Here is a 115,343-nt window from a genome sequence, read left to right as displayed (position 1 = left end):
CCGACAAAAAAATCAGCTCCATTCAGGAAATCCTGCCGCTTCTTGAGGGCCTTGCCCAGAAGGGTAAGAAGGAAATCGTGATCATTGCAGAAAACATTGAAGGCGAAGCACTCACGACCCTCATTCTGAACAAACTCCGTGGCACATTCGTGGCTCTTGCTGTGAAGGCTCCCGCATTCGGTGATCGCCGCAAAGAAATCCTGAAAGACATTGCCGCTCTCACAGGCGGTCGCGTCATCAGCGAGGAAGTCGGTCTGAAGCTTGAGAATGCAACGGTTGCCGATCTTGGAACAGCACGTCGTGTTGTTGCGAGCAAAGATGCAACACTCATTGTGGGTGGCCGCGGAAAGAAAGCGGATATTGAAATGCGCATCAATGAAATCAAGGCACAGCTCGACTACACAAAGTCAGACTTCGACCGCGAGAAACTCCAGGAGCGCCTCGCAAAGCTCACTGGTGGTGTTGCTGTCATCAAAGTCGGTGCCGCGACAGAAGTGGAACAGAAAGAGAAGCAGCACCGCGTGGAAGACGCTCTCTCCGCAACACGTGCAGCTGCTGAGGAAGGAATCGTCCCGGGAGGCGGAACGGCGTACATCCGCGCATTGCCGACACTTGAAGCATTGCTTAAAAAGACCAGCAACAAAGACGAGCAGATCGGTATTCAGATCGTGATGAACTCTCTCACGGCTCCTGCCAAGAATATCGCAGAAAATGCAGGTGTAGCCGGTGATGTTGTGGTGAGCAAAGTGAAGGAAGGAAAAGACGGCTTCGGATACAACGCTCTCACGGGTGAATACACAGACCTCGTGAAAGGCATGGTGATTGATCCGAAGAAAGTCTCACGCGCAGCACTTGAAAACGCAGTCTCCGTTGCTGCCATGTTCCTCACGCTGGAAGTTGCTGTCACCGATATTCCGAAGAAGGAAGAGCCTGCTATGCCGGCAGGTGGTGGAATGGGTGGAATGGATTTCTAAAGATTATAGAGATAAAACCCCCAGCACATTCGTGAGCTGGGGGTTTTAAAATCTGAAAGGATCAGATTTTATTAATCCGCATCTTTCTTTCTTGCAAGGTACATAACCACGAAACCACCAATGGTTCCGCAGTAGATAATAGAGATGAAACCCTCTCTTTCCGGATGTTTCAAGATGCACTGTATTGTATGAGTAAAGCTCAACAGTATAAAAAAAACGGACATTCTGTATATAAACTGTTGTTTATCCGCAATTTCTTTACTTCGTGAAACAAGCAGAATGATTCCTTCCGCTGTACCGCTTCCTACAAGGAAGCTTAGTAGCACTAACATAAGTACAAGCATCTGTTTTCCTTGCGTGTGAAAGACCGTGAAGCAGAAACCGAACATACGATCGGCAAAATATTATAAACTTTTCGCATTATTTGGCAAATTGTGATGAGCCTTGAGTGTGCTTACTCAAAACCTCCAACAATTGTGGGAATATCAAACCTATCCAGGTATTCCTTCATACGTCCGTACATTTCCGTGCGCTCTTCAATGGTCATCGCCTTGTGTGCTTCATAGTGTGTCAGTCTTTTTTCCATGACAGCCAAAGAGGATCGCATGCTTTCGTAGGCAGGAACGTAACTCTCGACAATCGTCTCTCCGAAAATCTGGAATGCAAAGAATTCCCGGTTCAGATCCGTGATAAATGTTCGAATGACATCCACAGACACAAAGCGCGGATCGATGATGCTTTCTTTAATCTTTTCGAATACCTTCTGCACATCTGAAAACTTTTTGATGACATGCATCTGAATCAGAATCTGCGCAGCTGCTTCCCTGTCTTGCATAGATGCTGCCGCCCCGAGTGCATCGTATTTTTCTTTTAGTTTCGACGCATAGGTCACAAACGGCGCCATGATGACTTCATCGAGAAGTTCAGGACGTACCTGCATCAGGAATTCCTGCACTTTGACCGGAATTTCATCAGCAGATAAATAATCCGGCTCAAAAATATCCGGATTGTCTGCAAAGCTTTTGGCAACAGACATAATTCCTGCACCGTACTCCGCAATGATATCCTCATGTTTTTTCAGCTGAGTCTGGAGTCCGGCGCGATCATTCTGATTGAAGCCGCTTTTTTCGACAATGTCCGTCTCGTTACGCTTCTGCAGATCTTCTCTGGCAGATGTCATACAGGTCATGACTGCAGAGATATTCGGCTTTTTTGTGACGTCTTCACTGATATGACTCTTAATAGTGGCAACACGGGTGCGCGCTTTTACTTTGTACAAATTAGAGCAGAATTGCAGTGTCTCCGCGCATTCCCCGAATAATTCATTCGCTCTACTGCGCATATCCTGTTTTACAGAATCCGCAGCCTCGGCTTTCCATTGTGCATCAATTTCACCATTGATGTTTTTGATTCTGACAATGAGCTTTGAAAGCTTTGATACTTCATTGCTATACGCAAGTTCTTCGTGATGTGTTTTGCGCTTGGCGTCATATCCATTTTCGAAGAACTGTGCAGACCGTCTTTCAAACTGTTTCTTTTTTGTCGGTGATTTTTTTCTGTCATCTGTTTTCAGGTAGATTATTGCCCCTTCCACCGCATTCGGTGCACCACGAACATCTGCTTCAATGCTCTCGGTCTGGTTGTGCTGTGATGCCACAATCAAAATACGCTTGTTGCGCGGAGAGAGTTGCGTCGCTCTTTCCAGAATTTCTTTGAATCGTGGAAGTGCCGCAGCTTTCATTTTCAGGTGCTCCACTGGGTCTTCCTCCGGGAACTCTGCTATCTGGAGCTTTTCCAGAAGGGAATCGGCAACAAGATTGATATCCATCAGGATGGGGTCCAGAGACAAATCATCAAAGCGCGTGCTTGCCTGGAAGACAATTCTCTTGTCGACGACGGTGAATCTTGGAACGCAAAAATCCTCCGGCTGACAGTAGAGTTCCTGAATACGCTTGAAACGGCAGTCAGGCATTCTGGACCAGATCAGCATGCGCAATTGTTCCCCTTCGGGAAACAGACCATCGATGTCATTGATGTCTCCCAGGCGTACAAAACGCTCATTCCAGATTTCTGCACTGAAGTCCTCTTTTTGCTTTAAAGGATTGCTGATTTCTTTGATCTCATTGGTGTGAATAAGCAGCTCGGACATTCTTGTTCTCGATGCAGCAATTTCTTTTGCAATACTTTCAAGTTTTCCGGGATTCCGGATATTTTCGATTCTTGCCTCTAAAAGCTCTGCGTTGCTTCGGTTTTCACTAAATTCTGCATCAAGAGAGCTGAGAACATCAGCGGTGGAAAGTGTGGGTGACATAGTGGGGAACAATAATTGATTGCTTTCAGGGATTCAATGAAAAAGGGCGCTGAGATCATACAATCTCAGCAACCCGATCCTTCTACCCTAACTGAGTGTCCACTAACAGGTGGGATTTTCTCGTAGCAGAGTTCATGGCAGCAAAGACGTGAGGCAGAAGGATGTGTATTTAACTCTTCTTCTCCGTTTCGCTCAATAATTTCCTGCCGTAATTGCTCAAAACGTCGGTTATCTGGGCTCTGGACAGAGTGACGGTCTGCGTGCCTTCAGCGTAGGGGCCGACCTGATACGGGTCGAATGTCAGGACAATACTGCCGTTTTCGATGGAAAATGTCCTGAAGTTCTCTGCCTTGGGCCCTGCCCCCTGGCGGATTGTCTGCTCTTTCTGTGCATAGAACGTTCCTTTTTTCTTGGATTCTGCAATCAGTTGTTCAATGGTGAGTGTCGAAAGGCGCTCAAGATATTTCGCATTCGTATTGAAGAGATCTGTGAATGCGATTTCCTTCTTCGTTGCAACGTCGTACACAAAAGACACGCTGACGTGATTCGGATGAGCGGCACCAGCCATGTACGGTGATGCTTCCAGGACGATGCTGAGAATATCCTGCGAGAACGTACCGGCCTTGTAGTCGACGGTCAGGCCGCTTTTTGTATCATCACCGGGTTCGATCACGATGTCTTTAATCTCGTTTAAGAATCCGGTTTTTGCATCATCGACTATTTTCTTCAGGCGGTCATTCACGTCGGTCTGCGTTGCGCTGTCGTTTAATCCTTTTATTTGTGGAACACGCAGTGTGAGTGTGTAGGCTTGTTCTGTGACGTTCACGGTATCGGTCACGATCCTCACACCATCAGCGCTTTTTTCTGCGCCACATGCCGAAAGAATGAGTGCTGTACACAGAACATACATAAGGGAAGTCTTCATGTGCCGATGCTAGCAGATGCAACGGAAGAGATCCTGCCAAAGAGACATTATTCTATGGCTGCAGCCGGGATGACAATTTCATCGCCGCGCTTGACGTCGTGACGGAGCAGATAATCCGCGAGATAGTCTTCAATCATATCGGTGATGGTGCGGCGCATTTCACGTGCACCGAATTCCACACTGTAACCGCGCTTCACGAGAGCGGCAATCACACCATCTTCCAGGCGGACTGTAATGCCGCGACGTTTCTGCAGGTCACCGATAATGGAATCGATCATCAGTGTTGCAACGCGTCCGGCGTTTTCAAGTGACAGCGGATAAAACAGAACGAGTTCATCAAAACGGTTGACGAATTCCGGCGTGAAAAGTTTCTGCTGAAGAATGGAATCAATCAGTGCAGTTTTGAATGCCTGCTTGTCGTATTCCGCATGTTCTTTGACAAAATCGCGGATGAAGAGTGCGCCGGCGTTGGATGTGGCGATGATGATTGTGTTGCGGAAATCTGTGCGGATACCGCGGCTGTCTGTTAAAAATCCTTCATCCAGAATCTGCAGGAAGAGATTGAGCACGGTCGGATGTGCTTTCTCGATTTCATCGAGGAGAATGAGGGAGAACGGTTTGTCCTGAACGCGCTGTGCGAGGAATCCTTCTGTAGATCCGGAATCACCGATGACACCAAAGACGCTGTCTGCGTGACTGTACTCATTCATATCCAGACGGATCATTGCATCGCTTGCGCCGAAATATTCTTCCGCAAGTACTTTTGCAGTTTCCGTTTTTCCGACACCGGTCGGACCCAAAAACAGGAATGTCCCGACAGGCTTTTTTCTCTCACGCAAATCCATGCGAGCGCGCTTGAGTGAGCTGACGACTGCATGAATCGCATTGTCCTGACCGATTACACGTGACTGCATTGCTTCATCGAGTACGAGCAGTCTTTCCTTCTCCCCTTCCGATACCTGTTGGACGTTCACACGGCTCTTGAGGGAAATGACTTCGCGTACATGGGTCTCACGCACAAACGTGTCCCCGTTTTCCGCAGCACGATGGACCGCTTCGTCCATCACATCGAGCGCAGTGCCCGGAAGACCTCCGCGCATGGAAAGGAAGCGCTTGGTGAGGTCGAGAATGGATTTGAGCGCCTTGTATGTGATGCGGATATTATGGCTCTGTAATGCGAAATAATGGGCCATCAAGGTTTCCATCGCCTCTTCGTCGTTTGCATCTTCGACAGTCACTTTCTGGAACAGGCTATCAAGCATCGGATCCGTTTTGATCAGTGAATGATAATCCTGCGTGTCTGCAATACCGACCACAGAAATGCTGGATGATTCCAAAAACTTTTTCAGGACTCCCATCAGGTTCTGATCTGCGGAGCGCAGGAGCAGGGAGAGATCGCGGATGACGAGAATAAAACGCCCGCTCTGCTGCGCGCGGTTCAGTGCATTCAGCAGGAAGGCATCGGGGTTTGCCACTCCTGAGAGCAACTTTTCTGTCTGCAACTGAAGAACGCGAGTAAACGGCAGATGCTTTGTACGTTCGTGACTGCGCAGTTCTTTCACGACATTTCGGATGAGCGTGCGTTTGCCGGTTCCTGTTTTTCCGAGAACAAGCACATTGCGTTCTTTCGAGCGGAGAAGCATACGCAGGACTGCATCAACCACTTCTTTGTGAATGACAATGCTGCGTTCACCACTCGTTTCCTGTGATGCATCGATTTCCGTTGTCAGCATGTCGAGTGCATCGGTGTACCCCATAATCCACGAACGGCCGAGGGAACTATTGTGCGCAATAGCCTGCGGACTCCACGGCTTATCCTTCAGACGGAAATGATGATGAAAATGTTCCCAGTGCAGGAGTCCCACAAGGTCCTCTTCAGACAAGTCCGCCTGATTCAGAAGATCGCGGCAGCAATGCACGAATGTGAAGAAAAGGTACAACACAATGTTTGCATCAATGCGCGTTTCATTGAACGTCGTGAGTGATTGCTTGGCGTACTTCAAAAACATCTCCAGCTCGACGTTCTGATCTATATCAGCGCGGCATTTCACCAGCATGTCTTTTGCATCAATACTTAATTCTTCCAGCAAAAACCGTCCGCGTGTTGTATGGACAGCAGCTTCCAGAAGATCGCCAGCGGATGTTTTCTTTTTCGGGACAAGGTGAGAAAGAAGGCTGTGCGAAAGCCAGGATTCGACCGGAGCATTTTCCGACAGAGGAAGCAGATCGTTTTCGAGCTCTTCTTCCAAAAACAGTTTCATCACATGTGTGAAAAACAGGATAAGGAAGGCAGCCAGGAGGAATGGCCACGGATCATTGGTCTGATACGACACAATGCCAAAACCAATCAGGATGACGGCATAGATCAGCATTGAGACTCGTCCCAGTGCCAGCTTACGCAGACGTGCTGTCTTGAATTCCTTGGTGCCGGCAAAGTTGAGCGTCAGTAATGGCATTTAGAGCGAGACGTAGACAAGGAATGGAATGGCAAGGAAGGCGACCAACGGAAACACCAGCCACAGAAGAATGTAGAGCGAGAAGCCCGCGAAGAGCGCAGCCTGCAGAAGAGCACCGAACACCAATGCACCGAGGCGGATGATGCATCCGATGGCACGGGCTGTGATATTCAGCGTCAGGGTTTGTAGAATAGCCGTGAGATCAAATCCTTTTGTCGGGTAGCTGTCGCGGATACTCTTCCACGGTGCAAAGAGTGTCTTCAATAAGAAGATGATCGAAAACATTGATCCGAACGCTGCCGCATACGCCACGTACTCACGGACAATTTCCCCCGGTCTCTGCACGAGATACCAGCGGAGAAAGAGTGCGCCGATGGAGGTGTTGGTGGGAGTCGGCATGTTCCAAATAATCCTATCATTATAGCGGAAAATCACTACAATTCCGAGTGTATGCGTGGCAGATTTATAGTTCTTGAGGGCCCCGACGGAAGCGGTACGACAACACATGCTGCCCTGTTGGCGGAGCGTTTGAAGGAAAAAGGTGACGATGTTCTCCTGACCCAGGAACCCACCGATGGCCCCATTGGTGCTTTTATCCGTGCGCAATTGGCAGTGGGAGCTATCCCGGCTGACGCTCTGCAGATGCTTTTTTCTGCAGACAGAGCGTGGCATGTGGCCGAAGGCATTCTTCCGGCACTGGAAAGCGGCAAAACTGTTATTTCTGACCGCTATGCACTATCCACGCTGATATACGGCGAAGCACTCGGATTGGATGTGAAATGGCTGGACAATATGAACAAAAATTTTATACAACCAGATCTGCAGATTCTAGCGCTCCCCTCTTTTGAAACCTGTATGGAGCGTGTAAACGGCCGGGGGAGCAAAGATATGCTGGAGAGTCAGGATTCCCTGCAGCGACGTGTCTACGATGGGTATGTGCGCAGTATGCAGACGTTGGCACTGCCGATGGTCGATACAACCGGCGCACAGGAGCTTGTGGCGGATGACATCCTGAGACTCGTCACACTGTCGTAAGCGCGCTACACTTTCCGTATGTCCGCCCGCATTCTTTCCGGCACCGATCTTGCAAACAAGATTCTCACCTCGCTGAAACCGATGGTAAAGAAGCTGGACCCGAAGCTGGTGATTATCCAGATCGGCAACGATCCGGCGAGCGACAGTTACATCCGTAAAAAACTCCAGAGCTGTGATGACATCGGTATGCGCCGCGAGCATCTTCATTTCGATGCAAGTGTCACGTTTGATGAGCTGATGAAAACAATCCGTACTTTGAATGAGGATGATGATGTGACCGGTTACATTCTGCAATTGCCGCTTCCGCAGATGCTCCAGGAGAATGAGCCCCTTCTGTTCCGGGAGATTGATCCGTACAAAGACATTGACGGCTTTACTGCGTACAATCTCGGGAAAATGTTTCTCTCCAGTGACTTCGAACATCTTCCGCCTGCGACTCCTGCAGGAATTATTTCTCTTCTTGAACAGAACGGCATTGAGATCGAAGGAAAATGTGCAGTGGTTGTCGGCGCCAGTAATATTGTTGGCAAGCCCCTTGGGACCATGCTCGTAAATCGCAATGCAACACTGATCCAGTGTCACAAATTCACACATGACCTGCGCTCATACACGCTCCAGGGCGATATCGTCATTTCCGCAGCAGGAAAAGCAAATCTTATTACTGCAGATATGATCAAACCCGGCGCTGTCGTGATTGATGTGGGTATGAACAGAGTCGGCGATACACTTGTCGGCGATGTTGATTTTGAAAATGTGAAAGACGTAGCAAGCGCAATCACTCCTGTGCCGGGCGGAGTCGGCCCGATGACTGTTGCCTCACTTCTGCAAAATTGCATCCGCGCGAAAGAGAGACAGCTGGAAAGAAAGTCCTGAATTATTCCTGTGCTCCTTTCATCAGCATCTCTGTTTCGTATGCACGCAGAGCATTGATAATTTCACCAATATCCCCTTCCATAATTCCCGGGAGATTATGGAAACTCTGATTGATGCGGTGATCCGTCAGGCGATCCTGCGGAAAATTGTACGTACGGATTTTTTCCCCGCGATCTCCGGTTCCGATTTGTGACGAACGGAGATTCCCGAGTTCAGACGCGCGCTTTTCTTCCTGTGCCGCAAAAAGTCTGGTGCGCAGAACATTCATACAATACGCACGGTTTTTAATCTGGCTACGTTCGTTCTGACTGCTCACCACAACACCGGTCGGGATGTGCGTAATACGAACAGCAGAATCTGTTTTATTCACGTGCTGACCCCCTGCCCCACCGGAACGGTAGGTATCAATACGCAGGTCTTCCGCTCGGATGACAATATCCGTTTCTTCCGCTTCGGGCAGCACCGCAACAGATGCTGCGGACGTGTGTACGCGTCCTTTGTTTTCTGTCGCAGGAATACGCTGCACACGGTGAACACCCGCTTCAAATTTCAGGTGTCCATACACATCGGCTCCTCCTATTTTCATAATCACTTCTTTCACGCCGCCGCCGTCCGTATCGGATTTATCAATCAGTTCCGTTGTCCAGCCCTGCGTTTCTGCAAAACGGAGATACATGCGCATCAATTCCGCCGCAAACAGTGATGCCTCTTCCCCTCCTGTTCCTGCACGGATTTCCAGAATGGCGTTGCGCTCATCGATTTCATTTTTCGGAACGAGTGCCACCTGTATTTCCGCTTCCAGCTCTTTCAGCTTCTTCGTGATCTGCGTCTCTTCTTCGACTGCGAGACTGTGCATCTCCGGATCTTGTTTCATCTCCGTTGTGTCTTTCAGAGACTGTTCGCACTTCCTATACTCTTCATAGAGGCGGTGTGCGGTTTCAAGGGAGGCAAGTTTTTTGCTGATAGAAGCAACTTTTGCAGGATCGTTATACACGGCTTCCTGTTGCAGGGAGGCTTGCAACGAATCGTATTCCTGTGCCAGTGTTTTTAGCTGCTCGATCATGAAGAGATGATACTGAAAAACAGAAAGACTGTCATATCGAGCCCCTGATTTAAAAGGAGCTCAAATATGACTTTTAAGACTACCGAGTGGTTTCTGCTGCATCCAGGTCGAAACAGTGTTCGCCTGCGGGATGGTTCCAGAAGATGTCGTAACTGAGATCGCGCTCAAAGGAGAACGTGGCACAGAGCTGATACTTAGTGGCACTCTGAACGTTATAAATGTAAGAAGCGCCTGTTTCCGGATCAGTCAGGTTCAATTTCTGATAGACTGCCTGGTCGCTGATTTCCTGAAGTGTCTTTGGAATAGCAACAACGGGAGCGTCCGGGCGTATTGGCTTATTGCCATAGGCAATATTCGTGATTTCATTCTGAATAGCACGCAGATCCTCGACACGGCGGTCATCAAACTTGCGCTCGCGCTCAGCGCCTGGCGATCCTGCGAGGACAATGCCCCAGACGACAGCAACACCAACAATCGCGGTTGCAATCGTGAGGAAAAGCTTATTCAGGCCTGATGCCTGCGTAGTCTTTGGCTGTGTGCGCAGTGACAGGAAGTAATAGAGGAAGACAGTGCCTGCAACGGCAAGAACAACAAAGACCTTGAGGAGGAATCGAATGGAGAGCTCTCCTTCGAGGAGATAGAAAATGAGGGTGATTACATCACCCATCAGCGCAGAGGCGGTCACAAACAATGTGAAATAGGTGAGCCAGCGGCGCACACCACTGACTGCTTTTTCCGTGTGTGTACTCATTTCTTTCACCAGAATCCGTGAGATCCAGATGAACAGCGGGTAGGACACGATAATAGCGGCAATAGACCAGCGGATGGTTGAGCCCATCCATGTGGTATCCGTCGGATACTGCTCAAGTGCTGCGTCCGGGAATAGGTGGTTGATGTACGTGAAAAACAGGATGATGGTGCTGATGACAGTCGTATACAGCGATACGAAGGTCAGCAGATGGAAAAAAGCGTCACGGGCACCTCCTCCGTCAGTCGGGAGCGGAATCGGCATATCGAGGCTTTCTTCGGTGACAGCCTCCGCAATGTCCTTTTCCTTCCATCCGGCGGACAAAAGAAGCATGCGAATGGTCGAATGATCCATTCCTTTCTTGCGCGCGTGGGCGATAAAGTCTTTTAATTGAGTCATATGCCGGATTCTAATGATTTATCGGTTTTCTGTCGAGAAATATGCCGTGCTTTCTTGTAGAATAGTCGCTCCATGAAAATTCTCGTTGCCCTCTCTGGCGGAATAGACAGCAGTGTCGTCGCACACATGCTCAAAGAACAGGGGCACGAACTGGTCGGTGTTCGCTTCACGCTGTGGACTGATCCGCTCGCGCCAAGCATTGCACAGATTCTCCCCAGCAAGTGCTGTAACGCTCAGACAGCATCAAGGGCACGCGCGACGGCGATGACGCTCGGCATTCCGTATCACATCATCGATCTTGAAAAAGAATTTAAGGAAGAGGTCGTTGATCCGTTTCTGGATGGCTTCCGGAAAGGTCTGACCCCGAATCCCTGTATCCGCTGCAACCGCACCATCAAGTTCGGGAAGTTGCTTGAAATTATGAAAGAATACGGCTGCGAGAAACTTGCGACCGGACATTACGCCCGCGTTGCGACGGAGGAGTGTAACGATGGAACAGTCAGGCGTTTGCTACTGGAAGCGACCGACAGTACGAAAGACCAGAGTTATTATCTGTACGGACTCACACAGGAACAGCTGTCCGTGGTGATGTTCCCGCTCGGCGGCATGCAGAAAAGTGATGTGTACGGACTCGCTGCACATTTTGGCGTTCCGTTTGATGAAGAGTATCGCGAGAGTCAGGACCTGTGTTTCTTCCCGGAAAAATCTCCCGCAGAATTCCTGAAGCGCTATCTCCCGGATGCCATTGAACCAGGACGTATTGTCCGGAAGGACGGGACAGTTGTGGGAACACATGCAGGATTGCCGCTCTATACGATTGGACAGCGTCGTGGACTTGGCATTGGTGGACTGACCATTCCGCTGGAAGTTGTATCCAAAAATGTGGAGACGAATGAACTGATTGTTGATGAGCAGGGCGCACAGAGAATTAACGGCGTAGAGCTCGAACATATTCACTGGGTGTCGTGGCAGCCGCCTGAGCATGAACCGACAACCTTCGAGTGCCGTGTGCGTTCGCTGTCTGCCCGCAAAAATGGAACATTGACGTATACTGGAAATAAGGGTGTATTTTCTTTTTCCGGCCACGAAAACCTCATTGCCCCCGGTCAGTCATTGGTCCTTTACAGAGGCCAGGAAGTCGTCGGAGGTGGCGTTATGACGCAGGGTGTCTAACATACTGTACATCGCCTGTTTTCCATCTGTGTTACACTGTCTCTTCCCCGTGCAAAAAGTCACGATTTCCGCTATACTGTCTTGATACCTTCACATGACGCCAACCACCGGGCCACAGTCGACAGCGACGGGAATATTATTCTCCCGGGCGCCCGCCCGCACGACCCGAAAGAAGAGATGTTCCGTGCTGTGCGTACAGAGCAATCCTTCAATGATATGGAAGAAGGTCTCTGGTATTCCGCAGAGCTGGAAAAAAGCCTGACGCTCCCGTGGACTGCAGTTGAAGATACGGAGCACGATACGGCGCAGATGCTTACAGTCTCCGAGGAGATCGTTGAAGCGACTCCCGAGAAAGAATACGAAGAGGAACCGGTCCGCAGTGTCATTCATGATCCGATTGCGGCAATGCTTGCAGGGACGGATGAAAATTTCAGTGAGGAAGAAGTCGCGGATGCAGCACATGTCTGGAACGATGTACGCGGCCAGATGTTTGCAGTGACCAATGATTTGCTGTCGGAGGGCTCACGTCAGTACCAGGCAAGTATTGTGGATAGTATTCAGGCGAGCCGCACGATCCTCGCGTCCTGCAAGAACGGAACAATCCGTCTGTGGTCTTTCCTGACACAGCCTGTGTGGGTTCCGGGCAGAAAGAACGAACCGAAGCAGTACGGCCGCGGCACACTTTTTCTGCTCGATACTGTCCGTTTCGGCGGCACATTTGCCTCACTCTTTGTGGTCCTGTTCGTATCACTCAACTTCCAGAGCTTCTGGTCGATTGCACAGTCGTATGTGACTCCTCTTACAGACGTTACGTCCGGCAAACAGCTGGCAGATGCAACAGATTCACTCTCAGAAAAGCTCAAGCATGTCCCCTCTCTTGCAGTCGCAGGAGGTGATGGCGGTGACCTGACGGCATTTTTGCCGGAAGTCGGCCCGCCGGAAAACCGATTGATTATCCCGAAACTCAATCTGAATGTCCCGATTGAAGTGCCGTCAAATGCTGATCTCCTCAAAGAAGATTGGGCTGCGCTGGAAGAGGATATTCAAAGCGCGCTGCAGGACGGTGTTGTGCACTATCCGGGCACCGCACGTCCGGGGCAGGCGGGAAACTTCTTTGTAACCGGTCATAGCTCTTACTTCCCATGGGCACCTGGTAAATTTAAATCGATCTTCGCACGCCTTGGCGAATTGAATGTCGGTGACGAATACTGGGTCTACTACGGCGGTGATAAATTCCGCTACGTGATTGAGGGTAAAAAGGAAATCAGACCAAGTGATGTTTCGGTACTGGATCAGCCGGTCAGCAAGCGCACAGCGACTCTGATGACCTGTACGCCCGTTGGAACAACCTTACGCCGTCTGATTATCACCGCGCAGGAAGTGGATCCGACGACGGGCAAACCGATGGAAGTCGGCGAGCATCGCAAAGAAAACGATGCACCGAAGACGAAGATGGGAACACTGCCGATTTAAGGGCAGGAGTTACAGTGAAGAGAAGAGGAATAGACTATGATAGAGGCTTATTCCTGTTTATACTTCTTTCAGGTTTCATTTCCTTATCCAAGCCGCTGTGGTGAAACGGTAAACACGGGAGACTTAAAATCTCCTGACCGTAAAAGGTCTTCCCGGTTCAAGTCCGGGCGGCGGCACCATCCGATTCGCAATCCTATTTCGTTTTAATCCAACGCAGCCTTACTGGCTGAGAGTTCCGAGAGTTCTGCCGTAATGTTGGTCTGACGTGTCTGGTTATACATCAGTGTCAGATCATCGATGATATCCGATGCGTTATCGGTGGCGCTTCTCATGGCGATCATGCGGGCGGAGTGTTCGGAGGCAACGGATTCAAGCACGGCCTGGAAAATCTGAATTTCGGTAAGCTGCGGAAGAATAGTGTTGAGCACTTCTTCTTTGGACGGCTCGAATTTGTATTCCAAAACATCTTCCACCGGCTCTTCATTCATTTCCTTCTGCTCCTTGGAAATGCGGCGGTTCAGGAGCATGTTTGTGACCATATCGCGCATTTCGCTGCGGGAGAATGGAAGGAGGACCTTCACTGCGGTTTCCTGCACCAAGGGCGAGATGAAATCGGTATAGAGCAGCACGACGTGATCATATTCACCGGAAAGAAAGCTCTGCTCGGCCAGACGTGCAATGGGCAGAACGTCTTTGAATGTCGGGTGGTTGGAGAGCGCCGGGAAGGTCGCAATCACGTTTTTATTCTGACGGAGCAAAAAGAGATTCCCTTTGCGACCGACGGTAATGTAATCGATCTTTTCAAAACTGGAGAGCTTTTCCAGGCCCTGCAGATACTGATTGGATGTACGGAACACTTGAGCATTCAGGCTTCCACACAAACCACGATCCGAGGTAAACATGATAGCCAGTACTTTCTTAACTGGATGGCGGGCCAAAAACGGATGATCCTGCACGTGAATCTTTCCAACAGATTGTAGAATGCGCCACGCATGGAGAGCGTAACGGCGCAACTGCTGGGCATTCTGGACGGCACGGCGCATTTTGGCTCCAGACACCATTTCCAGTGCCTTCGTGACCTGCTTGGTCGACTTGGTCGCCTTAATTTTCTGCCGGATATCGCGGAGATTTCGTCCCATGGAAAGATGTCAGGAGTGAAATACTGGTATTAGACTGCGGGCTTTTTTGCAGTCTTTGGATCGACGACTTCAACCGGCGTCGGGTACTTTTCTTCCACGAATGCACCAATCAGTCTCTTCAACTGCTCTTCTGCTTCCGGCGTCATTTCTTTATCGAGGATTTCCAGCAAAGAGAAGTGCTTCTTATTCAGGAATTCCAGGAAGGTATCGGAGAATGCTTTTACCTCCGCTACAGGAACGCGATCCAGCAGGCCGTTGACTGCTACGTAGAGCATGGAGACCTGTTCACCGACAGAGTACGGCATGTACTGCCCCTGCTTCAGCAATTCTGTCAGACGGGCACCACGATCCAGCTGTTTACGGGTTGCAACATCCAGATCGGAACCGAACTGCGAGAATGCAGCAAGTTCACGGAACTGCGCCAAATCGAGACGCAGACGTCCTGCCACTTTCTTCATCGACTTTCTCTGGGCAGCAGATCCCACACGGGACACCGATGTTCCGACGTTTACAGCCGGACGAACTCCTTTATAGAAGAGATCGGATTCCAGGAAAATCTGACCATCGGTGATGGAAATCACGTTGGTCGGGATGTAGTCGGAAATGTTTCCGGCCTGTGTTTCGATAATCGGAAGAGCTGTCAGCGATCCCCCGCCGTGCTTTTCATCCAGACACACCGCACGCTCGAGGAGGCGGGAGTGGAGGTAGAACACGTCTCCGGGATACGCTTCGCGTCCTGGTGGACGGCGCAGCAGCAGAGAAATCTGGCGGTAAGCCCAAGCCTGGCGGGACAAATCATCGTACACAATCAGTACATCTTTGCCCTGATCCACGAAGTACTCGGCCATCGCAGTGCCCGCGAACGGAGCGATGTACGCAAGAGCTGCGGATTCAGAAGCGGAGGATGACACAACGATCGTGTAGTCCATGGCGCCGTTCTTGCGGAGATCCGCAACAATCTTTGCCACCTTGGATTCTTTTTGACCGATGGCGACGTACACACAGATGACGGGGCGATCGGTGTTCTGGGTTTTTTTCTGGTTGATGATGGTATCGATGGCGACGGCAGTTTTCCCTGTCTGACGGTCACCAATGATGAGCTCGCGCTGTCCGCGTCCGACCGGGATCATGGCGTCGATAGCCGTGATTCCTGTCTGCATCGGTACACCGACAGACTGACGTTCGATAACACCCGGAGCGATTTTCTCGACCGGATACATTTTCGTCGTCTTGATTTCCGGGCCGCCGTCCTTCACTTCTCCGAGCGGAGAAACCACACGTCCGATCAATGCCTCCCCTACCGGCACAGACAGAATCTGGCCTGTGGCCTTCACTGTGTCTCCTTCCTTCACCTGGCTGAAGTCTCCGAAGATAACAGCACCAATGGTGTCTTCTTCGAGGTTCAGTGCGCTTCCGAAGATGCCATTGCCGAAATCGATCATTTCAGATGATCCGATTTTGGAGAGGCCGCGGATTTTCGCGATACCGTCACCCACCTGCACGACTGTGCCCACGTGTTCGTGTTTAATGTCGGGCTTGTATTGAGCGATGCGCTCATCGAGCGTCTTGAGAAGAGCATTACTGAGACTCATGTGAGGGTGTGGAATGATGTGAATGTGAGACGAGATAGGAACGCAGGAGTTCGAGTGCGCCTGCAGCACTGAGGTCAAAGAGTTCATCCTGAACGCGCAGCACGGCACCTCCAATCAGTGAAGGATCGGCAACAACGTCGAGTTCGACTTCATGCTTGAAATGGTTTTCCAGGATTTTCTGGATAGCTGTCGCATGTTCTCCCGGCTCCCCGGTCGGCGTAGAGAGAACGGCCGAAAACATTCGACCTTTGCGGCGAAGAACGCGCTCAAGAACGTAGGGAAACTGGCGGATGGATTTACCGGGACTGTTCTGACGCATATACATGAGGGCGCTATCCACTTCATCAGAGAATTGCTCCTGAGGAATGGTCAGACTCAGATCGGCAAGGGCCTGTGCAATGTGCTCGGGCTTGATCTTCATAGTTTCATGAGAGCGGGAAGTTCTTTTTCAATGTGCTTCATCAGGCGTGCCTGGTCTTCCTTCGTGAATTCGCGGCGGATGATTTCTTCAGACAGCTTAATGATGGAAGCAGTCATCGCTTCCTGTACTTCTCCAAAGACGCGTGCACGCTCCTGTTCGAGCTGCTTTTCGCCCTTGGCAATAATCTGCTCAGCTTCTTTGTTTGCATTGATAACCGTATCGGCGCGTAGAGCATCCGCTTCTTGCTTAGCGCGTTCCAGAATTGCTCCAGCCTCTTTGTCGGCCAGTTGAAGTTTTTCTTTGCGGGTCTCTTCCATCTTCTTGTTCTGACGGTCGATTTCCGCTGCTTCTTCCATGGAACGACGGATGGCATCACGCCGGGCGTCGATGACACGGAGGAGCGGCTTGTACACGAACTTCATAAGAAGGACGAGCACGATGCCGAAGTTGATGATCTGGGCCAGCAGAAGCTGCCAGTCAATGCCGAGGGTCTCAATAATTTCCATGGAATATGAAGGAGGAGCTGATTTAGACGAATTTCATGATGAGGGCTACAACGAGTCCGTAGATGGCGACAGCTTCAGCGAACGCGATTGCGAGAATGGCGAAAGTCTGAATACGTGCACCTGCTTCGGGGTTGCGTCCAATGGCCTCAACGGCTTTTGCACCGATGAAACCGATGGCGATGGCAGGACCGAGTGAGCCAAAACCGATGGTAATGGCGACCGGAAAGTTTTTGTCCGCAAGCAGGTTAGCTGCGTCTGCGGCGGTTGTTACGGGATCCATACTGTAAGGGGGGAAATAAAGGGATAAAAAAGTAAATAAGACGCTATCTTATGCATGTGCTTCCTCGTGGCTTTCGTGGGCTGTGGCGCCGATCTTCAGGAACACTGCGGTCAAAAGTGAGAACACCAATCCCTGTACAAGGCCCACGAAAATTTCCATTGCAAGGAACGGAACCGGGGCAATGTAGGGAACAAGGTAGGCAATCACCACCAGGAGCACTTCTCCTGCAAACACGTTTCCAAACAGACGGAAGCTGAAGGAGATCACTTTGGAGAACTCACCAATAAGTTCAAGAAGTCCCACGAATGTTCCCACGGGATCTTTCCAGGGCGGCACAAAGAATTTTCCAGCGTAGTGCTTGAATCCAAGCGCCCCAATACCGAACACCTGCACGCTGATCATGGAAATGAGAGCGATTGCGAGAGTCATGTTCACGTCTGCGTTCATGGAACGGAACAGAGGAATCATCATTTCGTGTCCTTCGTGCATTCCTTTGATAGTGACGCTTCCCACTCCGGGGAAAATTCCCATCCAGTTTCCTGTCACCACGAAAATCAGAATGGTGGCGAGGAGCGGGAAGAAGAGTCTGGTCTGTTTGGCATCCTGGATGACTGATCCAAAAAAGTTATAGAGCCCTTCCACGCCGATTTCCATGAGGGTCTGGAAGCGCCCGGGCAGCTTTTTGTAACCGGTCATTCTGGTGGCAAGTGCAATGACCAACAGGAACAGCATGGCGAGCCATGCCATCAGCAGAGTATTGCGAACATCGAACGTTCCAATGTGGAAGATCGTTTCGGATGCCAGTGTAGGAGTTGCAAACGCTGCCATGAATTAGGATTTGGGGCGGAAAAATTCGTGGAATTCATCGCTTTCGTTGATTTCTTTCTTCACGGGATCTGGTTTTTTCGGAAGGACTTTTGGCATTTGATTAAGGATTTGGCGGATCTTTTTCGTGATGGAGATAGTGGAGATCAGGAAGGCGAACACAAACCCCGAGAGCATGCAGAGTGGCGACGTATTCATATACTTGTCCAGATACGCGCCTCCGATACCAAAGATGACTGCCGGAATGGCAATGGTGTAGCCGAGTTCCCAGGCAAAGTTGAGCCCGAGCCACGTGCTATCCATTGGCGACACATCGGGAGGAGTGGCTGCCTGTGATTCTGTAGGTGTGGTGTCCATAGGGTATTAAATGGAACGGCGACGGGAACGAAGGCGGCGCAGCGATGCGAGCTTGGCAATTTCACGCTCGAGCAACGCAGTGGCATCAGCAAAGGCTTCTTCATCATTACGGCGCTCATTTCTGAGTTCTTCAGCGCGCTTCTTTGCAATTTCAATTGCAGATTCTTCCAATGCGTCGGTACGGTCCGCACCATCAGCAAGGATCATCAATCCGTGCTTTTCAACCTGTACCACGCCGCGTGCCACTGCAAAGTACAGCTCTTCGCCATCTTTGCGGACAATCACGGTGCCGGGCATCACATTGCTCATGAGAGGGATGTGATTTTCCAGAATCGTGATTTCTCCCATGCCACTGGGGACAGTGACGGACACAGCGTCGCCGCTGTAGGAAGTGCCTTCGGGGGTGATCAATTCAACACGCATGGTGGGTGATCGGAGATTGGGGATCAGGAATGGAAATCAACTCTTTTTCTGGCGAACTTCCTCGATACCTCCCTTCATATAGAAGTCCTGTTCAGGGACATCGTCATATTCACCATCGAGAATGGCCTTGAAGCTGCGGACCGTTTCCTTGAGCGGCACGAACTTACCGGGTGCACCAGTAAAGACTTCGGCCACGAAGAACGGCTGGCTAAGGAAGCGCTGGATCTTGCGGGCACGCTGCACGGCACGCTTGTCTTCTTCGGACAGTTCTTCCATACCGAGAATCGCAATAATGTCCTGAAGTTCTTTGTAGCGCTGCAACACTTTCTGTACACCGCGGGCGGTGTCGTAGTGCTCCTGTCCGACAACGGAAGCGGTCATCACTGTAGAGGTAGATTCGAGCGGGTCGACAGCCGGGTAAATACCAAGTTCGGCAAGGCTGCGTGCAAGCACGATGGTGGAGTCCAAGTGACCGAAGGTTGTAGCCGGAGCCGGATCGGTAAAGTCATCCGCAGGAACGTAAATAGCCTGTACGGACGTAATGGAACCGTTTTTGGTGGAGGTAATGCGCTCCTGAACCTGTCCCATTTCGTTGGCGAGTGTCGGCTGGTAACCCACAGCGGACGGAATGCGTCCGAGGAGAGCGGAAAGCTCGGCACCCGCCTGGGTGAAGCGGAAGATGTTATCAATGAAGAGCAGCACGTCGCGGTGTTCTTCATCGCGGAAGTATTCAGCAATAGAGAGACCGGAGAGCGCCACACGCAAACGGGGTCCAGGTGGCTCGTTCATTTGCCCGAAGACCAGGGATGTTTTGTCCAAAACGCCGGATTCTTTCATTTCGTAGTACAGATCGTTTCCTTCGCGGGAGCGCTCTCCCACACCGGCAAAGACAGAATACCCTCCGTGCTCGGATGCAACGGAGTGGATGAGCTCTTTCACGATCACGGTCTTTCCCACTCCCGCACCTCCAAAGAGTCCCACTTTTCCTCCTTTTAGAATCGGACAGATGAGGTCGATCACTTTAATACCGGTCTGGAGAATCTCGGTTTCGGTGGACTGGTCGTCAAAGCTGGGAGCAGGGCGGTGAATCGGATAGCGCTTTTTGGCTTTGACTGGCGGAAGTCCATCAATCGGGTTACCAAGCACATCGAACATGCGTCCGAGTGTTTCCTGTCCAACCGGCACGGTAATGGGGCTGCCTGTGTTTTCGACAACGGCACCGCGGGTCAGACCATCAGTCGATCCCATCGCGACAGTACGAACAACGCCACCATCAATGTGCTGTTGCACTTCGAGGGTAAGCGTCTCTTTTCCAACCGGGACAGTGAGTGCGGAATAGATGGGAGGCAGACTTGTCCCCTGTGGGAACGCGCAGTCCACAACCGCTCCAACCACCTGTACAACTGATCCTGACATAAACAAAGAAGGGAAAATATACATTGGCTTTTGAAGACGCTAGCAGAGGTCCCCATTTTTTCCAAGGGTCTTTGAGGAGACTTTTAAACGAGGGACTTCCACGCCGAGCGCGACCTCTAAAATCAGTCTGCTTCTCCCAAAAGACCTGTTATAGTATTGAGCATGCGCTGGCGCATCATCCTTCCTGTCTGCTGCATCGGTTTCGTCTTGCAGACGACGCCCGCTTTTTCTGCTGATACACATATTCGTCCGGTCCGCGCACTGTCTTCTGATCAGTACACCATTCTCTCCAGCTACCAGGAATCCGCAGACGGAATAGTCGAAGGCGCGGGAGCGTTTTTGAAAATAGGGTACACATCAGGGGTGGATCTGAACGGCTACGTTGTCATTATGAATCCGGACCAGACGTATAACCCGGCAGATATGAACAGTTTTATTTTGCCGGAGGACAGGAACGGTACTGCCACTCTTGATCTGCGGACCCTTCCAAACTGGACACCGTCGTCACATCTCTATTACCTGTCCTTCCTGAGTCCGTCGGTTCAGACAGACACACAGTTCTCTGAGATGACGATTCTCCCGGCCAGTGTTCTGGATACCGTTTCGGCAGCCTTTCTGCAGTTTTCTTCTATAGAACCGTATTGGGTATCCTCTATGCATTTGCTGCATGGCTACAGAGTTCTCAATACCTCATTTGCATTGATTCTCGGCATTCTTCTTCTGATGAGTACGTTGTTTTTCATCATCAGAAAGAAATCTGCTGCAGCTCCGGCCATTTTTCTGACACTGATTGCCGGACTTCTTTTCTATAGTGCACGCTTTACGACAGATCTCACCGTTCATTCGCTCACGCATGTGAAGGAATGGATAACAACTCATGGCTTCGGGCAAGCCGGGGATACGTACAACGTTGCAGATGCTCTGAAGAAGCATGCCGCGCTCACACGATCTCCCGCAGCTGCCAGTGTCTGTTTCAGCAGTACAGACTATTACGCAAAGCTTCTCCGGTATCTGGTGTATCCGCTGCCGGTCACCATGAGCGGCCAGCTTCTCCCTGCAACAACACACGTCGTTGTGACACATGATCTCAACTGGAGTGATGACAACGGCAACCTCCGCTGCGGAAGTATCAATCATCCTGCCACACTCATTGAATCGTTCCCGGACGGCACCGCTCTCTATTCCCTCACCCGATGATCCCCTTTTTTGTCTTCCTCTTCTGGCTCCTTGTTCTTGTCCTGGAAGGAACACTGATTGCATCGCTCATACTGCAATCGAAAAAAAGAAGTCTTTTGTCTGCATCTCTCGGCCTGCCGCTGGGTGCTCTTGCAAATGCGATCATCATCTTCCTTTGCACATTCTTTGGAATCCCACTTTTCTTCTGGTCGGTTTTCATCGGCCATACGCTCATTCTTTTTCTGTCAGCCATTCTTTTCCGCAGGCAGTCTGTAGTCGGATTTATCCAATACGCCGGAGAGACGGTTCCTGCAGCAGGAAATCGTTTGCGTCTGATAGCCCGCGCTGTTTGTATCACCCTCCTGAGTCTGCAGCTCCTGTTTTCCTTCGTGCACGGCGTCCTGCTGCCGACGTACCACATCGACAGCCTGACAAACTGGACCATGCGTTCGAAAGTGTCTTTTTATGATCATGCGGTTGCGTTTGATGCAACCGAAGTGCGGGGCGTTGCGAAGCCGCAGTATCCTATTCTGTTTCATGCATTGCAGATCACCGTCAACGAGGGAAATAGGGACTGGAATGACCGCAGTGCGAATGCGATTCATTTCTTCCTGACATGTTCGCTCTTCATCGCAATATTTTTGCTGCTTCAGAAAAAGAAAGGAACAGACAGTGCACTGCTCGCGGTGACACTACTCACCAGTATTCCGCTTTTCGCATTTCACCTCTCACAGGGGTACGGAGACCTCCCCCTTGTCCTTTTCCTGTGTCTTTCTTTCCTGACGCTCTGGATCGGCAGCGTAGACAATGATCGACGCTGGCTGATGCTGTCTGCAGTGTTTGTTGCAGCCAGTGTCTGGACGAAATCAGAAGGGCTCTTTGTCGGATGGGCACCATGGCTCCTGCTGGTCCTCCTTGCCATGCGCACAAAAGAGAATCGCCTGACGCACCGCACACCATTGATAGTCGGCTTTCTTTTGTCTTTGCCCTTTCCGCTATTTTTGCTCAGTCAGGGTATGGGCCTCACACCACATGCATCAGACTCGCGGATTGAATGGCATCCGGAAGTCATCGACGATATATTCTCTGGTCTTTTTGCCAGCGGGTCGATGGGAGCTGTCTGGTACGGCATTGCTGTAGCATCTACCCTCGTTCTCTGGCTAACATGGAAAAAGGATGAGCGGGCGGACCGGTCGGTTTTGCTTCTTGGGCTATGGGGATTCTTGAGTCTTTTGATCATCCTCGGTACGTATATTTTCACGCCGAATGCCGCCTTTCTGGCAAATGGCGAATCGTATTACAGGCAGTTGATGATTCCGGCGGCATTAATGATCTTGTGGATTTGTACCGTGTATAAGCCAAAAAACATCCAGTAACCACAGAGTGCCTGTCTGGTCTGTATTTGCATATTTAATGTATTTGTGTTATAATATTTTGAAATACACATGTTAACAATCCCCTTTCCCCCACGGCCGTTCTTCCATAAAAGAGAGGGAGTAAAAGATGCGGAAAAGGCCGCAGGCTGGATTGCGCTCAGCATCAGCACTATCTCCGGATCGACGTTTACCGGCTTTGCAAAAGTTCTGACGTCTGCATTGTCATCGTTGTCCCTGATGTTTGTGAGCGAGGTACTGACTGCATTTTTCGTGCTCTTTTCCTATGGATTCCTGCCGGTTGTCAAGCGCGTGTTGCACATGCACCGTACGGATCTTGTCTGGCTGGCGGTTGTCTCCTTCTTAAACGGTGTCGCCGGACCGATGCTGCTGTTTGCAGGTCTCTACTACACCACAGCTGTGAACGCCGTGTTCTACTCGAACATGCAGATGGTATTCATTGTCATCCTTGCCGCATTCGTCTTGAAAGAAAAAATCACCTCCGCGCATCATGCGGCTATTTTCACGATTCTTGCGGGAACAGTTGTTATTTCTCTCCGCGGATTCACAGAAGGACTGTCTTTGCAGATTGGAGATGTCCTCGTTATTGCATCATCCCTCGGGTACGCAGCGGGAAGTATTTATTACCGCAAGCATCTCTCGCACATTGAACCACACGTCGCCCTCCTCATGCGCAGCACGACTGCTATTGCGACCTTCTTCGTGGTCTCCCCATTCCTCACACATCCGTTCATCAGCGAAGTGACAGATTTCCCGCCGACTCTCATTCCTGCCCTGCTCGGCTTTGCGTTCATCGGACGTTTTCTGAACAGTGTCACCTACTACCAGGCAATCGACAGACTGGAACTTACAACAGTGTCACTGGTTGGTAGCCTTGGTATTATCGGCAGCATTCTCTTTGCGTTCGTGTACCTCGGTGAACCGATTGCGTGGTATCATTACCTTGGTGGCGCCTTCATTATTCTGGGAACAATTCTCCTCGAGGTGATCGGCGCACATCCGGATGAAGAACACCTGGAAATGCATCTGAAGCAGAGAGTGCCGTGATGCGATGCTGCTTGTTGGATTGTTTTTTGTTGCTCGCTTTTTAGTGGCATAGAACATTCAAGCAAACCAGAAACGAGCAACAAAACAACGAACAACAATCATTCTCCGTAGACCTGCATAGCCAGCGTCACAATTTTTGCAAACTCTGCGCGTGTGACGGGATCTGTGGGGCCGAAGAGTCCGGTCGCTTCGCCATTGATGTCTGTGTATCCGGAAATAATGCCATCCAGTTTTGCCTGTGTGATATATGAACCATACTGCATGGTTGGTGACACATCGGTGAACACCACTCCCGTTCCCGTATCGGGTGCTGTGCTATAAGCCTGCAATAACGTTGTGACGACTTCCGCACGCGTTGCATAACGATGTGCATCAACAGATCCATCGCCGTAGACCGGCCACTGACGTTCCTCTGCACAGGAAAAATATGGAGCGGACCAGCTTCCGGATGCGGTTGCATTCACCGTCGGCTTGAGACAATCAGAGGGAGAGACGCCAATGGCAGACACAACAACTTTTGCCATCTGTTCAATGGTCACATTGTCTGCAGGACCAAAACGTCCGGTCGGCGTACCGGCTGCATCGCGGTAACCGGAGACGAGACCTTTTTCGGCAATCGCGCGGATGTAAGGAGCGAACCATTCTTTTATAGGCACATCAGCAAGCGTGACAGTGATGCCGTAGACATCGATCGTCAACAGTCCTGCCGTGCGTTCGTCGCGCTTTTCATCAAGCACGCTCGATGGTTCATCCTGCAGATGAGAGAGATCCGGAAACAGTTCTTTGCTGTTTTGAAAAATAGCATCTGCGTCTTGTGCATTCTGTTCCACGATATCTTCGCGAATAACACCTTCCCAGACATCTGCTTCATCCATCAGTAGTTCCCACGACGTTGCCGCCTGGACGGGCAATGCCATGGCGATGCTTGTCAGGAGAAGGAGTGATCGCATCTTTCGCATGGAACCGATAGTAACAGAGGATGCGTGAAATCGCGAAATCCTCCCGCTGTTTTTCAAAAAGACGGTGTTGCCATCACTCTTTTTCTTCGGTACTCTCCCGCGGACATGACAGGATCGGATACACCGATGGCCCCCGTTACCGCCTCCACAGGCGGACGGGACGATTTTTCGGAAATAAAAACGATTCTTCTTCTTGGTTCCGGTGCTCTGAAGATCGGTGAAGCCGGTGAGTTTGACTATTCAGGCAGTCAGGCTATTAAAGCATTTAAGGAAGAGGGCAAGCGTGTGGTGCTGATCAACCCGAACATCGCCACCAACCAGACAAGCTGGGGACTGGCAGACACTGTGTACTTCGTGCCGGTCACACCGCAGTTTGTGGAAGAGGTGATCAAGAAGGAAAAGCCGGATGCTATTTCTGTCAGCTTCGGCGGACAGACTGCACTCAACTGCGGCATGAAGCTGGATGAGTCCGGCATTCTGCGTCAGTACAATGTGAGAATTCTTGGTACGCCTATTGAAAGCGTTCGCAAAACGGAAGACCGCGCGGCGTTCAACGCAGAATTGCGCACCATTGATGTGAGTGTTCCCCGCTCGTTTGCCTGTGCAACGGTGGATGAAGGGATCAAAGCTGCTGAACAGATCAACTTCCCGGTCATTGTCCGCGGATCATTCGCACTCGGTGGAAAGGGAAGCGGCCGTGCGTCGAACATGGAAGAACTGAAAGAACTGCTCGGCACCTCGTACGTGGAATCGAGCACGGTGCTGGTCGAGGAAGACCTGACCGGATGGAAAGAACTTGAATATGAAATTGTCCGCGACAGCGCCGATAACTGCATCACCGTGTGTAATATGGAAAACGTCGACCCGCTCGGCGTTCATACGGGTGAGTCGATTGTCGTTGCCCCCAGCCAGACACTTGATAACACAGATCATCAGATGCTGCGCTCGCTCGCGCACAAAGTGATCCGTCACTTCGGCATTGTCGGAGAATGCAACATCCAGTTTGCTCTCGATCCGAAGTCCCGCAGATACCGTGTGATTGAAGTGAACGCTCGTCTCAGCCGCAGCTCCGCACTCGCATCCAAAGCAACCGGATACCCGCTCGCGTTTGTCGCTGCAAAATTGGCACTCGGGTACACACTGCCAAGCATCCGCAATGCGATCACAAAAGTCACCTGTGCAGACTTTGAGCCTGCGCTCGACTACGTTGCGGTGAAAATCCCCCGCTGGGATCTGCAGAAATTCCGTCACGTATCGGATCAGGTCACGAGCGAAATGAAATCGGTGGGAGAAGTGATGGCACTCGGCCGTACATTTGAAGAAGCACTGCAGAAGGCTCTGCGTATGCTGAATATCGGTGCAGACGGTTTGTACCCGATCCCCTTCCCGTTCGATAACCTGACGCAGGAAGTAAAACGCCCGACGCCGCGCAGAATGTTTGCGGTGGCAAAAGCGCTTGCAGGTGAATGGAGTGTGGAAGAAGTGAATATCGCAACCGGCATTGACCGCTGGTTTTTGGATCGGATCAAAGCCTGTGCCGATCTTCTGAAAGTCCTCGTGAAGCAGAGTGCCGGCGGGTCAATAGACGAAACTCTTCTCCGCAATCTGAAAAAAGCAGGATTCTCCGACGTCTCGATTGGAAAAACAGTGAATGTCCCGGCCGAAAAAATCCGTGAACTCCGCAAGGAGCTCGGCATCGTACCGGTCGTGAAACAGATCGATACACTTGCAGGAGAATTCCCGGCACAAACCAACTACCTGTACCTCACGTATCACGGCACGGAACATGACGTTACCTTCAAGGCAGGGGGAAAGCCGCGTGCGATTGTGCTCGGTGGCGGCCCGTATTCTATTGGTTCGTCTGTGGAGTTCGACTGGTGCTGCGTGCAGACCGTGCATGAATTCCAGAAACAGGGATACGAAGTGGCGATGATCAACAGTAATCCGGAAACAGTAAGTACGGATTACGATGAATGCGATCTTCTCTTCTTCGAACAGCTGACAGAAGAACGTGTCCGCGACATTGCAGATCTTCTGCAGCCGGAAGGAGTGGTTGTTTCGATGGGCGGACAGATTCCGAACTCCCTGGCTCCGAAACTAGCCAAGGCAGGACTCAAAATTATCGGAACAGATCCTGCGGACATTGACCGCGCGGAAGACCGTAATAAATTCGGTGAACTCCTTGATTCACTGGAGGTGGATCAGCCGGAATGGAAGGAATTTACCGACTTTGATTCTGCGCTGACTTTTGCGCGCAGTGTGAATTTCCCGGTGATTGTGCGCCCGAGCTACGTGCTCTCCGGAGCGGCGATGGCAGTGGTGCATTCGGAAGATGACCTGCAGTCTTTCCTGGATCAGGCGGCTCTTGTGAGCAAGGACGCACCGGTCGTGATTTCCAAATTTGAATTAAATGCCAAAGAAATTGAGTTTGATGGCGTCGCACAGAACGGAGAACTACTCCTCTATGCTATTTCTGAGCACGTGGAGAATGCCGGGGTGCACTCCGGGGATGCAACGCTCGTGCTTCCGCCGCAGCGTGTACACATCGAAACCATCCGTAAACTGAAAGTAATCGCCAAAAAAATTGCAAAGGGCCTGAACATTTCCGGACCGTTCAACATTCAGTTCCTTGCACGCGACAATAAACTGAAAGTAATTGAGTGTAACCTCCGCGCCTCGCGCAGCTTCCCGTTTGCAAGCAAGGTGACCGGCGAAAACTTCGCGGTCCTTGCAGCAAAAGCACTGCTTGGGAAGGCGCCGACAGGCATTTCGTACCAGACACTGGATCTGGACCATGTCGGCGTGAAAGCTGCGCAATTCAGTTTCTCACGTCTCAAAGGAGCCGACCCGCGTCTGGGAGTGGAAATGGTCAGCACCGGTGAAGTCGCGTGTTTCGGGGAGAGTGCAGAACAGGCTCTGCTCATTGCACTCCTTGCAGTCGGTTTCAAAATCCCCCAGAAGAACATCATCCTCACGATCGGCCGCCTGGAGGACAAGGTCTCCCTGCTTCCGACCATGCAGACACTGCACGATATGGGATTCGTTCTCTATGCCACCCTCAACACCCACGAATTCCTGAAGGCCCGCAATATTCCGTCGGTGATGCTGCACAAAGTCTCCGAGCCGCGCAGCCCGAATATCAAAGAATATCTCGAAAACCGCCGCGTGGACCTGGTTGTGAATATCCCGATGCATGAAAGCACACAGGAACAGACGGACGGCTACTTCATGCGCCGCCTTTCGACCGATCGCGGCATTCCCCTCATCACAAACGTCCAGCTCCTGAAGCGCATTGTAGAAGCATTGCAGACAGAAAAGCCGGATCAGCTGCCAACCATGGCCTGGCCGCAGTTACTGCAAAAATAGGGAAAAGCCCTTCCATAGCGGAATAAACACAGAAACTGGCCTTGTATCCCCCATCCAGCCTCTTTATACTACGCGGCACTATGCCTACATCAGACGATTTCCTCGACGATTCAGCTGTTACTTCCAGCGACAGCGCCTCAACCGGCACATCCCCTTTTGATGATGACGATGAGACATTTGTCACCAAAGAAGGTTTGAAGAAGTTGAAAGATGAACTTGAACATTTGAAGGAGACGCGCCGCAGAGAAGTTGCACAGCGCCTGAAAGAGGCTATTTCCTACGGAGATCTATCGGAAAACTCTGAGTACGAAGAAGCAAAAAACGAGCAGGCATTTATTGAAGGACGCATTCTGGAGCTTGAGCACAAGATCAAGAGCGCAAAAATCATCACCGACAAATCCGACAGACTCGGCAAAGAAGTGAACATCGGTTCGACGGTGACTGTCCGCGACCTGTCCGGAAACGAAGAGCAGGCATACACCATCGTGGGCGCAACAGAAGCTGATCCGTTCGACTTCAAAATCAGCAACGAATCCCCTATCGGAAAGGCTTTGCTCAGTCACGTTCGCGGCGATGAAGTAAAAGTCCACACACCGTCCGGCATCGTGCAGTTTGAAATTGTGAAAGTTGCCTGATTCCTGCTGACGACTCTCTATAACTTTACGATGTGCAACACTTGCACTACTCTTTCTGTATGAGTGATGACACAACAACTGCAACGGACGCTTCAGGCGTCGTCACCGTTCCGCCCGAGGTGCGTGAGCAATATCCGGATCTTGTGGATCTGGTCCTTGCATCGGAGAGCATGACAAACACAGAGAGACAGTACTGGATTGATATCCTGCCGGTGATGACCCCCGATCAGGTGACGCAACTACGGACGATTCTTACCAATGAAAAAGATCAGTTGGCTGCTATTGATGCAAAGTACGCTCCGGAGATCGAGAAACAGGCAGCGGTAGATCTGGAAGGAGTCGAGGAAGAACGGCACCGGAAGCGCCAAGAACTCAGCAGTAAGGAAGTCGCCGACCAGACAGCAGCAGAAAAAGCAGCTGAAGATATTTTGAGTCAGATGGATTAACTGGTGGAAAGGTTTACGGCGAGTGCAGGATAAACTCGTCAATCAATGCCTGCAGCTCCTGTGGCGCCTCATCTGTCGAGCGGATAACGCCGGTTTTCAAATCCCGATCGGCATGCACTGCCCACTCCAGAAAACGCTTGGTATCTTCGTCTTTGATGCGCTTGGCATAGGGCAATAATGACCGCAGTGCAAAAATATGGACTGCAGTCGCATCGGCTATGTCTTTGGAGGACGTCATGCCACTTTGCACGGCAGCACGGACAAGTACCAGATTTTTCAGCATGGACAGCAAAATCGCCCAGAGTCCATATGCATCACCGCCACGGTCCAGCATGCGTTTTGCATACGTGAGTGCCTCGATACGAGATCCTTCACACAGTAAATCCGTCATGCGCCAGACAATGCCCTCATCAGACGGAATGGTCATCATTTCTACATCCATCCGTGTCACAGAGCGGCCCGTTGCGTAGAGAGCGAGCTTCCGTATTTCCTGTGAGAGCAGATCCATATCTTCTCCCAAAAATTCAATCAGCGCATCGCGTGCAGCAGGCTCAAGCGTTGCTCCTTCATCACGCGCAAAAGTATCTGCCCATTGCCTGAGTGCCGAACCTTTCAAAGGGGCAAATTCTTTCACGTCTGCCGTTGCGAGAATTTCTTTCACGCCACTGCTCCGCTTGTCTGGTTTCGGATCACAAAAAGCAACGATGACCTGAGGATGTATTCCTGCTGCCAGGGCCTGAACTTCCTCACGTGAACATTTGGGCACTGTGTCGACAATCACCAAACGCTTATCCGCAAGAAACGGTAAAACTGCTACATCGTCAAGTAATGTTCTGATTGTCAATTTCTGTCCGTCAATAATGGTACAGTTATCCTCACCATGCTTTTTGCGGAATTCCTGCATCCAGCGGTGACGCTCTGTACGGAGCAAAAACGTGTTTTCGCCGGTAAAGAGGAAGAAGGGTGCCACGAGTCTGATTCTAGCACAGCTCAGCGCAGAATTTCTTTTTTAGTATTTTGAAATGTATACAGTTTGCGTCAATGAGAGCAGCGTTGAGGAAAGACCGTTCTTACGGTACAATAGAAGGAAATGTCGAAGAAACACTCCACAACACGTTGGCACTCTCTCCCGGTCACGATCCTCGGACTCGGCACACTCGCTGTCGTTTCATCCTTCGCACTGGGACTTAAAACTGCCGGCAATATCCAGACTGTTGCACCGATGGAGGCCTCGGGCACACGTCTCACGGGTGATATTTCAGAAGATGGAATCATTGATGTGCGCGATGCGATTACCATTCTGGAAATTGCAAACGGCTACAGAGACGCAACCCCTGATGAGCTCCTTGCCGACCCGAATGGTGACGGCGCGCTCACCATTGACGATGCAATCCGCATCCTGAACGACATTGCTGTCCGTTGAGAGTCTCTCTCGCCCATATACACATACATATATGAACACACACACAACCTGTCGCCGGCGCGCCCGCACTCTGCTTGTTGCAGCCAGCGTTGTGCTGTCTATGCAGACACAGGCATTTGCGCAGTCTTTCGAAATGCTCCCGCCGCTTGGCGATGGACGTGAGTACGCTGCTGGCCCGTCTACAAACAATACTGCGAACAATGGTGCAATGAACGGTGCTGCAACAGATGCTGCAGCTCAGGGCACTATGTTTGAACTTCGTCCGCACTGTGACAGTGCGGAGTACCGCACAGCGTTTGCCGTTGCACCAAAAGAAGGGGTTGCACCCGTACCGGATTCTTCCTGTGCGTCGTACGAGGTGAAAGACCCGCTCACGCGACAGACGTCTGAACTGCGTGAGGGGGATGCACTCGACATGGATCTCATCATCAAGAATCCGACGTCCAAACCTATTCAGCGCTTCCGCGCATGGATTGCGTATGACCCGACCGTCATGGAAGGAGAATTGATTGAAGTTGCAAATGCCTTCCCGACACCGACTCCGGGTGAAAACGATTTCTCTACGACTGACGGTATGATCAAAGTCAGCGGCGCTGCAACAACTCCTCAGAACGGACAGAGCATTATTGTTGCACGCATCCGCCTGCACATGCTGCCCGGGACACAGACCGCTGTTCCCATGACGTTTTATGACGCAACAGGAACAGTCGGCAGTCACACGGCTATCATCACGATGGATGGTTCCACGGAGACAAATAGCGCAACAGCAACCCCGGGCTCTCTTCTGGTGAAGGTCTTGCCGTCTGCTACCGGCGGAACAGCAAGTTCTACTCCGGTCGCTGGTTCTGTCTCTTCATCCACTGAATCATTGGCGTCCTCATCTGTGTCATCTGCTGGCGACAATGCATCCTCTGCACCGTCTGGATCGACTTCTGGTGTCTTTGAAATGCTCCAGGTACAGCAGCTGAAAGTTACAACGGAAGGAAGTTCTGTCTTCCTTGCATGGAACAAGCTGCCGTCCGCAGATCTCGTCGGTTACAACGTGTATTACGGCACTATCAGCGGACAGTATCTGCAGAAGCGCAGCGTGGACAAGAACAGTACGAACATTACTATCCGCGCTTTGCCGGAAGGGGTGACGTACTACTTTGCCGTCCGCGGCGTCTCGAAAGATAACCGTGAAACAGACTTCAGCCAGGAAGTTGGTATCAGTGTCGGTAATCCTGCAACGTCAACGTCTCCATTGAGTGCAAGCGCCATTAATCGCGCACCAAACACTCCGCGCACTGGAGGCAATGTGTCCGGAGAAACCGGCCCCGCATCGACTGTTATGCTCTTTGTCCTCTTGTCTGCCGTCATCGGCACAGGACTCGCATTCCGCAGACAGCTCAGCGCCAAAGTATGACCACCCTTCATCCGCACTGGCAGTCTACTGACGACAGCGATGAGCAGGCTGTTCCTGTTCGCATAAAGCAGTCTCAGACAGATTCTGAACGCATGCCAGTCCGTGCACACCGCCGTCCTGCCGCTTTTGCCGGTATTTTCCTGTTCTTCCTTGCGGGTGTTGCCGCACTTCAGGGATACGGTCTTTTCTCCCTCGGCGGCCAGGTCAATCCGTCTTCGATCACCGTCCATATTACAGAAAACGGCGCTGATCCTGTCACAATCACAGTTCAGCCTGGATCCACTATTACCTGGACAAATGATGACTCCATTCCGCATGTGCTCTCCTCCGACACTCTTCCGACCGACGACGGAAAACCTTTTGTCACCTCTGCCATTTTTCCGGGCAGCAGCACGCACATTCTGATTCCTCTGACAGCAACGTCCGGAGCGTATCCGTATATTTCCAAAACATCGGATATTGTCAGCGGCCAGATTCTTATCCAGGGTGGCGTACAGATGGATCCCTATGTTCCGTCTGATATTGTGGAATCATCTTCATCATCCAGCAGTACCTCTCCTGTCGTAGTGACGCCTGTTGCGTCCTCTGCTGCATCTCTGTCTCCTGCAGCTCCGGTTGCCACTGTCACACAGGTACCGGTCAATCCGTACACTGTCGGAAGCGGCAATATGCCGTTGCCTGACCGCCAGCCGTCCGGGCAGTCTCCTGCCGTTTCGAATCACACGCCGTTCAGCACGCCGGAAACCGGCCCTGCGGTGTGGATTGCAGTCGTACTGACAACTGTCGTACTGCTCATCGTCACACGCAAGGCCTTCCGGTCATTGTAAGAGAACATCAACGGGAAGATTGCGATTCGCCTCCGTGGGTCATGCAGGGTGGAGCAAAGTAGTTAATGACATGCCCGTCGTCGGTACATGCAGGAATTGTTGTACCGTCATTGCACATGTACGGCCGACACCCAAACGCACTGCTCACGGAAGACGAGCTTGATGCCCTGCAATCACGCATGCAGCTTCCGGCTATGCAATACTGGGCGCAGACTTTTCCGGGTTCGCACGGAGGACAGTAGAGATCCTCTCCCGCTTCGCAGATAGCATTGCCACACACTGCCCCCGAACTCTTGGATGAAGCGCGTGATGATGATTTGGATGAGCTGCTTTTAGAGGTTGGTGCACATGCCCTGAGTGTGCAGATTTCACCCTGAAGGGTACACGTGCATGTATTACAGCCATCGGGAGATTTGTATGCGTCTCCAACCACATGGCCGTTACACATCTGATTCAAACCCAACTCTTTATTGATGGCATTCAGCTGATCACGCAGCGGCTGTATCACCGTCTGATCGTATCGGTTCAGCATAATGGCAACTTGCGCACGTGTGACTGAATTATTCGGTCCAAACCAGCCGTTTTCGTAGCCACGGATAATGCCGAGTTCGGCCATGCGTTCAATATCTGCGGCTGATGACGAATCAGCCGGAACATCCGGAAAGGTGGAGCGATAGGTTTGTGCCATTGTCGGAATGGCGATAGCAAGCGTTACGCCGGCTATAAAAGTGAGGAAGGATCGTGACATAGAGGAAGGGGTAAGGTTCAGAGTTAAGACATGGACGAGATGCAAAAATGACAAAAAAGTGCTTGCTTTTAAAAATTCTAAATACTAAATACTACATTCGAGTCTGCTATGAATACTATAAAATTATTTCCAGTTAGATTAGAGTTGCAAATGTAGAATTTCGATTTTACCCCTTACAGACACACTGGATCTGGATTTGATGTAATCGATGTTCCGTAATGCGTCGTGATGAAATATTTTCCCGTTGAAGGATCAGCAGAAATTCCTGTACCGATCAGACGGAACTGTGGCTCCACGATACTGTTGTAATGCGGGCTGTATGCTTTTCCTTTTTCGCTCATAAAGAAATCGAATGTTGTGCGGATGGAATCAATGAGGTCCTGCGTGCAATCTTGTTTTTTGCATTTGAAAATCCCCCAGCCGATATTTTCTGTAAAGGTGGAACTTTTCACATTGGCAAAATCGATGTCCTGCTTGGAAAACCACCCTTCGATACCTTTGTAATCGTAGTATGCGGTTTGCCCCGGACGTTTGTGTGTAATGCTTCCGATATCTCTCGAGCGCTGTGACCAGAGTACTGCTGTTTTATTGAGCTGCTTATCCTGCGTGTAGGGCGCAAGATTCATACTGGTTCGTACGTCATTTATCCACTTGGTCCAGACTCTGCGCACTTCCTGCATATCAACCCGGGGAATGCTCTCTTCGGCAAACCAATCGCACTGTGCTGCAATAAGCGCGTGTTCATTGGCTGCAGGCTGATCTGTTTTTGATTCTTTCAGGCGCCAGAGCATGTCTGCCATGACACCGCGTGTCAGTGATTCACCGGTCGCTCGGACATCTGCGGGAATTGCGTTTACTCCGGTAAGCGCTGTGACATAAGGCTTGTACCACAGAGCTGGATCTTTCTCGCCAAGATGAAGATCAAATGCAACGGCAAGAATTTTTGATGCTTCTGCAATATTCATTGTCTCAGCCGGATGGAACGTATTGTCTTCATATCCATTGATGAATCCTTTTGCTTTTGCGGCGCACACAAAAGATGCAAACCAGCTGCTCATGGGGACATCAGTAAATCTGTCACGGTTGGTCCGTGTGCATTCATCTATCTCATTCGGGCTGACCATCAGCTTTGTGAGGACCTTCACAAATTCCGCACGGTTGACTGTGCGCTCAGGGCGGAATGTATTGTCCTTGTATCCGGAAATAATTTCTTTGGATCTCAGATATTCAATTGCCTCCGCATGAGCGGCGGTTGACGGAACATCGTCGAATTTCCCCTCCGCCCCATAGGACAAAGGCACCAGTAAAGCGATGATTCCGGCTACAGTGGAAAACACCGGACCATGCTACAGAAGAAACTGTTGTTTTACAGTGAAATTTTTGCAGTCACTCTGCACCCGAGTGACTGAAGACGGCTCTGCAGTTTGCGGTTGGTGGCACTCACAATACCGCTACGCAGGTAGACATGAATGGAACGGCGTTCCGGATGTGATTGAATGAACTCAATCAGGTTCCGGATTTCAGATTCAATAAGAAGAGGATGTTTGTCTGTGTGTTGCGTATCGGAGAAATCAATAACGAGGGAAGTGTTGAAGAGCGAGGTGATCATGGGTGGGTGGGGAAGAACGTGATAAGTGTACACTCGTACACCCATAGTTCAATACCTTTATGATCAATTTTGTATCATAAGTCAGTGACTATACTTTTCGTTTCCATGAAGCCAATAGTGAAGATCTGATTTTTTCCTGCAATTATATAAAGACCACAAAGGTGTACGAAAGGTATACGGCAAATTACCGCGCATTTCATTCGCTTCCCATGCATTGTATCTTTAGACTGAGTCTTATGAAGAAGCCAATCTGGTTCAGGGCCAAAGACTACGGATGGGGCTGGTCCCCTGCTACATGGCAGGCATGGCTTATTTTGCTTATCTTCGTCGTTCTTATTGTGCTCGATTTTTACTGGATTGACGCATCCTCAGCATCCGATGCCCAATCTTTTGCCCGCTGGATGCCCGATACAATGGCATTAGTCCTTATTCTGGTGGCAATCAGCTGGATGACAGGCGAAAAGCCAGGCTGGCGCTGGGGAAAGAAGGATGAGCCGCCTTCTTTGTAAAACATTGAATAGTCCGGTTTTTCTCCGTACACTGCCATGGCTGCAAGCTGGAATGCGTTCGTAGCACGTTTTCATCATCGTGGGTCGGTACCGAAGTAGACAAACGGGGCAGACTGTAAATCTGCTGGCTTATGCCTTCGGGGGTGCAAATCCCTCCCGGCCCACCACCTAAAATTGTGCACAGTCATGTGATGCCACTTTTTTACAACACCTTAAATACCGCAAGCACATCAGTCTCAAGAATCTTTTCAAATGACGGTGCTTTTTCAAGCGCATCAATCGCAGAGGAGAATCGTGCCTGCGACAGAATCATACATTCTGACGGGTATTGCTCCAGAAGAGCGTGAATCAGAATAGTCGGATCAACACTGTTCTGTGGCGATTGATTGGTTAGCTTGCCTATGAGCGGAAGGACCTCCGGGTCGGTCAGATGCGTAAAGCTCGGATCAATGCCCATGGCATACTGCAGATCCGGACGGACGGAGACATACTGGAAGAATTTTTCCCAATCGAGATTAAGCACGCGTGATCCGGGGGGAATCACTGCAAGACTTTCATAGGGCTGCAGCGAATGCGATGCGTCATCGCGTGCAAAAATGTAGGGAAGAATCAGAACCTGTGTCATACACACAACGGTAAAACAAGCAGTCAGCATGAGCATCGCTGATTTTTTTCTGAGGCGAAAAAGTACGATGAGTTTGTGTAGTGCAGACGGATCCGCCGCATAGAGTGCAGCGGCACAGATGAGGAGTAAGGGCCAGAGAATATCAATGGCACGGAGCCATATGAGGAAAGCTCCTCCGAAAAACAGAATAGCAATGCAAAGCGTGAGAATATCTGCATTTTTTGTCATCTTTACCTGTGAATGACGATGTAACTGCATGCCAAAAAGAAGGATCACCGCTGCAACGGCAAGGACACTTAAGGCTGAGGAATTTGTTAGACCTGCCTGCATCTCGCGCGACAGACCGATCGATTTCAAAAACGGGATTTTCAGAAAGACGGTCAGGAGATACTGGGCGTAGAGCAGCGGTTCAGGATGGAGTATCAGCCCTGCAAAAACACCACAGACACTTGCAATCATCAACCTGCAGGCATCTCGGAGTTCTTTGGTTACAAGAAAAGCTGCCACCCCGCATGCACAGAGAAAAAGTGGAAAGACAAATAACTGTGAAAGCAAAACACTGATGGCGATTGCAACACTCACGAACATCCAGTGTCGCTCTTTCATTGCGTAGATCACAAAAAGCGTCATCGCGGTGAGCAGTGCATACGGCCGGCCAAACAGAAAGCGTCCCATAAACTGCGTTTCCCCGAACACAAGCAGCAGAAGAAAGACAGATGATGCGACAGGCGGAACTCTGAACGAGCGGAGAACCAGAAGAAATGCGCTCAGCAGACACACTATTTCAAAGACAACAAACAGCTGTAGCCCCTTCGCAAGCGGAAGAAAGGTAAAGGGAATGAGCAGTACATCGGAGAGAAACCAGGGGTCGACCGGATACCGGTGCAGCCAGCCTTCGTAGAAGAAATTGCTCCAGCCCGGTACTGCCATCACTCCCTGATCGCGCAAAACTCTCGCCATCGCAAAATGCCGGAGACCGTCATCGAGTGATGTGGGATTCTTGAGTGCAAAAAGAATCAGGGCAAAAAACAACGCAAGCAACGCTGCGACGAGCGTATCCGGCGAGGAGAACATGCGGCGCACTGACATCGGCATGCAGAAAGCATACCAGACATCAGATGCTTATTTTACTGCAGGGTTGATGAGTCTGAACGTGGAGATGGCTACGTTGAACGCATCTGCGGTATTGGCGTATTCTGCAGCTGTATCGCTTCCCGTAACAATGAACATTTTATCACCGGAGCGCATTGCCATCATGCGGGACACAAGTGTTTCCCCGCCGGATGTATAGGTAATGAGCACATCGGACATGTCACCGTGTGAAGACGGCACCACGCGTTTTTTGATGAGCGTATAGCCTTTTGCATTTTTCTGCAGGACGCCTTCCAGCCAAGCTGCAGGAGACAGGGTGCTTCCTGAAACGTTCACCACACTCACGGCAATCTCGCCGTTGATGGGAGCAAGCGGGTCGCTCATCCACGGACCTGCCTGGCGGAATACTGCAACATCGGCAGGCTGATCTTTCTCCGGTTCTTCTGTGAGAGCGGTGTCGAGCGTCTTCCAGCCATTGGGAACCTGCATGCGGAAATGGTACGCAGGCAGCGGTGAGAGGTCATGCTCCAGCATCTGGTAACTGCTTTGCAGCGTTTCATCAGATACCTGCTCTGTCGGGAATGGAAAAGCGGATTCGTCCACTGTTCCGCTGCCGCAGGCGGTCATCAGAAGTGTGGCGGCTACAAGAAATGCAGAACGGGTGAAAGACATCATAGAATCAAAAGGGATACCCGATTGTACCCTTTTACGGCAAAAACGACAACGGTACCCCCTTCCTGCCAAAAGTACCTTATTCGAAGCGCAATGCCTCCATCGGACTCAATCCGGCAGCTCGTTTGGCTGGATAGATGCCAAAGACCAATCCCGTGAAAATCGCCATAAAAATAGCGAGGAAAATGGCAACAAACGACAGAATAAAGTCGAAATCGCCGAGGAACTTCGCAGCCAGCGCAGAGAGCAGCCAGCCGAAGAATGCACCTAGTATAATACCGATTGTACCTCCGGTAAGAGTCAGAAAGACGGCTTCCAGCAAAAACTGCAGAAGAATATCCTGACGTCTTGCACCGAGAGCTTTGCGGAGACCGATCTCACGCGTGCGTTCCGTGACGGAGACCAGCATGATATTCATGATTCCGATGCCGCCGACGAGCAGGGAAATTCCTGCAACGAGTGCAAGGAAGATTGTGAGACCGAGTGTGACAGAGCCGATAATGCCGCTGACCTGTTCCGCGCTCTGTACCTGGAAATCATCTTTATCCGGATCGTTCTCCGGGTTATCAATACGGTGACGCTGACGGAGTATTGCCGTGATTTCCTGCTTGATCACTTCCGCATTTCCCGTTGTTTGCATGGTGATATAGGTCAGGTGCGACTGGTTTGTAAGAGCCTGTGCAGTGCTGAACGGGATAAAAATCGGCGTGTCGAGCTGTGCCAGAAGGGCGGATTTCACCGCTTCCATTTTCCCGACGATGGTAAAAGGCACGTCACCGATTGTGATTCTGCTGCCGACAGGATCGCTGTCCCCGAAGAGGTCTTCCGCTGTTTTATTGCCGATGACAGCGACGGTTTTTGCACCGTCTTCGTCTGCATCATCAAGCAGTCTCCCCTTCTCGAGCTTCAGTCCGTAGTTATCTACCATGTTTCTATAGGCGCCGAACACGAGAGGGCTTAACTCTTCTTTTCCATAGCGTACGGGCTTTGCGACAATAATCACCGGCGTCGCGCTTACGACTCCCGGAATTCTTTCGATCATGCGGTAATCCTCCATTTTCAGACTTTCCAGATTGCCGCCGAATTTCTGCAGGCCAGTCGGCATGACTTCCATCGTACTGGCACCGACACTCTCAATCTGCGTGAGAATATAGTTCTGGAAGCTGTTTCCGACGGATACCATCAGCACAACGGCGCCGACACCAATGATGATGCCGAGCATGGTGAGCAGGGACCGTGTCGCATTGACCGTAATCCCGCGCATAGCCGTCAAAAGGAGATCGCGTCTTTTCATATTATTCGTAGCGCAGCGCTTCCATGGGGTGAAGATTGGAGGCTCTGCGCGCGGGGGAAATACCAAATACCAGGCCCGTAATGGCAGCCATCAGAAGAGCGGCAATGGTGGAGGGAATGGAGACGGCAAAAGCGTATGTCGACAGAAACTGCTGGACGATGAGCGACAGAAGATAGGCGCAGACGATGCCAAGCAGCATCCCGATAATGCCGCCGATAAAGGTCAGCAGCACGGACTCGATCAGAAACTGCATGAGAATATTCCGCTTGAGGGCACCCAATGCTTTGCGGAGACCGATCTCACGCGTGCGTTCCGTGACGGAGACCAGCATGATATTCATGATACCGATGCCGCCGACGAGCAGAGACACCGCTGCGATCGTGGTAATAAAGAGCGTGAGACCGAGCGACACCGAGCCGAGAATCTGATTTGCCTCTTCGGATGAATGCACAATGAAATCATCCTTCTTTGGATCGTCTTCGGGATTTTCTATGCCATGACGGGTGCGCAGCAGGAATTTCACATCATCGAATGCCCGGGTGAAGCTCTCGGCCGCATTCATGGTCATGTAGCTCAGATATTTCTGCCCCGTGATGTTGCGGGCAAGAGAAAACGGAATATAGATGCGGTTGTCGACGCTCTGGAAAAACTGCGCACCGATCGCTTTGGTTACACCGATCACGGTAAAATGGTGGTTCCCGACTTTGATACGCTGGCCAATAGGATTCTGGTCACCAAACAGCTTCTCCACCACTTCAGGTCCGATGACCGCAACAGCCGACGCGCCATTCTGGTCGTTTTCATCAATCAGGCGTCCGGATGTCGTGACAATGGTTTGATTGCGGAAAAATTCCGGCGTGACGCCCATTGTCTGTGCAGACATTTCTTCGTTGCCGTACAGGGCATTTCCGGGCACAAGAATGATCGGCGCAATACTTTCAATACTCGGTAGTCGTTCAAGTGCGTTCAGATCTTCGAATGTCAGGCTGTCAAATCCAGTCTGCACGCCTGCAGCACCCCCTTCCTCCTTGCCAGGGAAAATCACCATGCTTTTGGAACCGAGGCTGCTGACCTGACTGAGAATCACATCCTGCATACTCGCGCCCACAGAGCTCATTAGCACCACCGCTCCGACACCGATGATGATGCCGAGCATGGTAAGCAGTGACCTCGTGGCGTTGACCGTCACGCCCTTGAGAGCCGTCTGGAACGTATCGCGCAGTGTCATTTCAGATGATCATGAGTGCCGGCAAGCACACGCTTGAAGTCCGTCGAATCGGATTCAATATATCCATCGCGGATAGTGACGATGCGGTTTGCATGCATCGCCGTGGTGCGTTCGTGCGTGACGAGAATAATAGTATGTCCGTTATTATTGAGAACCTGAATCGCCTCCATAATGGCCACCCCCGACGCGGAATCGAGGTTTCCTGTCGGTTCATCTGCAAAGATCACATCGGGGTCCGTGACAAGTGCGCGGGCAATCGCAACGCGCTGCTTCTGTCCGCCGGATAATTGGCTGCTGAGGAAATCTTTACGTTCCATCAGTCCGACTGTTTCAATTGCCTTGAGTGCGCGCTCCATACGTTCGGATTCTTTGATTGTCGGATGATACAGCAGAGGCAGCATCACGTTCTGCAGCACCGTTGTACGTGGCAGAAGGTTGAACGCCTGAAACACGAAACTCACACGCGTTGCGCGGATACGCGCCAGTGCATCGTCTGTCATGCTGACTGTCTGATGCCCCTGGAAGAGGTAATCCCCTTTGGTATGACTATCAAGGAATCCCAGAATATGCATGAGCGTCGACTTTCCGGAACCAGACGGGCCCATGATGGAGACGAATTCTCCTTTTTCAATGGTCAGGTTGATTCCGTGCAGAACAGGGGTCTCGATGCCGTCATTGAAGTACGACTTCGTAAGATCGCGGGTTTCGATGAGGGGGGCTGTTGTATTCGTCATTTTTCTTATTGGATAAGAACAATAACAGTGTCCCCTTCTTTAATACCGCTGACAATCTCGACATTGCCGTCCGTGCCTTCCATGCCGGTTGCTACCGCTTTTTCTTCCACTGTCTGGGCATCGGTGAGCACGCGTACGATTGTCTGGCCGGATGCACTCTTGATGACAGAGCGAAGCGGTACACTGACCACATCTTTGCGAATGCCGGTTTCAATCTCAGCATCTCCGGTCATACCAATTTTCAGCTCATCGTGCGGATAGACAAAGTCGAGGCGGACGCGGTATTTGTTCACACCGGACTGGTCCGTCGGAGCAGTGTCGATTTCAGACACGCGGAGCTTGAAGTCGGTGCCGCGGAATGCATCAAGTTCCACACTGCCGCTTTGGGAGAGCTGCACTTTTGGTACATCGATTTCAGAGACGTACATTTCAATGCGGTACGGGCTGGACCCGAGCATCGTCACTGCTGCGCCAACCGGAGTGATTTCACCGACTTTCAGATTGACCTTGGTCACAGTTCCATTGATAGGAGAGGTGAGCACGGTATTCTGGAAGTTCGCACTTGCGGCAGCCAGCGAGGCACGTGCCTGTTGCAATGACGCAACGGCAGAGTTGATGTCCGTCTGTCGAGCTGGGGCTTTCTTCAGCTGAAGCTGGGCCTGCGCAATCTGGAGTGCTGCCTGGTAGGTTGCAATGTCCGCAAGCGCTCTGTCTTTCGCCCCCTGTGCAGCTGTCAGACTCGAACGCTCCTGTGCCATACGGGTTGTGAAATTCGCCGCAGCGTCGCGGAGGGATTTCGATGTTGCATCAATGGAAGAGAGAGCGGCCTGTGTGCTCGTGCGCTCTGCGGAAATCAGATCTTTGTAGGTGCTGCGTGCAGACTCCGTGAAATAGGTTGTGACCGGCAGTCTGCTGATAAGCGCATAGACCTGGTCTACCTGTGTGGATGCCGTCTGGATGGCGGTACGTGTTCTGTCGAGAAGCGAGATCGCTGCATCGTAATCGGCAGGACTGGCGGAAGCTTGCAGTGTTCGGAGAGTCTGCGTGGTGGATTGCATTGCATTTCTCAGGAGATCCGCATCAGTCGATCCGTATTTGATGAGTGCATCTGCGACGTCATTCTTTGTGAAAATATCCTGCATGGAGGAAAGTGCGATATCGGCCTTCGTTGCCTGCTGCACTGTTGCGCTGCCGATGTTGCTGATCGTGCCTGCCAAACTGACACTGATTTCCTGCTCCAGAGCATCAAGGTTCAGCTTGGAACTCTTCAGGGTTTCCTCTGCATTCTGCAAACTGGCTTTCGCTGCGGCGAGAGACGACTGCTTGTTCTGCACGTCCGCTTCGGAAATTGCGATATCTTCCGGGCGACTGCCCTGCTGCAATGCATCGAGCGTTGCCTGTGCAGCCATCACGCGGCCCTGTGCTGACGCAATATCTGCCGCGACGTTTCCGGAACGGAGTGTCGCAAGACGCTGTCCTGCTTTCACCTTGTCTCCCTCCTTAATGAAAACACCCGATACGATACCCGATTGCGGGAACTGAAGCTTGAGATCGTTGTCGGAAATGACTGTACCGACTGCTTCGACTGCCTGCTTCAGATCACCTTTGCGCGCCTCTTCTGTTACATACACCGGCTGCGTCGGCGAAACGGCATAGCTGACAATGAGACCGAGAGGAATCAGAATAATGGCTGCGATAAGCAGTTTCCACTTGTGGCGGCGGATAAAGGCGACGATGGACGAGATGTATGACATGGGATGTAAGGTGAAGAGTAGGGTTGGAGTTGAGAAATAAGGAGGTATTTTATGATTTTTTTGCCTGTTTTGCGAGGGTGCCATGCAAATTTCCGAGGATTCTTGCAAAATCTTTCTGATCGCTCACTGTGAGGAGAGAAAAAAGATCGCGCATCATATGTGTGTGTTGCTTCATTGTTGTTGTGACACATTGTAAGCCATCTTCTGTCAGCTTCAGGCGAACGAGCTTTCTGTTTGTGCGGTCTGCAACACGCTTCACCCACTTCATCTTCACGAAGCGGTTGACCATGGATGTTGCTGACGGGGAAGTGATATGCAGGAAATCAGCAAATTCTTTCATGGTGAGTGCATCGTGCTCTTTGATAATAATCAGAGCATGGATCTGCACGGGATTCACCGTAAAATCCTTTTTCATGCCGCGCATCTGCTGACGCATGAGACGGGTAATATCCATCCAGGAGTTGATGATCCGGTCGACAGGTTTCTGCACAGGATTCATAGATTGATAAATTGTTAGATATACTAATTATATTGTCTACTAATGATGCAGTCAACTAATTATAAGACTATTAAAATAACCAGGATTGCTGATTCTGAATACTATACTGATGTTTAGCGTCTTGCCTTCATTTCCTCCAATGCCTCGCGGGTCACAACCTCAATCGGGCGGAGATGAATGCCTTCTGCTTCGATTTTTGCCGTACTGAGGAAACAGTTGCTTCGTCCTGCTTTCACAACATCAGACAGATGATCAAGCGTGAGAGGTTCGAATGTATGAGCGGGGTCCACAATCTCCTTATACATCTGCATGATGGCGTACGGGGAAATGAGACCCGGGTTCACGACATTGTAGATACCAGTTTTGCGTCGCTCTATAAGGATGCGGACGGTCTCCAGGAAGTCCGGGATATAGGTGAGGGAGTTCGGCACATCGAGCACAGTCGGGTATTTACGGATTTTGCTGATGAGTGTGCGCGGATGGTCCGATCCGTCAAACGGCATACGGAGACGCGGGATCAGCACCGGAAATTCCTTCAGAATCTGGTCTGACCATGTTTTTGTGCGGGAATAGAAGCTGCCGCTGAAGTTCGGGAGATCATCCTCTGTAAACCCCTTACCGCCATTATCGCCCTGGTAAATACAACCGGAACTGATGTGTACCCAGTAGATGCCACGCTTCTGACATTCATCATTCAGAACCAACGGGCCAAGCACATTTGCTCGGATGGTTTCTTCCTTATGATCCTCACACCAGTCGACATTCGGCCGGCCGGTTTTGCCGGCACAGTTGATGACGACATCGGGCTTTTCAGTATCGAGCACAGCTGCAACCGCATGCTGATCGGCAATATCAATCTTCGGCGTCAGAGCCTCAGGATAGATTGTCAGGAACTCCTGCGCCAGGTAGCCGTTGCCTCCAAAAATGAGAACCGTCATATTGGTCCAGATCATAGCGTGGTTTTTCTGTCTGCACATACAAATTTCTTGAAAGAATCTGACGTTGAATGCTGTATCTGTACTCTTCTGTGGTAGTAAAAAGAGACATCCCTAGTATAATAATGACATGGAACATGAAGAACATGATCCCAATAACGATGCATTGAGCAATGCCGAAAGCTTGCATCAGAGAGTCTGTCATTGTATTGACGAATGTCTGGCTAATATCAGAGAAATACCTGTCCGTGATCGGAATGGTGCATTCAATACTCATTTTGAGTATGCGGTAAAACAGGCTATCTATCGGTATGAGTTCACCGACGCAGACAAAGATGCCATCGCAAGCGAATTATTCAAAAGACAACGATCTTTCTGGATCAGCCATACCATGGATCGGGTAAAGCTGGGGGTGAGTAAACTATTCAAACTGGACACTGCTGATGCACTCGCACATTCCACTTGGGACAAGCGGTGGACCCGCGAGGAGCTTTCCGCAATAGAGGGTATTTTCCGGGATTTGGATTTGGCCTGAGAGACGTAAGAAATGCCATTCAATCAGAAGGCGTGATTTGCTATACTACATCCCGTGCCACGCAAGAAACGCAGAAAATCGACCCGCAAGAAGCGTGAGTCGGTATCGGCAGAACCTTTACTCGAACTGGACCCCGCCACCAAGCGGACCATCAGTGGTATTGTGCAGATTTGCGGCGCTGTACTGCTTTTTCTGGCTATCAACAATAATGCAGGCACGCTTGGCGACACAGTTGATAAGGTCCTGACCTTCTTCTTTGGTGCATGGGGATTTTTGTTCCCCTACTTCCTGTTAGGGTCCGGTATGCTTCATCTGTTTGGAGCAGGAAAACTTGAACTGAAGCGCTCCGTCGGGCTCGTCATTTGTATGCTGTCCTTCCTGGGACTCATGCACATGGGCGCGCCGCTGAATGAAATCGGTCCACGCAGAGACGAGCTTGCAGGATCGATCGGCTTTATGGTGAGCCTCCCCTTCCTTCTCTTTATGAGCAGTGCGGTCGGGTACACCGTCCTTTCCACCACCATGCTGATTGGACTATTCCTCGCGTTTGAGCCGGATATTGAAGCCATCATTCAGATGCTGAAGCCTGCAACAAAAGTACCACTCCGTCAGACGCGCCGTGCCGCCGCTGTCGCGGATGAAGACGAGGAAGAGGAAGAAGAGGACGAGGAGGAAGATATCGTGGATTTGATTGAAGAGCCGGATGCAGATGAAGAACTCAACATTGTCCGTCCGAGTTTTGCGCAGACGCTTGCGAAGAATAAAGCAGAGAAAATGCTGAAAGAAAAACTGAAGCGCAAAGGAGACTTCCTGGAAATGAAAGACACGCGCTTTGAGGAATGGACATTCCCGGGCATGGATCTCTTGGAAGACCAGCAGAGCGTCGTCACAGTGAATGATGCGGAACTCAAAAAGAATGCAAAGAGAATCGAAGAGAAGCTCGGGGAGTTCGGTATTGAAGTGAAAGTCCGCGATGCCCGTCCGGGTCCGACGGTGACTCAATTCACTCTGCAGCCTGCCGAGGGTGTGAAACTGAGTTCCATTGCAAACCTGAAAGATGATCTCGCTCTTGCACTCGCTGCACAGAGTCTGCGTATTGAAGCGCCGATTCCTGGAAAATCTTTGGTTGGTATCGAAATGCCAAACCTGGATCGTACGATGGTGCACTTGCGTGAGATCCTGGAAAGTCCGGTGTTCCATGAAAGCGCATCCTCTCTCACATTCCCGCTCGGGCGCGATGTCTCGGGCGAAGCCATTGTTGCCAGCCTGGAAGACATGCCCCACCTGCTGATTGCCGGTGCAACCGGTGCCGGTAAGTCCGTGGCGATGAACGTGTTCCTCACAGCGCTTCTGTATCAGAATGCGCCGCATGAACTGAAGTTTATCCTCATTGACCCGAAGCGCGTGGAGCTCATGCCCTATAACGGTATCCCGCATCTGCTGACTCCGGTGATTACCGAGTCGGACAAGGCTCTGCAGGCTCTGCGCTGGGCTGTGGCGGAAATGGGACGTCGCCTGCACAGATTCTCCGAGCAGGGTGCACGCAATATCAACGAATACAACGAGAAGCAAACAGATGAAGCAAACCTGCTCCCGCGCATTGTGATTGTCATTGATGAACTTGCCGACCTTATGATGCGTCAGTTCCGCCGCGACACGGAAACGATGATTGTCCGCATTGCGCAGATGGCCCGTGCCGTCGGTATGCATCTTATTATTGCCACCCAGCGTCCGAGCGTGGATGTGATTACCGGTCTTATTAAAGCAAACATCCCGACACGCATGGCCTTCCGCGTGGTGAGCTCTGTGGACAGCCGCACGATACTTGATGGCATCGGTGCGGAAGATCTGCTTGGAAAAGGAGACATGTTGTACATGACCGCCACAACTGCAAAGCCTGTCCGTATTCAGGGTATTTATCTGTCCTCCAAAGAAATCGAGCGTGTGATCAATGCCGTAAAGATTGCGGGAGGCGGAAAGATTACCGAGCAGATCGGTCTTGCAGATGATGAAGACGGCGACGGTGTGATGGATGATGCAAGCGGCAACGGCAGGCCATCCGGCATGATTGATCTGGATGCAGACGACAATGGCGGTGATGATCTGTTCTTCGATGCAGTACGCGTGGTACAGCAGCATGGCAAAGCATCCGCCAGCCTGCTCCAGCGCCAGTTGAAGGTCGGCTACGCACGCGCAGCCCGTCTTCTCGACATCATGGAAGAGAAGGGCATTGTCGGCCCTGCAGACGGCGCAAAGCCACGCAAGGTATTCATTGAACAGATGGCAGGCAGTCCGTCACAGCTGCAGGACTGATCGCAAAATTTTCAGCGATCCGTTCCTTTCATGAATGCCTTCTTTCTCGTGTCACTTAATTTCTCAATCGCATACCGCAGCATGGTCCGTGGCATAACACGGTGATGCGTCAGCAGGAATGCCTCCAGCGCTTTCTGATCCTTCTTCCCGGCCTCGCGCAGCATCCATCCGACTGCTTTGTGCAGCAGGTCGTGCGGGTGATGCAGGAGCGTTTCTGCAATGCGGAATGTATGGGTAAGTTCTCCTTTCCGGATGAAATGCAACGTCGCTACCATCGCAATGCGTTGCTCCCACATATTGTTGGATGCAGCGAGTTCATCAAGGAGAGATGCATTCTTCATGACATCCACCCATGGTCCGATGATGAGATGCGCGGATGAGTCGACCAGATCCCAGTTATTGATTCTGTCTGTGCGGCGCAGATACAGATCGACGATTTTCTTTTTATGTTTGTCATCAGCGCGTTTGTACTGATCTACAAGAATCAATAATCCCGCTAACCGGCATTCGTGGAGCTTCTGCTCAAGCAGTTCTTCCACGTCAGCAAGAGGCAGATCGCGATATATTTTTACGACTGATCGGATATGAGGAACAGTAATACCAATAAAGACATCGCCCTCGCCGTACTCCCCTTTGCCTGTTTTAAAGAAACGCGGGAAGAAGGCCGCTTTTTCGGGATCGGCTTGTTTTTTGAGAGCGCGAACAACATCAGTGGAGGTCATGGAAGCAGTATACACTTGGGACACTCCTGTCTAACATCATGAAAGGGTTAGACGTATCTAGGGAGTTGAAATCAGTTCCTTCCCTTTTCTTCCAAAAAAATCCAGGCCATATTTTCTCATATTCCACGACTGAAAAATAATTTGCAGGACATGAGATTGATAATCCAACAGTCCTGTATCAATGAGGCATAATTCACCATTGTCTCCATCGCGCCACACGTTATTCGTATAAGGCGCACCCTGCAGTACTCTTTTTCCATCCCATCCTGCAATATCAAGTGCGTACCCACGCTTATGATACGTTTCTCCATTTCTTTGCAGAAGCAGCTTCATCTGCTCCCGATGTTCACCACCATGACGAAGTTCAAAGGGTTCAATGCGTTCCAGGTTTTTGTATTTTTGAATCGCAACAAAACGATCGAGTGTTTTTCCTGGAACAAAATCCGATGGCTCTACATTGAGGACATCCCCAAAATCTTTTTTGCAGATCAGATAGTGATACCGTGAACCATTGCAATCCTGCCCCATAATCATGGACATTATTTTTGAATGCCAGTCATTGGATATTGCACTCAGCGGCAATTTGATCACGTCAGTATCCTGAAATCTGCGGACAATACTCTGGGCCCCCTTGGAAATAATCTCCCCTGCGTGTTTTGGATTGAATCCCACTTCTTCTATAAGTTCCGCCTCTGCATCTGTCAGTGATGTAGCCGCCGGAAAAAGTGTATCAATGCTCTGCCTGGTGTTCTCAAACATAGCAGCGGGAAAATCCGTGAAACATTGAATGTCCGGAGCGGAACATTCATCGACAAGAAGAGGAGGAGCGGCAATGGACATACACAGAAAGAAATCCACCCTAAGGGGCGGAGAGCAAAGCACGCTGCGATTGTTGCATAGAGGTTATCTGTCCCCGCGAGGGGCATGAAGGGAGCACTTACATTGCGGGTGGGAAAGCAATGAGTTGCTGGACGGGTCAATGAGTCATGTCTCTAGCCGTCACTCTGGATAAGCAATGATGCAATGAACAAATGCAGGGGCATCCTAAACGAGCGTATGGACGGATGCAAATTTTTTCTTCTATACTCACATCATGAAGCTCCTCATCGGAACATCGAACAAAGGCAAAATCAAAGAAATGAGCGATGCCCTCGCAAATCTGCAGATGCAGATTATCACCCCTGAGATGATCGATATTCTGGAGAAGCCGCAGGAAACCGGAACGACGTACGAGGAAAATGCAGTACAGAAAGCACGTTTCTATTTTGATCTCGGAAAGATACCAACACTGGCTGATGATTCCGGCATTGTCGTTGATGCACTGCAGAATGAACTCGGCATTCACACGCGCAGATGGGGCCTGGGTGCCACTGTGAGTGATCAGGACTGGATTGAGTTTTTCCTCGAAAGGATGCGCCAGGAAGACAACCGGAAGGCGCGGTTTTTGTGCACACTTGCGTACATTGATGCCAATGGCGATCTTCATACATTCGAAGGAAGTTGTGATGGCGTGATCACCGACGAACTGGAAGCGGCGTATTTACCGGGCCTGCCGATTTCTGCGTGTTTCAAACCGGATGGATACGACAAAGTATTTTCAGCGCTGAGCGTTGAAGAGAAAAATCAGATCAGTCACCGAGGTCGGGCTCTGCAAAACTATACGCACTATGTGCAATCATCACTGTAGATCCGGATGGTGCTGTAAGATCTTTTCACAATCAATTTCCAGTAGTCCGTAGTCATTCTTTTTGACGAAAATGAGATGAGCCAGGAATATACACATTGCATCGACATCCTCATTGAGCATGACATTCATGCGTTGCACGTGCGTATCCAGCCTCTCCTGGGCAGACTGCGTACTTTGCCCGCACATGACTTCTGTAATACGTCCTGCCACTGCCTGTGACACCAGTGGAGCGGCGCATGACGTCAGCACAGCAAGCATCGCGGCTGCCTGATTAATGACCATATTACCGATGTGCAGAAGGACATTCCCCGCCATATTCACTCTATGATTGATTTTTAACTGACTCGCGCTTGCATTGCGGTATTGCTTGAGCAGCACAATGAAGTCTTCCACAACACTATGAAGAAACGCCTCTTTTTCCTCGTTCATAATAAAATCCGTTTGAGGATTGCCGGTATCATTTTCTTCATCTTCCGAAGGAAGATTCAGCCTGAAGGGTTCGGAAAAGTCGCGCATTGCCAGAGATCCTATTCCATTGTCTGGCGCTGTCAAAGGATTCTATAAAAATCCCCGATTAGCTTATGCTAAAGGCGTAAAATCAAGGTTCTGTATTTTTGCCCAGACCTCAGCAATCACTTTTTTCAGATCCTCTTTCTCCGCATCCGTAATCCTGAAATCGCGCATGATCGGCTCTTCGCCCCGTTCCCCGATAAAGGCCAGCCGGAATGCCTGCGGAACCAGGAGCGGCTCTGCCTGCTCAATGAGCAGCGCATAAAATGCCAACTGACGGAAATACGCACCCTCTGCCGTGCGCGAGACAATTCCTTCCTCCAGCCCGCCGCGGATTTCGCCGGGAGCTTTCGGGCGGCCTGTTTTGAAATCGATGATGATGGCATCCGACGATGTTGGTGACAGACGATCAATGCGGTCGATTTTTCCTTTTAGGGGGATATCGCGAAGTTGCGCACGATAATCGCGCTCAACTGCATAGATAATAGGACGCTGATCGTTGAGATGTTCTGCAAAGTATGCGGGCAACACAGCATTCGCGAGTTTCGAGAGATCATCGCGCTGCTTCTCCGTAAGAATATTTTTCTCCGCCAGGTGCCACTCAAACTCACGCATGAAATCATCAAACCCGAAATGGTCTGTCGACGCGGAAACCGCCTCCGCCCATTTACGCAATGCCCAGTGTACGGCACTTCCGTATCCCATGGCACGCAGCGATGCCTCTGTGAATTCCTGCGGCTGATTGAGCAGATGGACGCGCAGGAAAAGCTGCGGATCTTCCAGGAATGTTGTGAGGGAGCTGGGGGACAATGCAAACGTTTCCAGTTTTTCTTTGATGTATGCCTGCAATTCACTGTCGAGATCACGCAGCGGTTGCAAAAGCAGGAGTGATGATTTTTCCGCATTCTTCAGGGCTGCATCGCGCTCCGGCAAGGGGCCGGCTTCTGCAAAAAAGGCAGACGGCGCCACAGACCTGCTGCGCTCACCGACGGCGAATTCTTTCGGGCAGAGCATGAAGAGCTCACGCTTTGCACGTGTGATGGCAACATAGGCCACACGACGCTCGTCCTGATGTTTTTCGAATGTCTTTGCATCTTTCTCCCATCCGAAGAGCAACTCTTCCGGGAGAGCCAATTTTGCGGGACTGCGGCGCTCATCCCAGTGTCCTTCGCGGAATGCGCTCAAAATCACCGTATGGAATTCAAGCCCCTTGCTCTGATGCGCAGTGAGGAGTTGTACTCCGGACGTCACAAGATGCGGAATCTGATAGGTCAGACGGATTTGACCGAACTCTTCATCGGCGTAGTAGCGCAGATCGTTCAGGAAATCTTTGATGTCGAGCAATGGATTATCCAGACAACGCTGTTTCACGTACTGGAAAAATGTCTCGATGACGGCAAGATCGAGCGGGTCCATTGTTGTCGCTGCTTCTGTTATCCCTGATTGCCGCATCACATGTTCGAGCGAATCAAGCAGTGTGCGGGATTCTCTGTGCGCAATAAGATCCTCCATACAATCACGCGCAGCAATAATCGCATCACGGTTCACAAACGGAAGAGGTAAAAGCTCCGCAGCCAGACAGACTTCATGAAACGACCGTTTTTCTCCGCGGGCATGCAGAACCAGACGTGCAATATCGGTCGGATGACATCCGAATGTTTCACAGCTCATCGCATGCTGAAATGCATCATCTGAATGATCCATCATACTGCGCAGAATCAGGATGCACTGCCTGACGACAGGATGAGAGAGCAGATCGGACTTTCCCTGGAGAATAACCGGAATGTTGCGTGCGCGCAGCACATCATAAATCGGGCGCAGCTCGCCGTTTGTCTGCACAAGAATCGCGATCTCCTGCGCCGGAATTCCCTGCTCCAGTCGTTCGTCGATAATGTCCGCAATCAGCCAGGGTTCTGCCGCATCCGATGCAGGGCGCAAGAGCGTTGGTTCCGTTCCTTTTTCTTCTGTAAACGCTTTCAGATCTTTTTTCAGTCCCGGGATCCGTCCAATCAACCGTTCTTCATTATGAGCAATCAACCGCCCTGCTGCATCGAGAATCGGCTGTGTGGAGCGATAGTTTGTGGTGAGCACAATAACGGGCGCATGCGGGAACCGGTCCCGGAACGCCATCATGTGCTCCATGTTTGCGCCCTGGAAACGGTAGATCGCCTGGTCGTCATCACCGACCAGAAAGAAGTTCGGGTCCTGCGGCACGTTGTCGTACGTCGTCAGCCGTTCAATTACTTTCCACTGTGCACCGTTTAAGTCCTGCGCTTCGTCGACCAGAATGTACTGGTACCGTTCCTGCAGGCTTGCAAGAAGCCAATCCTCTTCATTCAGAGCAGTGATGACCGTCAGGATCATGTCGTCATAGTCGTAGAGCGCACGTTGCTCTAGCACAGAGTGATAGCGATCGAAGAGATCGATAAAATCGCGGAATTTTTTGGCAGCGAGAAGATTCTTCTGGTGCTGCTTTGTTCCTTCTTTGCTTTTCGTCGCCATCTGCATGTCGTACTCATCAGCCACCCGGCGTAACTCCGTCGCAGTCTTTCCTTCACGCTTGCATTCGCTGATGCGTGTGAAAATATCCGGAATACGGTCATACGGATTTTTCGGATTGATAAGCGCCGATGTGCCACTCACTGTATCAATGATCGATTGCATTAGTTTGTACCGCTCCAGATCTGATACTGATTTCTTGTCGGACCATTCGGAGAATGCTGTCGGATTGCGGCGGATCAGTCCATCACAAAAGCCATGCACCGTATTCACGGTCACCGCATACGCATCACCACCGATCAGCTGGCGCAGACGATCGCGCATGGCAGTGGCTCCTGCAGACGAAAATGTGAGACAGAGAATATTGCTTGGCCGCGCCTGTGTTTTCTTCAAAATATGTGCAACACGCAAACTCAGCACTTGTGTCTTTCCTGTTCCCGGTCCGGCAACAACCATCACCGGCCCTTCGACGGTGTCGACAGCCTGTTTCTGGGCCTCGTTTAGCCGGGTGTAGGATTCATCAAATGACTGCATAGAGCCATCCTAGCAGAGAGAAACTTTGCTGCTTCGGGTTTCCTTGCTCTTTTATAAAAGAGTTGTAAATTATCCTCAATTCAGACGGTGAAAACTGCTTGAAGGGAAGTCCCCTTGCTGGACGTGACCACGCATGTCCAAGAGCAATGAGGGCAAATGCCCCCCCATCACAGAGACGTCTCTAGTGACGTTCGCTTAGACAGAAAGCCTCGTGATGGGGGCTTTTTTATTGTCAGTCTGATTGTATTGGGACGTTGCTCACTCAAACAATAACTGCCGCTGGAGAATGGTTACGACCATTACCTCGCGGCAGTTTTTTTATCAATTCTGTATTACAGTTCGTCGTCTTCTTTCTCGAATGCACAATGGTCACATTTGAGAATGGCCATGCCATTTTTGCTGAGAGGACTCAGGATTCCCTGGTGACACTTCGGACACATGAGAGCCTGTGCGAATGACGGCACAGGTGCGAAGCCGACGCGCTTCGGAGGCAGACCATGTTCGCGGATGGTCAGGGACCTCGGGTGGTCGCGCATTTTCTGGAGCACTTTTGCTTCAATCTGACGGATACGTTCGCGGGTGACACCGAATTCCTGTCCCACTTCTTCGAGTGTGTGGCCAATGCCATCCTGCAGACCGAAACGCATTTCGATGATCTTGCGTTCGCGCGGGGTGAGGAAGTCGAGCATCGCGTGGACATTTTCTTTCTTGAGCTGGCGGTTCGTGGCTTCGAACGGGTTAATGGCTTCTTCGTCTTCAATAAAGTCTCCCAGTTTACTGTCTTCTTCTGAACCGACTGGTGCTTCGAGGGACACAATATCCTGGCTGATTTTCTGGATGTGCTGCACTTTCTTGATATCCATCTCCATTTCGACTGCGAGTTCTTCCAGCGTCGGTTCGCGGCCGAGTTCCTGCACAAGTCTGCGCTGTGTGTGCGTGAGCTTGTTGATGGTTTCAACCATGTGCACCGGAATACGGATGGTGCGGGCCTGGTCGGCAATCGCGCGGGTGATAGCCTGGCGGATCCACCAGGTTGCGTACGTCGAGAATTTGAATCCTCTTTCCGGATCGAACTTTTCGACCGCGCGGAAGAGACCGATGTTTCCTTCCTGGATGAGGTCGAGCAGAGACAGACCGCGTCCGATATATTTCTTTGCGATAGACACCACAAGACGAAGGTTCGCTTCTGCCAGCTGCTGCTTTGCAGATGCATCACCCTTGCGGATGCGGCGTGCGAGTTCGACTTCTTTCTTACCGTCGATAAGCGGTACACGTCCGATTTCGGACAGGTACATGCGGACGGAGTCGTTCGAAATTTCAAGCAGGTCCACTTCGCGTTCGCGGCGGCGCTTCTTCTTTTCTTCTTCGCTCGCGGCACTGTCATCAATTGCGATACCAGCTGTTGCCACCATCTGCATCACTCCGCCGTCTTCGTCGTCTTCCAGTTTTTCTGCGACGCTGTCGACATCATCTGCTTCGTCGCTGTCTGCGTCGTCATCAGACACAATATCGTCTGAGACAATTTCCGCCAGATCCTCAGTCGGTTCCGGGACGCTGCCGCCCTTTCCTTTTTTCTCCCAGATCAGCGCATCTTTCACGTCGATGACTTCAATACCAAGGTCGACAAACAGCATGTAAATCTCATCAAGGAGATCCACATCTTCTTCCGCGTTCGGGAGTGCTGCGATAATTTCCTGGTGCGTGACATACCGCTGTTCGCGGCCTTTCTTCACCAAATGCCGAATGTCTTCCGGAAACTTCTTGAGGTCATCTTCTGTCGGCTGGGCAATGAATTTTCGTGGGTGTGACGCCATACGGAGAAATCAGAGAAAAGAAAAGCGGGCGCAATGTCCGCGTACGGGCGGATTATACCAGAGTGGGGTCAATATCCACTAATTTTTATAGGTATTAGACTGCTGTTTTTGAAAGCTTGAGGAGTTCCATATAGGTTGCCGTCAGCTCTTTTTCCTCCGCCGCATTGGCCGCCTTTCTTGCTTCAAGCAGTTTTTTGGTGATCTCCTGCTGTTTCTCGCGGATATACTCGCGGTTCGCATGTTTGCAGTTACGGCGGATTTCGCGGATGGCGACCGCCTCATTCCATTCATGAAAATCGTTTTCCTCACAATAGAGCATGAGGATGCCTGCCTGATGCCGCGTTTCGTCGTCCATGTCGAGCGTATCCAGCGTGATGGGCGCCTTCGCATCAGCGTTTTTTTTGAGTGCGGTAAAGAGGGCAAGAGCAAAACCGTCTCCCGGGGCGATCAATTCTTCCATCAGCGTGATGTGTGCGGGGTACATGAGGAAAAGCCCCAGTGCGAGTTCGAGCGACGTAAACAGTGTGACCGTCGACGGGTGTTCGGTGTTTGCTGGTTTCGGAGCAGCATTCTTTGAGGAGAATGTCCGCAGATCATCCAGCAACGATGTTTCCGTGGTCCCGAGTGCAAGTGCGCTGGTTTTGATCATAAATGCGCGTTCTGTGGATGACATCACGGCATTGAAGAGCGGCATCAGTTTTTCAAGCGCAGCATGGCGGACAGCTGGCGAGGTAAGATCCGCCTTGCTGATTGCCGAAAGGACGACATCAAGAAACGGTTTCGCACCACTCGTCAGCAATTCTTTCAGTCCATCGGGAGAGGTAAGGACTGCGTCTGCAGGATCTTTGTCAGGCAGAACAATCCCTTCAATCTGCAGGCCCTCTTTGGCAGCAATAATAAATGCACGCTCCGCGGCATCGCGCCCCGCTTTGTCCTGATCCAGACAGAGCACCACGCGATCAACAGATCGCTTGAGCAGCCGCGCATGATCTTCGGTCATCGCGGTCCCACAGGTTGCAACGACTTCATGAATGCCGACGCGGTGACAGGCAAGGACATCGAAATATCCTTCGACCAGAATAACGCGCTTGTTTTCGCGCATCGCTTTTGCAGCATGGTGGAATCCATAGAGCACGGATGATTTATGATAGAGCGGCGAATCCGATGAGTTCAGGTATTTCGCATCATCATTCCCGAGGGTGCGTCCGCCAAATCCTGCAATGCGCCCCTGGTTATCGTGAATGGGGAACATCAGACGATTCCGGAAACGATCGTAGATTTTTTCGTCATTCATGTCTTTCTGAATCGCGAGGCCCGCAGTCTGGATTTCTTTGCGGCTGAATCCTGCTTTCAACAGATACTGATACGTTGCATCAAAAGAATCGGGCGCAAAACCGAGGCCGAATGTACTAATTTCCTCCTGCGTGACGCCGCGCTTTGCGAGATATTCTTTTGTCGATGCAGATGACGCGAGTTGCTTTGCATAGAAATCGACCGCAGCAGTCAGACAATCACGCAGCCGCTCCTTTTCATCTTTATTCACTATATTTTCCTCCGGACGGTCCGGAAGGGTCACTCCTGTTTTTTCCGCGAGGTCTTTGAGAGCCTGGCGAAAATCCACTCCTTCTATCTGCTGATAGAAACTGAAAATATCGCCGCCTTTCTGGCACGGGAAGCAGTAACAGATGCCTTTGTCCGGAGAAATGAGGAAGCTCGGGCGCGTGTCGTGGTGAAACGGGCAGAGTGCGACAAAGTTGCGGCCTTTTTTGGTGAGCGTGCAATATTGCCGCACCAATTCGTCTATCGGCAGCCGGGCTTTGATCTCTGAAACGGAGTCCATAAGGAGATTCAGTATACTCTCATGTCCGGAGTTTGTAGGGCAATTTTAAAGACGTGGGAAATTCTAAACTCTCAGTGATTTTAAAAACAAAAAATCTCCAGTTTATTCGGATGTAGAATTTCGTACTTCGAGTTTTTTCAAGAGTACTTCACCATCGCCCGCGGCAGGTTATTCTTCAAATGCCCTTCTTTCGCGAGTCCGATGCCAATCGCCTTTCCGTTATGCCGAATAATGACATGTCCATGCAGTTCCTCCGGACACGAGATGTCCTGAGCTTCCAGAAGCTTTTCCAGTTCGTCATCCGTTACATCGAATACATGCTTTGTTGCGAGATGTCCGCGCAGGGTCGCGACTTCGTGATCGAGTAAGACACGTCCATCTTTGAGGCGCTTGCCAAAAGGAATGCCCAGTGAGTAATCCTGGAGCGGCAAAGGGAAGTGCGCGACGTCTTCATTCGAGAGAAGCAGCATTTCGCCACGCTCAAAAATACGCTCATCGTCTCCGACAAATCCTGTTCCATAGTGTTCGTTCATCATGTTGATGATTTCGTTTTTGCGGGATCTTGGCAATTCCACTTCCTGAAATTTCACACGATCCATCGGTTCCACGTTTTTGGTCGGCGCTGTTTTACGGAGGACTGCAGAAAAGAATCCCTCGGTGTCATAGGTATGAGGCCAGAGACGAATGAGCGGAACTGGCAGACGATCATCTGCGATCAGTGTTTTCTGAACAACAATCGAATCGTTGATTGCCTGGTCCCAGTATCCGTCTGGTGCAATATTCAATGTGCGAGGATCGACAACGTCCAGCTGATCCGGAAAGCGCTCCAGCATCTGCAAAATGACGCCTTCGTTTTCTTCCGGTGTGAGCGTGCAGGTGGAGTAGACTATCCGTCCGCCGACTTTGGTTGCATGAATGGCGGATTCCAGAAGCTGATACTGCAGTCTCGACATTTTCTCGATACTTTCGATCGAACAATAGCGCAGCGCATCGGAATCTTTGCGGACTGTTCCCTGCGCAGTACATGGTGCGTCACAAAGCACGCGATCGAATCGTTCCGTCATGTGTTTTGCAAACCACTGACCGACTTTTTTGGTGACAATCACATTAATGACGCCCGAACGGTGAATCGCATTTTTCAGAGTCCAGAGTCTCTTTTCCTGAATATCATTTGCAAGGATCACTCCCCTTCCCTGCATCTTTGCACCGATCTCCGTTGTCTTGCTGCCGGGCGCCGCACTCATATCGAGGACTGATTCACCAGGCTCAGCCTGCAAAAGTTCCGCAGGCAACATTGATGCGGATTCCTGCATGTAAAATCCACCAAGCAAATGGAGCTCATCGCGACCAAGAGCTTCTTCACGATTTTCACGATCAATAAAAAAGGCTTCGTTGCACCACGGCACCGGCGTCAGTTGCCATCCTTTCTTTTTTCCATACGCAAGAAACTCTTCCACACTGATCTTCAGCGTATTTACACGCACGGATTTACGCAGCGGCCGGGCACTGAAATCATTCAGAGCCTGGAGATCTGTAAAAGGGCCATAGCGGTTGAAAACAGGAAAGCCAGTGGATTCTTTCTTCTGATCCATGCGTAAATACTACAGCATTGACAGGTAAATGTTTAGTTTTATGCTCGGCACCATGGAAAGGCAGCCAATCAATCCCGATGATGACGTTATCCGCGACATTGCGATGTCCGGATTGGCGGATTGTTTACCTATACATATCAATCTGGTTGCTGAAGCACACTTCAATCTGGACTGGGAAAAAACAACGTATATGTCTCTGGTTTTTGAGCGAAGACTGAAAAAAACTGTTCCTCTCTTTAATGCAGACGATGTGTGGTGGGGGTTAGACGGGACAAAAAATCTGGAGGAAGTCGTGCAAAATGTCAGAACGTATATTAAGAGGCTATTCCCACAATAAGTTATACACAGCGTTTCATTGACAATTTTGCTTTAGAGTGTATATTATTATTAATAATACATTTTCAGACTATGTCCACAGTAGAAAGAATAGCACCGGATGAAGTAGAGGTTATTGATCAGACATTTAATGTGATCGCTGACTATAACAGCATTGCGCCGGATAAACAGAAAGGGAAGACATTGCGGGATCTTGGTATTGTCGAGGCAGCAGAAGTTGCGGGATATTCTGTTTTAATTGCCGAACATTTTGGTGTCCGGATACCCATGTATGACCAAATGAAAGGAATCGGAAGAAGTGATGCCTTTTTGCAATGGACCGTTGAAGAATTGGGAAGGTTCACTCATAAAAAAGTACAGGCTTTGTTGATGCAGTAAAAATTACAACACAAAGCTGACCAGCTTTCCTGCCACATAAATCTCTTTCTTGATTGCTCCGTCCAGATATTTCTTTACATTCTCAATTTCTTTCGCAGCCGCAAGAATCTCTTCTTTGGACGCACTTGATGAGACGGATACATCACCACGCAGTTTTCCATTTACCTGGACTGCTATCGTCATCGTGTCTGATTGCAGGAATGCAGGGTTGAAGATGGGCCACTTCTGATTGATAACGAAGGATTGTTTTTCGTTTCTGGTTTCTGGTTTCTGGTTTAACACAGACCAAAGCTCTTCTGCGAGATGTGGCGCAAGCGGCGACAGTAATTTTGCAATAGTTTGAGCTGTATCGAGATGTATCGCATCGCGCTTATCGATGAGATTCATGCACTCCATAAGCGCTGCAATTGCTGTGTTGAACTGCATTTTTTCCAATCCGTCTGTGACTGCCTTGATCGTTTTATGCAGCATGGTCGTCATTTCAGAATCGTCAGTCGCATCTGCATTTGATTTCTCTGTGAGCAGTTTCCACGCGCGCTGCACGAAACGTGCGATTCCTTTTATACCGGTATCGCTCCAGTCACCGCCGTCTGTAAACGGCCCCATAAACATCAGATACATGCGGAAGACATCGCTGCCGTGGTATTCCACAAACGAATCCGGGCTGACGACGTTGCCTTTGCTCTTACTCATTTTGGCACCCTGATTGGTAATAAGCCCCTGATGCACCAGGCGCTGGAACGGTTCATCGTGGGAAACGAAACCGAAATCCTTCAGTGCCATCATGACGAAGCGTGCATAAATGAGGTGCATGGTCGCGTGCTCCGGACCGCCGATATACATGTCGACCGGCATCCATTTCTTTTCGAGTGTAGGATCAACAAACGCATCCGGATTTCCTTCCATCAGGTAACGCAGATAGTAAAAACTGCTGCAGACGAAAGTGTCCATGGTATCGAACTCGGGCGTCCAGCCTGCACCAAAAATTGTTTCTGTGCGCTCGCGGAATTCTTTGGAATCGTAGAGAGGAGATTTTCCCGTCGGTAGGAATTCAACATCGGTCGGCAGAAGCCACGGCAGATGCTTCTCAGGAATTTCGTGTGCATTGCCTTCCGGATCGTACACAATCGGAATCGGGGCACCCCAGTAACGCTGACGGGACACGAGCCAGTCTCTCAATCTGTAGTTAATAAGTCCGCGGCCTTTATCATTATCCTCCAGCCACGCAATCATCTTCTTTTTTACTTCCGCCGTTTTGAGACCGTTGAGGAAATCGGAATTGATAGCAATACCATCACCGGTCAGGGCAGTTGCATCGGGCATAGTCCCATCGACAACTTGTATCATCGGGAGTTTGTAGACAGTGGCGAATGCAAAGTCTCGTTCATCGTGCGCAGGCACCGCCATCACCGCTCCTGTTCCATAATTCATCAGTGCATAATCCGCAATCCAGATCGGCAGTTTTTCACCAGTCACCGGGTGCAATGCAAACGCACCGGTCGGCACGCCTGTTTTCGTTTTCTCCAGCTCCACTTGCATCGCGGTTTTCTTCTTCGCTTGTTCACGGTACACCGCAACCACTCCCCACTGATCCTTCGGTGTGATTTTTTCGACGAGTGGATGCTCCGGCGCAAGGACGACGTATGTCACTCCAAACAACGTATCAGGGCGTGTGGTAAATACTTTGATGATGTCGTCGAATCCTTCAATCGCAAACTGCACCTCCGCCCCTTCACTGCGTCCGATCCAGTGTTGCTGCATCAGTTTGGTTTTTTCCGGCCAATCGAGTGTCTCGAGTCCATCGAGCAATTTCTGTGAATACTTGGAAATGTTCCAGAACCACTGCTTTAATGACTTTTGAATCACTTCTGTGCCACACCGTTCGCAACATCCATCCTTCACCTGTTCATTGGCAAGTACGGTCTGGTCTTTCGGGCACCAGTTCACATTCCCCTCTTTCTGATACGCGAGCTTGTGCTTATGCATCTGCAAAAACAGCCACTGTGTCCATTTGTAATACGACGGGTCTGTCGTGTTCACCATTTTCTTCCAGTCGTACATGCAACCGATTTTCGAGAGCTGCTCCACCATTGTCTCCACATTTTTCTTGATGGACTCTGCAGGCTTCACGCCGGTTTTGATCGCATAGTTCTCTGCAGGCAATCCGAATGCATCAAATCCCATTGGACTGAAGACATCTTTTCCGAGCATGCGCTGGTAACGCGCAAAGCTATCGGCAGGAGCATAGTTGTACCAGTGACCCACGTGGAGCTTGTCTCCACTCGGATACGGGAACATCACCAGAGAGTAAAACGGATCTTTCGCATTTTTCAGATCTGTTTCATACACCCCGGCATCCGCCCAGGCTTTGCGCCACTTCGCTTCAACCTCCGATGGAATATAGTCTCTGTACATCGCGCGGAGTATACAGAGAGCTTTCCGAAGCGACAAATGAGGAATCTTGCGACTTCGCATACCCCAAACATTTGACCACATGAGGATTAGTGGAATACTGCGGCGCTTTATTTCATCCATTCACACTATGAACACTGCTCCCGACAATACCAATGATACGCAGGAAGATTCACCGGAATCTGATGTTTTCCAGCAACTTATAAAGCATAAGCCGGCAGATCCACATGCAAGTCTTTTGAAAATCCTTAATGATGAACATGACCAGATACTTGCCTATTCCAAACTTGAAGTAAGCTACGCCCATATTGGATAATCCTGAGTAAAGAGCCAAAAAACGCATCAAAACACCGTAAAAGGCATGAACCGATGGAGTAGCATCTGCTATACTGTCGGTTCATATGGCCCGCCTCCCTACTGTCGCAATCATCGGCCGCCCGAATACCGGAAAATCCACCCTGTTTAACCGCATGGTCGGACGCCGCCGTGCCATTGAAAGCGACGTTGCCGGAACCACGCGCGATCACGTCGTGTATAAGGTTGAAGGCGAGGAGATGGATTATCTGCTGCTCGACACAGGTGGAATTGGTGGTGGGTCGACTGATGTGGACCTGGAAGATGACGTGGCGACACAGTCACTCATCGCTCTGTCATCAGCAGACCTCATTCTCTTTACCATCAACAGCAAAGAAGACCTGACCGCGAGTGATGCTGCTGTGGTCGAAATGCTCCGCAAGAACAAGAAGTCGCACGTGCCGGTTATTCTCGTTGCCACAAAATGCGATACCCCGGATGTGATTGAAGAACTCCTGCCGCAGTACTACGCGCTGGGCATCAGTGAAGAAGTCATTGGCGTAAGCGCTGTACACCGGACAGGCGTGACGGAATTGGAAGATGCGATTGTGAAATATCTGAAAGGAATGCATTTCATGAAGCAGCCAAAAGAAGAAATAGAAAATACAAATCCTCCGCGTATTGCGCTCATCGGAAAGCCGAACGTCGGAAAGAGCTCTCTTATCAATGCTCTGATGTCCGATCCACAGCGCGCGCTGTCTTCCCGCATTGTGTCCGATATTCCGGGAACCACGCGCGATTCATCCGATACGATCGTCCGCCACGAGGACAAGGATTACATTTTTGTGGATACGGCAGGACTCCGCCGCAAAGCGCGTGTGGAAGAGGATCTTGAGTATCTGAGCAATGTCAAAAGTATCCAGGCCATGTCCGATAGTGATGTAACAGTCCTGATTCTGGATGCGATGGAAGTCGTGAGCAAGCAGGACAAGCGCATTGCAAATCTGGCGATTACTGAAGGAAAGGGTGTGATTATTGTGATCAACAAGTGTGACCAGATGGACAAAGCGACGCGTGCGGAAAAAGAACTGGAAGTCCGCGCCGCCTTCCCCTTCTGCCGCTATGCCCCGCTGCTCTTTACGTCGGCAGTCACACGCGAAAACCTGCCAAAACTCTTTTTGCTGATAGACGCTGTATCCAGAAACCGTGTCCGCCGTATTCCGACCAAAGAACTGCTGCGCTGGTACGAAACGGCAGTGCACCACATTCCGGCTCGCCAGCTTGGAAAGAGCAAGTTCGTGACGCAGGCAGAAGAAGTGCCACCGACGTTCGTGATTTTCGTGAAAGACCCGCGCCAGGTCGGCGTGTCGCAGTTGCGCTTCCTGGATAATAACATCCGTGAAACATTTTCTTTTGAAGGAACGCCCATCCGGTGGGTCACGAAGGAGGGGTGAGGAGACTACCAGTTACTGGTTACTAGTTTATATTTAGAGGTAGCTTTTCTCGGGAAACCAGGAACAAGAACCCAGTAACCAGAAACTTCTATATACTTCTCTCATGTCCCGCTCACAGATTATCGGCACCATTCTTGGATTCTTCTTTGTGACGTTCGCCATTTACGGACTGTCGCTCGGGAACAATTTTGTCGCATGGGATGACAATTATCTGATTATTTCCAATGCGATCATCAAGGGATTTTCGTGGGAACACACGGTTAGCGCGTTTACATCGTTTGATCCGGAACTCTACGATCCGTTGATTTTTCTGGTGTATCAGTTCAACTACATGATCGGTGGAATTGATCCGTTTATGTATCACTTCACAAATCTGGTCCTGCACACACTCAATGCACTTGGAGTGTGCGTGGTCCTCTCAATGCTGACAAAAAAGCGATGGATAGGCATCCTTGGCGGACTTGTATTTGCGGTGCATCCGCTCAATACAGAAGCAGTCTCGTGGGCGTCTGCACTCAAAGATGTTCTTTCCACGTTCTTCTTCCTGGCTTCTCTCATCGTGTATCTTCAGTACCGCAAAAATGGTGACAGGAAATGGATGCTCTATGCAGTGAGCATTATTCTCTTTCTTCTTGGTCTGCTTTCTAAAGTGATGGTGCTGACACTGCCGGCTGTACTGATTCTGATGGATCTGTATGAGAACCGACAATGGTCGAAGAGAATGATCCATGAGAAAATTCCATATGCAGTGCTCTCTATTATTTTCGGTATTGTCGCGCTTTTGGGGAAACAGGATATTGTCACGCAATCGACAATCGTGGAAAAAATGCTGATGGCTGCCAAAAGTACCATCTTCTATGTATGGAGCTATCTGTGGCCGGACCGGCTATCTGTTCTCTACCCGTATTCAAAGCCGATCATTCTTGCATCCCCGGATTTTTTTGTGCCGGTTCTTCTGGTGACAGCAATGATTGGAATCATGATTCTGACATTCAAAAAAGCCCGGCCAATCAGCGTCGGTATCGCCTTCTACCTCATCACCCTCTTCCCGACGTTCTTCAATTTTGCGAAGGGCAATTACTTTTATGTCGCGTCAGACCGCTATGCCTATATTCCACAGATCGGGCTGCTGCTGGCCCTCTTCTTTGTTGTTGATCGTCTTCTGGAGCGGCAGACAGCCAGATACAGACAAGAGTACATCTATACCGGCGTGGGCATCATTCTTCTTATTCTCAGCGTTCTTGCCATGCGCCAGTCGCTCGTCTGGAAGAATACGGAAACTCTCTTTCTGCAAACCCTGAAATACCATCCCGATGCACAGGCCGCTCGGCTGAACCTCGGATATGTGTACCGGGAATCAAAGATGTACGACAAAGCACTTGAGCAGTTCGACATTGTGCTGCGGCGCGAACCGGACAGCGCGCTTGCGTTTGCGAATATGGGACTGGTGTATGAAAAGCAGGGAAGAATCGACGATGCCATCAGCGTGTATCAGCAGGGAATCTCGGCCAAGCCACGTGAACGTGATTCCTACATGAGCCTCGGAATGCTCTACGAGCGTCTGGAAAAACTGGATGAGGCGCTGGCGCTTTATATAAAAGTGACAGAGATCAACCCCGTCTATGCTCCGGTCTACGCCAATATGGGTTCTGTCTATGTGCAGAAGAATGATCTGACGGCTGCACAGGCTGCATATGAAAAAGCGGTGAGCATCAATCCGCATTACGCTGACGCACATTTCAATCTTGCCTATATTCACACAAAAAACGGCAGACTGGCGGAGGCTGCTGCTGAGTATGAAACCACTCTCGCGATTGAAGGCGATACGATTGAGACACTTCAAACCCTGACAGGAATCTACGCTGAGCAGAATAAAGTGGATGACACTGTTCGCACGCTGCAGCGGATACTTGCGATTGATCCCGCAAATACGTTCGCCACGCAATTATTGCAGGCAATAGAATCACAGAACCGGTAAGACGCTTATCCACGTCCCTCCTTCTTTTCCACCACACGGTCATCTTCACGGATCGGGAGCGGGAATGCGCGGATCGCGGTTTCCAGCTTATCGAGAAGCAAAGATGGATCGTCATCGAAGACCATGTTCGGTGGAATCGAACGTTTGCACAGTTCTTCGATAATATGCGGAATAGCGTTGCTGATACCGCCGGAGTTCGTGAGAATGCCGATCGGGCGTCCTTCGTCGTACGCAATTGTCAGTTCATTGAGTGTGCCGACACCGCCACCGATAATCACCACACCGTCTGCTGAACGGATATTGATAATATCGCGTTCCATGAAACCCATGCCGGTATAGATAATCATATCGTGGTCGTGCGGCGACATGTATTCGTGCACATGCTGATGCTCGGAAAATGCAGGAGAGATTCCAACAGAAAAACCACCGGCTTCCTTGCATCCGATCAGCGCATCATTCGGAAGACCCGGACAGGCACCATTGATGAAAATATGTCCGCGCTTTCCGAGTTCCTCACCGACTTTGCGGGCCTTTGCACGGGCAGATGCATCCAGAGTCTGCGGACCGCTGGCAGAACCCATCACACCGATTTTCAAACGGTGATAGTGTTCGTTTCCACTGCTATTGCTATGAGGAAGTGCGTGCATAGGAGGGTTTTTGTTACCTGTATACAGTATAGCGGAAAACGGGGATTTAGGCCAGATAAAGCCATTGGCGCTTCTGTGCAGTTTACGTGCTTATTGCAGATACTTTGCCCGGTTCACGTTGTGCTCATCGTTCGTGACAGCATACCGGATGACGCCATCGCTTCCGTGCAGGTAGTAATAATACGGACTGGCTTGTGGATGAAGAGCGGCTTTGATACTTGAAAGACTCGGGTTTGCAATCGGCCCCGGAGGCAGTCCTGCAAATTTGCGGAGGTTGTACGGAGAATCTGTCTGCAGATCTGTCTGTGTGATTGCGCTGGTCGGCTTATCGACAACGTACCGGACTGCAGCATCAATCCCGAGTACCATGCGTTCATCAAGACGCTTCCAGATAATACCCGACACGACAGGACGCTCAGCAGCGGTTCTTGTTTCTTCCTCTACCAGTGATGCGACAGTCACAATCTGCTCAAGCGACCGGCCGGATGCCTTGATGTCTGCAGCAAGATCTTTGATCACACGGTCACGGAATGTATGGAGCAGACGCTCGATGAATAATTTTGGATCGAATTCTGCAGCCGTGATGTAATACGTATCCGGATACAGATATCCCTCTATTTTTCCGCCGCGTGGAGCCAGCTTTGTACTTGTTGGTAGGAAATCGAATGCGGAAAAATCACAGGTGCGGGCGCAGTTCTGCAAGTCCCCTGCTTTGATAATCTCCTTTTCTGCGAGCATGGCATCGATATCCTCGACCGTAAATCCTTCCGGAATTGTGATGATTTCCTCGGTTGATTTTCCGCCTGCAAGTGTCTGCACCACTTCTTCTGCAGACATAGATGATGTCAGGACAAAACTTCCCGCCTTCAACTCCCCCGCCTGTCCGCTCAGTTTTACGTGCATTTTAAATGCAAAAGCGGAGCGAATGAGATTCTGTTCCTCGAGATTGTTGGCAATGGTTGCGGTGGATGCGCCTTTCTCCACTGTAAAGACAGTGCGCACATCGCTTGCATCCACAGGACTGAGTGCGTGTGTATACCAGCCACGGGCTGCGACAAAGGCGACAAAAAGAAGGACGACGGGAACAATCAGTTTCTTCATGCTTTTTACGTGAAGAGAAACAAAAATCAGGCTTCCGGCAGTTCACCTGTCGGCATACCCATCTGCTTCATGATTGTCTGCATGCGTTCTGCAGCGACAATCTGCGCCTTTCCAAGAGCGCGGTTGAGTGCGTCGATCGTAAGGCGCGGGATATCCTCGCGGGCAACATCCGGTGCAATATCGATGGAAATAATCACCTGCTCGGCGTTCACCACCACAGACACGCCACTTGCCTCAGCTTCCACATGTACATTCTTGAGTTCTTTCTTGATACGTTTTGCGTCCCGCTGGATGCGGTACATGTCTTTCATTTGGGAGAAGCTGGACATAGAGACGGGGTTGAAAGGTTTAAAAGTTGAAACGTTGGGTTGGGAGGAAATACTAGCATACTACCAACCGAGCACAACAAAACGGATACATACTAAAACCGAGCTTCTCCATGGGAGAAACCCGGTTTCCGAACAGAAAGTGTTCGGCCTTGTCCGTTATCTTTTATCCTTTACGTACAGATTTGAGGGAAGTGAGTCTTCAGCCATTCGACATCTTCCTGATCCACCGCCAGAGGCGCGGTTCGGACTGTATGCGGGTGCATCGCATGCTGCTTGATCAGTGACCAATAGGTGATGACGACACTGATGAAGCGGGCGTCATCGCTGTTCATGCCACAGTCACTGCAGAACAGTCGATAGCTTTTCAGGCAGCAATTATAAGACTGGTATGATCCAATTGCATTGCGCTCATACCACCGACCAGACTCAAAATGATTGATCAGGCAGGACTGCAATTCGCCACGCCACCCAGACTCGCAAATCTTCGCCACACTTGTGGAGATTAAAATGTTCAGGTTGGCGTCTGTCGCTCCCGTCTCAATGAGACACTGCAACAGATAGTAGTTTCGCAGAAAATCTTCAAGGGCGCTTGGTCGCGCAATGTGCGCGGCGTCTCGAGATTCAAAAAGAGCATTGAATGCGGACAAGATGGAAGCCCAGTCTGCATCCGCATCCTCCTTCCCGGCATAAAAACCGCGGATGGCTCCGAAGAAAGCAGTCAAACGATTTGTCGGCAATTCCTCCGGCAAAATTTCAAGGACACATTGCTGCACTCCTGGCTGCAAATGAGGCAGCCAGAATAGCACCTGATTCAGCGCTACGGCGACGTCGAGGGGGCTCTCTTCAAAGCACGCCTCCACCACTCCCATCGCGCCATGGAACGAAGAAATACGACCATTGCGGCTCTCATCAATTGCTCCCAATAGTAATGTCTGATAGTTCTTCTTGGTAACATCCAAAACGGTGTTTACAACTTCCAACATGATCGCCTTCCCTTTACTGTAATGTAAAAGATCAAATAACGGACGACACAGTCCGGCTTTTGATCTTTTCGTTCTAGAACTGTGTAGTGTCAATTTACACTAAATTACTATTTTGTCAAATATAGTTTACAGTATGACATGTGTCTTTACGGCATTTTAAACCCTTCCCCGACTTATCGGATAATCCCAATTCTGTCCTCAATCTCTTGGTCTACAAAGATTTTCTTCCGACCGTATTTCATGCGGCTGTATTCCTTGATGAGACCCGCACGCTTGTCATTGCGCAGGGATTCGTCGTAGATGGTTGCCATGCTGAACGGGCGGCTGGTGGTGTTATTGATGTTGAGCTTCACGTAGCAGTTGAAGTTCGGAATACCGATCACATCCTGCTCACCGAGAGTGGGCGCAAATTCCTTCGCCATATACTCTGCATCTTCCGCACCGATCTTAAAGCTCATGATGGAACCCACGTTACCGAAGACGGCGTCGCGGACCTTTGTATTCGCCGCATCGTACGCAGACGTCTTGTCTGCCAGCTGCCCGATGTACTGATGCGCCATGATCAGCGCGAGTTCGTACTTGCGGGCTTCAGAGAGAATCGATGCAAATGCATCAGTGATGAAGTTCTGGAATTCGTCGACGTACAGGTAGAAACGCTTGCGCTGGTCCAGCGGGATGGATGCACGGGACATCGCGGCCATGTTGATTTTATTCACGAAGATAAGACCGAGCAGCTGCGCGTTGATATCACCGATTTTTCCTTTGCTGAGGTTCACCAGCAGGATCTTTCCCTCGTCCATGATCTGGCGGATGTTGAACGCACTCTTCGGCTGACCGATAATGTTACGCATGGTGGAGTTGGTCACGAACGGTCCGAACTTTGCGGAGAAGTACGGAATCATTTCCTCTTTCTCGCGCGCACCGGTCTTCGCAATTTCATTCTCCCAGAAGCTGCGCACCACCACGTTTTTGCACTTTGCAACTTTGTAGCGCTGGAATTCATCGTCCACGAACAGACGCGGCACATCGATAAGCGTGGCACCCTCCTCTTCGTCGTCCATCAATGTAAGACAACCGTTGCGGAAGTAGTGCTGAATACGCGGTCCGAAGATTTCGTTACCGAAGAGCTTGATGAAGATTTCCATCGCATCCAGAGACGCGCGGTCTTTCTCTTCATCCGTTGTTGCCTCAAGCATGTTGAGTCCGAGCGGACGTTCGGTATCGGATGGATCGAACACGATCACATCTTTCGCGCGCTCTTTCGGCACGTGTGCGAGTGCGTCTTCAATCAGGTCTCCGTGCGGGTCCACAATACACACACCTTCACCATTCGCGATGTCCTGACGGGACTGCCAGCTGAGCAACGCAGATTTACCTGAACCGGATTTACCGATGATGTACTGGTGACGGGAGCGGTCCTTGGAATGGAAACGGATGGGGGTTTCCAATGCCCGGTATTTGTTGATGCCAATCACAATTCCTTCTTTCGGGACATCCGGCGGAGGTGGCAGTACTTTGTAGGCGATCCACTGCAGAATCGGCATTTTGTTGTAGCGACTATCGGGGAAGTGGAACAATCCCGCGAGTTCTTTTTCGACAAGCAGACAGTCCTTGGTCAGATGTCCATTAATACGGTTCTTCCACATCCAGTACATGAACGGTGCGTTCCATGCGAGCGGGAAAATTTCCACAAACATGCGGCGGTTCACAAACGCGTTTCCGTACAGGTGCTTGAAGACGTTGAAGGCAACCTGCATGCCGTTTGTCACATCCACCGCCTGCTTCATGGTCTTTGAGCTTGCGAGAATACGCACGGAACAGTGGAACCAGCTCATACCGGCTTTCTCACCCATCTGCTTATACAGCTCTTCCTCCGGGGCAATCATACGCACGAACGAATCTCCGTGTGATGCGCCCGGCGCACTGGATTCACCATTGGCATCCGATCCCATCAGGAATAATACAATCGGGGAAATAACCGGGATGCGAGTGACCCAACTTGCCTTCTTTCCCTTGAACGCCGTGCTCGCAAACGCACGCGCTTTCTTGGACCACTTGTTGCTGAATGACGGCTTAAAGACGAGCTGAATACAAGCCTTATCTTCCGGAGCAAGTTTGCTGAGCACGTTGGCCAGATCATTCAGCGGATCATCCTGCATGTGCTCGTACGTGCGGATGGGGTACATGAATTTTTTCTGCAGCTGCATGTTGAATCCAACAAGCTTCGACCCCTTCGGCCAGATATCGGGCGTCTGTTTCATGGTTACCTCCGCATCCGGGTAATACGCCGTGATCTGCTTTTCAATGATGGACACAAACTTCGGCTGCGTGACGACATAGAACGCAAGCTCACCGTGCTCCGCATACATTTCAAAGCTCATCGTGATGTTTCTAAAAATCCAGTAATGCAGTGACTGCCAGAAAGACAGACTCCGCACTTCCCAGAGCGCGCGATACAGCTGCTCCATGATGGCGACTTTTTCCTTGAAATCTTTTTCTGTGCGCTTCTCCTGATCGATCTTACTATCCGTACGCGGGAGCAGCACCTTCATGCTCACCAACCTCTTCGCATCCAGATACTCACCGGCAAAACGGGTGGCACTCTTAAAGATTCTCCAGCCGACATACACGGTTGAAAGAAAAATCAGTCTGTTGATGGGGTCTTCGCTAAACCAGTTCCAGATCCAGCTCCACAAATCCGGGCGAAACACATACCCACCGACCGTAATCACGATCCACACCACCGGCCAGAAGAAGAATCTGAGGAATGTAACCATTTGTTGAGAGATTTCTCTGGTGAGAGACAATACAGAAAAATCATTTAATTATAGCAGAAAATGGGGGTTTTGGGGAGTCAAAATATGTCTCTTAGAACAGGGTTTCTGATGCTTTATTGAGCACCTTCAGACGATTCAGCAGCATCCGCACAATCCACCACCTTCATCGTCATCTCACGATTACGCCCGTTTGCAGAGCTCAAATGGAACGTGTAATCCCCAAGCATGGAAGGCTTGAGCGTGAATGTTTCGTCCGGAAGAATCCAGTTTTGCATGGAGGACACAAATCCGTCGGGATAGACAACACTGCGGACAACGAATGATTTGTTGGCGCTGAGTGTGAGCTCGGTTCCCATGTGCACAATGCGCGGAAGACCGGGAGCCAGAATGACATCACGTGTAATACGCTTCTGAAGCACTGGCGGCTGCACGCACGGTCCGACAATATTCACATCACCGAGTCTCTGCATGGTTGCGTGGATGACGCCTTTCGACCGGTCAGCAATAGTGGTGAATGCACCGAGACTCAGATCCATGTACCGGTCTTCCACATACGGTCCGCGGTCATTGATGCGCACGGTCACACTTTTTCCGTTATCGACATTGGTCACAAGTACGAGCGTGTTGTGCGGCAGATATTTATTGGCAGCCGTCATGGCGTACATGTCGAATGACTCACCGAACGCCGTCCCCTTCCCATGGAATTTTTCGCTGTACAGACTCATTTCCCGCGGTGTCGTCGCGAGCTGTTCATCCAGAGACTGCATCATGAAAAGGAATTGAGATTCCGTCAGTTCCGGCACGGGTTCGCCTTCTTCCGGCAGACGCGCGATCTGATATTCCGTCAGAAATTCCGGCAGCGTCTCTTCGGTGATCTCTTCCGGGTCCGCAATATTTCTGGAACGGAAGAGCCAGATGAGGGCGGTTATGACATCGAGTGAATCATCGGGACGGAATGTTTCAAAGTCGCCGAGAATATTTCTGGATTTTGCGAAGCGGATTGTTTTATACATCGGGTCACTCGACGGCACATCGGTATACGGTGTTTCTGATGTGTTTCCGACAGCACGGTGCAGACTGTTCCAGACATATTCAAACGCATCGTACCGGCTGATGGGCACGGCCGAACTTTGTGCGAATGTCACAGCCGGAAGCAGCAGGGCAACTATGAAGAGGGAGATGCGATGCATGAGAGAACAGAGTGCAGAAAGGGGCTCCGGAAATCAATGCTAGATCAGTATTCTTCGGAGTTTTTTTATACATTCATGGATGCCCGTAAAAACGGAGGCAGAGGGTTTTTGTGTGGTGATAAGAGAAACCTGATTCGGGTTCTCTTCTTTTTCAGATAACACCCGAAGTGCCATTTCTGCATCCCCTTCCAGGCAATCCAATTCAGATGGAGTCGTATAGTGCCTGATGGTCGGTTCCATCTGCATGAATTGATAAAACACTATGAGATGATATTCAATAGTCGCAGCATCTGGACCGGTGGACCTAATGATATCAATGCATGTACTTAAATATTCAGATGCCTTCTTTAATTCGCGTCTGTAATGGAGCGTCTCCAGTTCAGTGAGCGATTGTCTGACTGACTCAACAGCATGGATAAGATTCTCCAGAAAGATCTTTTTCTGCGCATCAGACCACGAATGGCCAATCACTTCTAGAAGTGTGAAGAGCCCTGCTTCTGCATGCGTCTCATGTTCCATCCATCACATTCTTCTCCGTTTTTTATCAGTGTCAAATACTCTCCCACCCCGCAGCACGCACCACACGATAGAGCTGCAGCACCTGATCTTCTTTCATGCGACGGAGTGTGACAGGGCCGACGGTCCCTGCGCCTTTGTCTTTGTCTGTTTTTATGAGGCCACGCGCAATCTGGTAGTCAGTGACTGCTTTTTTGGTGAGCTCACCAAAATTGCCGTTCACTTTATCTGCAGGAAAGAAACCAAGCGATGCAAGCAGAGTCTGTGCCATGCGCACGTTCTTGTTGTTCTGACCCTGGTTCAGGAATGCATTCACGAGTGCACCGCGTTCGACGAGCACGTCATTCACGCGCTTGAGTGCGATAATCTTTTCCGCACGCTGCACCACCATGCGACGGCGCCAGTCGTTCACAAGCTGCAGACGGGTCTTTGGACCAATGCGTCCTGCTCCGGGAGATGCAGCATCGCCAACCAGCTTCTGGTCCTGCTGATACTTCAGGATTGCCGCGAAAATGGCGTCTGTATATTGACCGTCTGTGCGGCCGCGGTAGTACCCGAGGTAACGGAGCAGACGCTGGGCGCGCTGGATATCTGCGGTCGTGCTTTCCTTTCCAATGAATGACACGGGGTCCTGCTTGTCGGTATCCATGCTGGTTGCAGCAACGAGATACGCAGCGGTAATAGATGTCAGCTTCGTTCCGTCCCCTTCCAGCTGATAGTCTGCCTGGAACTTTGCCAGCGCTTTCTTTGTTTCCTCACCGAAGTTGCCGTTTGCCTTCACGGTAAAGAGGCCAAGCATCTTGAGCTGTTCCTGCATCTGGGACACAGTCATGCCATTGTCACCCATGGCCGGCTCCGATGCTGGCAATGTATTTTCTGCAACAATATAAGGCTGGAGCTGATCGATCGGTGCCGGGAGATTTGCAAGATCGATATCCTCAGCGGGTTGTACCGTTTTCGGCGGATACACACGACCGCGGATTTTCTTCACACCGAATTCCAGTGCACGGGCGAGGCCCTCTTCTCCATGACCAGCCCACACATCCAGGCGATGTGCCTTTTCCAGTTCCTGAATAGCACCACCGCGATCATGCACAGTCATGGTACCAAGACCAGGAAGGACAATGCGTGTGCCGAACGCATACGTCGGAGGCGCTGCGAGCATACCCGGATAGACAGCGGTACCGTCTGCACCGTGTGTACCGTTTCCGTTCAGGATCTTATCCGCTTCTTCACTCCCCTTAATGTAGCAACACTGATCCGGCAGCGGCGAGTAATACGCCGTCAGAATGAATTCCTGTTCATAGGATCCATCGCTTCCTGCTTCTGCGGCGACCGCGACGGCCGGCATCACGAGGGAAACGAGCACAATGCTACTGATGAACTGCTGCAACATGGGATGTGTGTGGGTGTGAATAGATTTCCAGATATAGTACCATAAAATGCTTTTGCTTTCCTGCACTGGGGCATGACAAAAAGAGTGATTAAGGTTCAATTATTTTTTGCTAAGTGTATTTGTCATTCAAGAAAACGACGATACGTAGATCATGGCAAGGAGAATCCGGAAATGGATGCTCTTCAGGCTACAACAACCATATCTTCCAGCCGGATACCGAATTTTCCCGGGAAATACACTCCCGGCTCAATGGTAATGACTTCATTCTTCAAAAGGCGCTCCTTGCTGCGCGGTGACAGACTGACGCCTTCATGAATGTCGAGACCCACCCCGTGTCCGAGGGAGTGAGTGAAATATTCTTCTATGCTGTACGAACGCAACACTTTTCGCGCCGCTTCATCGATTGCTTTTGCGGTCACTCCCGCTTTGCATATTTTTTTCGCTGCTTCTTTTGCTTCGAGTACCGCTTTGTACGCACGCTCCTGATCCTTCGGAATGGGACCCGTGAAAAAGACAGCACTTCTGTCGCTGCAGTATCCATGAACAACCACACCGATATCGATCTGCACGATCATATTTTTTGTCAGTTTTTTTGTAGTGGGATGATGATGCGGACGGCTTGTGTGAGCCCCAAATCCAACGATCGATTCAAAAGACATCCGCTCGGCCCCAAGCTCCCGTGCCCACTGTTCAATCGTCCATGCCAAACCGATTTCTGTGATGCCCGTTTTCAGTGCAGACGGAATGCGGCGCAATAACTCCCGGGTGATTTTTTCCGCGCGGCGGATGTGCTTCAATTCTGCGTCATCTTTGCTGCGGCGATATTCCTCAACCACTTCATCGCTGCGTACAAGCTTTGTCTCGGGCCACGCCTTTTTCCACCGTCGCAGACGCGCAACGGTCACCTGCTCCTCTTCGTATCCGCAGAGCGGGATTTTTTTCATCATCATGCGAAGATCATCAGTGCTGCGCACATCCACATCCTCACACACACCCTCGGCTGCTGCTTCGGTATACCGGCTATCGGTAAAAAGAACATATGCCCGTGGCAACACCAGAACCAGCCCGCTCGACAGATTCATGCCGGTCAGATACCGGATATTTGTCAGGTTACTGACCAGAAGAGCAGGAAGGCGCGCTTTGGCGAGTAAAGCACGGGAACGGGGGCGCATACGGCTTGGAAAAGAATGAAAAGAGAGTAGCGTAATGAGCCGATTTATGCTACTATAAGGAGAAATGTCCTTCACACCTTTCCTTACCCCGGCACGCATGAAATCCATTCTTTTTGCGTCTGTTCTGGCTCCCCTGCATGTTGCAGCTGCACAGGTGTATACAGGTGGCGGACCACTTGAGGGCGTCAGTGCCACAAGCGGGCTCTCGGGCATTCCCCAGGATACCGATCCACGCGTGGTGATCACAAATCTCCTCGCATCCATTTTGTCATTCATGGCGCTCATTTCAGTTGCTGCGATTGTGATCGCAGGTATGTATCTGATTGTGGGTTTTGGCTCTGATGACTCGAAGGACAAAGCAAAAAAAATCATCCAGTACACACTCGTCGGACTCGTCATTATTTTGTTCTCCAGAGTCATTGTTGGTCTGGTTACTGTCTATCTCGCTTCCCAAGTCGGATCATGATGCACACATTCAAGCGCACAGTATCGGGAATCTTGATGACATCATTACTCTGTTTGCAGATCGGTATTGCCGGTGCACAGGACACACTGATGATGGACGCGCAGGCCGGGACTGTCTCTGCGGATACCGGCTCAGAACAGATCAGCCTCGTTGTCGGGGATATTCTGGAAGTGCTTCCTTCGCATTCTTTTTCTGATCCTGTGTATTCCTGGATCCTCACACAAGACCGCACGTTCCTGCAGGCAGCACGCACGAGCATGTTCCGCTACCGTTTCATCCAGCCGGGAACATATTCGCTTATTGCAGAAATCAAATCGGGTGACGGCCAGAGAAGTGTATTGCGCACATTTGTCATCAGCGCAAAAGCACGCACGGCAGGAAATATTGTGACAGGACAGCCGTCGGTACAGAGCGGCAGCAACGCAAACCTGACAGGCCTCGTCCGTCTCGATCCGCCGATGGACACGAACGAGCGCGTGATTTTGCGGACCGGTCAGCAGCTTCTGAAACTCTCGCCTATCAATCCGGAACTCAAACCTCTCTCGCTGGATCTGAATGTAAACGTTGATGCAGATGGAGACGGCAATGCATCGAATGACGTGGAGAATCAGGGGACATTTTTCCAGCTTTACGCTGAACCACTCTACGTCTGGTTTGCAGAACCGATCACCAGCCGCATGCTGTCTGTCATTGCTGTCGGAACGGATGGCGCAGCACGCGTGCAGAATATTGAGACGTTCACAACGGAGTACGCACAGCAGCAGAATATTGTTGTCAGCCCTATCCGCATCAAGAGCACACCGACCGGAAACGGTGCTGTCACGTTTGAAGCAGTGTCCGGCAATGCTGCAACAACGTCGACATCACTCCTTTACACCTGGACATTCGGTGACGGTCAGGAAAGTCTCATCATGAACCCGGCGCATACGTATGCAGCAGATGGCGTGTACACCGTCACACTGAAAGTAAAAAACCTGATTGATGGTCAGGATGTCGCAGTTGACCAACAGCAGATTACGATTCAGGGTGCTGGCGGCATGCCCGCAAGTGCTGCATCCAGTGAAACGAGTACCCCGTCCGGAGAATCATTCCTGTCCGGCCTGCCTGTCATGTCCATCCTGATCGGTCTTGGAATTTTTGCACTCTTTGTTGTGCTTGGTCTGGGTGCCGTATTCCTGCTTGGCAAACTGCGCGGCGGAAAATCTCTGGATCAGACATTTGCAGACATGGAGAAAACAATCGTTGCAAAAGAGGAAGATGCAAAGAATCCTCCCGCTCTCGTGATTCCGGCAACTGCCACGCAGGTTGTGAAAACTCCTGCTCCTGCAGTGCCGACGAAAGAAGACATTTCCATCCGTGAAGAAAACGCTGCCAGTGCACCGACACCTGCCGCCACTCCGCGCATTGATGAAAAAGCTGCACCAGAGTGGCTGAAGAAAGGACTGGATTCTGCACCGAAGCCTGCAACACCGGCTCCAGCTGCCGTTTCAACACCAGCTGCTGCGAAACCTGCTCCTGTTGCCGCACCAACTCCAGCACCGACACCCGCCTCTACACCCGCACCAGCAACGACTCCGACAGCTCCCACACCGTCATGGCTGCAGACGCCTCCTGCAACTCCTGCTGCAACACCGTCAAAGCCTGATGTTCCTGCTGCTCCAAAACCTGCACCGGTTGCTACCCCTGTACCGACACCCGCTCCGGTTGTGCCCAAGCCTCCTGTCGTTGCACAGCCTGCAGTTGCTGCTGCTGTTCCAACACCAGCAGCACCAGCTCCGCAGCAAACGCCGACCCCAGCGCCGGTCAAAGCTCCTGTGACGCCTCCGACTCCTGTTGTTGCGCCGGCCCCTAAGCCAGCTCCAGTTGCTCCGTCGATGCCGACAACTGCACCTGTGAAGCCTCCTGTTCTTCCGACAACTCCTGTCACTCAACCTGTTGCAAAGCCAACACCTGCTGTCGTTCCGACTCCCACCACAACTGTTGCAACGACACCATCTCCGATTGTTCCCCCTGTTCCAAAACCAGCTCCGGTACCCACACCTGCTCCACAGCAAACACCTGCCCCGGTTGTGACACCAAAGCCACCGGTTCCTGTGACTACTCCGACACCAGCTCCGAAACCTGTCGTGATGCCTCCTGTCTTGCCGACAGCTCCAGCAAGCACGCCTTCTGCTCCAGTACAAAATCCTGTGGCACCGGTAGCCCCTGCTGTTCCAAAGCCAACAGCACCTGTTGCAGTTCCACAGCCAATCCAAACTCCGAAGCCAGCACCAGTCGCTCCTCCCACTCCAGTTGTGACACCTCCGGTCCTGCCAAAACCTGTCACGCCGCCAGTTGTTCAGACTCCTCCGGTTCCCGCTCCTATAGCGGCACCCGCAGCTCAGTCAGTTCCGGTAGCACCTATCCAGCCTATCGCCCCTGTGCAGGCTCCAATCCAGCAACAGGCCGTTCCGGAGATCAAACCTCCTGTTCTGCCTGCAACCCCACCGCAAAAACCCGCCGATACGCCGATTGCGATTATTAGAGCGGAAAGCCTGGATAAGCCTCAGGGAGGCCAATCGTAAGCTAATTTTGGTTGAGGACGCGCGTAAAGCTGCTACACTGCCCGCGCGTTCTTTTATGGCGATCGTAGCTCAGTTGGTTAGAGCATCAGGTTGTGGTCCTGAGGGTCGAGGGTTCGAGTCCCTTCGGTCGCCCCATCCTACGCAACGCGTAGGGTGCCCACCGTAGCGCATGAACATCGTGTTATTTTTCTATGCACATCGCCGCGTCGCTACGGATGGCAGGCCATCATGTGCGAAGGCGGGCCGCTTTGTTATATGAAAAAAATAATTATTGGCGATGGGTAGATAAACAGTTAGTATTTTAAGCTATGCGTTATTTTGTATACATACTTAAAAATGAACGGCAAAGAAACTATGTAGGCTATACAGAAGATCTTAATGCCAGATTAGAAGAACATAACATCGGAAATGTTTCTTCAACTAAAATAGGAAGGCCGTGGAAGGTGGAATGGTTTTGTTGTTTTAGAGAAAAAGCTCAGGCAATAGCTTTCGAAAAATATCTTAAGTCCGGATCAGGCGTCACTTTCCGAAAAAATCATTTGCTCCAGAAGTCTGATCCTCAAATAATACATCCAGATCATTGATACTGTCATTTTAAGCAAGTACCATTCCACCCGTGAACTACCGCAGCCTGTGCATCGGTCTTCTTCTTATTGCAACGGGCTGTGTTTTATTGAATGACAAATCAGAAGAGGGACACCCAGCCGTTCCGGAAGCAACACTCAAAAGCGGCATTCCTCCGCTCGTGATCGTCGGCGAGGGCGGGACATCGGGGTATTTATTTCAGTATGCTGCAGACACATATGTGAAAGAACACGGCGGTGAGAAATTTACCGTGCATGACGGTGATGAGTTTATAAGGGCGATGCGGGAGTTTGGAAAAAAGCATGGAACGATTGAGTCGTTCGTGTATTTCGGCCATGGCAATGCCGTCGGATTATACGTGAATCAGGCGCCGCATATTAATGGCGGATTGTATGCGAATGATCCCATCATCAATGCACGTTTCCGCGCAGCATCCATTTATGATCTTCCACGCACACTGTTTGCAACCGGTAGCACGGCACTTTTTTACGGCTGCAACGTTGCACAAACTGATCCCGGACTCGATTCCTTTGCGGAGCAATTTGCAAATCATTTCCGTACAAAAGTCAGAGCATCAACCGGACCCACGGAATTTTCGTTTCAGAAAGACGAACGCACGCTGGAAAAATTGCCGGCTAAACTCATTGATGAATCGCTGTATATGATTCCAACATTCTCCGACAAAGGATTTATCACACTGGACGCATCTCCTGCAAACGGCGCGTATTATGATGATGTGCATCAGTCGATGGAATCATATACTGCCGTTGCAGCGCTTACGAAGCGCGGACTCTATATGGGAACGGGGTCATCGTTCTTTCCCTACCAATCCATCACTCCGGCAGATGCCCGGGCATTTTGCAAAGTGATCAATCCAAAAGCTGCATGTGAGACCGAGACGCTTGCCGATCCGGAGACCGGACTGGTACGCAATACATCAGCACTCAAACTTTTACTGGAGACGGTAAACGCTCCGGTCAAAAAGTCTGCAACAGCGTATGATGGGGAAATTTATTTTGCCGCCCAGAACAATCTCCTCACACATGACTTCACGCACAAGAGGTGGTATTCACGCGGTGACATGGCGATTCTGACGTGGAATATTCTGCAGATGCAGCAATAACTATCATGACCGCGCTTCTCTCGCTGACCGCAGGCATTCTCTATGTCGTTGGATACATTCCATACATCCACTCGATTCTGAAAGGAACAACAAAGCCCGTTCTCTCGTCGTGGCTGATTTTTGCGACGCTCGACATCATCACGATTGCAGGCATGCTTTCAAAAGATGTTTTGAGCGGACAGATGATCGGTGCAACTGCAGGATCCGGCATCATTGCAACCCTCGCCTTTGTGCGCGGCACATCCGGATGGAAAGCACTGGATATTGTCTGCGTGGCAGGCGCAGTGATCGGGCTTCTGCTCTGGACATTTTCCGGCGACGCAACGCTCAGTATTTTTCTGAATATCAGCGTGATGTTCATCGGGTGCATTCCGACCTTTGTCTCTGCCTGGAAGAACCCCCTGCATGAAAATAAGGTGACGTGGCTGATTCAGCTTGTCTCCTGCGTTCTGCAGGTCATTGCCATTCCGTCCTGGACTCTTGCGGGCGCAAGCCAACCGATCGGGTTTTTGCTCATGGAATCGATCATGGTGTACCTGGTCTGGGTACGTCCACTCCTTCAGAAATCACCTGTTATCCCCTGATCTGACCCATACGGCAGACCCTTGGCAAGTAATCCTTACTCTGCTACCCTCATGAAGTACTTTTCTTGAGCCCTTAGGGCTATTCTCGTATGTCGCAGCCACTTTTCCGCACTCCCAAAGGCGTTCACGATGTTCTGCCGGATGACCAGCAGTACATGACGTATATTAAGAAAGCGGTTCGTCACCGTGCACGTCAGGCTGGATATAAGCGTATTGATCCGCCAATCTACGAAAACCGTGCGATTTTTGAGCGTGGACTTGGCTCACAGACAGACGTTGTGCAGAAAGAGCTCTTCCTGGTGTCTGCCAAACAGAAGAGTGATGATGCAACGGAGTTTGCCCTGCGCCCTGAATTCACTGCCGGCATCTGCCGTGCGTACATTGAACACGGCATGCAGGTATTGCCGCAGCCTGTGGAGTTCTACGCAATCGGCCCCTGTTTCCGCCACGACCGTCCGCAGAAAGGACGCTATCGCCAGTTCCACCAGCTGGACCTGGAACTTATTGGACTCAAAGATCCAAGCCTGGACGCCCAGCTTATTCAGACCGTCAATCTCATTTTATCTGATCTGCAGATCCTGCCGCGCCTGCGCCTCCAGATTAATAACATCGGTAACAGCGAGAACCGCAAAGCATTTGAACAGGCTCTGAAAGATTTCTTCATCGGAAAAGAGCGTCACCTGCCGGAACTCGACCGTTCCCGTCTGGAAGGAAACGCACTGCGCCTGCTTGATTCCAAGGAAGAGGATACGCAGGTCCTTCTGAAGAACGCACCGAGGCTCGACCAGTTTATTGATGATGAATCCCGTCAGTATCACGAAACGGTGCTCGAATATTTGGATGCACTGAATATTGAATATACATCCAATCCGACGCTTGTTCGCGGACTCGATTACTACAACCAGACAGTCTTTGAATACTGGGACAGTTCCACCGGCGCCCAGAACTCTGTGGGTGGTGGCGGACGGTACGACACCCTTATTGAGCTCCTCGGTGGCAAGCCGACTCCGGGACTCGGGGTTGCGTGCGGCATTGAACGCATTATCTGGCACATGAAGGAAGCTGGTGTGAAAGCACCGAACAAAGATCAGGTCGATGTGTTTGTGGCACAGCTCGGTCCTGAGGCAAAAAAGACCTGCCTGCAGCTTATTACACAGCTCCGTGAAGAAGGCGTGCACACGATCGGTGCACTCGGTGAAGCGAGCCTCAAGAGCCAGATGCGTCTGGCCGACAAGTTTGAGTCAAAGTACACGCTGCTGCTCGGAAAAATGGAAGTGCGCAACAGCACCATTATTCTCCGCGATATGCGCGCCGGTAAGCAGAAGGAGATCAAATTCAAAGACGCAATCCCCACCGTAAAAAAGTTACTGGGAGAAGATCAGCTCGACCACTATACGATCAAAGACCACCTGGGGAACTTTGTGGATCCGGGGGAGTAATTCTGTGTTCCATGGTAATTGTATTGGATTGGAAGCGCGCTTTTCCGGTCATAAATGCAATACGTAATTCTTGTGCCGCTTTTTCTGCGTCGGGCATAGGTATTCTTTCAAGACCCTTTGTTGATTCCAGTGCATCGGTAAAGAGCGCATGCAATACAGTGACTGTTCCCTGTGCGAATTTTGTACGCGACTCAAGTATCTGATTGAGATGAGTACGAAAAGAACAGAGATTTTGATAGACGCGCATCAATGATGCATGGCTTTTTGCAAGTTCTAGCTCCTGACGTAACATTGCCACCTCACGGAATAATAAAGTATCGGCAAAGTCAGGGTCATCATCTCTACCAACTACGAAGAGTGTTGAGGAATCCCCTGTTGCCATAATTCTAAAAGAAAATTACACGTCCAGGTTCTTCACACCCTTTGCGTGCGTCTGGATAAACTTGCGACGTGGAGCGACTTCGGAACCCATCAGTGTCGTGAAGATGGCATTTGCCTTCTCGGCATCGTCATGCGTCACGCGGAGCATCAGGCGGTTTTCAGGATCCATGGTTGTCTCCCACAGCTGCTGCGGGTTCATTTCTCCCAGACCCTTGTAGCGCTGGATATTCACACGGGCGGACGTTGTTGTCTTCTTGGCGGCAGCCTTCTTGTCTTCTTCCTCTGCCACTTCCGGCTCTTCTGCCACGGCCTCCTCGCCTTCTTCCGTTTCCTGCACGGACCCGGACTCAATACCCCATTCGCGGAGCACTTCTTCCTTCTGTTCGTCAGTGAAGGCGTAGCGCGTGTCTTTGCCCTTTGTCATTTTGTACAAAGGCGGCTGCGCGATGTACAGGTGACCGCCATCAAACAGTTCCGGGAAATAGCGGTAAAAGAGTGTCAGGAGCAGTGTACGGATGTGCGCACCATCGACGTCGGCATCGGTCATGATGACAATGCGGTGGTAGCGGAGCTTCGACATGTCTTTCACTTCACCGATTCCGATACCGAGTGCAATGACGAGGGATTTGATTTCCGTGTTTGCAAGCATGCGGTCCAAACGTGCCTGTTCGACGTTCAGGATTTTTCCGCGGAGCGGCAGGATTGCCTGGAATTCGCGGTTTCGGCCCTGCTTGGCAGAACCTCCAGCGGAATCTCCCTCTACGATGTAAATTTCACTCTGAGCAGGATCGCGGCTGGAACAGTCTGCGAGCTTACCAGGCAGCGTCATTCCTTCGAGTGCCCCTTTGCGGATGACGGAATCGCGGGCTGCGCGGGCAGCCATACGGGCACGGGCAGCGAGCAGACACTTGGAGACGATTTCTTTTCCTTCACCCGGATGCTCTTCCAGATACTGTGACAATTTCTCGTTCACGACTGTTTCCACAGCTGTCTTCATTTCCGCATTTCCGAGCTTTGCCTTTGTCTGACCTTCAAACTGTGGTTCGCGCAGGCGAACGGAAATGACCGCAGTGAGCCCTTCGCGAACATCATCAGCGGAGAGGTTTTCGTCTTTCTCTTTGAGGAGTTCAAACTTGCGTGCGTACGCGTTGATGGTACGTGTGAGCGCAGCTTTGAAACCGGTGAGGTGATGACCACCTTCTGCCGTGTGAATGTTGTTGGCAAAGCTGAGCACATGCTCATTGAAGGACTGTGTGTACTGCAGGGCGACTTCGACCTGACCATCCGGCGTATCTTTCTCAAAAGAAATGGCGCTCCCGATTTTTTCCTGGGATTCGTTCAAGTGCTTTACGTACGCCGCTGTTCCTCCTTCGAAAGAGAAACGATACAGACGCGGGTAGACGAGATCCTCGGGTGGACGCGTTGTGCGGGCATCCATCACCGCAAGCGTGATTCCCTTGGTGAGGTAGCACTGCTGGCGGAAACGTGTGAGGAGCGTATCCAGACTGAATTCAAGGGTATCAAAAATTTCACCATCGGGCTGGAACGTGATGACTGTTCCGTGCATTTTCTCTGTCTTGCCCACAACTTTCACATCGGCAACCGGCTTTCCACGGCGGTATTCCTGCATATGAATTTTTCCATCGCGGAAGATTTCCGCTTTCATTTCCACGCTCAATGCGTTCACCACCGACGAACCCACACCGTGCAGACCTCCGGACACTTTGTATCCGGAATCATCGCCTCCGAATTTTCCTCCGGCATGGAGCGTTGTGAGTACCACTTCGAGTGCGGACTTCTTGGCTGTCGGGTGCATGTCGACCGGAATACCGCGTCCGTTATCTTCCACGCTGACCGACCCGTTTGGATTCAGTGTTACAAGAATGGTATCGGCATGTCCGGCCATCGCTTCGTCGATAGAGTTATCGACGATTTCCCACACAAGGTGATGCAGTCCGCGGACATCCGTGGAACCGATATACATACCAGGGCGCTTGCGCACAGGCTCCAGTCCTTCGAGGACCTGGATTTGGGCGGCGCCGTAGTTCTTGGAGGAATCTGCCATACTGTCTGAGAGGAAAAGTGAAGGTGTGATCAATAAGGGAGGGAAAGTGCAGTTTTCCTGCCATTTCCACACACGGATGATAGCTGATTTTTTTGCCGTAAAATAGCGATTTCATTAGTTTTCAGATAATGGTCAAGGTGTGGTTTGGCACAAAAAAACCACCGGTTCGCGGTGGTCTTAGGATCGAAGTGGGAGGAAGATTACATGTTGCTGTAAAACTTCTTCTTGCGGTTTGCTGCGCGGTACGATTCGCGCTTCAGAGCGCGCTTGCGCATCAGGCGGGTGTTTGGCTTGCGGAGAAGGTGCGCACGCTCGCGGAGCATACGAATGAGGCCGGATTTCTGGACCTGCTGCTTGAAGCGCTGCTGCAAGCGGTCGTTTGATTCTTCGCCGTGTTTGACTGCGTAAATAGCCATAGGGTGCGGGGATTGTAGGGAGGGAAAAGGCGGGATGCAAGGGAATTATTAGCTTTCAGCTTTCGGCTTCTAGCTTCCAGGTGCCCTAAAACATCCTGAAAGCTGAAAGCTAGAAGCTAAAACCTTAATATAGCCGCAATCTGCTTTCCTTCCGGCATTGTGTCCAAAGGCAGACCCACAACGTGCCCTCTGTGCTTCAGGGTGTGATTGGCGGCAAGTCCGAGGAGTTCTTCATTGTCTCCTTCCGGGCCTTCATGCAGTTCCTTTTTGCCGCTTTCAGTATTAAAAGTTCCCCACTGCTCGGCGCCTTCTGCCACAAACAGTGTTTCTACTTTTCCGGCTGCTGCAGCGTCGAGGATATCGTTCAGTTCCGTCGAGGTGCGTCCGGTTCCGGCAACGTTTCCATACGCTTCGAGCATTGCGACATTCTTTTTCTCGGCAGCGGCTTTTACAATCGGCTCTGCATGTGTGACAAGATCTTCACCCTGCATGTGATCAGGATTGCCGTGGATATACTCTTCGAGCAGACGTCCGGAGGTATCGACCTGTTTGTAGATACCGTAGAGTTCCTCGACACCTGCAAAAACGAGCGGTGCATGCTGTTCGTGTAAAAATGCATGAAGACTCTTCGCGATTTTCTGCACGTACGCTTTTGTCTCGACTTCATTTTCATCTTTCGCACCACCCTGTCCGTGGAAAGCGGACATGCCGTTTCCGGAGCTGTGCGATTGCTGGTTTTCTTCCATACGTTCCATGCCTGCCCACGCTTCTGCAACGCTGTGCGGCATACCGCTTATCTCGCGGGATTCGATGGTGGTACCGGTGACTTCCATGAAATGCGCAGTGTTTCTGCTGAGGGCCAAAATAAAGTAATGCATAGAACTGAAGAGGAAGGAGAGAAGTGGTGTGATATAAAAACGCCGTCCGATCATCAGCCGCTCTGTGGTTTTGACGGAGAGCAGGACAGCATGGAACGACGATGGTGAGAGAAAGAGCGCGAGCGATCCGTCATCCACACCGGATGCAAGTTCCGTATCGGCATACGCCCGTGCAGAAGCAAGAAACTGGGATTTTGCTTTCCCTTCCAGTCCATACGACTGCAATTTTCCTTCCATGTCATCGAGCATCCGGTTCAGGCGCTCGATGTTTTCGACGGCATGCGTGAGGCCGGGAAGCACAGGAAGGTAGACGGAAATGCAAGGACCTTCGGTATCGTGGATAAGTTCTAAGACGAGTGAGTGCATACAAAATGAAAAAATTAACGGAGAAGTTCGAGAGCTTTTGCCATCTGATCGTCACGTACATCGTTTGCAGGGATAATATAGTCCGGCTTCACACCAATGCCATTGATCTTGCGGCGCAACGGGGTTTCCCACTCAGCGATCGTCATTTTCAATTCTGATCCGTCGCGGAACTGCAGAATCTGCTGCACCGTTCCTTTACCGAATGTCTGCTCCCCCACCACTGTCGCACGCTTTGCATCCTGCAGTGCGCCTGCGGTGATTTCTGCAGCGCTTGCAGACCCCTTGTTTACCAGCACGACAACAGGAACATCTGCATCGATAGTCGGTTCGTCTCTGGTTGTTTCCGGAGTGTCACCGCTGCGGGACACGATGTGTGCAACAGTGCTTCCTTTCGGCAGGAAATTGCTGACCACAATATCGGCAGCATGCAGGAGTCCACCCGGATTATTGCGGAGGTCCAGAATCAGACCTGTTGGCTTGCGCTCAGAGACATCCTCAAGCATGCCACGCAGTTCGCGATCAGTCGTCTCTCCAAACTGAGAGAGGCGTACGACAGCAACACTTCCCTGGAAGGACACATCAATTTCCGGAAGCTTGATGGTATCGCGCATGACGGTGATATCCATCTCGACCCCTCCGCGATCAATGTGCAGTTTCACGGACGTTCCTTTCGGGCCGCGTACTTTGCTCACGGATTCCAAAAATCCGATGTTCGTAATGTTGAGTCCGTCAGCCTCAAGAATTTTGTCACCGGGCTTGAGCCCCGCCTTTTCTGCGGGTGAACCCGAAATAGGCGCGACGATCGTAAGGACGTTATCCTTATATTCTACCTGCGCACCAATACCCGTCACCTGTCCTCCGATCTGATCTTTGAATTCCTGTGCCGGAGCCGGACGCAGGAACATGGTGTACGGATCTTTCAGACTTTCGACCATTGCTTCGGCTGCTTTGTACGCAGCTTCTTTGGAATCAATTTTTGCGTTGTACAGATACTGGTTATTCAAAAGCTGCCACACCGCCTGAAGCATGTCCTGATCCGGCAGAATATTCTGCGGCTTTGTGATAGTGACGCTGATGGTGGGAACGGAGGAAGAAGACTGACTGCGTGTCACTCCTCTTCGGCTGGAAATGCCGGACTGTCTGAGTGCACGGCGGCTGGCAGCATTCGGGGAGAGCGTTCGTACTGAGGACGACTGCGCAGCGGCTGTGAGCGTCGGAGTTTGTGCATTCACTGCATCAGCGGTAAAGAGGCCTGCCGGCACGAGCAATGAGAGAACAAAAAGAGAAGAGGCAACACGGAGGCGACTGAAGAACATGCAGGATGGGGAATGAATGAATAGATTGTACAGGAGAAAGACAGGCACGCGAAAAAATCAGCGGGATATATTCTCATCAATCTGTCATTACTGATGCTTACGCGTTGCCCTCTTCGTTCCGCACAAGGACTTCACGCGTCACCACATACCCGCGTTCGATCATGTTCTCTTTTTTCAGGAAGAGATGTGTGAGCAACCAGAATCCTCCGACGACATACAAGAGAGACGGAAGAAGAAGCAGTGGAATGTTCTGCAGGAAGAGTGGAGACGATGGTCCGAAGAGATCGTGGAAGGACTGCGGATTGCCCGGCAGAATATCCGGCACTGTGACAAGGAAATTGAAGAGTCCGTGAATAGCGATGGCGGATACAAGACCGGTCGTCATCATCTGTACGCGGAAGATGGAGACCTCGCGCAGACGCAGGACACGGTGAATCGCGGCAATGAGACGGTATGCTTTTCCATGTGCATGACGCTCTTCCAGATACGGCGCTGCGAAAATCGAGAGACCCAGGAAGTAGCCCATCACACCGGTGGACACAACATGCACCATCGTTGTGAGCACAGAGCGGCCCAGCACATTGCTGAGGAACGCCATAATGTCCGGGGAGCGGCCACTCAGGAGATGCTGTTCCACAAACGCGGTGAAGTACGCAGGATTGATAATGTTCTCCGCAAACGCAAATCCGATCGCAACGACAATGGAAAGCTGCAACACATCATCAATACTGGAAAAGAGCTGACGTGCACTGTGCACGACCACCCATGCCTTGCTGAGCTCCTCTATAAGACCGACAATCACAAAGGAAATAAGTGTCGAGACAATCATGTTCTGGACACTGCCGGGATTGGACAGCTGTCCGGATACAAAAGTCACGGATGCCTGACTGAAGCTTTCAGGCTGCAGACGGAACAAAAAGAACTGCAGTTCAATGCCACGACGCACGAGGGCGTCATAGAAAAGAATAGGCGCAGTCGCAAGCATGCCGGAGAAAAACATCAGAAGCACCGCACTGATCCGTTCCGAGTGATACCGCAGGAACAGCCTGCACCAGATCACCGCAGGAACAAGCGCCGTAAGCGCCGCAATGAGACGCGCCAGATGATTGCCTCCATCGTCAGTGACATACAGATGCAGCGTGATCCAGAACAAAAACGTTCCGAGAATCGTCGCCTTCGTCTGCACTTCCCACGGACCAAACAGTGCCCGCCACGCCATAATGACAACCAGAACCGCAAACGCCATCGCGTACGGATTCTCCTGTAAACCAGGCTGCAAAAAGACACGCACGGTCACAATCAAACCCAAAGACAAGACCGTTCCGAGAATGGTCGCAAAGAGCAGATGTGTCTGCTTATGCTTCCACCTGCGCACCATATCCGCAGAGGCCAATGCAACGACGGCCAAAATGACTAAAAGTGACTTGGTACTGAGGAAATCTATGGTGGTGGGGAGAAAAGACATATTCTTGTTATTATAGCATTTTTGGGCTGTTTTTTCAATGATGAATAGAGGGGGAAAATGGCTTGTATAACCCTCTCCCCGCCCCTCTCCCGGAACGGGCGAGGGAGTTCTGTTTGCTCTAATAAAAAAGAAGTTCCACCAGGTCCATTTTCCCGCAGGGAAAATGAGGTTTCGTCGGGGTGGAGTCCGGCCACCCGGGGGGTGAAGGGGCAAGCGGAGGGGCGGCTGGCCCGGACCGCACTTTTTGATTCTTTTTGCTGCACGGGCAAAAAGAATGCCCCCGCGGCAGCGGCCCCCGGAGGGAATCTACATAGAAAGAGAAGAGATTATAGTACAGACATGCTTCGAGTGTCCTCAGCATGACACACACCCCCAATAGACATTGAGCTCTCTTCAATCTTCGCTAGACTCTATACCATGCAAACAAGCCTCCGCACTCTTTTGAATGAAAACCGCACCTGGCTCGCACTGATGTTCGTCATCGTCGCCGGGTTCTTCAGCTACGTTTTTAATTATCAGAATCCCGCCGCCCTCTACTGGGACGAGAACTACCACATCGCCAGCGCGCAGAAATATCTGAACGGGGTGTACTTCATGGAGCCGCATCCACCTCTCGGAAAGCTCTTCATCGCCCTTGGAGAAATTGTGCTGAACCCGAATCCTGTCGATAACCAATTCATTGGAACGGACTACGCACAAAACCCGCCTGACGGATTTTCCTTTGCGGGCTACCGCCTCTTCCCAGCACTCTTTGCATGGTGGACCGCCATTCCCCTCTTCTTCATATTCCTGATCCTGACACGACGTGCGACGTGGGCGTTACTCTTTGATTTCCTGTATCTGTTCGATAATGCGCTGATTGTCCACAACCGCTCCGCGATGCTGGAATCGACCATGCTCTTTTTTGCATCGCTGCTGATTCTGTCCTTCCTTCTGCTTCTGGAATGGAAAGACAGCAAGCGCGGCTTTTTCTGGATGTCCGTTCTGTTTGGCTTTGCATTCGCCTGTCTGATGACCACGAAGGCTTTCGGCCTGATCATGGTGATGCTGCTTCCTTTTATAGCCTGGAAACTCTGGCCGCAGTTTGGAAAGATGGTCCGTTTCGTCCTGGCTGCAGGTATCAGCTTTACCGTGTTCTTCTGTGGTATCTGGTACATCCACTTTGCGGTTGGTACAACAGTGAATCCATCGCTGCCGGATAATGGTTATTACCAGGCTTCACCGGAATATAAGACCATTCTTGATGAGAAAGGCACACGCAATCTCCTGAATTTCCCGACAATGCTGGATGACTCTTTGGCATTTGTGACGCACTACGAGCGCGGTGTTCCGCGTCTCAACATGTGCAAGACAGACGAAAACGGCAGCCCGTGGTTCCTCTGGCCCATTGGCGCGCGATCCATCAGTTACCGCTGGGAAACCCCCGATGGCTCTGCTTACAAATATCTGTATCTGCAGAGCAACCCTGTCATCTGGCTCACCGCATTTGCCGGCATCCTTCTGGGTCTCATGATTGTCTTTTCCTCGGTCCTGCTCCCGACCCCGCAGCGCCCGAAGAACATGTTCCTGCTTCTGGCATTCGGCACACTCTACGTCTGTTACATGATTGCCGTCTCCAGCATCGACCGCGTCATGTATCTGTACCACTACTTCCTGCCGCTCACCTTCAGCTTCTTTATCCTCGCTCTGGTGTTCGACGAAATCACACAGATCTGGAACTGGCGTCTGACGGATTCTCGGAAGACGGCACTGCTTCTTGCATTCTCCTGCTGCGCATTCCTGAGCTTCCAGTTCTACCGCCCGCTCTCCTTCTACACACCGATTTCTGATGATGCGTTCAAGATGCGTTCGATTATTGATCTCTGGGATCTGAAGTGTGTGCGCTGTCAGTCAAATAATCCACTCGTGATACCCGCGACGAATTAATACCGATGATCAATCAGCTCCTCAGGCCGTAAACCGCAAATCCCACAATTCCTTGAACATGCGGAAGATCACGCGGATCGAACCCCCTGTCGGTGTGCCGCGCAGGCGCGGATAGTGCGGGACGTTCACGGTCTTCCAGGGAATCTTGTTGCGCTTCAGACGCAGGAACATTTCGGTGTTGAAGAGTTTCTCCACGCCCCGTGTCGGGCGGATAGTCGGCCAGATGTCTTTCCGGAACATTTTCATGCCGCAGTTCACATCGCGGACCCAGAGACCGAGAACGAGCACGTTCATGCCCCCGAGCACTTTTCCGAACATGTTGCGGATGAAGGAATCAGCGCGGCGCGCGCGGCGGCCGGTAACGAATGCGTAGTCTTTTGCAAACGGCAGGAGCTTTTCAAAGTCCTTCGCAAGGAACTGTCCGTCACTGTCCATAAACGCAATCCACTCTGTTGTGGCAGCATCACATCCCGAACGGACAGCGATTCCGTATCCACCGTTTTTCTTGTGTTCAACAATGCGCAGGCGGGGCGTCTTCTTTTTCAAATCTGCGAGAATCGCGAGCGAGCGGTCTTTCGATCCGTCATCGACAACAATAATCTCTCCTTCAATAGATGCACTGTCCATCCATGAACGGACATCTTCGACGGCGGCGGCAATATTTTCTTCTTCGTTATAACACGGGAGGACAATGGAGAGTTGCATGGGAAGAGTCGGGAGGAAAAATGCACTGCAGATTCTCAGACGTTTTCACCGGCATTCCGTGACACACGAATCATGCGGCTTCACGCGCTGTACCAAAGCATCATAGCTAACATTGTAAAAACCTGCGATACTTCTGTCACTCAGTTTTTCTGCAGTATGCAGGTACCCTTTCAGGAATCTATGAAGAAAGCACGCATCCTTCACGCTCTCAGAACGCACCTCACGTGGTCACACTTCGTCCGGACTCTGCGCGGGAACTGGGATATCTGTCTCATCCTTCTGATCGGCATTCTCGTGCGCACCTGGGCTTTTGGTGATATCCCTGCGGGACTCAATCAGGATGAAGCCGCAACGGGCTATGACGCATGGGCTGTACTGACGAACGGGATTGATCGCAATGCGTTTCCGTTTCCCGTGATGTTTGTGTCGTGGGGATCGGGTATGTATGCGCTCAACGGGTACCTCGCATGGCCGTTCATGCTCTTTCTGGGACTCTCGGAAGTATCGATCCGCATGCCGCATCTCGTGCTCGGTATCGCCTCTTTGATCCTCTTCTATGCGCTTGCACGCCGCTGTACCGACAGACCGACCGCGGTAATGGCGCTCTTCCTGCTCAGCATCAACCCCTGGCACATCATGATTTCCCGCTGGGGACTTGATTCGAATGTGTTGCCGGGCATGTTTCTCATTGCAGTGTTTCTGCTCGTCCTCGGGCTGCAGAAGCGCATCTATCTTCCCTGGGCCGCGTTCGTTCTCGGACTATGCCTCTATTTGTATGGAACCGCGTACGTTGTTGTCCCGGTCTTTCTTCTGCTGACCCTCATCGCGCTGCGCCTCTTCTGGAAAACAACATGGTCCACGCTTGGGCTCTCTGCGATTGTCGGATTCATCACAGGATTACCGATCGCCCTCTACGTGCTCATCAACCAGTTCCAGTGGAGTTCGATTGTGCTGCCGTTTATGAGTATTCCGCGCTTGAGCGGTGTGCCGCGTTTTCAGACTGTCTCAAGTGTGTTTGGCGGAAATGGCAGTGAAATATTGCATAACCTCACAGATTTCTGGCGTCTGCTTCTCTGGCAGGATGACGGGCTCATTTGGAATAGCTTGCCGGGATACGGACTTCTGTATCTCATCGGTCTGCCGTTTGCGATTGTGGGATTACTGATTGCCATCCATCGGGTCTGGATGAATCGCGGAAAAGATCCGCTGATCTTTTTGCTTGCATGGCTCTTCTCATCAATCGTTCTTGCAGCGTTGCAATCGGTCAATGTGAACCGCATTAACATTATCTTCCTGCCGCTCATTTTCTTCTGTGCACTCGGCGTGCAGGCTGCAGCATCCACAGGCAAATTTGTACGGAATGGTATTGTCGCCGTGTTCCTCATCTTCTTCCTCTTTTTCACACACACCTATTTCACCTGGTACAAAACAGAAGCTGCTGATGATTTCTTTACAGGCCTCGGTCCTGCCATTGAAACAGCTGTGGATGCGACGGATGGTCCGATCTGTGTGACGGATCGTGTAAATATGCCGTATATCTTCGCGCTCTTTTACAGCAAAACCGGTCCGCGCGAATTTGCTGAGACCGTGCAGTACGACAATCCCGGAGCAGAATTCCAATGGGCACGCTCCTTCGGGCGTTTCACGTTCGGACTCGGACGTTGTACCGATAGAGACTATGACGCGTATGTCATCCACAAAGATGAAATAGAAAGCTACGATAACGAGTCTTATGATCTGCATATCTTTGATTTTTACGCGACCGCCCTTCCCCGCCGCTAAATGTTCTCCCGCTTCTCTCTTCCACAATCCCGCTGGACCGCAGCGTTCATTGCAGAAATCTGTGTCTGCACACTCCTGATGGCCGGCAGTCTTGCCGCCGCGCTCTCGCTCGGCGCTTACAATGCGACCGCTGTGTATCAGTATGACAATCGCGCATCGCATGAGGTCGGCATTCCTTTTACCATGGACGGAGAGGGTGAATACTTCACCGTGAACGTGAACTTTTCCCTCAACAGATTGCATGCCAGCACATTCGTCATTGGACCCGATGATTGTCTGGAGGAAATGATCGTGAATGGTGAGACGGTCCACAACGTCGCGGGTCTGTGCAATATGGGTCCCGGTCACGCCATTCGTCTGCCTGCACTGAAGGCTGGAGACAATATGCTCTCTGCCCGCGTGCATGACACCGGTGGTAAGGGAGGATTCCTGATGCGCACATCCTGGCTTGATCCTTTGCTGCTGACTCTTGTCCTTTTCATGGCCGCACTCTTCTCCTGGATTGGCGCCCGTCTGATCCTGCTTTCAAAAAAAGCAAAAGAGGCTGCGTTCCTGCCCGCTCTTATTGCGATCGGTCTTCTCATCCGCCTCTCGCTTTCGTGGCACGGCGGATTCGGCGGCGACATTCATCTCAATCAGGAATGGTCGAGAAGTGCTGTCGAACTTGGCATGGTGCAGTCCTATAACGAACAGGTGAATCCGGAAGTCATGCTCCCAAACTATCCGCCGCTCAATATTCTGATGTTTGCGACGGCCGGGTATTTCTTCAAGTACACCGTCTCCCCGGACTTCGATCCGGAACTGCCGGCATTTGATATCATCATCAAATTGCCTGCCATGATTGCGGATCTTGTAACGGTTGTCGTGCTCTTCCTTGTCCTTGTGCCGATGGCCGGCCGCAGGAAGGCGCTCTTTGCAGCGCTCCTGTATGCCGTGCATCCCGCCGTCTTCCACGACTCCAGCATCTGGGGTCAGACCGACAGCGTGTTTACCCTCTTCATGTGTCTGTCCCTTCTTGCTGCACAGCGTCACCGATGGCTGTTTGCGGGCATGGCTGTCACGGCGGCACTCCTCTTCAAAATGCAGGCGATTATTATCCTGCCGGTTCTTGCGATTATCGCAGGACTCTACTGGCACCGCTGGCTGATGATGATTGCCGGTGGCGCCATTGTGACTGTTCCTGTGATGATTCCGTTTATTGCAAAAAACATGTCCGGCAAATTTGTTGATATTTTCGTGAACTCCGTCGGATATTACTCAAGCCTCAGTTCGAACGCGTACAACATGTGGGTCATGCTCTACTCCAGAGACACCGGAAAATCCGCAACGGATCTTTTCCTGAATGTCATGGAGCACCGCACAGTCGGACTGATTCTGTGGGGCATTGTGATTCTCTCTGTCACGTTCGGATGGATGCGATCCATCAGGAATGATATTGAGATGAAAGGAAAAACAGGTGTCGTCTTTTTGTCTGCTGCGCTGATTGCCTATTCATTCTTCCTCTTCAACGCGGAAATGCACGAGCGGTATTTGTTTGCCTACATGGCTCTCGGACTTCCGCTGGTGATGACGGGGCGCAAAGGAATCTTCCTGTATCTGAGCGCCTCCTTCCTCTTCCTCCTGAACCTTGTTTCATTGGTTGCCTTCTCGGATTTCGACAGAGTGCTGGTGCAGGAAACCTTCGGAAAATCCCACGCTGTAGCCATTGCAACTGCCAATATGATCGTCTTCTTTGTGACCTGGCGACATCTGCATGTGTATCAGAAGGGAACGGTCAGCGGACTATCCTGGAAGTTTTTCTCGCTGATCAGGTCCATACATCCCTTTGCGCCTGCCAAAAAGGGGCAGAAGAGCCTTTTGCAGCGGTTGAATCTTCGCTAGTATCGTGACCTATGCCCGCATCCACCCTCGACACTCTCGTTTCCCTCTGCAAGCGCAGAGGATTTATCTTCCCGGGCTCCGATATTTACGGCGGCCTTGCCAACACATGGGACTACGGACCGCTGGGACTGGAGATTAAAAACCGCGTTCAGCGTGAGTGGTGGAACCGCTTCGTCCGTCAGCGCCGCGATATGGTGGGACTTGAGACAGGCATCCTGATGAACCCGAAAGTGTGGGAGGCGAGCGGACATGTGAGCAACTTCGGCGACCCATTGGTCGACTGCAAGAAATGCAAACAGCGTTTCCGCGGCGACAAACTGATTGAAGAAAAAATGGGCGTAGAGGCAGCCGCCGTTCTCACCCTCGACCAAGTGCAGCCAATGCTCACCGCTGAAAAAATCGGCTGTCCGAGCTGCGGCAGTGTGGACTGGGCTGTTGCCAAAAAATTCAACCTGATGTTCCGCACACAGCAGGGCGTGATTGAAGGAGAGGGAACAGATATTTATCTGCGCCCGGAAACAGCACAGGGAATGTTCGTGAACTTCAAAAACATTGCGATGACTTCCCGCAAGCGTCTGCCGTTTGGCGTGGCACAGGTCGGAACCGTTTTCCGCAACGAAATCACGCCGGGAAATTTCACGTTCCGCACACGGGAATTCCAGCAGATGGAAATCGAGTACTTTGTGGAACCGGGAACCGAAGGCCCGATCTTCGAAAAGTGGAAAGACGAAATGTGGCAGTGGTGTCTGGATATCGGACTCTCTCCCGAGCGTCTGCGCATCCGTGAACACACCAAAGAAGAACTCTCGCACTATTCCTCCCGGACACTCGATATTGAATATCTGTATCCGTGGGGATGGGGCGAACTCTACGGACTCGCTAACCGATCTGATTTCGATCTCACACAGCATCAAAAATTCAGCGGCCAGGACATGTCGTATCAGGACCCGGACGAGCCGACGAAGAAATTCGTGCCGTACGTGGTCGAGCCGACATTCGGTCTGACCCGCACGGTGCTTGCGATTCTTCTCGAAGCATACGCAGACGAAGAAATCGCAGACGGTGATGTCCGTACGGTCCTGCACCTCAAGCCACTCGTCGCTCCGTTCGATCTTGCGATCCTGCCCCTCAGCAAGAAAGATGCGCTGATTGCAAAAGCAGACGAGCTCTATACGACGATTGTGAAAGAGACCAACCTGAAGGTAGATGTCGACCTCACCGGAAGCATCGGCAAGCGCTACCGCCGTCAGGATGAAATCGGTACACCGAAGTGCATCACGATCGATTTTGGAACTGTGGGCGAAGATGCAGAGCAGGGCGCACCCGACACCGTGACCATCCGCGACCGCGACACGCTCACACAGGAGCGCCTCACCATTGGTGAACTTGTGGCAAAGCTCAAAACATGCTGAGAACCGAATAGTCGCGGAAATAATTGCAAAACTGCCTGAAAAGCAGATGCTATTTCCTATGCAACGCTCACTTTTTGGAAAACTGCAGGCATACCTCATGTTCTACAGAGCACTCGCGCGCGACCCCCGCACACCGGGTGTTTCAAAAACCCTGCCCTGGCTCGCGCTCCTCTATTTTTTCATGCCGCTGGATTTTATTCCGGACTTCCTGCCGCTTCTTGGGCAACTGGATGATCTGACGATTGTCCCGTTTCTGCTGATGCTTGCGTTCTGGCTTATTCCAAAAGGCGTCAAACAGCAAAATAGACGAGAATACATTGATGCAAACCTTGTAGAAAAATGAGCGGAAGACTCTCTGCTATTATAACTGTCTATGACCTACGAAGACCGTAAGCAGCAGCTTATTGCAACCATCCGCTTCTCTGAGGGGGTGATCGGTCTGCAGAAGGAAACGAGCAATCTGTTTCGCGACCGCGCAGAAGAAAAAAAGGTGAAGCTTGATGTCCGCAATTTTTCTCATGTGCTTGAAGTGAATGCACAGGAAGGTTGGGTGGACGTGGAAGGCATGACAACATTCGCAGCACTCGTTGACGAGACACTGAAACACGGATGCGTCCCGGCCGTTGTTCCGCAACTGCGATCCATCACAATCGGCGGCGCGATTTCCGGTGTGGGAATCGAAGCATCATCCTTTAAGGAAGGACTTGTGCACGACACTGTTCTGGAGATGGAGGTCCTTCTTGCTGACGGAACCGTCGTGAAAGCAACGCCGACAAATGAGCACAAAGATCTGTTCTTCGGCCTGCCGAATTCCTACGGCACGCTCGGTTACATTCTCAAAGTCCGCGCCAAAGTGATTCCTGCGAAAAAGTTCGTGCATCTGCAGTATACAAAGTACAGCGATCCATCGTTGTACTTTGCCGATCTCAATCGCACCTGCAAAGACACAACCGCCACGTATGTGGATGGTGTCGTGTTTTCCAAAAATGAGATGGTGCTCGTCACCGGGACATTTGTGGATGAAGCACCATACGTCAGTGATTACACATGGATGAAGATGTTCTATACGTCCATCAAACAGCGTGATGATGATTATCTGACGACACATGATTTCATTTGGCGTTGGGACACGGACTGGTTCTGGTGTTCGAAGAATCTCGGCATGCACAATCCCCTGTTGCGGCTCCTGATGGGGCGCAGACGGTTGAATTCAGTGACGTATCAGAAAATCATGCGCTGGAATAACCGCACGAAGTTCAGCGAACAATACATCAAACCGTTTACCTCGACGCATAGCGAATCCGTGATTCAGGACATTTGTATTCCCGTGAGTCAGTCGCCGGCATTTCTGGATTTTCTGGATAAAGAGATCGGCATCTTCCCGATCTGGACCTGTCCGACAGCGTCTCCGGATTCATCGAAGATCTTCCCTCTCTTCCCGGTACATCACACGGAATTGCAGATTGATTTCGGATTCTGGGATTTTGTGACAACAAAGGAAAAGCATCCGCGTGGATTTTTTAACAGGAAAGTTGAAGAGAAAACGCTGGAGCTGAATGGGTTGAAATCGCTCTATTCTGAAGCATTTTATGACAAGGAAACGTTCTGGCGCATCTACAACGGACCGGTCTATACTGCTCTCAAGCACCGGTACGACCCCGGACAACGTCTGAAGGATCTGTACGAAAAATGTGTGCTCCGTGCCTGATTGCCCCTCCCCTCTTTCCATGTCTGCCGCCCGATCCGCATCATTCATTCACGATATCCTTGCTCATATCAAAATCGGTCATATTACAATGATTGATGAAACAGGTGTGGCCCATGCGTTCGGAAAAAAAGGGACCGGGCCGGAAGGAACAATGATCATCAACAATCCCGAGTTCTACGATCGCGTCATCAGTCAGGGGTCACTGGGTCTTGGCGAAAGTTATATGGAAGGATGGTGGGATGCAAAAGACAATGATATTGCAAGCTGCATCGGCCCGATGCTGTGCAATGAACTCTACAACACCATTCGCGTCTCCCCCTCCCTGCTTCTCTCTGCTGTTGCCACACGTATTCTTGCTAACGGATCACGCAGCCGCAGTAAGGCAAACATTCAACAGCACTATGATGTCGGCAATGACTTCTATGAACTTTTTCTGGATACCAACATGGCCTATACGTGCGGCTATCAGAAAGATAAAAACGATACGATCGAACAGATGCAGGACCAGAAGCATGAGCGCGTCGCACGCAAACTCGGCCTCAAGCCCGGCGAACATATTGTCGATCTGGGGTGCGGATTCGGGGGCATGCTCCGGTACGGTGCGAAGCATTTTGGCATAAGCGGAGTGGGCGTCACTCTCAGCGAAGGACAGCACGAATGGGGAAATAACAAAATAAAAGAGGAGGGGCTGCAGGACAACATCCATATTGATCTGAAAGATTACCGGGATATGACCGGTTCATTCGACCACGTCGTCTCCATCGGTCTGGCAGAACATACGTGGCAGCGTGGCTATGAGACGTTCATCGGGAAAGTGTCAGATCTCCTCAAAGACGGTGGTGTCGGACTCGTGCACACGATCGGTTCCACCGCAGCACCGCACGAAACAACAGACGCATGGATCAACCGGTATATTTTCCCGGATGGCCGTCTTCCCCGTCTCGAAGAGCTCATTGAAGAAATGCGCCGCGCAGGACTCACAGTGGGACATGTCGAAAACCTGAAACTGCATTACGCAGAAACGCTCCGTCATTGGAAGGAAAAGTTCAACAGGAACCGCACTGCCATCAAAGCAATAGGTCCCGAATATAATGAGGAATTCCTCCGTATGTGGGACTACTATCTGCAGGTCTGTGAGGCAGCATTCCGCTACGGCGAATTGCAGCTGTATCAGATCCTCTTCTGCAAAGGGCCACAGTGGACTATGCCGATGCGGTTTGAGTTTGATTAATACTCTGATTATTACCGCTTCTTTTTCTGTCGCTCCTTGCGGAAAAGATTCTGTAACATATCACGGGCTGCAACGAGGTTTTGACGAACAAGCAATTTTTCCTGATCCAGTCTCCCACTCAGCATTTTGGCACGTTTCGTTGTTGCAAAGAGCGCGACGTATCTCTGATGTACTTTTGCTGCCTGATCCGGAATCGTTGCAAAATTCAGAATTAACAACGCATCCTGGACACTTTGTACGGTTTGTTTTTGCCATTTTGGATCGATTCCCTGTGATTCATCCGGCTGTGACACAGCGATCATAAGAGGATGAGAAAGTAACAAATAGTATACCAAATGCTACTATATTGCCAATATAAAGCATTTTGAGTTCATAAAACTTGCAAAGACACTTTGTACTCTGTATAAAGTCTCTACTTCACCTGTAGCCGATCGCAGCGGTCCTGGCCTCGCAAGAGGAATCCTCCGCAACCCGACGAAATGACGCTACCGGTTAGACCCAAGGACGTTATCATTGTTTGAGTGCCAATCTTCAGTTAGAGGGCCCATGAGGAATATAAAAAGATTCCACAACCCCATAACCGATAACTGGTAACCCATAACCCGTCCTGCATTCTTATCCCCTATTCTTTTCTACCCGTTCGTATGCCTATCCCATCCGAGAAAGAACTGCTCGACGCAGCGTGCCACTTCGGTCACCCGAAGCAGAAGTGGAATCCGAGAATTGCTGAATATCTCTTCGGTTCCCGCAAGGGCATCCACATTTTTGATCTCACCAAGACCCGCGAAGGCCTTGAGAGAACATGTGAGCACCTCAAGAAGCTTCAGGCTGAGGGCAAAGTTATCCTCTTTGTCTCCACCAAGCAGCAGGCTATCCCCCAGATTGAACAGATGGGACAGGAGCTGAACCAGCCGGTTGTCACCAAGAAATGGATTCCGGGACTCCTGACAAACTGGCCTACGATTAAAAAGCGTCTCCAGTACTATCTTGATCTCCGCACATCCTTCCAGACCGGTACGGTTGAGAAGTACACGAAGAAAGAGCAGACAGCACTCCGCAAGGAACTCACCAAGCTCGATGCCGCCCTCTCCGGTGTGGCGCACATGGCCGGTCTGCCTGACGCACTCTTTGTGGTCGACGGCGTCCGTGACCACGTTGCAGTTGCAGAAGCACGCAAGCTCGGTATCCCTGTCTTCGGTATCTGTGATTCCAACGCCGATCCTGAGGAATACACATCCTGCGTTCCTGCAAACGATGATGCAGTGAAGTCCATCGACATTATCCTGCACACCGTTCTCGTTGAACTCTCCGGTGCAAAGCCGGCAGCAAAAGTTGAGCCGAAAGCAGCCCCTGTGGTTGAATCATCCGGCCAGGTGATCGCAAGTTCGTACTAGTCCGTTTATACTAGTACCCGACCAGGGATCTCTGATCTCCGGTCTCATCATTTCCCACCATTACCACCAAATACTATGTCTAACATTTCAGCCGCCGCCATCCAGTCCCTCCGTGCCCGCACAGGTGTTTCCATCTCCGCAGTGAAGGAAGCGCTCGAAGAGGCAATGGGTGACGAGGAAAAGGCCATCGAACTGCTCCGCAAGCGCGGTATTGCGCAGGCTGCAAAGAAAGCAGCACGCGAACAGGGCGAAGGTCTCGTCTTTATGAAAGAAGAAGGATCGAAAGCAGCTCTCATCATCCTCCGCTGCGAAACCGACTTCGTTGCCCGCGACAGCGGATTCACCGAGGCCGGACAGGCTATTCTCGCCACTCTCTTTGCAGAGGGCATGGACGCCGCAAAGACAGTCGCCGAACAGAAGCTTCCGGAACTTGTGCAGAAGCTCGGTGAAAACATCACGGTTGATGACATGCACTCCATCGAAGCCCCTGTGGTCGGTGCCTACCTACACTCCAACGCAAAGATCGGTGTGATCATCGGTCTGGACGGTGGTACACGCGATATGGCCCGCGACATCGCGATGCACGCAGCAGCATTGAGCCCCGCCTACATTCACCCGGAACAGGTCGGCATGGATGCCATCGAAAAGGAGCGCGAAATCTGGCGCGAACAGATGAAGAAAGACAACAAGCCGGAAGCAATGTGGGACAAGATCATGGAAGGAAAGGAAAAGAAATTCCGTGAGGAAAGCTCCATCACCAAGCAGAACTTCGTGAAGGATCCGAGCAAGACCGTCGAACAGCACCTCGGTGATGCGAAGATCACGGCGTATATCCGCGCATCGGTCGCGTAATAAAAAGAGTGCAAAGATGACGAAGAAGACGATGAGTACGAGGAACAATCAAAACTTCCTCGTCTTCTTCGTATTCCTTCTAATCCTCGTCATCTTTCATCATCACCACTTATGCCACGGCATCTCGATCTGATCCAAAGGAATATCGTCGATCGATTCTGCGACTTTCTCTCCTGCCAGAGAACTCACAAGTGTGTGCACTCTGCGGCGGAAGAGGTACGCAAGGACTCCGGCTGTACCAAGACCTGCAAGCGCAATTGCGTACGGAGCCATTGGGGAGAATCCACCGGATGTTATAGACGAAAGGGATGCTGCCGACTTCAATGTTTCACACTGCATGGAGCAGGAATCGCCATCGGTTCCGTTTTTGTCGCCGTTGTCGCACTGTTCGTCTGCATCGACTATCTTGTCGCCACAGCGCGGAGCGCGGCAATCCGTGCGGCAGGCATTCGGGCGTGTGTCTGAATTTTTGGTTCCGTCATCACAGTCCTCATTGGCCTGTACGACGCCATCACCGCATTTCGGCATAGAACAGTTCATACGGCAGGTAGCACCCGCAAGATCCGAGTTATTCGGACCTGCGTCACAGACTTCACCGCGGGACGGATCGACAATACTGTCGCCGCACTTCGGCAGGGAACAGTTCATACGGCAGAAGGCGTTCGGTTCATTGGAGTTATTCGTCCCTGCATCACACTGCTCTCCCGGTTGCACGACGCCATCACCACACTTTGGCAGTGTACAACTCTTGGAACAACGGGCGTTCGGAAGGTCGGAGTTCGCGCTTCCTGCATCACATTCTTCGCCCTGGTCTGCCACACCGTCACCGCAGCGCTGCATGACACAATCCAGACGGCAGTGTGCGTTCGGCACATTGGCATTATTCGGACCGTCGTCACACTGTTCACCGCGGGAGGTATCAATATATCCGTCTCCGCACTTCGGAATGGAACAATCCATGCGGCAGTGTGCGTTCGGGAGATTCGAGTTATTCGGACCGTCGTCACACTGTTCACCGCGTGCGGTGTCTGTAATAGAGTCACCACATTTTGGCAGTGTACAGTCGACGCGGCAGCGTGCACCCGGCAGGTTTGCATTCTGGATGCCGTCATCACACTGTTCACCCGGTTCCACAACAGTGTTACCACAGCGTGGGATCAGGGAGCTGACCGGAGCGGCAACTGCCTGGGACGATGAAGACGACGGACTCACAACTGTCGCAGCAGCTGATGAGGCAGATGTTGCCTGTGAAGACGATGACGATGTAGCTGCAAGTGTTACCGTCTGGTCTGCAGGACAGGCAGCAAGGAACTTTCTCTTACAGCCACCGACACACGAATTATTCATGTCACACGTCGGCACTGTACAAACGGTGCCACAGGAATGCTGCAGATACCGTACTTCGGTCGTCAGCTGTCCGGTTGCAGGATCCAGAACGTAGACTTCCTCCGTATCCGGCTCACACTCTTCCCCGAGCTGCGGAGAAATTACTTCATCACCACAATAAAGAAGTACACAACTCGTCGTACAATTACTCAGACCGTTCCGCAATTTTCCGTAATCACATTCCTCACCACTGTCTACTGCACCGTTTCCACAGAGCGGGTTTGCCGAACTGCTGCTTGCTGCCTTTACCGGACATCCTGCTGTGCCGTACGGCTTATCCAGACAGTCTGTAATGACACTTGCCTGCATACGCTCCTGTGTCTGAAGCAGACCGAGCGTCACGAGAGACAGTGCGCCGAGAACAACGAAGAGTGTCTTGTGTTTGTGCATATATTTCTCCCCAGTATAGCAGAATTCTGATTTTTTGCCCAGCATTTATATTGTCAAAGATATATAACATGTTGCTATGGCGATTTGCGCCAAAATACAAAAACCGTTTTCTCCTTTTCGGGACGTGCATTTCCGGCATTTTCCACATCAGCGTGGAAGAGGCCTCTGGTCAAAGGAGCATTTTTCCTCTATACTAAGAGTTATGTCCAAAGCAGATATCCTGATTGCAGAAGATGATCCGGTTCTTCGGAACCTGTACATCAAAAAGTTTTCCGTCGCCGGGTACATGATCCGCGCCGTGGAAGATGGTGAACAGGCTGTTGCAGAAATCGCCAAGCAGGCACCGCAGGTTCTTGTGCTTGATATTCATATGCCGAAGATGGATGGTTTCCAGGTTCTGGAACAGTATCCAGCCCAGTCCCGCCCGTTCCCGGTCATCATGCTGACAAACTTTGCAGATGAAAACTCCCGCGCACGCGGCAAGGAACTTGGTGCAGATGACTATTTCATCAAGAAAGATATGACCATCAAGTCGCTTCTCGAAATGGTGGAGCGCGTGTATGAGCAGTGGAAGCGGATGCATCCGTAACGGGTGATTGGTTATGGGTTATGGGTGATTGGTGATTGGTTATGGGTTATGGGGTTCTGGAACTCTTTTTTGAATGTTTGTTTTGTGGTATAATAACCATTGATGGAAACAGGCAAACCAAAAGAATCACTGGTGGTACAGCTCTGGGATAGGTTCTCCTCTTTGGTGCAGAGAGGTATTGGACGAAGAGAAAAAGAAACACGAACACGTGTCGCTGATGTGTTACAGAATACATCTGAGCCTGCTATTGAACGACCAACCATGCTTTCTTTGGTGACGTCTTTTGAAAAGGGAAAGTTGGACGAAGTGCTCGATGTTGCTGCAGCGCTGGAGCGATTACAGCAGGGGGAACCAAAAGTGGAAGATATATTCACGTTGGGTGATATTCCGTTTAACGTTTCGTTTTCATTTCCAAAGCGGAATAACGCTCTCGTGTACATACGCATTACATCACCTGCAGATACGGATGTAGAGATTGAATGTAATTTTATGATCGACGAAAAGCTGATGGATTTGATGAGTGTGTTTATGGGCGGTCTTAAAGAAAATAAACTAGGCGCCACTATTATGCGCTCTCTTCTGCGGGGCACAGAGCGAGTGGAAATCAGCAGTATTGTGAATCGGGATACGCAGAAAGTGGGATGGAGTGCGTCCTCCGGAGATTTGCCTGATTACACACTGAAAAACACCTCACCGCTTGCCGGGATGCTCGGCAAAGAATTTATCTGCAAATTTCAGAATCACGGCAATGAGATTATCGGCATCCGCGTGGATAAGACGCTCCAAGCATTGCTGCGCGCAGCTAAAAACTACGATGGAGACAAAAATGAGTTACGGAATATTTACGGAGCGTATGTGCAATACATGAAAAGCCCCGCTTACCTGGAATTGGATGAGGAAGCACAAAGCATGTGCATCGTGCAGAGAGACGCACTCGCAGAAATGCTGAGCAAGTAACTCTTATAAGCCCAGCCACGCCAGCCACCGCGACATCCAGAGGAACGACGGTGATGAACTGAGTGCGCGGCTTTTGAGAGCGTCCTGACGCAATGCTTCGCGGAGTTTCCAGATGGCACGCTGTTTGCCCTGAATGAGGACATTCACTTCGCCCATATCATCAAGCGAGCGGCGCATGAGATTTGCTGATCCTACAAAGGCTTTCTTGTGGTCGACCAGAATGATTTTTGCATGGAAAATGCGCGGATACAGAAGCACGCGCAGATGCGCACTGTCCCCTTCCGCAATCAGTCTGCCGATCGTATTCATATTCGCATGATAATGCAGATCGACGTAGGACGGCACGATGATAGTCACACGGACATGCCGCTTGCTGAGCCTGATGAGGTGATCGTTGATATCCGGATCAGATATGTAACAGTGTTCTACGACAACGGATTCCACTGCAGAATCGAGCAATGAGTGTAGTGCGGCACGGATGTCTTTGCGCTCGTCTGTATTCATGACGAGTTCCACACTTCCTGCATGGGTCGGATACGAACCGCGTGTCAGAAATTGCGTGACGTATTCCGTCCCGCGCAATTCGACCATGTAATCGTGCCACTGATGACGGTATTCATCTGCAATATTCATACCGGTCAGAAGCAGGATCTGACCGTCAATCACATATACTTTCGCATGATCGTTGTTTGTTGAGTACGTAATGCGGATGCGCGGGTGGCTCCAGAATTCCTTCCAGATGCCGCTCTTTGCATCTTTGGTACTCAGGAAATCACCATCGAATTCAAAAAAGTCGCCAACGGCCTCTTTGGTGATATCAATCTGCACACCGCGCTTCGCCGCTTCCAGGAGGACGCTCGCCATATGCCGGCCCGTCGTATCGTCCTTCCAGATGAACATTTGGATAACAATGCTGTATTTGGCACGCCGGAGCAGTCTTTCGAGACGCCTAAACGATTCTTCGCCATCGACCCATACACGGACTTCGTTCCCTCTCGCCAGCCTCGCAATCGGCTCTCCTGTGCGCAGCAAAAACTGGATACGGAGCTCGTAAAAGAGCTGCAAACCGGCAATCAGACGCTGTCCGCGCTTGCCGAAGAGATAGCGGAGAGTCCCGCGAAGCATGCTCGCAAAACCGCGGCTTTGCAGGCGTCGAAGGGAAAAGGGGGTCCATCGCATGCAAGGAGTATAGCAAAACAGCAAAAAATCGCCGTGTATAGCCGTCCAAAACATGGTATACTGGTACGATACCTTCATGCAGAATATTCTGATCGTCATTGGCACGCTTCTTGGCCTCAGTGCTGCGTCCTTTTTGTGGCTCGCACTGATGCGCTATCTGGCTGAGCGCAAGCGCGAAGAGGACGTTATTTTTCTGCAGTTGCTTGTTCCCAAAAAAGAAAGCCGGGAAGAAAAAGATTCTGAATCCGACCAGTTCGGCCGCGACTACAAAGAAGTGATCGGCGTCATGGATCACCTGTTCCAGTCTCTGCATTCCATCTACAACTCGAACATCAACCGCTATTGGAAAGGACAACCGTTCGTGTCGCTTGAATATGCCGCGCTTGCCGGAGAGATTCTCTTCTTTGTCGTCTGTCCGCGCAGACTCGCACCTCTTGTCGAAAAGCAGATCACGTCATTTTACCCGGACACGATTATTGATGAAGTCGAGGACTACAATATTTTTACAGAGAAATCGATTGTGAGCGCACGCACCGTTGTCGCGCATCATCCGTATACACACGTTTTCAAAACCTATCAGCAGCTCAAGAGCGATCCATTGAATGCAATCACAAACGCGTTTTCCAAACTGGAGAGTGATGAAGGTGCCGCTGTGCAGTTTGTCCTGCAGCCGGCCACATCCGGATGGCAGAAGAAACTGCAGAAAGAAGCGATGGAGCTTCTGAATCCGAAAGAACAGAGTGGCTCAATGCTCAATCCCCTCACCTGGATTTCCGGTTTACTGTCTATCTTCAGCGCATCTGAACCGGGCGAGAGTCATGCAAAAAATGAACGCGTGTCGCAGATGGTCGAGGAATACAGCAAAGCTGTCGATGAGAAAGCCGGCAATCCGGGCTTCACCTGCGTGGCACGCATTGTGACATCCGGTAACTCCGCGCACCGCGCACATCTTATTCTCGATACCGTCGCTGCCGGATTCAGTCAGTTCAATGATGTCCGCGGAAACAGTTTCCACGAACTCAAGGTGGAAAGTAAGCGCAAAGTTGTGCAGCGCTTCATCCGCCGCACCCCGCGCCGCACGATCGGTGAATGGCTGCAGGCTCCGAAAATGCTGCTCGGTTCTGCGGAACTTGCGAGCATGTTCCATCTGCCGAACGTGAAGTACAACAAAGTGGAAACCATCAAGTGGCAGAATTTTAAAGTTGGTCCTGCACCGAAAAATATTCCCGAAGACGGTCTGTACCTGGGAACCAACACCTACCGTGGTGAGAAGAAGAAAATTTTCATGAATAACGAAGACCGCTTCCGTCACTTCTACATCATCGGACAGACGGGCACGGGTAAGTCATCGATCATTGAATTGATGGCACGCCAGGATCTGCATAATGGCAAAGGTATCTGTGTGGTCGACCCGCACGGATCACTGATTGAAAATATTCTGCCGTATATTCCCCGCGAACGCGCGGATGACGTCATCTACTTCAATCCTGCCGACACCGAACGCCCGATGGGACTCAATCTCCTTGAAGGAAAAACTCCCGAAGAACGTGACCTCATCGCGCTCGATGCGATGAACATGATGGTGAAAATGTACGGTGAAGAAATCTTCGGTCCGCGTATTCAGGACTACTTCCGGAACGGTTGTCTGACCCTGATGGAAGATGAAGAAGAAGGAGGTGCGATTACCGACCTTGTGCGCCTCTTTACCGATGATGAATGGGGCAAGTATAAAGTGAGCAAAGTGAAGAATCCGGTCGTGCGCAGTTTCTGGGAAAACCAGATGGCGAAAACCGGTCAGCGCGAAAAGCAGGAAATGATCCCCTACTTCGCCGCGAAGTTCGGACAGTTCGTGACCAATACCCTGATGCGTAACATTGTGGGACAGACAAAGAGTTCGTTCGATGTCGGTGAGTGTATGAACAGCGGCAAGATTATTCTGATGAACCTCTCGAAAGGTCTCATCGGAGACATCAACTCGACGCTGCTTGGTATGATTGTCGTGAATAAAATCCAGGTCGCCGCTATGCGCCGCCAGCGCGAGACTGCAGACAAGCGCAAAGACTTCTTCCTGTACATCGATGAATTCCAGAACTTCGTGACGCCGTCGATTGAATCGATTCTGTCTGAGGCCCGTAAATACCGTCTCGGGTTGATCCTCGCGCACCAGTATATCGACCAGTTGGAGAAGGACAGTAAATTGAGCGGCGCCGTGAGCTTGAAAGGTGCCATCTTCGGTAACGTCGGTACCATGATGATGTATAAAATCGGTCCGCAGGATGCAGAGGTTGCCGCCAAAGAAATGGCTCCGACATTCTCTGAGCAGGACCTTGTGAACATGGATGCGTTCAAGGGTTCCATGAAACTCTGTATCAACGGTCAGCCCAGTCGTCCATTCACACTCGAAGTGCCGCGTCCGTGGCTGGATAAGACGTACCTGAAAGATGAACAGGCAGGCGAAGCATACAAGCAGCTCAGTCGTTTGAAGTATGGTCGCTCGAGGGATTTCGTGAGTCGTGAGATTCTGCGGCGTATTGGCATTTAATATTCCATAAAGAGTCTTAGACTTTTTATGGTATTTCTTTATTAGTCTCGGAATGTAATCTTAGTATTTAGATAACATCATTGTCATACAAGTACTCACAGTTTTTCCAGTTGTCAGCCATTTTCCTGAACTCCTGTTCAACATCAGCTGCAATCTGCTGAATGGTCTCTGCAGGACCCTGCAGAACGTAACACAATCTCTTTCGAACGGAGCAGCTAAATGCAGGAAGAGTGGATGACAGCAGGCGCAACATGGATGTCGTTGATTCAGCATAATCATCAGGAGATATATCCTTTTGTTCCTGATCATCGGGCACAAAAAGAAAGGTGCGGATGTCCGGGTATTGCCACTCCAGTTCACCTGAAAAACGTGAAACGTCGTAGCATGGCCTCATATGAAATCCGACCGGAGCCTGTGGTCCACCGACGAAAATGAAATGTGATGCCTCTTCCATATACTTACTTCTGCGCCACAACCTCCACCAGCTTCGCATGCACGAGGTACCGCTGCTTCACGCTGTCAGGCGGCCAGCATGTATAGAGGATCAGTTCTTCTTTTCCTTCCTGAGCGTAGGCGCTCGTGTCGTTTGCGGGAACGGTCTGCTTGTTGGTCACTTCGTAAATGTACACGGTGCCGTGGTAGTTCACGTACACTCTCTCACCAACCTGCAGTTTATTGATCTGGCGGAAGATCTTGGTGAATTCGGATGTATCCCACGGATAACTGCTACTGTGTCCGTAGACGAGGATTTTTCCGTTCTGACCCGGATAGCTGAACAAGTGTCCGACACCGGTCTGGAGCGGAACGAGAAGGCCGTTATGGGTAAGGTCTGTCGGATGGCTGATGAGGAGGTCTTCGACGCCGAGTGTCGGCATGCTGATGGCGAAATAGGTGTTCTCGTCTGCGCTATCCGGTGTCTCTCCGGCAGTGAGGTCTGCAGTCAGAGGATTCGGGTTCTGAGTGGATGTTGTAGGCTGCAGAATAGGCTGGACGGAGGCGACGGTGATGAATTCTGTCGTGACCGGGATACGGGCAATTGTGATGCCCTGAGGGTTCTGGACGCCAGCAGAGGCCATCATGTCGTAGAGGGCAATGCGGGAAATGGGCTGCCCCGGACGGATCGGGAAAGGCATTTTGATGCCGTTTGCCTGGGCCTCGGAGACGGTTTTATTCAGGATATTGCCCTGATCCGTCGGAATGACGAGATATGCCTCTGCGGACGGGTTTGTCATTTCCTTGTAACGGATAGCCAAACTGATGGCTTCTTCCTCCTTTAAGGGCTCATCTGGGTGAAACTGCGGATCAACTGCGTTTCCTTCAATCAAACCGCTTTCAAATGCAGCTTCCAGATACGGTGCATACCATTCCGTTTGCGTTGTATCCGCAAAAAGCGGCATAGGCGGCATATGGGCGGCAAACCAACGAACACGCTCCAAACCGTTCGGATGGGCATTTATAAGGAGCGCAACGGCTTCTGCGCGAGTCAGAGGCTGGGTTTGGTCAGCAACCTGCATATCCTGTGCAAAGGCAAAAGCGCGCGTGAAGAACCCGACAGTTAAGACAAGCACGGCGATCAGAAAGAGGCGCTTTGACATAGAGGAAGGTTACTATAGTAATATAATTACATTTTGTCAACATACTGATAAAAAACAATTATAAAGGCTATAGCGTCATTTTCAGAGGAAAATCAGCCCATTCTTTGTGGCCAATGCCCGATTCCATCACACCTTATCAATCCCCTCAAATCCTGTAGGATATCCCGGCTATCCCGCTTCAATCCTGTCTCTATGGCTCTCCAGATCGGTATCGTCGGCCTCCCGAACGTCGGCAAATCCACGCTTTTCAACGCCCTCACCCGCACGAAAGGCGCACAGGCTGCCAATTACCCTTTCTGCACCATTGAGCCGAATATCGGCATTGTGGAGGTCCCGGACGTGCGCTTGAAGCAATTGGCTGACCTGATCCATCCGGAGAAGATCGTGCCCGCTGCGATCGAATTTGTGGATATTGCAGGACTTGTGAAAGGAGCCAGCAAAGGCGAAGGACTGGGAAATGCCTTCCTCAGCCACATCCGCGAAGTCGATGCCATCTGCCACGTTGTCCGCGTCTTTACCGGCGGCGACATTATTCACGTGGAAGGAACGGTTGATCCGAAGCGCGACCGTGAGATTATTGAAACCGAACTTGTGCTCGCCGATTTACAGAGCATCACCAAGCGTATTGAAAAAACAAAAAAAGTTGCTGAGCATGGTGATAAAGACAAAAAAGCCGAGCTGATTGTTGCAGAGAAATTATTTGTGACGCTGAACGAAGGACACCTCGCACGCATGACGGAACTGGAAAAAGATGAGACCGCTATCGCAAAATCTTTTCAGCTGCTGACATTCAAACCGATGCTCTACGCTGCAAACGTGGCTGAAGATCAGATGGCAGGACTTGATGTGACTGTACTCAAAGGGCAGCTGGGACTTTCCCCTTCCGATGAACTCGTGCTCATTTCCGCAAAAATCGAAGAAGATCTGCAGGATCTTTCTGCAGAAGACGCGCAGGAATTTTTGGAATCACTCGGCGTAACTTCTTCCGGACTCGACCGCCTGATTACCGCTGCGTACAAAGCTCTCGGCTACATGACCTACTTCACGGCAGGCGTGCAGGAAGTCCGCGCATGGAACATTCCGATCGGGTCCACCGGCCCGCAGGCAGCAGGTGCCATTCATACGGATTTTGAAAAAGGATACATCCGCGCAGAAACCATCGCCTTCAATGACTACATTGCTGCAGGATCGGAACTCAAAGCGAAAGAGGCAGGCAAGATGCGTGCGGAAGGAAAAGAGTACATCGTGAAAGATGGCGACATTATGCATTTCCGTTTCAATGTATGAAGATCATGAGGAGTACAAGGAGTACGAAGAAGACGAGGATGACGAAGAAGAATGACTTTTGTATGATCTTCTCTTATGGAACTTAAAACGTATGAAAAACTGGTGGCTTGGCAGGAATCTTTTTCTTTATGTTTGTGGATTTATAAAATCACTAAGAATTTTCCGGCTGAAGAAAAATTCGCCCTAATCGATCAAATGAGGCGCTCAGCTCAAAGTATTCCTATGAACATAGCCGAAGGGAATGCGAAGAGATCACAAAAAGATAAGGCACGTTACTTTGAAATAGGAATAGGATCTCTCGATGAGTTGCATTGCCAATGCAGAATCGCTCTTGGTTTGGAATATATCGATCAAGTGATATTTGAAAAAGCAAATGATCACATTCACCGTGTGAGTTATCTGCTTAATAAATTACGATCTTCTATTCTATAAAATTCCTCGTACTCTTCGTCTTCTTCGTCATCCTCGTCTTCCTTATGACAATATTTATAGCCCGAGAAGAGCCATTCATCTGTGAACACTGCAATGCAGCAGTCGAACCACTCGGTAAAGGTACATACCGCAATCATTGCCCGATCTGCCTCTGGAGCAAACACGTCGATAACACAGGTCCCGGTGACCGCGAATCTCTGTGCCAGGGGTTGATGCAACCTGTCGGCATCGACTACGATGCAAAGAAAGGTGGGTGGATGATTGTGCATGAGTGTGTGCGATGTCAAAAAAAGATTACAAACCGCATGGCACCGGATGATGATATGAACAAAATTCCCAAAGAGAGCAACTGACGTTTTCGTGGTGATCAGATGTACACAAAACTATGCGGTGTACAACCATTCACTCTCCGCCACTTTCTCGGCATCCTGCAAGAGTGAACACCAAAAATACTCAGAAAAATAATCGCCAGAAAATTGATCACTGATATACTAATTTGTTCATCTTTTATCTGAGACGCAAGGGGTGTTTTACTCTCCCCTCTTGTGAACACATTAGGTGATCATCTACTCTTCGGTCCTCATGAAGCTCTTCTTATTCGTCTGTGCTTTCGGGGTGTTGTTTATGACCATGTAAAAACGGTTACACATTCTCTGAACTCACAAACAACCACTTTATCGGCTGAGAACCTGTCCCGCATACTGTTCACTGAAGCTTGTCTTCACGGGAATTTTTTCTTGGATATTTCCCTCGGGCAGAAGCATCAATGTATCCTCATGAGTTGAGGGATGGGCAGAGACGACGAGTGTGAATTTCCCTTGTTCGAGTTGTGTTTTTACTTCCGGTGAGAGCGCATCCGCATCGACGATATGTTCGATGCCTTGTTCACGGATATCTTTGTCGATAGACGCTTTGATTTTTTCACCAACGCTGCGATCACTCTCCAATGCAAAATGCAACTCAGCCAGCTGCTCGCTTTTCTTCATTTCATTTTCCAGGTCTTCGGGACCTTTCACTTTTTCACGCAGACGCTCATACGCTTCGGGGCTCCGCATTTTTTGACGGATGCGTGCGCGTTCGTGGGACGGGAGGTGATCGACGTAATCGGACATGAGGAGAGTATAGAGGATGCAATCAGGAAGCGCAGCTAGGTGCATTGACAGGTAAAGTAAAATTGGCAATACTTTTTTCAGGAGTTCCGCGGGAACTTCGATCTTTGTACCTCTGTGGGGACAGAGCGATGCTATACATATGGGAATGTATCTGTGCGGATTGGGGAGGAATGCCCGGCTGGTTATGGATCTGGATAATCGGAGGCATTCTGACTGGCACTATTATGGCATTCACACGACCTAATGGAGTGAGACAGAGTCCCAAAGACGCATCCTAAGGGGATGCAAACCGACCGCAGATGGATCTGCGGTTTTCTTTATGACAATGATTATTGACACTCTGCGTGCGTAGGTCGATGATGTTTGCAGATGGATCAGCCGTGATCCTTTCACAAGTTCTCTTTGGGGACAGAGAGATGGCGTGCATTGTGTTCGGAATGGTTGGGAAGTTTGGCGGTTCGGTCATTGTAGTAGGAGCCGTAGGTGCAGTAGCACTTGTCTGTGCATTTACACCCAAAGACCGCTAACCAAAGAGGAGCCGGCAGTCGCGTGATTGCCAAAAAAGCCGCCGACAGGATGTCAGCGGCTTTCGTTTTTCTTAACATAGATCCTCAGATCGAGCGTAGTCGAGATCAGCTGCAACCGGACGTTGCCCCGCAATCCAGACACACTTCACAGCTACCATTGCGCTTCATTTTCGTGGAGGCACAGCTGCCGCAGATGCTTCCGGTGAATCCCTGCTGCTTGGCGATTTCGAGAGTGGTGGGTCCAGCCTCCGCTTCTTCGGAAGCTACGGCCGGCAAGGCTACTGTGTCCTCAAACAGGCTTGGAGCCGTCGACCCTTCGTCGACGACGGGGAGACGCATTGCAAAGGCATCCTTGCTCTTCGTACCGTCCTTGTAGGACTTCTCCACCAGGTCGTGGTTGTGGAACATCATTGCCTTCTCTTTGGTCATGAACTTGAGGGCAAGCCAGCGTCCGAGATAATCCATAACGGATTTGACCATCGGGATTTCTTTGTTGGCGGTCATACCCATCGGTTCGAAGCGTGTGTGGACCAGCTTCTCGCACAGTACATCGAGCGGCACACCGTACTGGAGGTTCATACTGAGGCTCAGTGCGAGCGTATCCATGACACCGGAGAGCGTGGAACCCTCTTTGCTCATTTTGATGAAGATCTCACCCGGCGCGCCGTCTTCGTACATACCGACGTGCACGTAGCCTTCGTGTCCTGCAATAGAGAACTTGTGAGCAATCGCCATGCGTTCGGCCGGCAATTTTCTGCGGCGGGGCACTTCTTTGTAGACGATTTTCTCGACGACTCTGTCGACAATTTCCTTGCTCTCTTCGTCCTTTTTATCTGATTTGTTACTGAGAGCCTGGCTGAGCTTGGATCCGTCGCGATAGAGAGCGTTTGCCTTCAGACAGAGTTTCCAGCTCAGGAAGTAGGCATTCTTGATGTCTTCGACCGTTGCCTCGTTCGGGAGGTTGATGGTTTTACTGATAGCTCCGGAAATGAACGGCTGAGCGGCCGCCATCATGCGGATGTGTCCTTCGGCG

The 115,343-nt window shown here is 50.9% G+C and carries 103 protein-coding genes and 3 tRNA genes (2 of these 106 running past the window's edge); 47 read left to right on the top strand and 59 right to left on the bottom strand.

The features are described 5' to 3' along the window. Positions 1-974: the 3' portion of a chaperonin GroEL gene (gene groL / locus K8942_02935; GenBank protein ID UPA22000.1), read on the top strand. 661 nt of this gene lie to the left of the window's left edge; 974 of the gene's 1,635 nt are visible here — the last part of the coding sequence; its start codon lies off the left edge, out of view; its stop codon occupies positions 972-974. A 454-nt stretch (positions 975-1,428) separates the two neighbouring features. On the opposite strand, the gene K8942_02930 is transcribed toward groL, so the two are convergent. From K8942_02930 to K8942_02915, 4 genes are all read right to left on the bottom strand, one after another. Next, complete coding sequence (locus K8942_02930; GenBank protein UPA21999.1) at positions 1,429-3,285, bottom strand: hypothetical protein; 1,857 nt, start codon at positions 3,283-3,285, stop codon at positions 1,429-1,431. Between the two features lie 169 nt (positions 3,286-3,454). Beyond that, complete coding sequence (locus K8942_02925) at positions 3,455-4,210, bottom strand: DUF3298 and DUF4163 domain-containing protein (protein ID UPA21998.1); 756 nt, start codon at positions 4,208-4,210, stop codon at positions 3,455-3,457. Positions 4,211-4,257: 47 nt separating this feature from the next. Next, on the bottom strand, positions 4,258-6,666 hold the full coding sequence (locus K8942_02920) for an AAA family ATPase (protein ID UPA21997.1): 2,409 nt from the start codon (positions 6,664-6,666) through the stop codon (positions 4,258-4,260). Beyond that, entirely contained in the window at positions 6,667-7,065 is a 399-nt protein-coding gene (locus K8942_02915; protein ID UPA21996.1) for a hypothetical protein, read from the bottom strand. Positions 7,066-7,116: 51 nt separating this feature from the next. Between K8942_02915 and tmk the strand changes: the two genes are divergently transcribed. Both tmk and K8942_02905 read left to right on the top strand, forming a co-directional pair. After that, on the top strand, positions 7,117-7,701 hold the full coding sequence (gene tmk, locus K8942_02910) for a dTMP kinase (GenBank protein UPA21995.1): 585 nt from the start codon (positions 7,117-7,119) through the stop codon (positions 7,699-7,701). An 18-nt stretch (positions 7,702-7,719) separates the two neighbouring features. After that, on the top strand, positions 7,720-8,574 hold the full coding sequence (locus K8942_02905) for a bifunctional 5,10-methylenetetrahydrofolate dehydrogenase/5,10-methenyltetrahydrofolate cyclohydrolase (GenBank protein ID UPA21994.1): 855 nt from the start codon (positions 7,720-7,722) through the stop codon (positions 8,572-8,574). 1 nt (position 8,575) lies between these two features. On the opposite strand, the gene prfA is transcribed toward K8942_02905, so the two are convergent. Together prfA and K8942_02895 are read right to left on the bottom strand one after the other, a co-directional pair. Further along, positions 8,576-9,637, bottom strand: coding sequence for a peptide chain release factor 1 (gene prfA / locus K8942_02900; protein ID UPA21993.1), 1,062 nt, complete (start codon positions 9,635-9,637; stop codon positions 8,576-8,578). Between the two features lie 79 nt (positions 9,638-9,716). Continuing rightward, positions 9,717-10,784, bottom strand: coding sequence for a DUF5671 domain-containing protein (locus K8942_02895; protein ID UPA21992.1), 1,068 nt, complete (start codon positions 10,782-10,784; stop codon positions 9,717-9,719). Positions 10,785-10,856: 72 nt separating this feature from the next. Here K8942_02895 and mnmA point away from each other — a divergent pair, with 72 nt between their 5' ends. From mnmA to K8942_02880, 3 genes are all read left to right on the top strand, one after another. Then, positions 10,857-11,957, top strand: coding sequence for a tRNA 2-thiouridine(34) synthase MnmA (mnmA, locus tag K8942_02890; protein ID UPA21991.1), 1,101 nt, complete (start codon positions 10,857-10,859; stop codon positions 11,955-11,957). Between the two features lie 81 nt (positions 11,958-12,038). After that, positions 12,039-13,430 (top strand): sortase, encoded by a 1,392-nt coding sequence (locus K8942_02885; GenBank protein ID UPA21990.1) that lies wholly within the window; start codon positions 12,039-12,041, stop codon positions 13,428-13,430. A gap of 91 nt (positions 13,431-13,521) precedes the next feature. After that, positions 13,522-13,609: transfer RNA gene (locus K8942_02880), tRNA-Leu, on the top strand. 24 nt (positions 13,610-13,633) lie between these two features. Here K8942_02880 and atpG read toward each other — a convergent pair. The 9 genes from atpG to atpD are packed head-to-tail and all read right to left on the bottom strand — an operon-like array spanning position 13,634 to position 20,389. Then, positions 13,634-14,569: an ATP synthase F1 subunit gamma gene (gene atpG, locus K8942_02875; protein ID UPA21989.1), complete on the bottom strand. Its 936-nt coding sequence runs from the start codon at positions 14,567-14,569 to the stop codon at positions 13,634-13,636. Between the two features lie 29 nt (positions 14,570-14,598). Then, the gene (gene atpA / locus K8942_02870) at positions 14,599-16,161 is read right to left on the bottom strand and encodes a F0F1 ATP synthase subunit alpha (protein ID UPA23131.1); all 1,563 of its coding nucleotides are present in this window, start codon (positions 16,159-16,161) and stop codon (positions 14,599-14,601) included. After that, a complete protein-coding gene (locus K8942_02865; protein UPA23130.1) occupies positions 16,148-16,582 on the bottom strand; it encodes a F0F1 ATP synthase subunit delta in 435 nt (144 codons plus the stop codon). The genes atpA and K8942_02865 overlap by 14 nt, the downstream gene beginning before the upstream one ends. After that, on the bottom strand, positions 16,579-17,088 hold the full coding sequence (gene atpF, locus K8942_02860; GenBank protein UPA23129.1) for a F0F1 ATP synthase subunit B: 510 nt from the start codon (positions 17,086-17,088) through the stop codon (positions 16,579-16,581). Before atpF ends, K8942_02865 begins: the two co-directional genes overlap by 4 nt. Positions 17,089-17,110: 22 nt before the next feature. Further along, positions 17,111-17,368, bottom strand: coding sequence for an ATP synthase F0 subunit C (atpE, locus tag K8942_02855; protein ID UPA23128.1), 258 nt, complete (start codon positions 17,366-17,368; stop codon positions 17,111-17,113). 48 nt (positions 17,369-17,416) lie between these two features. Next, positions 17,417-18,196, bottom strand: a complete 780-nt coding sequence (gene atpB, locus K8942_02850; GenBank protein UPA23127.1) for a F0F1 ATP synthase subunit A — start codon at positions 18,194-18,196, stop codon at positions 17,417-17,419. Between the two features lie 3 nt (positions 18,197-18,199). After that, a complete protein-coding gene (locus tag K8942_02845; protein ID UPA23126.1) occupies positions 18,200-18,550 on the bottom strand; it encodes an AtpZ/AtpI family protein in 351 nt (116 codons plus the stop codon). A 6-nt stretch (positions 18,551-18,556) separates the two neighbouring features. Further along, positions 18,557-18,973, bottom strand: coding sequence for an ATP synthase F1 subunit epsilon (gene atpC / locus K8942_02840; GenBank protein ID UPA23125.1), 417 nt, complete (start codon positions 18,971-18,973; stop codon positions 18,557-18,559). Between the two features lie 36 nt (positions 18,974-19,009). Further along, positions 19,010-20,389: a F0F1 ATP synthase subunit beta gene (atpD, locus tag K8942_02835; GenBank protein UPA23124.1), complete on the bottom strand. Its 1,380-nt coding sequence runs from the start codon at positions 20,387-20,389 to the stop codon at positions 19,010-19,012. Between the two features lie 162 nt (positions 20,390-20,551). Here atpD and K8942_02830 point away from each other — a divergent pair, with 162 nt between their 5' ends. The 3 genes from K8942_02830 to K8942_02820 all read left to right on the top strand — a co-directional run bounded on the left by K8942_02830 (position 20,552) and on the right by K8942_02820 (position 24,006). Continuing rightward, complete coding sequence (locus K8942_02830; GenBank protein ID UPA23123.1) at positions 20,552-21,586, top strand: hypothetical protein; 1,035 nt, start codon at positions 20,552-20,554, stop codon at positions 21,584-21,586. Continuing rightward, positions 21,583-22,941: a glycosyltransferase family 39 protein gene (locus K8942_02825; GenBank protein ID UPA23122.1), complete on the top strand. Its 1,359-nt coding sequence runs from the start codon at positions 21,583-21,585 to the stop codon at positions 22,939-22,941. The genes K8942_02830 and K8942_02825 overlap by 4 nt, the downstream gene beginning before the upstream one ends. 69 nt (positions 22,942-23,010) lie before the next feature. Next, positions 23,011-24,006: a DMT family transporter gene (locus tag K8942_02820; GenBank protein ID UPA23121.1), complete on the top strand. Its 996-nt coding sequence runs from the start codon at positions 23,011-23,013 to the stop codon at positions 24,004-24,006. Positions 24,007-24,104: 98 nt separating this feature from the next. Here the strand turns inward: K8942_02820 and K8942_02815 are convergent, their stop codons facing one another. Beyond that, the gene (locus K8942_02815) at positions 24,105-24,956 is read right to left on the bottom strand and encodes an S-layer homology domain-containing protein (protein UPA23120.1); all 852 of its coding nucleotides are present in this window, start codon (positions 24,954-24,956) and stop codon (positions 24,105-24,107) included. A 135-nt stretch (positions 24,957-25,091) separates the two neighbouring features. Here K8942_02815 and carB point away from each other — a divergent pair, with 135 nt between their 5' ends. The 3 genes from carB to K8942_02800 all read left to right on the top strand — a co-directional run bounded on the left by carB (position 25,092) and on the right by K8942_02800 (position 29,412). Further along, complete coding sequence (gene carB / locus K8942_02810) at positions 25,092-28,331, top strand: carbamoyl-phosphate synthase (glutamine-hydrolyzing) large subunit (protein ID UPA23142.1); 3,240 nt, start codon at positions 25,092-25,094, stop codon at positions 28,329-28,331. Between the two features lie 80 nt (positions 28,332-28,411). Further along, positions 28,412-28,966, top strand: coding sequence for a transcription elongation factor GreA (gene greA, locus K8942_02805; protein UPA23119.1), 555 nt, complete (start codon positions 28,412-28,414; stop codon positions 28,964-28,966). Positions 28,967-29,025: 59 nt separating this feature from the next. Continuing rightward, a complete protein-coding gene (locus K8942_02800; protein UPA23118.1) occupies positions 29,026-29,412 on the top strand; it encodes a hypothetical protein in 387 nt (128 codons plus the stop codon). Positions 29,413-29,425: 13 nt separating this feature from the next. Here K8942_02800 and holA read toward each other — a convergent pair whose 3' ends face one another. Further along, positions 29,426-30,382 carry a DNA polymerase III subunit delta gene (gene holA, locus K8942_02795; protein ID UPA23117.1) on the bottom strand — a complete coding sequence of 319 codons (957 nt, stop codon included), beginning with the start codon at positions 30,380-30,382 and terminating at the stop codon, positions 29,426-29,428. 120 nt (positions 30,383-30,502) lie between these two features. Between holA and K8942_02790 the strand changes: the two genes are divergently transcribed. Genes K8942_02790 through K8942_02780 form a run of 3 tightly spaced genes read left to right on the top strand, consistent with a single transcriptional unit; the run spans position 30,503 to position 33,067 of the window. Next, on the top strand, positions 30,503-30,835 hold the full coding sequence (locus tag K8942_02790; protein ID UPA23116.1) for a hypothetical protein: 333 nt from the start codon (positions 30,503-30,505) through the stop codon (positions 30,833-30,835). 31 nt (positions 30,836-30,866) lie between these two features. Beyond that, a complete protein-coding gene (locus K8942_02785; protein UPA23115.1) occupies positions 30,867-32,240 on the top strand; it encodes a fibronectin type III domain-containing protein in 1,374 nt (457 codons plus the stop codon). Then, entirely contained in the window at positions 32,237-33,067 is an 831-nt protein-coding gene (locus K8942_02780) for a hypothetical protein (GenBank protein ID UPA23114.1), read from the top strand. The genes K8942_02785 and K8942_02780 overlap by 4 nt, the downstream gene beginning before the upstream one ends. A gap of 7 nt (positions 33,068-33,074) precedes the next feature. Here the strand turns inward: K8942_02780 and K8942_02775 are convergent, their stop codons facing one another. From K8942_02775 to K8942_02765, 3 genes are all read right to left on the bottom strand, one after another. Continuing rightward, positions 33,075-33,815 (bottom strand): S-layer homology domain-containing protein, encoded by a 741-nt coding sequence (locus tag K8942_02775; GenBank protein ID UPA23113.1) that lies wholly within the window; start codon positions 33,813-33,815, stop codon positions 33,075-33,077. Between the two features lie 173 nt (positions 33,816-33,988). Then, complete coding sequence (locus K8942_02770) at positions 33,989-35,152, bottom strand: S-layer homology domain-containing protein (GenBank protein ID UPA23112.1); 1,164 nt, start codon at positions 35,150-35,152, stop codon at positions 33,989-33,991. 29 nt (positions 35,153-35,181) lie between these two features. After that, entirely contained in the window at positions 35,182-35,424 is a 243-nt protein-coding gene (locus tag K8942_02765) for a hypothetical protein (GenBank protein ID UPA23111.1), read from the bottom strand. 236 nt (positions 35,425-35,660) lie between these two features. Here K8942_02765 and K8942_02760 point away from each other — a divergent pair, with 236 nt between their 5' ends. Both K8942_02760 and K8942_02755 read left to right on the top strand, forming a co-directional pair. Further along, complete coding sequence (locus tag K8942_02760) at positions 35,661-35,933, top strand: hypothetical protein (GenBank protein ID UPA23110.1); 273 nt, start codon at positions 35,661-35,663, stop codon at positions 35,931-35,933. An 81-nt stretch (positions 35,934-36,014) separates the two neighbouring features. Further along, positions 36,015-36,100, top strand: a tRNA-Tyr gene (locus K8942_02755). Positions 36,101-36,135: 35 nt separating this feature from the next. Here K8942_02755 and K8942_02750 read toward each other — a convergent pair. The 8 genes from K8942_02750 to K8942_02715 form a co-directional block, all read right to left on the bottom strand. Next, complete coding sequence (locus tag K8942_02750) at positions 36,136-37,653, bottom strand: hypothetical protein (protein UPA23109.1); 1,518 nt, start codon at positions 37,651-37,653, stop codon at positions 36,136-36,138. Between the two features lie 27 nt (positions 37,654-37,680). After that, positions 37,681-38,325, bottom strand: a complete 645-nt coding sequence (locus tag K8942_02745; protein UPA23108.1) for a hypothetical protein — start codon at positions 38,323-38,325, stop codon at positions 37,681-37,683. Between the two features lie 76 nt (positions 38,326-38,401). Then, positions 38,402-39,616, bottom strand: coding sequence for an ABC transporter permease (locus K8942_02740; GenBank protein ID UPA23107.1), 1,215 nt, complete (start codon positions 39,614-39,616; stop codon positions 38,402-38,404). 1 nt (position 39,617) lies between these two features. Next, complete coding sequence (locus K8942_02735) at positions 39,618-40,844, bottom strand: ABC transporter permease (protein UPA23106.1); 1,227 nt, start codon at positions 40,842-40,844, stop codon at positions 39,618-39,620. Continuing rightward, positions 40,841-41,578, bottom strand: a complete 738-nt coding sequence (locus K8942_02730) for an ABC transporter ATP-binding protein (protein ID UPA23105.1) — start codon at positions 41,576-41,578, stop codon at positions 40,841-40,843. The genes K8942_02735 and K8942_02730 overlap by 4 nt, the downstream gene beginning before the upstream one ends. A gap of 5 nt (positions 41,579-41,583) precedes the next feature. After that, the gene (locus K8942_02725; protein UPA23104.1) at positions 41,584-43,332 is read right to left on the bottom strand and encodes an efflux RND transporter periplasmic adaptor subunit; all 1,749 of its coding nucleotides are present in this window, start codon (positions 43,330-43,332) and stop codon (positions 41,584-41,586) included. Positions 43,333-43,381: 49 nt separating this feature from the next. Continuing rightward, on the bottom strand, positions 43,382-43,831 hold the full coding sequence (locus tag K8942_02720; GenBank protein ID UPA23103.1) for a MarR family transcriptional regulator: 450 nt from the start codon (positions 43,829-43,831) through the stop codon (positions 43,382-43,384). 113 nt (positions 43,832-43,944) lie between these two features. Next, a complete protein-coding gene (locus tag K8942_02715) occupies positions 43,945-44,808 on the bottom strand; it encodes a sugar nucleotide-binding protein (protein ID UPA23102.1) in 864 nt (287 codons plus the stop codon). A gap of 88 nt (positions 44,809-44,896) precedes the next feature. Between K8942_02715 and K8942_02710 the strand changes: the two genes are divergently transcribed. Together K8942_02710 and K8942_02705 are read left to right on the top strand one after the other, a co-directional pair. Then, positions 44,897-45,301 (top strand): hypothetical protein, encoded by a 405-nt coding sequence (locus K8942_02710; GenBank protein ID UPA23101.1) that lies wholly within the window; start codon positions 44,897-44,899, stop codon positions 45,299-45,301. A gap of 54 nt (positions 45,302-45,355) precedes the next feature. Beyond that, a complete protein-coding gene (locus K8942_02705) occupies positions 45,356-47,614 on the top strand; it encodes a DNA translocase FtsK (GenBank protein UPA23100.1) in 2,259 nt (752 codons plus the stop codon). Between the two features lie 11 nt (positions 47,615-47,625). On the opposite strand, the gene K8942_02700 is transcribed toward K8942_02705, so the two are convergent. After that, the gene (locus tag K8942_02700; GenBank protein UPA23099.1) at positions 47,626-48,336 is read right to left on the bottom strand and encodes a DNA alkylation repair protein; all 711 of its coding nucleotides are present in this window, start codon (positions 48,334-48,336) and stop codon (positions 47,626-47,628) included. A gap of 57 nt (positions 48,337-48,393) precedes the next feature. Beyond that, positions 48,394-49,095 (bottom strand): hypothetical protein, encoded by a 702-nt coding sequence (locus K8942_02695; protein ID UPA23098.1) that lies wholly within the window; start codon positions 49,093-49,095, stop codon positions 48,394-48,396. Between the two features lie 334 nt (positions 49,096-49,429). On the opposite strand from K8942_02695, the gene K8942_02690 reads away from it, so the two are divergent. Next, a complete protein-coding gene (locus tag K8942_02690) occupies positions 49,430-50,023 on the top strand; it encodes a non-canonical purine NTP pyrophosphatase (protein ID UPA23097.1) in 594 nt (197 codons plus the stop codon). Here the strand turns inward: K8942_02690 and K8942_02685 are convergent. The 5 genes from K8942_02685 to K8942_02665 all read right to left on the bottom strand — a co-directional run bounded on the left by K8942_02685 (position 50,015) and on the right by K8942_02665 (position 58,812). After that, the gene (locus tag K8942_02685) at positions 50,015-50,539 is read right to left on the bottom strand and encodes a hypothetical protein (GenBank protein UPA23096.1); all 525 of its coding nucleotides are present in this window, start codon (positions 50,537-50,539) and stop codon (positions 50,015-50,017) included. The two genes, K8942_02690 and K8942_02685, sit on opposite strands and share 9 nt — an antisense overlap. A 63-nt stretch (positions 50,540-50,602) precedes the next feature. Then, positions 50,603-53,566, bottom strand: coding sequence for an ATP-dependent helicase (locus K8942_02680; GenBank protein UPA23095.1), 2,964 nt, complete (start codon positions 53,564-53,566; stop codon positions 50,603-50,605). A 332-nt stretch (positions 53,567-53,898) separates the two neighbouring features. Then, complete coding sequence (gene rpoD, locus K8942_02675; GenBank protein UPA23094.1) at positions 53,899-55,380, bottom strand: RNA polymerase sigma factor RpoD; 1,482 nt, start codon at positions 55,378-55,380, stop codon at positions 53,899-53,901. 94 nt (positions 55,381-55,474) lie between these two features. Further along, the gene (gene dnaG / locus K8942_02670; protein ID UPA23093.1) at positions 55,475-57,220 is read right to left on the bottom strand and encodes a DNA primase; all 1,746 of its coding nucleotides are present in this window, start codon (positions 57,218-57,220) and stop codon (positions 55,475-55,477) included. Positions 57,221-57,357: 137 nt separating this feature from the next. Further along, on the bottom strand, positions 57,358-58,812 hold the full coding sequence (locus tag K8942_02665) for an NOL1/NOP2/sun family putative RNA methylase (GenBank protein ID UPA23092.1): 1,455 nt from the start codon (positions 58,810-58,812) through the stop codon (positions 57,358-57,360). Between the two features lie 52 nt (positions 58,813-58,864). On the opposite strand from K8942_02665, the gene K8942_02660 reads away from it, so the two are divergent. Further along, entirely contained in the window at positions 58,865-59,149 is a 285-nt protein-coding gene (locus K8942_02660; GenBank protein UPA23091.1) for a hypothetical protein, read from the top strand. Positions 59,150-59,220: 71 nt separating this feature from the next. Next, a complete protein-coding gene (locus K8942_02655; GenBank protein UPA23090.1) occupies positions 59,221-59,526 on the top strand; it encodes a hypothetical protein in 306 nt (101 codons plus the stop codon). A 3-nt stretch (positions 59,527-59,529) separates the two neighbouring features. On the opposite strand, the gene leuS is transcribed toward K8942_02655, so the two are convergent. Further along, on the bottom strand, positions 59,530-61,941 hold the full coding sequence (gene leuS / locus K8942_02650; protein ID UPA23089.1) for a leucine--tRNA ligase: 2,412 nt from the start codon (positions 61,939-61,941) through the stop codon (positions 59,530-59,532). Positions 61,942-62,068: 127 nt separating this feature from the next. On the opposite strand from leuS, the gene K8942_02645 reads away from it, so the two are divergent. The 3 genes from K8942_02645 to K8942_02635 all read left to right on the top strand — a co-directional run bounded on the left by K8942_02645 (position 62,069) and on the right by K8942_02635 (position 65,664). Continuing rightward, a complete protein-coding gene (locus K8942_02645; GenBank protein ID UPA23088.1) occupies positions 62,069-62,254 on the top strand; it encodes a hypothetical protein in 186 nt (61 codons plus the stop codon). 85 nt (positions 62,255-62,339) lie between these two features. After that, entirely contained in the window at positions 62,340-63,686 is a 1,347-nt protein-coding gene (gene der / locus K8942_02640; GenBank protein ID UPA23087.1) for a ribosome biogenesis GTPase Der, read from the top strand. 103 nt (positions 63,687-63,789) lie between these two features. Beyond that, positions 63,790-65,664 carry a tetratricopeptide repeat protein gene (locus K8942_02635; protein UPA23086.1) on the top strand — a complete coding sequence of 625 codons (1,875 nt, stop codon included), beginning with the start codon at positions 63,790-63,792 and terminating at the stop codon, positions 65,662-65,664. 5 nt (positions 65,665-65,669) lie between these two features. On the opposite strand, the gene K8942_02630 is transcribed toward K8942_02635, so the two are convergent. The 9 genes from K8942_02630 to K8942_02590 form a co-directional block, all read right to left on the bottom strand. Beyond that, positions 65,670-66,311: an LOG family protein gene (locus tag K8942_02630; GenBank protein ID UPA23085.1), complete on the bottom strand. Its 642-nt coding sequence runs from the start codon at positions 66,309-66,311 to the stop codon at positions 65,670-65,672. Between the two features lie 90 nt (positions 66,312-66,401). After that, entirely contained in the window at positions 66,402-67,412 is a 1,011-nt protein-coding gene (gene mltG, locus K8942_02625) for an endolytic transglycosylase MltG (GenBank protein ID UPA23084.1), read from the bottom strand. A 26-nt stretch (positions 67,413-67,438) separates the two neighbouring features. Next, positions 67,439-67,741, bottom strand: a complete 303-nt coding sequence (locus K8942_02620) for a YbaB/EbfC family nucleoid-associated protein (GenBank protein UPA23083.1) — start codon at positions 67,739-67,741, stop codon at positions 67,439-67,441. A gap of 170 nt (positions 67,742-67,911) precedes the next feature. Beyond that, positions 67,912-68,724 (bottom strand): hypothetical protein, encoded by an 813-nt coding sequence (locus K8942_02615; GenBank protein UPA23082.1) that lies wholly within the window; start codon positions 68,722-68,724, stop codon positions 67,912-67,914. Between the two features lie 173 nt (positions 68,725-68,897). Further along, positions 68,898-71,501, bottom strand: a complete 2,604-nt coding sequence (locus K8942_02610) for a type IV secretion system DNA-binding domain-containing protein (GenBank protein UPA23081.1) — start codon at positions 71,499-71,501, stop codon at positions 68,898-68,900. 113 nt (positions 71,502-71,614) lie between these two features. Then, entirely contained in the window at positions 71,615-72,514 is a 900-nt protein-coding gene (locus K8942_02605; GenBank protein ID UPA23141.1) for a septal ring lytic transglycosylase RlpA family protein, read from the bottom strand. Positions 72,515-72,730: 216 nt separating this feature from the next. Then, on the bottom strand, positions 72,731-73,210 hold the full coding sequence (locus K8942_02600) for a hypothetical protein (protein UPA23080.1): 480 nt from the start codon (positions 73,208-73,210) through the stop codon (positions 72,731-72,733). A 31-nt stretch (positions 73,211-73,241) separates the two neighbouring features. Next, a complete protein-coding gene (locus K8942_02595) occupies positions 73,242-74,603 on the bottom strand; it encodes a peptidoglycan-binding protein (protein ID UPA23079.1) in 1,362 nt (453 codons plus the stop codon). A gap of 182 nt (positions 74,604-74,785) precedes the next feature. Then, positions 74,786-75,775 carry an aminopeptidase P family protein gene (locus K8942_02590; protein UPA23078.1) on the bottom strand — a complete coding sequence of 330 codons (990 nt, stop codon included), beginning with the start codon at positions 75,773-75,775 and terminating at the stop codon, positions 74,786-74,788. A 64-nt stretch (positions 75,776-75,839) separates the two neighbouring features. On the opposite strand from K8942_02590, the gene K8942_02585 reads away from it, so the two are divergent. The 7 genes from K8942_02585 (at position 75,840) to hisS (ending at position 82,536) form a co-directional block, all read left to right on the top strand. Then, positions 75,840-76,241, top strand: coding sequence for a hypothetical protein (locus K8942_02585; GenBank protein UPA23077.1), 402 nt, complete (start codon positions 75,840-75,842; stop codon positions 76,239-76,241). After that, a complete protein-coding gene (locus tag K8942_02580; GenBank protein ID UPA23076.1) occupies positions 76,238-78,805 on the top strand; it encodes a PKD domain-containing protein in 2,568 nt (855 codons plus the stop codon). Before K8942_02585 ends, K8942_02580 begins: the two co-directional genes overlap by 4 nt. Positions 78,806-78,863: 58 nt before the next feature. After that, positions 78,864-78,940 (top strand) — tRNA-His (locus K8942_02575). 173 nt (positions 78,941-79,113) lie between these two features. Further along, positions 79,114-79,389, top strand: coding sequence for a GIY-YIG nuclease family protein (locus K8942_02570; protein ID UPA23075.1), 276 nt, complete (start codon positions 79,114-79,116; stop codon positions 79,387-79,389). 32 nt (positions 79,390-79,421) lie between these two features. Further along, on the top strand, positions 79,422-80,513 hold the full coding sequence (locus tag K8942_02565; GenBank protein ID UPA23074.1) for a hypothetical protein: 1,092 nt from the start codon (positions 79,422-79,424) through the stop codon (positions 80,511-80,513). 5 nt (positions 80,514-80,518) lie between these two features. Then, positions 80,519-81,097: a hypothetical protein gene (locus K8942_02560; protein UPA23073.1), complete on the top strand. Its 579-nt coding sequence runs from the start codon at positions 80,519-80,521 to the stop codon at positions 81,095-81,097. 89 nt (positions 81,098-81,186) lie between these two features. Next, positions 81,187-82,536, top strand: a complete 1,350-nt coding sequence (hisS, locus tag K8942_02555) for a histidine--tRNA ligase (protein ID UPA23072.1) — start codon at positions 81,187-81,189, stop codon at positions 82,534-82,536. Here the strand turns inward: hisS and K8942_02550 are convergent. The 6 genes from K8942_02550 to K8942_02525 form a co-directional block, all read right to left on the bottom strand. Beyond that, complete coding sequence (locus tag K8942_02550) at positions 82,496-82,918, bottom strand: hypothetical protein (protein ID UPA23071.1); 423 nt, start codon at positions 82,916-82,918, stop codon at positions 82,496-82,498. The two genes, hisS and K8942_02550, sit on opposite strands and share 41 nt — an antisense overlap. A gap of 15 nt (positions 82,919-82,933) precedes the next feature. Continuing rightward, on the bottom strand, positions 82,934-84,982 hold the full coding sequence (gene gyrB / locus K8942_02545; protein ID UPA23070.1) for a DNA topoisomerase (ATP-hydrolyzing) subunit B: 2,049 nt from the start codon (positions 84,980-84,982) through the stop codon (positions 82,934-82,936). 200 nt (positions 84,983-85,182) lie between these two features. After that, positions 85,183-85,398 carry a hypothetical protein gene (locus K8942_02540; protein ID UPA23069.1) on the bottom strand — a complete coding sequence of 72 codons (216 nt, stop codon included), beginning with the start codon at positions 85,396-85,398 and terminating at the stop codon, positions 85,183-85,185. Positions 85,399-85,514: 116 nt separating this feature from the next. Then, the gene (locus K8942_02535; GenBank protein ID UPA23068.1) at positions 85,515-86,642 is read right to left on the bottom strand and encodes a hypothetical protein; all 1,128 of its coding nucleotides are present in this window, start codon (positions 86,640-86,642) and stop codon (positions 85,515-85,517) included. Between the two features lie 14 nt (positions 86,643-86,656). Next, on the bottom strand, positions 86,657-87,958 hold the full coding sequence (locus K8942_02530; GenBank protein ID UPA23067.1) for a S41 family peptidase: 1,302 nt from the start codon (positions 87,956-87,958) through the stop codon (positions 86,657-86,659). Between the two features lie 97 nt (positions 87,959-88,055). Beyond that, positions 88,056-89,423 (bottom strand): PrsW family intramembrane metalloprotease, encoded by a 1,368-nt coding sequence (locus tag K8942_02525; protein UPA23066.1) that lies wholly within the window; start codon positions 89,421-89,423, stop codon positions 88,056-88,058. A gap of 417 nt (positions 89,424-89,840) precedes the next feature. Between K8942_02525 and K8942_02520 the strand changes: the two genes are divergently transcribed. Beyond that, positions 89,841-91,349: a phospholipid carrier-dependent glycosyltransferase gene (locus K8942_02520; GenBank protein UPA23065.1), complete on the top strand. Its 1,509-nt coding sequence runs from the start codon at positions 89,841-89,843 to the stop codon at positions 91,347-91,349. A gap of 21 nt (positions 91,350-91,370) precedes the next feature. Here the strand turns inward: K8942_02520 and K8942_02515 are convergent, their stop codons facing one another. Then, positions 91,371-92,054 (bottom strand): glycosyltransferase family 2 protein, encoded by a 684-nt coding sequence (locus K8942_02515; protein ID UPA23064.1) that lies wholly within the window; start codon positions 92,052-92,054, stop codon positions 91,371-91,373. Between the two features lie 180 nt (positions 92,055-92,234). Between K8942_02515 and K8942_02510 the strand changes: the two genes are divergently transcribed. From K8942_02510 to K8942_02485, 6 genes are read left to right on the top strand one after another with little or no spacing between them, the layout of a single operon-like run. Next, positions 92,235-93,836: a glycosyltransferase family 39 protein gene (locus tag K8942_02510; GenBank protein ID UPA23063.1), complete on the top strand. Its 1,602-nt coding sequence runs from the start codon at positions 92,235-92,237 to the stop codon at positions 93,834-93,836. Next, positions 93,837-95,717: a glycosyltransferase family 39 protein gene (locus K8942_02505; GenBank protein ID UPA23062.1), complete on the top strand. Its 1,881-nt coding sequence runs from the start codon at positions 93,837-93,839 to the stop codon at positions 95,715-95,717. It abuts the gene before it with no gap. Between the two features lie 11 nt (positions 95,718-95,728). Beyond that, positions 95,729-97,129 carry a glycine--tRNA ligase gene (locus K8942_02500; protein UPA23061.1) on the top strand — a complete coding sequence of 467 codons (1,401 nt, stop codon included), beginning with the start codon at positions 95,729-95,731 and terminating at the stop codon, positions 97,127-97,129. Positions 97,130-97,175: 46 nt separating this feature from the next. Continuing rightward, entirely contained in the window at positions 97,176-97,472 is a 297-nt protein-coding gene (locus K8942_02495; protein ID UPA23060.1) for a DUF1232 domain-containing protein, read from the top strand. 30 nt (positions 97,473-97,502) lie between these two features. Beyond that, complete coding sequence (locus tag K8942_02490; protein UPA23059.1) at positions 97,503-98,837, top strand: FAD-binding oxidoreductase; 1,335 nt, start codon at positions 97,503-97,505, stop codon at positions 98,835-98,837. 19 nt (positions 98,838-98,856) lie between these two features. Then, positions 98,857-100,068, top strand: a complete 1,212-nt coding sequence (locus K8942_02485) for a cyclopropane-fatty-acyl-phospholipid synthase family protein (protein ID UPA23058.1) — start codon at positions 98,857-98,859, stop codon at positions 100,066-100,068. An 11-nt stretch (positions 100,069-100,079) separates the two neighbouring features. Here the strand turns inward: K8942_02485 and K8942_02480 are convergent, their stop codons facing one another. Further along, positions 100,080-100,370 carry a hypothetical protein gene (locus K8942_02480; protein ID UPA23057.1) on the bottom strand — a complete coding sequence of 97 codons (291 nt, stop codon included), beginning with the start codon at positions 100,368-100,370 and terminating at the stop codon, positions 100,080-100,082. Positions 100,371-100,712: 342 nt separating this feature from the next. Between K8942_02480 and rpsB the strand changes: the two genes are divergently transcribed. Together rpsB and tsf are read left to right on the top strand one after the other, a co-directional pair. After that, the gene (rpsB, locus tag K8942_02475; protein UPA23056.1) at positions 100,713-101,462 is read left to right on the top strand and encodes a 30S ribosomal protein S2; all 750 of its coding nucleotides are present in this window, start codon (positions 100,713-100,715) and stop codon (positions 101,460-101,462) included. Positions 101,463-101,537: 75 nt separating this feature from the next. Then, entirely contained in the window at positions 101,538-102,314 is a 777-nt protein-coding gene (gene tsf / locus K8942_02470) for a translation elongation factor Ts (GenBank protein ID UPA23055.1), read from the top strand. Between the two features lie 102 nt (positions 102,315-102,416). Here tsf and K8942_02465 read toward each other — a convergent pair whose 3' ends face one another. Next, positions 102,417-104,090 (bottom strand): hypothetical protein, encoded by a 1,674-nt coding sequence (locus K8942_02465; GenBank protein UPA23054.1) that lies wholly within the window; start codon positions 104,088-104,090, stop codon positions 102,417-102,419. 202 nt (positions 104,091-104,292) lie between these two features. Between K8942_02465 and K8942_02460 the strand changes: the two genes are divergently transcribed. Together K8942_02460 and K8942_02455 are read left to right on the top strand one after the other, a co-directional pair. Beyond that, positions 104,293-104,679, top strand: a complete 387-nt coding sequence (locus K8942_02460; GenBank protein UPA23053.1) for a response regulator — start codon at positions 104,293-104,295, stop codon at positions 104,677-104,679. A gap of 102 nt (positions 104,680-104,781) precedes the next feature. Next, on the top strand, positions 104,782-105,636 hold the full coding sequence (locus K8942_02455) for a hypothetical protein (protein UPA23052.1): 855 nt from the start codon (positions 104,782-104,784) through the stop codon (positions 105,634-105,636). Between the two features lie 3 nt (positions 105,637-105,639). On the opposite strand, the gene K8942_02450 is transcribed toward K8942_02455, so the two are convergent. Beyond that, the gene (locus K8942_02450) at positions 105,640-106,815 is read right to left on the bottom strand and encodes a phosphatidylserine/phosphatidylglycerophosphate/cardiolipin synthase family protein (GenBank protein ID UPA23051.1); all 1,176 of its coding nucleotides are present in this window, start codon (positions 106,813-106,815) and stop codon (positions 105,640-105,642) included. Positions 106,816-106,891: 76 nt separating this feature from the next. Here K8942_02450 and K8942_02445 point away from each other — a divergent pair, with 76 nt between their 5' ends. Then, a complete protein-coding gene (locus tag K8942_02445; GenBank protein ID UPA23050.1) occupies positions 106,892-109,357 on the top strand; it encodes a type IV secretion system DNA-binding domain-containing protein in 2,466 nt (821 codons plus the stop codon). A gap of 67 nt (positions 109,358-109,424) precedes the next feature. Here K8942_02445 and K8942_02440 read toward each other — a convergent pair whose 3' ends face one another. Both K8942_02440 and K8942_02435 read right to left on the bottom strand, forming a co-directional pair. Continuing rightward, the gene (locus K8942_02440; protein UPA23049.1) at positions 109,425-109,610 is read right to left on the bottom strand and encodes a hypothetical protein; all 186 of its coding nucleotides are present in this window, start codon (positions 109,608-109,610) and stop codon (positions 109,425-109,427) included. Between the two features lie 205 nt (positions 109,611-109,815). Beyond that, entirely contained in the window at positions 109,816-110,952 is a 1,137-nt protein-coding gene (locus tag K8942_02435; GenBank protein UPA23048.1) for a sortase, read from the bottom strand. Positions 110,953-111,144: 192 nt separating this feature from the next. Between K8942_02435 and ychF the strand changes: the two genes are divergently transcribed. The 3 genes from ychF (at position 111,145) to K8942_02420 (ending at position 113,024) form a co-directional block, all read left to right on the top strand. Then, entirely contained in the window at positions 111,145-112,239 is a 1,095-nt protein-coding gene (ychF, locus tag K8942_02430) for a redox-regulated ATPase YchF (GenBank protein ID UPA23047.1), read from the top strand. A 75-nt stretch (positions 112,240-112,314) separates the two neighbouring features. Next, the gene (locus K8942_02425) at positions 112,315-112,671 is read left to right on the top strand and encodes a four helix bundle protein (protein ID UPA23046.1); all 357 of its coding nucleotides are present in this window, start codon (positions 112,315-112,317) and stop codon (positions 112,669-112,671) included. 44 nt (positions 112,672-112,715) lie between these two features. Further along, a complete protein-coding gene (locus tag K8942_02420) occupies positions 112,716-113,024 on the top strand; it encodes an RNHCP domain-containing protein (GenBank protein ID UPA23045.1) in 309 nt (102 codons plus the stop codon). Positions 113,025-113,345: 321 nt separating this feature from the next. Here K8942_02420 and K8942_02415 read toward each other — a convergent pair whose 3' ends face one another. Together K8942_02415 and K8942_02410 are read right to left on the bottom strand one after the other, a co-directional pair. After that, positions 113,346-113,783, bottom strand: coding sequence for a hypothetical protein (locus K8942_02415; protein UPA23044.1), 438 nt, complete (start codon positions 113,781-113,783; stop codon positions 113,346-113,348). Between the two features lie 632 nt (positions 113,784-114,415). Beyond that, a protein-coding gene (locus K8942_02410; GenBank protein UPA23043.1) for a vitamin B12-dependent ribonucleotide reductase crosses the window boundary here: on the bottom strand, positions 114,416-115,343 show its 3' portion. 2,453 nt of this gene lie beyond the right edge of the window; 928 of the gene's 3,381 nt are visible here — the last part of the coding sequence; the start codon falls outside the window, past its right edge; it ends in the stop codon at positions 114,416-114,418.

The organism is Candidatus Peribacteria bacterium, from assembly GCA_023038255.1.
GTDB lineage: Bacteria > Patescibacteriota > Gracilibacteria > Peribacterales > Peribacteraceae > CALREJ01.
The sequence above is the reverse complement of the archived record's forward strand: the minus strand, read 5'-3'. Positions and strand labels throughout refer to the sequence as shown.

Excerpts from the sequence above, each read along its gene's own strand:
- K8942_02930 (UPA21999.1), bottom strand. The coding sequence starts at position 3,285 with ATGTCACCCACACTTTCCACCGCTGATGTTCTCAGCTCTCTTGATGCA.
- K8942_02925 (UPA21998.1), bottom strand. The coding sequence starts at position 4,210 with ATGAAGACTTCCCTTATGTATGTTCTGTGTACAGCACTCATTCTTTCG.
- K8942_02920 (UPA21997.1), bottom strand. The coding sequence starts at position 6,666 with ATGCCATTACTGACGCTCAACTTTGCCGGCACCAAGGAATTCAAGACA.
- K8942_02915 (UPA21996.1), bottom strand. The coding sequence starts at position 7,065 with ATGCCGACTCCCACCAACACCTCCATCGGCGCACTCTTTCTCCGCTGG.
- tmk (UPA21995.1), top strand. The coding sequence starts at position 7,117 with ATGCGTGGCAGATTTATAGTTCTTGAGGGCCCCGACGGAAGCGGTACG.
- K8942_02905 (UPA21994.1), top strand. The coding sequence starts at position 7,720 with ATGTCCGCCCGCATTCTTTCCGGCACCGATCTTGCAAACAAGATTCTC.
- prfA (UPA21993.1), bottom strand. The coding sequence starts at position 9,637 with ATGATCGAGCAGCTAAAAACACTGGCACAGGAATACGATTCGTTGCAA.
- K8942_02895 (UPA21992.1), bottom strand. The coding sequence starts at position 10,784 with ATGACTCAATTAAAAGACTTTATCGCCCACGCGCGCAAGAAAGGAATG.
- mnmA (UPA21991.1), top strand. The coding sequence starts at position 10,857 with ATGAAAATTCTCGTTGCCCTCTCTGGCGGAATAGACAGCAGTGTCGTC.
- atpG (UPA21989.1), bottom strand. The coding sequence starts at position 14,569 with ATGGGACGAAATCTCCGCGATATCCGGCAGAAAATTAAGGCGACCAAG.
- atpA (UPA23131.1), bottom strand. The coding sequence starts at position 16,161 with ATGAGTCTCAGTAATGCTCTTCTCAAGACGCTCGATGAGCGCATCGCT.
- K8942_02865 (UPA23130.1), bottom strand. The coding sequence starts at position 16,582 with ATGAAGATCAAGCCCGAGCACATTGCACAGGCCCTTGCCGATCTGAGT.
- atpF (UPA23129.1), bottom strand. The coding sequence starts at position 17,088 with ATGGAAATTATTGAGACCCTCGGCATTGACTGGCAGCTTCTGCTGGCC.
- atpE (UPA23128.1), bottom strand. The coding sequence starts at position 17,368 with ATGGATCCCGTAACAACCGCCGCAGACGCAGCTAACCTGCTTGCGGAC.
- atpB (UPA23127.1), bottom strand. The coding sequence starts at position 18,196 with ATGGCAGCGTTTGCAACTCCTACACTGGCATCCGAAACGATCTTCCAC.
- K8942_02845 (UPA23126.1), bottom strand. The coding sequence starts at position 18,550 with ATGGACACCACACCTACAGAATCACAGGCAGCCACTCCTCCCGATGTG.
- atpC (UPA23125.1), bottom strand. The coding sequence starts at position 18,973 with ATGCGTGTTGAATTGATCACCCCCGAAGGCACTTCCTACAGCGGCGAC.
- atpD (UPA23124.1), bottom strand. The coding sequence starts at position 20,389 with ATGTCAGGATCAGTTGTACAGGTGGTTGGAGCGGTTGTGGACTGCGCG.
- K8942_02830 (UPA23123.1), top strand. The coding sequence starts at position 20,552 with ATGCGCTGGCGCATCATCCTTCCTGTCTGCTGCATCGGTTTCGTCTTG.
- K8942_02825 (UPA23122.1), top strand. The coding sequence starts at position 21,583 with ATGATCCCCTTTTTTGTCTTCCTCTTCTGGCTCCTTGTTCTTGTCCTG.
- K8942_02820 (UPA23121.1), top strand. The coding sequence starts at position 23,011 with ATGTTAACAATCCCCTTTCCCCCACGGCCGTTCTTCCATAAAAGAGAG.
- K8942_02815 (UPA23120.1), bottom strand. The coding sequence starts at position 24,956 with ATGCGATCACTCCTTCTCCTGACAAGCATCGCCATGGCATTGCCCGTC.
- carB (UPA23142.1), top strand. The coding sequence starts at position 25,092 with ATGGCCCCCGTTACCGCCTCCACAGGCGGACGGGACGATTTTTCGGAA.
- greA (UPA23119.1), top strand. The coding sequence starts at position 28,412 with ATGCCTACATCAGACGATTTCCTCGACGATTCAGCTGTTACTTCCAGC.
- K8942_02800 (UPA23118.1), top strand. The coding sequence starts at position 29,026 with ATGAGTGATGACACAACAACTGCAACGGACGCTTCAGGCGTCGTCACC.
- K8942_02790 (UPA23116.1), top strand. The coding sequence starts at position 30,503 with ATGTCGAAGAAACACTCCACAACACGTTGGCACTCTCTCCCGGTCACG.
- K8942_02785 (UPA23115.1), top strand. The coding sequence starts at position 30,867 with ATGAACACACACACAACCTGTCGCCGGCGCGCCCGCACTCTGCTTGTT.
- K8942_02780 (UPA23114.1), top strand. The coding sequence starts at position 32,237 with ATGACCACCCTTCATCCGCACTGGCAGTCTACTGACGACAGCGATGAG.
- K8942_02775 (UPA23113.1), bottom strand. The coding sequence starts at position 33,815 with ATGTCACGATCCTTCCTCACTTTTATAGCCGGCGTAACGCTTGCTATC.
- K8942_02765 (UPA23111.1), bottom strand. The coding sequence starts at position 35,424 with ATGATCACCTCGCTCTTCAACACTTCCCTCGTTATTGATTTCTCCGAT.
- K8942_02760 (UPA23110.1), top strand. The coding sequence starts at position 35,661 with ATGAAGAAGCCAATCTGGTTCAGGGCCAAAGACTACGGATGGGGCTGG.
- K8942_02750 (UPA23109.1), bottom strand. The coding sequence starts at position 37,653 with ATGCCGATGTCAGTGCGCCGCATGTTCTCCTCGCCGGATACGCTCGTC.
- K8942_02745 (UPA23108.1), bottom strand. The coding sequence starts at position 38,325 with ATGATGTCTTTCACCCGTTCTGCATTTCTTGTAGCCGCCACACTTCTG.
- K8942_02740 (UPA23107.1), bottom strand. The coding sequence starts at position 39,616 with ATGAAAAGACGCGATCTCCTTTTGACGGCTATGCGCGGGATTACGGTC.
- K8942_02735 (UPA23106.1), bottom strand. The coding sequence starts at position 40,844 with ATGACACTGCGCGATACGTTCCAGACGGCTCTCAAGGGCGTGACGGTC.
- K8942_02730 (UPA23105.1), bottom strand. The coding sequence starts at position 41,578 with ATGACGAATACAACAGCCCCCCTCATCGAAACCCGCGATCTTACGAAG.
- K8942_02725 (UPA23104.1), bottom strand. The coding sequence starts at position 43,332 with ATGTCATACATCTCGTCCATCGTCGCCTTTATCCGCCGCCACAAGTGG.
- K8942_02720 (UPA23103.1), bottom strand. The coding sequence starts at position 43,831 with ATGAATCCTGTGCAGAAACCTGTCGACCGGATCATCAACTCCTGGATG.
- K8942_02715 (UPA23102.1), bottom strand. The coding sequence starts at position 44,808 with ATGTGCAGACAGAAAAACCACGCTATGATCTGGACCAATATGACGGTT.
- K8942_02710 (UPA23101.1), top strand. The coding sequence starts at position 44,897 with ATGGAACATGAAGAACATGATCCCAATAACGATGCATTGAGCAATGCC.
- K8942_02700 (UPA23099.1), bottom strand. The coding sequence starts at position 48,336 with ATGACCTCCACTGATGTTGTTCGCGCTCTCAAAAAACAAGCCGATCCC.
- K8942_02695 (UPA23098.1), bottom strand. The coding sequence starts at position 49,095 with ATGTTTGAGAACACCAGGCAGAGCATTGATACACTTTTTCCGGCGGCT.
- K8942_02690 (UPA23097.1), top strand. The coding sequence starts at position 49,430 with ATGAAGCTCCTCATCGGAACATCGAACAAAGGCAAAATCAAAGAAATG.
- K8942_02685 (UPA23096.1), bottom strand. The coding sequence starts at position 50,539 with ATGCGCGACTTTTCCGAACCCTTCAGGCTGAATCTTCCTTCGGAAGAT.
- K8942_02680 (UPA23095.1), bottom strand. The coding sequence starts at position 53,566 with ATGCAGTCATTTGATGAATCCTACACCCGGCTAAACGAGGCCCAGAAA.
- rpoD (UPA23094.1), bottom strand. The coding sequence starts at position 55,380 with ATGGCGTCACACCCACGAAAATTCATTGCCCAGCCGACAGAAGATGAC.
- dnaG (UPA23093.1), bottom strand. The coding sequence starts at position 57,220 with ATGGACTCCGTTTCAGAGATCAAAGCCCGGCTGCCGATAGACGAATTG.
- K8942_02665 (UPA23092.1), bottom strand. The coding sequence starts at position 58,812 with ATGGATCAGAAGAAAGAATCCACTGGCTTTCCTGTTTTCAACCGCTAT.
- K8942_02660 (UPA23091.1), top strand. The coding sequence starts at position 58,865 with ATGGAAAGGCAGCCAATCAATCCCGATGATGACGTTATCCGCGACATT.
- K8942_02655 (UPA23090.1), top strand. The coding sequence starts at position 59,221 with ATGTCCACAGTAGAAAGAATAGCACCGGATGAAGTAGAGGTTATTGAT.
- leuS (UPA23089.1), bottom strand. The coding sequence starts at position 61,941 with ATGTACAGAGACTATATTCCATCGGAGGTTGAAGCGAAGTGGCGCAAA.
- K8942_02645 (UPA23088.1), top strand. The coding sequence starts at position 62,069 with ATGAACACTGCTCCCGACAATACCAATGATACGCAGGAAGATTCACCG.
- der (UPA23087.1), top strand. The coding sequence starts at position 62,340 with ATGGCCCGCCTCCCTACTGTCGCAATCATCGGCCGCCCGAATACCGGA.
- K8942_02635 (UPA23086.1), top strand. The coding sequence starts at position 63,790 with ATGTCCCGCTCACAGATTATCGGCACCATTCTTGGATTCTTCTTTGTG.
- K8942_02630 (UPA23085.1), bottom strand. The coding sequence starts at position 66,311 with ATGCACGCACTTCCTCATAGCAATAGCAGTGGAAACGAACACTATCAC.
- mltG (UPA23084.1), bottom strand. The coding sequence starts at position 67,412 with ATGAAGAAACTGATTGTTCCCGTCGTCCTTCTTTTTGTCGCCTTTGTC.
- K8942_02620 (UPA23083.1), bottom strand. The coding sequence starts at position 67,741 with ATGTCCAGCTTCTCCCAAATGAAAGACATGTACCGCATCCAGCGGGAC.
- K8942_02615 (UPA23082.1), bottom strand. The coding sequence starts at position 68,724 with ATGTTGGAAGTTGTAAACACCGTTTTGGATGTTACCAAGAAGAACTAT.
- K8942_02610 (UPA23081.1), bottom strand. The coding sequence starts at position 71,501 with ATGGTTACATTCCTCAGATTCTTCTTCTGGCCGGTGGTGTGGATCGTG.
- K8942_02605 (UPA23141.1), bottom strand. The coding sequence starts at position 72,514 with ATGTATAAAACAATCCGCTTCGCAAAATCCAGAAATATTCTCGGCGAC.
- K8942_02600 (UPA23080.1), bottom strand. The coding sequence starts at position 73,210 with ATGGAACATGAGACGCATGCAGAAGCAGGGCTCTTCACACTTCTAGAA.
- K8942_02595 (UPA23079.1), bottom strand. The coding sequence starts at position 74,603 with ATGTTGCAGCAGTTCATCAGTAGCATTGTGCTCGTTTCCCTCGTGATG.
- K8942_02590 (UPA23078.1), bottom strand. The coding sequence starts at position 75,775 with ATGCGCCCCCGTTCCCGTGCTTTACTCGCCAAAGCGCGCCTTCCTGCT.
- K8942_02585 (UPA23077.1), top strand. The coding sequence starts at position 75,840 with ATGTCCTTCACACCTTTCCTTACCCCGGCACGCATGAAATCCATTCTT.
- K8942_02580 (UPA23076.1), top strand. The coding sequence starts at position 76,238 with ATGATGCACACATTCAAGCGCACAGTATCGGGAATCTTGATGACATCA.
- K8942_02570 (UPA23075.1), top strand. The coding sequence starts at position 79,114 with ATGCGTTATTTTGTATACATACTTAAAAATGAACGGCAAAGAAACTAT.
- K8942_02560 (UPA23073.1), top strand. The coding sequence starts at position 80,519 with ATGACCGCGCTTCTCTCGCTGACCGCAGGCATTCTCTATGTCGTTGGA.
- hisS (UPA23072.1), top strand. The coding sequence starts at position 81,187 with ATGTCGCAGCCACTTTTCCGCACTCCCAAAGGCGTTCACGATGTTCTG.
- K8942_02550 (UPA23071.1), bottom strand. The coding sequence starts at position 82,918 with ATGGCAACAGGGGATTCCTCAACACTCTTCGTAGTTGGTAGAGATGAT.
- gyrB (UPA23070.1), bottom strand. The coding sequence starts at position 84,982 with ATGGCAGATTCCTCCAAGAACTACGGCGCCGCCCAAATCCAGGTCCTC.
- K8942_02540 (UPA23069.1), bottom strand. The coding sequence starts at position 85,398 with ATGGCTATTTACGCAGTCAAACACGGCGAAGAATCAAACGACCGCTTG.
- K8942_02535 (UPA23068.1), bottom strand. The coding sequence starts at position 86,642 with ATGCACTCACTCGTCTTAGAACTTATCCACGATACCGAAGGTCCTTGC.
- K8942_02530 (UPA23067.1), bottom strand. The coding sequence starts at position 87,958 with ATGTTCTTCAGTCGCCTCCGTGTTGCCTCTTCTCTTTTTGTTCTCTCA.
- K8942_02525 (UPA23066.1), bottom strand. The coding sequence starts at position 89,423 with ATGTCTTTTCTCCCCACCACCATAGATTTCCTCAGTACCAAGTCACTT.
- K8942_02520 (UPA23065.1), top strand. The coding sequence starts at position 89,841 with ATGCAAACAAGCCTCCGCACTCTTTTGAATGAAAACCGCACCTGGCTC.
- K8942_02515 (UPA23064.1), bottom strand. The coding sequence starts at position 92,054 with ATGCAACTCTCCATTGTCCTCCCGTGTTATAACGAAGAAGAAAATATT.
- K8942_02510 (UPA23063.1), top strand. The coding sequence starts at position 92,235 with ATGAAGAAAGCACGCATCCTTCACGCTCTCAGAACGCACCTCACGTGG.
- K8942_02505 (UPA23062.1), top strand. The coding sequence starts at position 93,837 with ATGTTCTCCCGCTTCTCTCTTCCACAATCCCGCTGGACCGCAGCGTTC.
- K8942_02500 (UPA23061.1), top strand. The coding sequence starts at position 95,729 with ATGCCCGCATCCACCCTCGACACTCTCGTTTCCCTCTGCAAGCGCAGA.
- K8942_02495 (UPA23060.1), top strand. The coding sequence starts at position 97,176 with ATGCTATTTCCTATGCAACGCTCACTTTTTGGAAAACTGCAGGCATAC.
- K8942_02490 (UPA23059.1), top strand. The coding sequence starts at position 97,503 with ATGACCTACGAAGACCGTAAGCAGCAGCTTATTGCAACCATCCGCTTC.
- K8942_02485 (UPA23058.1), top strand. The coding sequence starts at position 98,857 with ATGTCTGCCGCCCGATCCGCATCATTCATTCACGATATCCTTGCTCAT.
- K8942_02480 (UPA23057.1), bottom strand. The coding sequence starts at position 100,370 with ATGATCGCTGTGTCACAGCCGGATGAATCACAGGGAATCGATCCAAAA.
- rpsB (UPA23056.1), top strand. The coding sequence starts at position 100,713 with ATGCCTATCCCATCCGAGAAAGAACTGCTCGACGCAGCGTGCCACTTC.
- tsf (UPA23055.1), top strand. The coding sequence starts at position 101,538 with ATGTCTAACATTTCAGCCGCCGCCATCCAGTCCCTCCGTGCCCGCACA.
- K8942_02465 (UPA23054.1), bottom strand. The coding sequence starts at position 104,090 with ATGCACAAACACAAGACACTCTTCGTTGTTCTCGGCGCACTGTCTCTC.
- K8942_02460 (UPA23053.1), top strand. The coding sequence starts at position 104,293 with ATGTCCAAAGCAGATATCCTGATTGCAGAAGATGATCCGGTTCTTCGG.
- K8942_02455 (UPA23052.1), top strand. The coding sequence starts at position 104,782 with ATGGAAACAGGCAAACCAAAAGAATCACTGGTGGTACAGCTCTGGGAT.
- K8942_02450 (UPA23051.1), bottom strand. The coding sequence starts at position 106,815 with ATGCGATGGACCCCCTTTTCCCTTCGACGCCTGCAAAGCCGCGGTTTT.
- K8942_02445 (UPA23050.1), top strand. The coding sequence starts at position 106,892 with ATGCAGAATATTCTGATCGTCATTGGCACGCTTCTTGGCCTCAGTGCT.
- K8942_02440 (UPA23049.1), bottom strand. The coding sequence starts at position 109,610 with ATGTTGCGCCTGCTGTCATCCACTCTTCCTGCATTTAGCTGCTCCGTT.
- K8942_02435 (UPA23048.1), bottom strand. The coding sequence starts at position 110,952 with ATGTCAAAGCGCCTCTTTCTGATCGCCGTGCTTGTCTTAACTGTCGGG.
- ychF (UPA23047.1), top strand. The coding sequence starts at position 111,145 with ATGGCTCTCCAGATCGGTATCGTCGGCCTCCCGAACGTCGGCAAATCC.
- K8942_02425 (UPA23046.1), top strand. The coding sequence starts at position 112,315 with ATGGAACTTAAAACGTATGAAAAACTGGTGGCTTGGCAGGAATCTTTT.
- K8942_02420 (UPA23045.1), top strand. The coding sequence starts at position 112,716 with ATGACAATATTTATAGCCCGAGAAGAGCCATTCATCTGTGAACACTGC.
- K8942_02415 (UPA23044.1), bottom strand. The coding sequence starts at position 113,783 with ATGTCCGATTACGTCGATCACCTCCCGTCCCACGAACGCGCACGCATC.